This window comes from Pseudoalteromonas sp. DY56-GL22, assembly GCF_041414715.1.
Taxonomy (GTDB): domain Bacteria; phylum Pseudomonadota; class Gammaproteobacteria; order Enterobacterales; family Alteromonadaceae; genus Pseudoalteromonas; species Pseudoalteromonas simplex.
Map to the genome: position 1 here is coordinate 380,995 of NZ_JANHZR010000003.1, position 115,343 is coordinate 496,337.

General features: G+C 41.9%; 100 protein-coding genes (2 of these 100 only partly in view). 28 read left to right on the top strand and 72 right to left on the bottom strand.

The annotated features are described in order from the left end of the window. A protein-coding gene (locus NO991_RS09640; protein ID WP_300543087.1) for a M1 family metallopeptidase crosses the window boundary here: on the top strand, window positions 1-533 show its final stretch. Its footprint begins 2,038 nt before the window's first position; 533 of the gene's 2,571 nt are visible here — the last part of the coding sequence; its start codon lies beyond the left edge, outside the window; its stop codon occupies window positions 531-533. A 39-nt stretch (window positions 534-572) separates the two neighbouring features. Here the strand turns inward: NO991_RS09640 and NO991_RS09645 are convergent, their stop codons facing one another. After that, entirely contained in the window at window positions 573-701 is a 129-nt protein-coding gene (locus tag NO991_RS09645; RefSeq protein WP_268795038.1) for a hypothetical protein, read from the bottom strand. Window position 702: 1 nt separating this feature from the next. Further along, window positions 703-1,572 (bottom strand): hypothetical protein, encoded by an 870-nt coding sequence (locus tag NO991_RS09650; protein WP_300361456.1) that lies wholly within the window; start codon window positions 1,570-1,572, stop codon window positions 703-705. Between the two features lie 230 nt (window positions 1,573-1,802). Between NO991_RS09650 and NO991_RS09655 the strand changes: the two genes are divergently transcribed. From NO991_RS09655 to yjjG, 3 genes are read left to right on the top strand one after another with little or no spacing between them, the layout of a single operon-like run. Beyond that, the gene (locus NO991_RS09655) at window positions 1,803-2,702 is read left to right on the top strand and encodes a phosphoribulokinase (protein ID WP_054552722.1); all 900 of its coding nucleotides are present in this window, start codon (window positions 1,803-1,805) and stop codon (window positions 2,700-2,702) included. Between the two features lie 49 nt (window positions 2,703-2,751). Beyond that, window positions 2,752-3,291 carry an inosine/xanthosine triphosphatase gene (yjjX, locus tag NO991_RS09660; protein WP_138598845.1) on the top strand — a complete coding sequence of 180 codons (540 nt, stop codon included), beginning with the start codon at window positions 2,752-2,754 and terminating at the stop codon, window positions 3,289-3,291. 11 nt (window positions 3,292-3,302) lie between these two features. Beyond that, window positions 3,303-3,977, top strand: coding sequence for a pyrimidine 5'-nucleotidase (yjjG, locus tag NO991_RS09665; protein ID WP_138598844.1), 675 nt, complete (start codon window positions 3,303-3,305; stop codon window positions 3,975-3,977). A gap of 71 nt (window positions 3,978-4,048) precedes the next feature. Here the strand turns inward: yjjG and lpxC are convergent, their stop codons facing one another. The 16 genes from lpxC to mraZ all read right to left on the bottom strand — a co-directional run bounded on the left by lpxC (window position 4,049) and on the right by mraZ (window position 21,779). Further along, entirely contained in the window at window positions 4,049-4,960 is a 912-nt protein-coding gene (gene lpxC / locus NO991_RS09670) for a UDP-3-O-acyl-N-acetylglucosamine deacetylase (RefSeq protein WP_138598843.1), read from the bottom strand. A gap of 104 nt (window positions 4,961-5,064) precedes the next feature. Beyond that, the gene (ftsZ, locus tag NO991_RS09675; RefSeq protein WP_138598842.1) at window positions 5,065-6,312 is read right to left on the bottom strand and encodes a cell division protein FtsZ; all 1,248 of its coding nucleotides are present in this window, start codon (window positions 6,310-6,312) and stop codon (window positions 5,065-5,067) included. Window positions 6,313-6,333: 21 nt separating this feature from the next. After that, a complete protein-coding gene (ftsA, locus tag NO991_RS09680; protein ID WP_054552726.1) occupies window positions 6,334-7,566 on the bottom strand; it encodes a cell division protein FtsA in 1,233 nt (410 codons plus the stop codon). Beyond that, window positions 7,563-8,342, bottom strand: a complete 780-nt coding sequence (locus NO991_RS09685) for a cell division protein FtsQ/DivIB (RefSeq protein ID WP_054552727.1) — start codon at window positions 8,340-8,342, stop codon at window positions 7,563-7,565. Before NO991_RS09685 ends, ftsA begins: the two co-directional genes overlap by 4 nt. Before the next feature lies 1 nt (window position 8,343). After that, on the bottom strand, window positions 8,344-9,264 hold the full coding sequence (locus NO991_RS09690; protein ID WP_138598841.1) for a D-alanine--D-alanine ligase: 921 nt from the start codon (window positions 9,262-9,264) through the stop codon (window positions 8,344-8,346). Next, entirely contained in the window at window positions 9,261-10,697 is a 1,437-nt protein-coding gene (gene murC / locus NO991_RS09695) for a UDP-N-acetylmuramate--L-alanine ligase (RefSeq protein ID WP_371351980.1), read from the bottom strand. Before murC ends, NO991_RS09690 begins: the two co-directional genes overlap by 4 nt. 17 nt (window positions 10,698-10,714) lie before the next feature. Next, window positions 10,715-11,788, bottom strand: coding sequence for an undecaprenyldiphospho-muramoylpentapeptide beta-N-acetylglucosaminyltransferase (murG, locus tag NO991_RS09700; protein ID WP_300543093.1), 1,074 nt, complete (start codon window positions 11,786-11,788; stop codon window positions 10,715-10,717). Further along, window positions 11,785-12,960 (bottom strand): cell division protein FtsW, encoded by a 1,176-nt coding sequence (ftsW, locus tag NO991_RS09705; protein WP_054552731.1) that lies wholly within the window; start codon window positions 12,958-12,960, stop codon window positions 11,785-11,787. Before ftsW ends, murG begins: the two co-directional genes overlap by 4 nt. After that, complete coding sequence (murD, locus tag NO991_RS09710; RefSeq protein WP_300362574.1) at window positions 12,957-14,282, bottom strand: UDP-N-acetylmuramoyl-L-alanine--D-glutamate ligase; 1,326 nt, start codon at window positions 14,280-14,282, stop codon at window positions 12,957-12,959. The genes ftsW and murD overlap by 4 nt, the downstream gene beginning before the upstream one ends. Then, window positions 14,283-15,365, bottom strand: coding sequence for a phospho-N-acetylmuramoyl-pentapeptide-transferase (mraY, locus tag NO991_RS09715; protein ID WP_054552733.1), 1,083 nt, complete (start codon window positions 15,363-15,365; stop codon window positions 14,283-14,285). After that, complete coding sequence (gene murF, locus NO991_RS09720) at window positions 15,359-16,747, bottom strand: UDP-N-acetylmuramoyl-tripeptide--D-alanyl-D-alanine ligase (RefSeq protein WP_300362573.1); 1,389 nt, start codon at window positions 16,745-16,747, stop codon at window positions 15,359-15,361. Before murF ends, mraY begins: the two co-directional genes overlap by 7 nt. Beyond that, window positions 16,744-18,222, bottom strand: a complete 1,479-nt coding sequence (gene murE, locus NO991_RS09725) for a UDP-N-acetylmuramoyl-L-alanyl-D-glutamate--2,6-diaminopimelate ligase (RefSeq protein ID WP_138598836.1) — start codon at window positions 18,220-18,222, stop codon at window positions 16,744-16,746. Before murE ends, murF begins: the two co-directional genes overlap by 4 nt. After that, window positions 18,215-20,032, bottom strand: coding sequence for a penicillin-binding transpeptidase domain-containing protein (locus NO991_RS09730; protein ID WP_054552736.1), 1,818 nt, complete (start codon window positions 20,030-20,032; stop codon window positions 18,215-18,217). The genes murE and NO991_RS09730 overlap by 8 nt, the downstream gene beginning before the upstream one ends. After that, window positions 20,029-20,355, bottom strand: coding sequence for a cell division protein FtsL (gene ftsL, locus NO991_RS09735; protein WP_054552737.1), 327 nt, complete (start codon window positions 20,353-20,355; stop codon window positions 20,029-20,031). The genes NO991_RS09730 and ftsL overlap by 4 nt, the downstream gene beginning before the upstream one ends. After that, window positions 20,355-21,290, bottom strand: a complete 936-nt coding sequence (gene rsmH, locus NO991_RS09740; RefSeq protein ID WP_054552738.1) for a 16S rRNA (cytosine(1402)-N(4))-methyltransferase RsmH — start codon at window positions 21,288-21,290, stop codon at window positions 20,355-20,357. Before rsmH ends, ftsL begins: the two co-directional genes overlap by 1 nt. A 30-nt stretch (window positions 21,291-21,320) precedes the next feature. Next, window positions 21,321-21,779, bottom strand: a complete 459-nt coding sequence (gene mraZ / locus NO991_RS09745) for a division/cell wall cluster transcriptional repressor MraZ (protein ID WP_054552739.1) — start codon at window positions 21,777-21,779, stop codon at window positions 21,321-21,323. 459 nt (window positions 21,780-22,238) lie between these two features. Here mraZ and NO991_RS09750 point away from each other — a divergent pair, with 459 nt between their 5' ends. From NO991_RS09750 to NO991_RS09765, 4 genes are all read left to right on the top strand, one after another. Then, the gene (locus tag NO991_RS09750; protein WP_300361589.1) at window positions 22,239-22,580 is read left to right on the top strand and encodes a DUF883 domain-containing protein; all 342 of its coding nucleotides are present in this window, start codon (window positions 22,239-22,241) and stop codon (window positions 22,578-22,580) included. Between the two features lie 5 nt (window positions 22,581-22,585). After that, complete coding sequence (locus NO991_RS09755) at window positions 22,586-23,032, top strand: hypothetical protein (RefSeq protein ID WP_300361592.1); 447 nt, start codon at window positions 22,586-22,588, stop codon at window positions 23,030-23,032. Continuing rightward, the gene (locus NO991_RS09760; RefSeq protein WP_300361594.1) at window positions 23,032-23,289 is read left to right on the top strand and encodes a hypothetical protein; all 258 of its coding nucleotides are present in this window, start codon (window positions 23,032-23,034) and stop codon (window positions 23,287-23,289) included. The genes NO991_RS09755 and NO991_RS09760 overlap by 1 nt, the downstream gene beginning before the upstream one ends. A gap of 89 nt (window positions 23,290-23,378) precedes the next feature. Then, window positions 23,379-23,954, top strand: a complete 576-nt coding sequence (locus tag NO991_RS09765; RefSeq protein ID WP_138598832.1) for an AAA family ATPase — start codon at window positions 23,379-23,381, stop codon at window positions 23,952-23,954. Window positions 23,955-23,995: 41 nt separating this feature from the next. Here the strand turns inward: NO991_RS09765 and NO991_RS09770 are convergent, their stop codons facing one another. The 4 genes from NO991_RS09770 to NO991_RS09785 form a co-directional block, all read right to left on the bottom strand. Beyond that, entirely contained in the window at window positions 23,996-24,967 is a 972-nt protein-coding gene (locus tag NO991_RS09770) for a glutathione S-transferase family protein (protein ID WP_300361599.1), read from the bottom strand. Between the two features lie 9 nt (window positions 24,968-24,976). Continuing rightward, the gene (locus NO991_RS09775) at window positions 24,977-25,819 is read right to left on the bottom strand and encodes a pirin family protein (protein ID WP_054552745.1); all 843 of its coding nucleotides are present in this window, start codon (window positions 25,817-25,819) and stop codon (window positions 24,977-24,979) included. Window positions 25,820-25,916: 97 nt separating this feature from the next. Then, complete coding sequence (locus tag NO991_RS09780; RefSeq protein WP_290440851.1) at window positions 25,917-27,566, bottom strand: sensor histidine kinase; 1,650 nt, start codon at window positions 27,564-27,566, stop codon at window positions 25,917-25,919. 189 nt (window positions 27,567-27,755) lie between these two features. Then, on the bottom strand, window positions 27,756-28,721 hold the full coding sequence (locus tag NO991_RS09785) for a YihY/virulence factor BrkB family protein (protein ID WP_054552747.1): 966 nt from the start codon (window positions 28,719-28,721) through the stop codon (window positions 27,756-27,758). Between the two features lie 122 nt (window positions 28,722-28,843). Between NO991_RS09785 and NO991_RS09790 the strand changes: the two genes are divergently transcribed. Next, window positions 28,844-29,923, top strand: coding sequence for a mechanosensitive ion channel family protein (locus NO991_RS09790; RefSeq protein ID WP_300418720.1), 1,080 nt, complete (start codon window positions 28,844-28,846; stop codon window positions 29,921-29,923). Between the two features lie 11 nt (window positions 29,924-29,934). Here NO991_RS09790 and tatA read toward each other — a convergent pair whose 3' ends face one another. Beyond that, on the bottom strand, window positions 29,935-30,090 hold the full coding sequence (tatA, locus tag NO991_RS09795) for a twin-arginine translocase TatA/TatE family subunit (protein ID WP_082389242.1): 156 nt from the start codon (window positions 30,088-30,090) through the stop codon (window positions 29,935-29,937). 46 nt (window positions 30,091-30,136) lie between these two features. Beyond that, window positions 30,137-30,901, bottom strand: coding sequence for a transcriptional repressor AgaR (gene agaR / locus NO991_RS09800; RefSeq protein WP_166338756.1), 765 nt, complete (start codon window positions 30,899-30,901; stop codon window positions 30,137-30,139). A gap of 159 nt (window positions 30,902-31,060) precedes the next feature. Here agaR and NO991_RS09805 point away from each other — a divergent pair, with 159 nt between their 5' ends. Continuing rightward, window positions 31,061-32,392 (top strand): sugar MFS transporter, encoded by a 1,332-nt coding sequence (locus NO991_RS09805; protein WP_300361615.1) that lies wholly within the window; start codon window positions 31,061-31,063, stop codon window positions 32,390-32,392. A gap of 30 nt (window positions 32,393-32,422) precedes the next feature. Here the strand turns inward: NO991_RS09805 and NO991_RS09810 are convergent, their stop codons facing one another. Genes NO991_RS09810 through NO991_RS09835 form a run of 6 tightly spaced genes read right to left on the bottom strand, consistent with a single transcriptional unit; the run spans window position 32,423 to window position 39,125 of the window. Beyond that, complete coding sequence (locus NO991_RS09810) at window positions 32,423-32,935, bottom strand: hypothetical protein (RefSeq protein WP_371351964.1); 513 nt, start codon at window positions 32,933-32,935, stop codon at window positions 32,423-32,425. Then, window positions 32,928-34,622, bottom strand: coding sequence for a GMC oxidoreductase (locus tag NO991_RS09815; RefSeq protein ID WP_300361620.1), 1,695 nt, complete (start codon window positions 34,620-34,622; stop codon window positions 32,928-32,930). Before NO991_RS09815 ends, NO991_RS09810 begins: the two co-directional genes overlap by 8 nt. A gap of 13 nt (window positions 34,623-34,635) precedes the next feature. After that, window positions 34,636-35,799: an N-acetylglucosamine-6-phosphate deacetylase gene (gene nagA, locus NO991_RS09820; protein ID WP_300580177.1), complete on the bottom strand. Its 1,164-nt coding sequence runs from the start codon at window positions 35,797-35,799 to the stop codon at window positions 34,636-34,638. Continuing rightward, the gene (locus NO991_RS09825; RefSeq protein WP_054552753.1) at window positions 35,777-36,700 is read right to left on the bottom strand and encodes an ROK family protein; all 924 of its coding nucleotides are present in this window, start codon (window positions 36,698-36,700) and stop codon (window positions 35,777-35,779) included. Before NO991_RS09825 ends, nagA begins: the two co-directional genes overlap by 23 nt. Window positions 36,701-36,717: 17 nt before the next feature. Beyond that, window positions 36,718-37,836, bottom strand: a complete 1,119-nt coding sequence (locus NO991_RS09830) for an SIS domain-containing protein (RefSeq protein WP_199530265.1) — start codon at window positions 37,834-37,836, stop codon at window positions 36,718-36,720. 23 nt (window positions 37,837-37,859) lie between these two features. Beyond that, window positions 37,860-39,125 (bottom strand): D-tagatose-bisphosphate aldolase, class II, non-catalytic subunit, encoded by a 1,266-nt coding sequence (locus NO991_RS09835; protein WP_054552755.1) that lies wholly within the window; start codon window positions 39,123-39,125, stop codon window positions 37,860-37,862. A gap of 274 nt (window positions 39,126-39,399) precedes the next feature. Between NO991_RS09835 and NO991_RS09840 the strand changes: the two genes are divergently transcribed. Beyond that, on the top strand, window positions 39,400-40,860 hold the full coding sequence (locus NO991_RS09840; RefSeq protein WP_138598820.1) for a Gfo/Idh/MocA family protein: 1,461 nt from the start codon (window positions 39,400-39,402) through the stop codon (window positions 40,858-40,860). Between the two features lie 148 nt (window positions 40,861-41,008). Here the strand turns inward: NO991_RS09840 and NO991_RS09845 are convergent, their stop codons facing one another. The 3 genes from NO991_RS09845 to NO991_RS09855 all read right to left on the bottom strand — a co-directional run bounded on the left by NO991_RS09845 (window position 41,009) and on the right by NO991_RS09855 (window position 46,501). Beyond that, complete coding sequence (locus NO991_RS09845) at window positions 41,009-43,687, bottom strand: M14 family metallopeptidase (RefSeq protein WP_300360487.1); 2,679 nt, start codon at window positions 43,685-43,687, stop codon at window positions 41,009-41,011. 139 nt (window positions 43,688-43,826) lie between these two features. Next, window positions 43,827-46,073: a S46 family peptidase gene (locus NO991_RS09850; protein ID WP_371351965.1), complete on the bottom strand. Its 2,247-nt coding sequence runs from the start codon at window positions 46,071-46,073 to the stop codon at window positions 43,827-43,829. Between the two features lie 185 nt (window positions 46,074-46,258). Beyond that, on the bottom strand, window positions 46,259-46,501 hold the full coding sequence (locus NO991_RS09855; protein ID WP_138616187.1) for a YdcH family protein: 243 nt from the start codon (window positions 46,499-46,501) through the stop codon (window positions 46,259-46,261). 226 nt (window positions 46,502-46,727) lie between these two features. On the opposite strand from NO991_RS09855, the gene NO991_RS09860 reads away from it, so the two are divergent. From NO991_RS09860 to katG, 4 genes are all read left to right on the top strand, one after another. After that, window positions 46,728-47,357: a response regulator transcription factor gene (locus NO991_RS09860; protein ID WP_300360489.1), complete on the top strand. Its 630-nt coding sequence runs from the start codon at window positions 46,728-46,730 to the stop codon at window positions 47,355-47,357. Then, window positions 47,344-48,903, top strand: coding sequence for a histidine kinase (locus NO991_RS09865; RefSeq protein WP_300360490.1), 1,560 nt, complete (start codon window positions 47,344-47,346; stop codon window positions 48,901-48,903). The genes NO991_RS09860 and NO991_RS09865 overlap by 14 nt, the downstream gene beginning before the upstream one ends. 119 nt (window positions 48,904-49,022) lie before the next feature. Further along, complete coding sequence (locus NO991_RS09870; RefSeq protein WP_300360491.1) at window positions 49,023-51,788, top strand: prolyl oligopeptidase family serine peptidase; 2,766 nt, start codon at window positions 49,023-49,025, stop codon at window positions 51,786-51,788. A 189-nt stretch (window positions 51,789-51,977) separates the two neighbouring features. Next, entirely contained in the window at window positions 51,978-54,191 is a 2,214-nt protein-coding gene (gene katG, locus NO991_RS09875; RefSeq protein WP_138598815.1) for a catalase/peroxidase HPI, read from the top strand. 345 nt (window positions 54,192-54,536) lie between these two features. Here the strand turns inward: katG and NO991_RS09880 are convergent, their stop codons facing one another. The 6 genes from NO991_RS09880 to NO991_RS09905 all read right to left on the bottom strand — a co-directional run bounded on the left by NO991_RS09880 (window position 54,537) and on the right by NO991_RS09905 (window position 59,046). Further along, a complete protein-coding gene (locus NO991_RS09880; RefSeq protein ID WP_187489749.1) occupies window positions 54,537-54,755 on the bottom strand; it encodes a hypothetical protein in 219 nt (72 codons plus the stop codon). 289 nt (window positions 54,756-55,044) lie between these two features. Further along, the gene (locus NO991_RS09885) at window positions 55,045-55,311 is read right to left on the bottom strand and encodes a hypothetical protein (protein ID WP_228290550.1); all 267 of its coding nucleotides are present in this window, start codon (window positions 55,309-55,311) and stop codon (window positions 55,045-55,047) included. Window positions 55,312-55,504: 193 nt separating this feature from the next. Next, on the bottom strand, window positions 55,505-55,852 hold the full coding sequence (locus NO991_RS09890; RefSeq protein WP_187489751.1) for a hypothetical protein: 348 nt from the start codon (window positions 55,850-55,852) through the stop codon (window positions 55,505-55,507). Between the two features lie 192 nt (window positions 55,853-56,044). Then, window positions 56,045-56,692, bottom strand: coding sequence for a HEAT repeat domain-containing protein (locus NO991_RS09895; RefSeq protein WP_187489752.1), 648 nt, complete (start codon window positions 56,690-56,692; stop codon window positions 56,045-56,047). A gap of 277 nt (window positions 56,693-56,969) precedes the next feature. After that, complete coding sequence (locus NO991_RS09900; RefSeq protein WP_300543392.1) at window positions 56,970-57,656, bottom strand: hypothetical protein; 687 nt, start codon at window positions 57,654-57,656, stop codon at window positions 56,970-56,972. 205 nt (window positions 57,657-57,861) lie between these two features. After that, window positions 57,862-59,046 carry an NAD(P)/FAD-dependent oxidoreductase gene (locus NO991_RS09905; protein WP_300580163.1) on the bottom strand — a complete coding sequence of 395 codons (1,185 nt, stop codon included), beginning with the start codon at window positions 59,044-59,046 and terminating at the stop codon, window positions 57,862-57,864. A 323-nt stretch (window positions 59,047-59,369) separates the two neighbouring features. On the opposite strand from NO991_RS09905, the gene NO991_RS09910 reads away from it, so the two are divergent. Beyond that, window positions 59,370-61,505 (top strand): S8 family peptidase, encoded by a 2,136-nt coding sequence (locus NO991_RS09910; RefSeq protein ID WP_371351966.1) that lies wholly within the window; start codon window positions 59,370-59,372, stop codon window positions 61,503-61,505. Between the two features lie 76 nt (window positions 61,506-61,581). Here NO991_RS09910 and NO991_RS09915 read toward each other — a convergent pair whose 3' ends face one another. From NO991_RS09915 to prlC, 5 genes are all read right to left on the bottom strand, one after another. After that, window positions 61,582-62,055 (bottom strand): peroxiredoxin, encoded by a 474-nt coding sequence (locus NO991_RS09915; RefSeq protein WP_300546168.1) that lies wholly within the window; start codon window positions 62,053-62,055, stop codon window positions 61,582-61,584. Window positions 62,056-62,162: 107 nt separating this feature from the next. Beyond that, window positions 62,163-64,088: a methyl-accepting chemotaxis protein gene (locus tag NO991_RS09920; protein WP_371351967.1), complete on the bottom strand. Its 1,926-nt coding sequence runs from the start codon at window positions 64,086-64,088 to the stop codon at window positions 62,163-62,165. Between the two features lie 117 nt (window positions 64,089-64,205). Further along, window positions 64,206-64,961, bottom strand: coding sequence for a class I SAM-dependent methyltransferase (locus NO991_RS09925; RefSeq protein ID WP_138599257.1), 756 nt, complete (start codon window positions 64,959-64,961; stop codon window positions 64,206-64,208). Between the two features lie 43 nt (window positions 64,962-65,004). Then, the gene (locus NO991_RS09930) at window positions 65,005-66,183 is read right to left on the bottom strand and encodes a two-component system response regulator (RefSeq protein ID WP_054552774.1); all 1,179 of its coding nucleotides are present in this window, start codon (window positions 66,181-66,183) and stop codon (window positions 65,005-65,007) included. 107 nt (window positions 66,184-66,290) lie between these two features. Beyond that, window positions 66,291-68,342 carry an oligopeptidase A gene (prlC, locus tag NO991_RS09935; RefSeq protein WP_371351968.1) on the bottom strand — a complete coding sequence of 684 codons (2,052 nt, stop codon included), beginning with the start codon at window positions 68,340-68,342 and terminating at the stop codon, window positions 66,291-66,293. A gap of 151 nt (window positions 68,343-68,493) precedes the next feature. Here prlC and gorA point away from each other — a divergent pair, with 151 nt between their 5' ends. Further along, window positions 68,494-69,855, top strand: a complete 1,362-nt coding sequence (gorA, locus tag NO991_RS09940) for a glutathione-disulfide reductase (protein ID WP_187489756.1) — start codon at window positions 68,494-68,496, stop codon at window positions 69,853-69,855. An 87-nt stretch (window positions 69,856-69,942) separates the two neighbouring features. Here gorA and NO991_RS09945 read toward each other — a convergent pair whose 3' ends face one another. Together NO991_RS09945 and NO991_RS09950 are read right to left on the bottom strand one after the other, a co-directional pair. Continuing rightward, on the bottom strand, window positions 69,943-70,536 hold the full coding sequence (locus NO991_RS09945) for a Fic family protein (RefSeq protein WP_166338735.1): 594 nt from the start codon (window positions 70,534-70,536) through the stop codon (window positions 69,943-69,945). Next, window positions 70,526-70,684, bottom strand: coding sequence for a hypothetical protein (locus NO991_RS09950; RefSeq protein ID WP_166338734.1), 159 nt, complete (start codon window positions 70,682-70,684; stop codon window positions 70,526-70,528). Before NO991_RS09950 ends, NO991_RS09945 begins: the two co-directional genes overlap by 11 nt. A 195-nt stretch (window positions 70,685-70,879) precedes the next feature. Here NO991_RS09950 and NO991_RS09955 point away from each other — a divergent pair, with 195 nt between their 5' ends. The 3 genes from NO991_RS09955 (at window position 70,880) to NO991_RS09965 (ending at window position 74,656) form a co-directional block, all read left to right on the top strand. Beyond that, entirely contained in the window at window positions 70,880-71,920 is a 1,041-nt protein-coding gene (locus NO991_RS09955) for an AraC family transcriptional regulator (RefSeq protein WP_300420811.1), read from the top strand. A gap of 205 nt (window positions 71,921-72,125) precedes the next feature. Beyond that, complete coding sequence (locus tag NO991_RS09960) at window positions 72,126-73,799, top strand: hypothetical protein (RefSeq protein ID WP_371351969.1); 1,674 nt, start codon at window positions 72,126-72,128, stop codon at window positions 73,797-73,799. Window positions 73,800-73,924: 125 nt separating this feature from the next. Continuing rightward, window positions 73,925-74,656 (top strand): glutaredoxin family protein, encoded by a 732-nt coding sequence (locus NO991_RS09965; protein WP_187489758.1) that lies wholly within the window; start codon window positions 73,925-73,927, stop codon window positions 74,654-74,656. Window positions 74,657-74,710: 54 nt separating this feature from the next. Here the strand turns inward: NO991_RS09965 and tldD are convergent, their stop codons facing one another. The 9 genes from tldD to NO991_RS10010 all read right to left on the bottom strand — a co-directional run bounded on the left by tldD (window position 74,711) and on the right by NO991_RS10010 (window position 87,384). After that, window positions 74,711-76,150: a metalloprotease TldD gene (gene tldD, locus NO991_RS09970; protein WP_371351970.1), complete on the bottom strand. Its 1,440-nt coding sequence runs from the start codon at window positions 76,148-76,150 to the stop codon at window positions 74,711-74,713. Continuing rightward, window positions 76,147-76,977 carry a carbon-nitrogen hydrolase family protein gene (locus NO991_RS09975; protein WP_138616166.1) on the bottom strand — a complete coding sequence of 277 codons (831 nt, stop codon included), beginning with the start codon at window positions 76,975-76,977 and terminating at the stop codon, window positions 76,147-76,149. Before NO991_RS09975 ends, tldD begins: the two co-directional genes overlap by 4 nt. Further along, a complete protein-coding gene (locus tag NO991_RS09980; protein ID WP_371351971.1) occupies window positions 76,967-80,824 on the bottom strand; it encodes a YhdP family protein in 3,858 nt (1,285 codons plus the stop codon). The genes NO991_RS09975 and NO991_RS09980 overlap by 11 nt, the downstream gene beginning before the upstream one ends. Beyond that, complete coding sequence (gene rng / locus NO991_RS09985) at window positions 80,824-82,296, bottom strand: ribonuclease G (RefSeq protein ID WP_054552783.1); 1,473 nt, start codon at window positions 82,294-82,296, stop codon at window positions 80,824-80,826. Before rng ends, NO991_RS09980 begins: the two co-directional genes overlap by 1 nt. Before the next feature lies 1 nt (window position 82,297). After that, entirely contained in the window at window positions 82,298-82,867 is a 570-nt protein-coding gene (locus NO991_RS09990) for a nucleoside triphosphate pyrophosphatase (protein WP_138616160.1), read from the bottom strand. Continuing rightward, window positions 82,867-83,346 (bottom strand): rod shape-determining protein MreD, encoded by a 480-nt coding sequence (gene mreD / locus NO991_RS09995; RefSeq protein WP_054552785.1) that lies wholly within the window; start codon window positions 83,344-83,346, stop codon window positions 82,867-82,869. The genes NO991_RS09990 and mreD overlap by 1 nt, the downstream gene beginning before the upstream one ends. Beyond that, complete coding sequence (gene mreC / locus NO991_RS10000; RefSeq protein WP_054552786.1) at window positions 83,339-84,181, bottom strand: rod shape-determining protein MreC; 843 nt, start codon at window positions 84,179-84,181, stop codon at window positions 83,339-83,341. Before mreC ends, mreD begins: the two co-directional genes overlap by 8 nt. Next, window positions 84,181-85,224 carry a rod shape-determining protein gene (locus NO991_RS10005; RefSeq protein ID WP_054552787.1) on the bottom strand — a complete coding sequence of 348 codons (1,044 nt, stop codon included), beginning with the start codon at window positions 85,222-85,224 and terminating at the stop codon, window positions 84,181-84,183. Before NO991_RS10005 ends, mreC begins: the two co-directional genes overlap by 1 nt. A 132-nt stretch (window positions 85,225-85,356) precedes the next feature. Beyond that, complete coding sequence (locus NO991_RS10010; protein ID WP_138599266.1) at window positions 85,357-87,384, bottom strand: formylglycine-generating enzyme family protein; 2,028 nt, start codon at window positions 87,382-87,384, stop codon at window positions 85,357-85,359. A gap of 238 nt (window positions 87,385-87,622) precedes the next feature. On the opposite strand from NO991_RS10010, the gene NO991_RS10015 reads away from it, so the two are divergent. Further along, the gene (locus NO991_RS10015; protein ID WP_166338729.1) at window positions 87,623-88,522 is read left to right on the top strand and encodes a 1-aminocyclopropane-1-carboxylate deaminase/D-cysteine desulfhydrase; all 900 of its coding nucleotides are present in this window, start codon (window positions 87,623-87,625) and stop codon (window positions 88,520-88,522) included. Here NO991_RS10015 and NO991_RS10020 read toward each other — a convergent pair. The 3 genes from NO991_RS10020 to NO991_RS10030 form a co-directional block, all read right to left on the bottom strand. Next, a complete protein-coding gene (locus NO991_RS10020; protein WP_166338728.1) occupies window positions 88,519-90,171 on the bottom strand; it encodes an EAL domain-containing protein in 1,653 nt (550 codons plus the stop codon). The two genes, NO991_RS10015 and NO991_RS10020, sit on opposite strands and share 4 nt — an antisense overlap. Before the next feature lie 326 nt (window positions 90,172-90,497). Further along, window positions 90,498-91,190: a single-stranded DNA-binding protein gene (ssb, locus tag NO991_RS10025; RefSeq protein ID WP_054552791.1), complete on the bottom strand. Its 693-nt coding sequence runs from the start codon at window positions 91,188-91,190 to the stop codon at window positions 90,498-90,500. A 20-nt stretch (window positions 91,191-91,210) separates the two neighbouring features. Continuing rightward, window positions 91,211-92,578 carry an MFS transporter gene (locus NO991_RS10030; RefSeq protein WP_054552792.1) on the bottom strand — a complete coding sequence of 456 codons (1,368 nt, stop codon included), beginning with the start codon at window positions 92,576-92,578 and terminating at the stop codon, window positions 91,211-91,213. A gap of 162 nt (window positions 92,579-92,740) precedes the next feature. Here NO991_RS10030 and uvrA point away from each other — a divergent pair, with 162 nt between their 5' ends. Both uvrA and NO991_RS10040 read left to right on the top strand, forming a co-directional pair. Beyond that, window positions 92,741-95,560 carry an excinuclease ABC subunit UvrA gene (uvrA, locus tag NO991_RS10035; protein WP_054552793.1) on the top strand — a complete coding sequence of 940 codons (2,820 nt, stop codon included), beginning with the start codon at window positions 92,741-92,743 and terminating at the stop codon, window positions 95,558-95,560. A gap of 12 nt (window positions 95,561-95,572) precedes the next feature. After that, window positions 95,573-96,628, top strand: a complete 1,056-nt coding sequence (locus NO991_RS10040; protein WP_300362324.1) for a hypothetical protein — start codon at window positions 95,573-95,575, stop codon at window positions 96,626-96,628. A gap of 14 nt (window positions 96,629-96,642) precedes the next feature. Here the strand turns inward: NO991_RS10040 and NO991_RS10045 are convergent, their stop codons facing one another. Next, window positions 96,643-96,888, bottom strand: coding sequence for a hypothetical protein (locus NO991_RS10045; protein WP_130151675.1), 246 nt, complete (start codon window positions 96,886-96,888; stop codon window positions 96,643-96,645). Between the two features lie 277 nt (window positions 96,889-97,165). Between NO991_RS10045 and NO991_RS10050 the strand changes: the two genes are divergently transcribed. Together NO991_RS10050 and NO991_RS10055 are read left to right on the top strand one after the other, a co-directional pair. Beyond that, window positions 97,166-97,357, top strand: a complete 192-nt coding sequence (locus NO991_RS10050; protein ID WP_138599271.1) for a hypothetical protein — start codon at window positions 97,166-97,168, stop codon at window positions 97,355-97,357. A 55-nt stretch (window positions 97,358-97,412) separates the two neighbouring features. Next, on the top strand, window positions 97,413-98,306 hold the full coding sequence (locus NO991_RS10055) for a TraB/GumN family protein (RefSeq protein ID WP_300362330.1): 894 nt from the start codon (window positions 97,413-97,415) through the stop codon (window positions 98,304-98,306). Window positions 98,307-98,438: 132 nt separating this feature from the next. Here NO991_RS10055 and trpS read toward each other — a convergent pair whose 3' ends face one another. Genes trpS through rpe form a run of 3 tightly spaced genes read right to left on the bottom strand, consistent with a single transcriptional unit; the run spans window position 98,439 to window position 100,842 of the window. Beyond that, on the bottom strand, window positions 98,439-99,443 hold the full coding sequence (trpS, locus tag NO991_RS10060; protein ID WP_054552798.1) for a tryptophan--tRNA ligase: 1,005 nt from the start codon (window positions 99,441-99,443) through the stop codon (window positions 98,439-98,441). A 50-nt stretch (window positions 99,444-99,493) separates the two neighbouring features. Continuing rightward, entirely contained in the window at window positions 99,494-100,159 is a 666-nt protein-coding gene (locus NO991_RS10065; protein WP_300359823.1) for a phosphoglycolate phosphatase, read from the bottom strand. Continuing rightward, the gene (rpe, locus tag NO991_RS10070) at window positions 100,156-100,842 is read right to left on the bottom strand and encodes a ribulose-phosphate 3-epimerase (protein WP_054552800.1); all 687 of its coding nucleotides are present in this window, start codon (window positions 100,840-100,842) and stop codon (window positions 100,156-100,158) included. Before rpe ends, NO991_RS10065 begins: the two co-directional genes overlap by 4 nt. Window positions 100,843-101,175: 333 nt before the next feature. Between rpe and NO991_RS10075 the strand changes: the two genes are divergently transcribed. Together NO991_RS10075 and NO991_RS10080 are read left to right on the top strand one after the other, a co-directional pair. Further along, window positions 101,176-101,472, top strand: a complete 297-nt coding sequence (locus NO991_RS10075; RefSeq protein ID WP_054552801.1) for a hypothetical protein — start codon at window positions 101,176-101,178, stop codon at window positions 101,470-101,472. Window positions 101,473-101,477: 5 nt separating this feature from the next. Further along, window positions 101,478-101,663, top strand: a complete 186-nt coding sequence (locus tag NO991_RS10080; protein WP_054552802.1) for a DUF2970 domain-containing protein — start codon at window positions 101,478-101,480, stop codon at window positions 101,661-101,663. Here the strand turns inward: NO991_RS10080 and NO991_RS10085 are convergent. The 9 genes from NO991_RS10085 to NO991_RS10125 all read right to left on the bottom strand — a co-directional run bounded on the left by NO991_RS10085 (window position 101,635) and on the right by NO991_RS10125 (window position 110,573). Next, window positions 101,635-102,477 (bottom strand): Dam family site-specific DNA-(adenine-N6)-methyltransferase, encoded by an 843-nt coding sequence (locus NO991_RS10085; protein ID WP_054552803.1) that lies wholly within the window; start codon window positions 102,475-102,477, stop codon window positions 101,635-101,637. The genes NO991_RS10080 and NO991_RS10085 overlap by 29 nt on opposite strands. Window positions 102,478-102,530: 53 nt before the next feature. After that, complete coding sequence (locus tag NO991_RS10090) at window positions 102,531-103,931, bottom strand: AAA family ATPase (RefSeq protein WP_300359817.1); 1,401 nt, start codon at window positions 103,929-103,931, stop codon at window positions 102,531-102,533. Beyond that, a complete protein-coding gene (aroB, locus tag NO991_RS10095; RefSeq protein ID WP_054552805.1) occupies window positions 103,931-105,001 on the bottom strand; it encodes a 3-dehydroquinate synthase in 1,071 nt (356 codons plus the stop codon). Before aroB ends, NO991_RS10090 begins: the two co-directional genes overlap by 1 nt. A gap of 27 nt (window positions 105,002-105,028) precedes the next feature. Beyond that, a complete protein-coding gene (aroK, locus tag NO991_RS10100) occupies window positions 105,029-105,547 on the bottom strand; it encodes a shikimate kinase AroK (RefSeq protein WP_036973192.1) in 519 nt (172 codons plus the stop codon). Between the two features lie 178 nt (window positions 105,548-105,725). Next, on the bottom strand, window positions 105,726-107,783 hold the full coding sequence (locus NO991_RS10105; RefSeq protein ID WP_371351972.1) for a type IV pilus secretin PilQ: 2,058 nt from the start codon (window positions 107,781-107,783) through the stop codon (window positions 105,726-105,728). Between the two features lie 22 nt (window positions 107,784-107,805). Continuing rightward, window positions 107,806-108,342, bottom strand: a complete 537-nt coding sequence (locus NO991_RS10110) for a pilus assembly protein PilP (protein WP_199530288.1) — start codon at window positions 108,340-108,342, stop codon at window positions 107,806-107,808. After that, the gene (locus NO991_RS10115; RefSeq protein ID WP_054552807.1) at window positions 108,339-108,944 is read right to left on the bottom strand and encodes a type 4a pilus biogenesis protein PilO; all 606 of its coding nucleotides are present in this window, start codon (window positions 108,942-108,944) and stop codon (window positions 108,339-108,341) included. Before NO991_RS10115 ends, NO991_RS10110 begins: the two co-directional genes overlap by 4 nt. Then, window positions 108,934-109,506 carry a PilN domain-containing protein gene (locus NO991_RS10120; protein WP_054552808.1) on the bottom strand — a complete coding sequence of 191 codons (573 nt, stop codon included), beginning with the start codon at window positions 109,504-109,506 and terminating at the stop codon, window positions 108,934-108,936. The genes NO991_RS10115 and NO991_RS10120 overlap by 11 nt, the downstream gene beginning before the upstream one ends. Continuing rightward, window positions 109,494-110,573, bottom strand: a complete 1,080-nt coding sequence (locus NO991_RS10125) for a pilus assembly protein PilM (protein ID WP_054552809.1) — start codon at window positions 110,571-110,573, stop codon at window positions 109,494-109,496. Before NO991_RS10125 ends, NO991_RS10120 begins: the two co-directional genes overlap by 13 nt. A 132-nt stretch (window positions 110,574-110,705) precedes the next feature. Between NO991_RS10125 and NO991_RS10130 the strand changes: the two genes are divergently transcribed. Continuing rightward, a complete protein-coding gene (locus NO991_RS10130; protein ID WP_054552810.1) occupies window positions 110,706-113,216 on the top strand; it encodes a penicillin-binding protein 1A in 2,511 nt (836 codons plus the stop codon). Window positions 113,217-113,295: 79 nt separating this feature from the next. On the opposite strand, the gene metL is transcribed toward NO991_RS10130, so the two are convergent. Beyond that, on the bottom strand, window positions 113,296-115,343 hold the 3' portion of the coding sequence (metL, locus tag NO991_RS10135; RefSeq protein ID WP_371351973.1) for a bifunctional aspartate kinase/homoserine dehydrogenase II. 298 nt of this gene lie beyond the right edge of the window; the window shows 2,048 of its 2,346 coding nt (coding positions 299-2,346); its start codon lies beyond the right edge, outside the window; it ends in the stop codon at window positions 113,296-113,298.

Genomic DNA, 115,343 nt, shown 5'->3' on the forward strand with positions numbered 1-115,343 from the left:
ACAACCCTGAAAATGTTGACCCATATTTAGCCTCAACTTACTTAAACCTTGCGGCTTACCATGGCGATGCGAAGTTACTTGAAAAGTACAAGCAAACCTTTAAAACCACCAAAGATCCACAAGTGCGTACTAAGATGCTGGCAGCGATGGGTTACTTTGGTAAACCTGAGTTACAAAAAGCGGTTCTAGAATACAGCTTAACCGATAACGTAACAGCCTCTGATATGCGTACCTTACTAGGTGGGTTAGGCTATGGTAAAGAGCGTGAAGCACTGTTTATTGAGTGGATTTACAACAATTACGATGCCATCACTAAGAACTTACCGCCGTTCTTTGTACCAAACTTACCGTTCTTCACAACGGCAAGCTGTGACGCGAAAAGCCTAGAGAAAACCAAAACCTTCTTCAACGATAAAATCACTGAAGTACCAGGTTATGCACGCTCTCTTAGTAAGCTTGAAGAAAGCATCAATGATTGTATTGCACTGAAAAACCGTGAATTAAACTCAGTGAATAGCTTCCTTAAGCGCTAATTAAAGCAAATACGAAAAGGGCCACAATGTGGCCCTTTTTTATTGCGCTAAAATAGCAGTTAATTTAGTTATAAATTGCTCAGCCGCTTCAGGTGAGGTGACTTTAAATGCAATACCATAATGAATGGGCTGTGCACTTTTATAAATGCGAGTTGGAAAACGGGTCATTTCACTTATTACATACAAATGCCAGTTTGCTCTGTTTGTAATTTAAACGCGAGATTGAGCCTTCACAAAAGCGTCTTAAATCAAGCCACTGTGATACCACTTCAGGCTCAGTCAAACTGCGCTTATGAACTCGGTTATTAACCGCATAAGCCACAGTGTCTTTATCAATTAAAGCAAAGTCTTGCACCGACTCAGGTAATCTAAATAAATCACTCACTTCCTCAGTTTGCGGCGCAAAGCGTGCAACCCAATGTTGATTGTTTTTGTTATAACTAAATAAATAACTGTTTGTGTGTTTATCAAAAATTAAAGTTCGGCCAATATCATCAGCAATGACACGCGGTTTAGCCGCAGCAACACGAGTGTATTGCAATGTATGCGGCTCACCTAAGATAAACATGATCAGGTCTTCATCAGCGCCCCACGCATGGTAGCCAACAGGCTCAATCCATTCAAAAATTCGGCTCGCCGCAGGCTCTTCTGCTAGTGGGTACTGCCATAACTTTTGCTTACCATCTGCTTCGACCACGATTGCCGACAAGGCTTGCTGATTTGGCATTAGCGTTGGCGAGTATTCACTGACAGGAGTGTTGGTGATATTCACGCTGCTCTTAGATGCAAAGTCATAAAACGCAATATCGGTTTGTGACTGGCCATTTTCGCCAACAACTTCATGGGTGTAGTAAAGCCCAGTATCAACTAAAAATGGTTGATTATTATAAGTTTTATCATCGGTTACTCGCGACACCTGCATACCATAAGGGGTGTCTAAGTCGGCAAGTAATATTTCGCTTTTAGGCATCGCTGCATGTGCGTGACAGGTAAACAATGTCCCTGCTGCGACGAAAAGTAAAGACGAAATCAATTTCATGTTGTTCTCTCGTTTTAATTTTTATCAGCCCATGATAGCGTTAATTAATCCGCCAGTCACTTGACCTTACCATGCTCGACCTTTATAACTAGGACGTGTTCGTTTTTTATCGGTTTCTACTGATTGATTTTATGCACGATAATACCAATCGAGTTATGCCACTGACCATTTAACACACTAGAATGGTTAAATTTTTAAGCCGACTGGTATCAACAATAACGAGAATAATTATGTCAGCTAAACACCCTATCATCGCTATTACCGGTTCATCTGGGGCGGGAACTACCACAACCACCAATGCAATTAAGCACATTTTTAGAAGCTTAAGCATTGATGCTGCCTTCATCGAAGGCGATAGCTTTCATCGTTATACTCGCCCTGAAATGGATAAAAAAATCCGCGAAGCACAACAAGAAGGTAAGCACATTAGCTACTTTGGCCGAGAAGCTAATGATTTTGGTGCCCTTGAAGAGCTTTTTTACCAATATGGCGAAACCGGCCAAGGTAAAATCAGACGTTACTTACATACTTTCGACGAAGCGGTGCCTTATAACCAACTTCCAGGAACTTTTACCCCTTGGCAAGATTTAGAATCAAATACTGATATCTTATTCTATGAAGGTCTTCATGGTGGTGCTGTCGATGAGAATCATGATGTTGCTAAGCATGTCGATTTATTGATTGGCATGGTGCCAATTATCAACCTTGAGTGGATCCAAAAACTCATTCGCGACACCTCTGAACGAGGCCATTCGCGAGAAGCGGTAATGGGCTCTATTGTGCGTTCAATGGATGACTACATTAACCACATTACCCCGCAGTTTTCACGTACTCATATCAACTTCCAGCGAGTGCCGACGGTTGATACCTCAAACCCATTCAGCGCAAAAGATATTCCTTCTTTAGACGAAAGCTTTGTTGTGATTCGTTTTCGTGGCATAGATGACGTCGATTTTCCGTACTATTTGAGCATGATTGAAGGCAGCTTTATGTCTCGTATCAATACGCTTGTGGTACCTGGAGGCAAAATGGGCTTAGCAATGGAGCTTGTGCTAACCCCGTTGATCAAAGATATTATTTTGAAAAAACGCGCCCTTGAAAATTTAGCCCCGGTTGACTTGCCGATTTAACTCACTCGGGTACACTGCTGACTCTGGTGAAAACAATGGAGTCGTCGCCTTGAAACAAACATTACGTGTTATTGTTGGTTCAAAGAACCCCGTTAAAATTAACGCGGCTAAACATGTCTTTAGTCTTTATTTCCCACATCATACCATTGAGTGCAAAGGTGAAGATGCACCTTCTGGCGTACCTGATCAGCCACTAGGTGAAGATGAAACCCGTATCGGCGCTGAAAATCGCGTTAAGTATTGCCAAGATCACTTTGACGCCGATTTTTATACAGCAATGGAAGGTGGCGCAGAACAATTTAGTTATGGCGCTGCAACCTTTGCCTTTGTAGTGATTGCAAACAAGCAGCAATTTAGCGTGGGTCGCAGTAGCAACCTACCGTTACCGCAACCTTTTTACGATGCCTTGCTAGCTGGTAAAGAACTAGGTGATGTCATGGATGAGGCATTCAATACCGTTAATATCAAACAACAAGGTGGTGCTATTGGCTTATTAACCAATCATCTTGCCACGCGCGAAAGTACTTATGTACAAGCGCTGACATTGGCCATGGCGCCATTTTCACACCCTACCCTATTCAACCAGTAATTAGGATAACCATGAAGTATAGCCACGTATTATTCGATGCCGATGAAACGCTTTTTAGCTTTAATGCATTTGAAGGTTTAAAAGTGATGTTTGCACATTACGGCGTAGAATTTACTGAGTCAGATTATCATCATTACCAAGCAACCAATAAGCCGCTGTGGGTTGCATATCAAAAGCACGAAATTACCGCCAGTGAACTACAGATAACTCGCTTTACCGAGTGGGCAAATAAACTCGATGTACCAGCAAAAGAGCTTAACGATGGCTTCTTGGATGCTATGGCCTCTATTTGTGTGCCATTACCTGGTGCAGTTGACTTGCTTACAAAGTTAAAACCACACGCCAAGCTAGGCATTATTACCAATGGGTTTGCTAAGTTACAACAAAAACGCCTAGAGCACACCGGTTTACAGGATATGTTCGATTGGCTGGTTATTTCAGAGTTAGTCGGTAAAGCAAAACCTGCCCCAGAGATTTTTCAACATACATTTCAATTAATGGGCAATCCACCAAAAGAGCAGATTTTAATGGTAGGCGATACAGCTGCCAGTGATATTTTAGGTGGTCACAATGTGGGTATCGACACGTGTTGGTTACAACACCCAGGAGTTGAGCTACCTGAAGATATTAAACCAACTTATCAAATCAATCAGTTGGTCGAGCTTGAAGCTATTCTAGGCTTATAATTCTTGATAATAGTTTGGCAAAAAAAATGACGCTTAAAGCGTCATTTTTTATAACTGTAATATGCTTGCGATTAAGCTGTCGCTACTTCTAAGCCTGGTGCTGGCATAGTCACTGGGGAATCGAAAGTTGCCCATTCCCATGCTGACTCAGTCGCCATAATTTTACGAAGTAGTTTATTGTTTAAATCATGGCCTGATTTATAAGCCGTGATTTTACCTAGAATGTTGTGGCCAGTCATAAACATATCGCCCACACAGTCTAAGATCTTGTGTTTAACAAACTCATCGCTATAACGTAAGCCGTTTGGATTTAGTACTTTAAACTCATCCAATACAACTGCGTTATCCATGCTACCACCTAATGCTAGGTTGTTAGCGTGCATATACTCGATATCTTTCATAAAGCCGAAAGTACGTGCGCGGCTGATTTCTTCAGTGAAGCTTTGTGCCGTGATATCTAAACCGATACGTTGGCGGCTTTCATTGATTGCTGGGTGATCAAACGCAATTTCAAAATCGATGTGGAAACCATCGTATGGTTCGATCTCAGCCCATTTATCGCCTTCTTCAATACGTACTTTTTCTTTAATACGAATAAAGCGCTTAGCTGCATTTACTTCTTTAATGCCGCCTTTCTGTAACAAATAGATGAATGGTAATGCACTACCATCCATGATTGGTACTTCTGAGCTGTCTAATTCAACAATTAGATTATCAATACCCATTGCCGCTACCGCCGCAATAAGGTGCTCAGTCGTTGATAAACGAACACCATCTTTGTTTGTCAAACAGGTACACAGTTGCGTATCACCAACGGCTTCTGGTGTTGTTTCAAAATCAACAACCGGATCAAGGTCTACGCGACGAAATACTATCCCAGTATTTGCGCTCGCAGGTCGGAGAGTAATAGTGACCTTCTCACCTTTATGAAGTCCAATTCCTATGGCTTTGACTACTTCTGCAATCGTACGCTGTTTAATCATAGGTTCGCTCACTTATAGTTACAGTTAGACGGCGAATTGTATCATAAATACATTCAACTGCCAATTTGTTTATTTATCGAACAAAATTACCAACAAAAACTGTCTTAGTCAGCTTGCTTTCTTAGGAAAGCTGGAATGTCGAAGTAATCGCCACCCTCTGATTTATCAGACTTTTTGCTGCTCTCAGTGCTGCTAGATACTGAGCTGCTCGTTGTACTTTGTTGTACTGGCTCTTGCTTTTCAGACGCAGATGACATGCTTACATCATCACCGCTGCTTTGACTTGCAAAGCTTGGTACATACATGCTGCTAGTTGTTTGGTTCATTGAGCTTTGTACATCAGAACCTGATGCTTTCTTAAAGCCATTATCAACAATGCCAAACTGTGGACGACGATCACCGCCTAAACCTGTTGCAACAACCGTTACACGTAACTCGTCGCTCATTTCAGGGTCAATTACCGCACCCACAACCACTGTTGCGTTTTCTGACGCAAGTGCTTTAACGTGGTTACCAACAATTTCAAATTCTTCAATCGCGATATCCATACCTGCCGTGATATTAACTAGGATACCTTTAGCACCTGTTAAATCGACATCTTCAAGTAGCGGGCTTGAGATAGCCGCTTCTGCAGCTTCTTGCGCACGGTCAGGGCCAGACGCAGATGCTGTGCCCATCATCGCAGTACCCATCGCTGACATAACTGTACGTACGTCGGCGAAATCCACGTTGATTAGACCAGAACGTGTGATTAGTTCTGCAATACCTTGTACCGCACCAAATAATACGTCATTCGCTTTTGCGAAGGCATCTAATAGTGTAGTGCCTTTACCTAAAACTTTAAGCAATTTATTGTTCGGAATTGTAATAAGTGAATCTACAGTTTCTGACAATTCATTAATGCCTTGTTCAGCAGCTGCAGCACGCTTTTTACCTTCAAAGTCAAACGGGCGCGTTACAACAGCAACCGTTAAAATGCCTAACTCTTTAGCAATTTTAGCAACCACTGGTGCAGCACCTGTACCCGTACCACCGCCCATACCTGCTGCGATGAATACCATATCAGCGCCTTCTAAGCTGGCACGGATAGTCTCAGCGTCTTCTTCAGCAGAATTACGACCCACTTCAGGGTTAGCACCCGCACCTAGACCAGAGGTGATTTGTGTACCTAGCTGCACTGTTACATCTGCTGATGAATTACGTAATGCTTGTGCATCCGTATTCGCAGCAATGAAACGTACACCTTCAATTTGTTGTTTTACCATGTGCTCAACAGCGTTACCGCCGCCACCGCCCACGCCAATTACTTTAATGACAGCTTCTTCGCTGTGCTGTTCCATCATATCAAACATGTTTACTCTCCGACTTGAGTCTTAAAACTCACCTTGGAACCATTTAGTAATACGGTTCCACCAATTATTATCACCTTCTGCTTTCGACTTTTGTGCATTCATCGATTGCATTGTACGGCCGTATTGTAACAAACCAACCGCGGTTGCGTACGAAGGATCATCTACATAATCTGTCAAACCAACAATCCCGATTGGTTTGCCAATTCTGACCGGCATTTGGAAAATGTCTTCTGCCACTTCCATTGCACCCGTCATTTTTGCTGTTCCGCCAGTAATGACGAGACCTGCAGCAATTTGGTCTTCAAAACCTGAGCGGCGGATTTCTTCCATCGCCAACTCGAATAATTCTCTAAAACGAGGCTCAACAACCTCAGCTAAGGTATGGCGCGACATAATACGCGCTGGTCGGCCACCCACACTCGGTACTTCAATAGTGTCTTCGTTGCTTGCCATCTGGCTACTCGCACATGCATATTGTACTTTGAGTGACTCAGCATGTGATATAGGCGTTCTAAATATTTTTGCAATATCACCAGTCACTTGGTTACCGGCTACAGGAATAACGGCTGAGTGGCGAAGCGCACCATTAATATAAATGGTGATATCCATGGTACCGCCACCAATATCTAACACGGCTACACCCAGTTCTTTTTCGTCATCTGTAAGTACTGAGTAACATGATGCCAGTGCCGTGAAGATCAACTGATCGACTTCAAGGCCACAACGCTCAACACATTTCTCGATATTCTTTGCCATATCGTTTGAGCAAGTAATAATGTGCGCGCGAGCTTCCATACGTACACCGCTCATGCCAAGTGGGTTTTTAATCCCTTCTTGCATATCGATGCTGTACTCTTGTGGCAATGCATGGAGCATTTTTCGTTCTGCCGAAATAGGCACTGAACGCGCAATGTGGATGACATTTTCAATATCTTCGTCTGTCACTTCCGTGTTGTTAATTGCCACTACACCGCTTTCATTTTGGCACTGGATATGTTTTCCAGAAATCCCTAAATAAACAGAGCTAATACGGCAATCAGCCATTAGCTCAGCTTCATCTATAGCTCGACGAATCGATTCAGAAACAAGGTTAAGGTCGTTAACGCCGCCTTTATCCATACCATGCGATACTTGGCTGCCAACACCCACAATGCTTAGTTTGTTATCTGCGGTGATTTCACCAACGGTGGCCACAACTTTCGATGTGCCAACGTCTAATCCAATCACTAGGTTTCTTTCTGCTGACTTGGTCATGCCTTACTCTTATTTTCTAATTGTTCTTCTTGCACTGGCTTCCAGCTCACTGCAAGACCGGTATCATACCGTAAATCAACAACATCGATTTGTGCATCTGCACGTTGTTCCATGCGCGGATACACGTCAATAAAACGCTGTACACGCTTTGCTTTTTCTTTGCGGCCTAAGTTCAGGCGAATGCCGTTATCAAGCCATAACTGCCACGAAAAGCGCTCAGAAAGCGCTAAACTAGTCAGCTCTAAGTTATTCACTTTGAGCATTTCTTGAAATTGACTAAATGCTGTCCACGCCTCAATCTCACTGCCTTCAGGGCCGTATAATTGTGGCAAGCTTGTGGGTAATTTATCACTACTTGCTTGGAACACTTCGCCAGCTTGGTTTAACAGCATATCACTGTTCCAATGAGCTACAGCTTGATGTTCAACAACATATACTTGCAGGGTATCTGGCCATTGCTTTCTGACCGATGCCGTTGCCACCCACGGCAAGCTTTGTACTAAGCGTTGCACATGTTTTACGTCTAATTCAAAAAAACTCGATAAGTCGGCTTTTTTTATTGCACCAATAATTGCTTTCTCATCAGTATATTGGGGCTGTCCAAGTACTGATAAATGCTTTATTTGTGCGTCTTTGTTTTCTACCAACCAATCTGAGACGCCTGTCGTGATTTTTACTAATGCAAAAATCACGACTAGAAAAAAGCTCACACCAAAAATCAACGACCAATTTAGTTGCTGTTTTAATTGTTGCGCTTTTTCTAAAAAAGGATGCATATTAAAGGGTTTGCTCCAAAATGCGAACAACTAATTGCTCAAAGCTTGCACCATTCGCTTTCGCTGCCATCGGCACTAAAGACTTTTCTGTCATGCCTGGTACCGTATTTACTTCTAATAAGTAAAAGTTACCTTGCTGATCACGCATCGCATCAACACGCCCCCAACCACTTGCACCCACTAAATCAAATGCTTTTAATGCCATATCTTGCAATAATTCAGTTTCTTGCGCAGATATATCTGCAGGGCAATGATACTGAGTTGTATTCGATTGATACTTAGCTTGATAGTCATAAAAGCCATTTGGCGTCGTCATCTCAATGACAGGCTGAACATCTTGCCCAAGTACAGCAACAGTAAATTCACGGCCAGTGATCCATTGCTCAACAAGCACTTGGCTATCAAACTTAAATGCAGCGTTAAGCGCCGCATCGAGTTGCTCAGCGCTGCTTGCTTCTGCCATACCAATGCTTGAGCCTTCATGTGAGGGTTTTACCATCACTTTACCAAATTCATTAATAATCGCTTGGCTATCAAACTCATGGCGACTATCAACAACAGTGTAAGGCGCTGTGCTTAGCCCCATTGCTTTAAATAAGTGCTTACAACGCACTTTATCCATCGCAAGCGCAGAACCTAAAACGTCACTGCCAGTATATGGGATACCCATAAATTCAAGTGCACCTTGAATAGTGCCATCTTCGCCACCACGACCATGCAGAGCAATAAACACACGTTCAATGTTTAGCTCTTTTAATTGCCATAGCGGCTGATCTTTCGGATCAAAAGCAATGGCATCAACGCCTGCACTTTGCAAAGCATTCAATACAGCTTGGCCTGATTTAAGAGAGACTTCTCGTTCGGCAGATGTGCCACCAAAAAGTACCGCTACTTTGCCAAATTTGTCACTTAACTGGCTCATACGTTTACCTGCTTTAGTTGTTCAATAGACAACTCGGTTGCTGCTAACTTTTTCACTAACTGGCCTATGTTACCAGCGCCTTGTGTTAAAACTAAATCATTATCTTGCAGTGTACTGGCAAGAACACCAGCAAGCTCGGAGCTGTTGGCAATATGTAATGGTTCTTTACCACGCTGGCGTAAACTACGACATAAACTCTTGCTGTCGGCACCCACAATAGGCTCTTCGCCCGCTGAGTACACATCAAGGAGTAATAACTGATCAACATCTGCCAGTACTTTGACAAAATCTTCGTATAGGTCACGGGTTCGACTATAACGGTGCGGCTGGTACACCATCACTAAACGTTTATCTGGCCACCCTTCACGAACCGCCGCAATTGTTGCTGCAACTTCTGATGGGTGATGACCATAATCATCAACTAACATCACATTACCGCGTTCATTCTCAAAGCTTCCATAATGCTGAAAACGACGGCCTACGCCCTCAAATTTTGTCAGCGCTTCTAAAATTGCATGGTTAGCTATGTTTTGATCTTTAGCCACCGCAATCGCAGCTGTCGCGTTAAGCGCATTGTGCTTACCCGGCATATTAAGCGTAACGGCTAGGCTTTCACCTTGCTTATTTACAACATTAAATGAACAAGTATTCGCTGTTTGGCTAAAATCAACCATGCGGTAATCAGCTTCTGCCGACTCACCATAGGTAATCACAGGGCGTCCAAAGCGAGGGATCAACTCCGCTGCAACCTCAGAATCAATACACACAACAGCTAAACCATAAAACGGTAAGTTATGAATGAAATCAACATACGTGTCTTTCATTTTTTCTAAGCTACCGCCGTATGTATCCATGTGATCTTCTTCAATATTCGTGATCACCGACACCATAGGCTGTAAGTGTAAGAATGACGCATCACTCTCATCAGCTTCTGCAATTAAAAAGTCGCTTTTACCGACCTTGGCATTACTTCCAGCGCTGTTTAACAAGCCACCAATAATAAAGGTTGGATCAAGGCCCGCTTGTGCATAAATACTTGCTATTAAACTGGTTGTTGTTGTTTTACCATGAGTGCCCGCTACAGCAATACCGTGGCGAAAGCGCATTAATTCTGCCAACATTTCGGCGCGGCGAACAATTGGAATACGTGCCGCTTTTGCTGCTTTAATCTCAGGATTTTGCTCGTTAATCGCACTTGATACCACGACAACGCTGGCATCTTTTACATTGTTCTCATCATGACCAATAAATACTTCTGCACCCACTTGTATTAAGCGCTCAGTCATCGCACTGTGCGCAATGTCTGAACCTGTGATGCGGTAGCCTTCAAAAGCAAGTACTTCGGCAATACCACCCATGCCTGCGCCACCAATACCCACAAAGTGGATGGTGTCTATACGACGCATCGCAGGACGGGTGTTGTTTTCTTTCATCGTGCTTTCTTTCACTACTAATCTCTTCTATCTGCTAGTTGCTCACAGCGTTTTGCAACATTGGCTGTGGCATCTAAAATAGCAAGCTGTTTTGCTTTACTTGCCATTGTTGAAATTTTTTCTGGTGCATTTACGTAAGGCGTTAATAACTCAACAACCGCCGCTTGGTTAAACTCACTTTGCTGCATAATTAACGCAGCTTGCTCAGTCACTAAATACTTTGCATTGGCAGTTTGATGGTCATCCACAGCATGCGGAAAAGGCACAAATAAGGCCATTCTTCCGGCTGCAGCTATCTCACTCACCGTTAACGCACCAGCACGGCAAATTACCAAATCAGCCCATTGATATGCGCTATCCATATCATCAATGAATTCAGCGACTTTACTATTTTCAGTTAACCCTAACTGTTGATAGCTGGCAGTCACATTCGGTTCATTATTTTTACCTGTTTGGTGCCATATATTAAGCGTTGTTAGCGCTGAAAGTTCACTGAATACAGCTGGTAAAGTATCATTAAGAACTTGCGCACCGAGTGAACCGCCAACTACTAGCACATTAATCGGTGTCGCTGTTTGCTTTACAGTGACATTAGCGACACTTGCTCTGACTGGGTTACCAACTACTTCACATTGCTCTTTTGCAAAAGCCGATGGAAAAGCAGCTAAAACTTTATTGGCAAACTTTGCTAGCCAACGATTACTCATGCCTGCAACAGCATTTTGCTCATGAATAACCAAAGGAATACCTAAGCTCTTTGCTGCTATGCCCGTAGGTCCAGTCACATAACCACCCATAGCTAAAACAACATCGGGCTTTTGTGCTTTTAAAATTTTGCGTGCTTGAAAAATGGCATTCATCACCATAAATGGTGCTTTAATCAGGCGTTTAATTCCATTTCCGCGTACACCTTTTACATTGATAAAATCAATCTCAATGTTGTGCTTAGGTACTACCGTTGCTTCCATTCTGTCAGGCGTGCCAATCCAGCTAACCTGCCAGCCTTGCTGCTTTAAAAAATCAGCAACTGCAATACCCGGGAAAATATGACCACCAGTACCGCCTGCAACAACAAGTAATTTTTTACTCATCGCTTACCTCCTCGAGAGGTTGCCTGCTTAGTTGCCATTTTTGTCTCAAAATCTATTCGCAAAAGTACACCTGTTGCTATGGTCATAATTAATAAACTAGAGCCACCGTAAGAAACAAACGGCAGTGTTAAACCTTTGGTTGGCAAAATACCCGCACTTGCGCCAACATTTACCATGGTTTGAAACGCAAACCAGATACCAATAGCAAAAGCAAAATAGCCTTCGTACTCTTTGCCGCATTTCAATGCTTTTTGACCAATTAACAGGGCTCTGAATACAAACACAGCAAGCACAATCAAAATACTTAATACGCCAAAAAAGCCAAGCTCTTCACCAATCACTGCAAAGATAAAGTCATTATGTGCTTCAGGAAGATATTGCAGTTTTTGCACACTATTTCCTAAGCCTTGACCAAACCAACCACCTTGGCTGTATGCCATTAGCGATTGCACTAATTGATAACCTTTACCGAATGGATCTTCCCACGGCTCTAAAAAGCCAGTGACACGAGCCATACGGTATGGTTCAGCGATAATTAGCACTACCACGGCAGCAATACCCGTTAAAATAAGGCCAAAAAACTGCCATAACTTAGCCCCCGCTAAAAACAACAAACCAACTGTCGTCACAAACAGTACAACTACTGTCCCTAAGTCTGGTTGCATCAAAATCAAAAATGCATACACACCAAATACAGCTAATGGCTTGAAAAAACCTTTTAAGTTCTCTTGTACTTCTTCGCGTTTACGTACCAAGTAACCGGCAATATAGCTAAAGAAATACAACTTGGCGGCTTCAGCAACCTGAAAGCCCACTGGACCAATAGGTATCCAGCGCTTTGCACCGTTCACTTCACGGCCAACAATCAGTACTAAAACCAGCAAACCTAAACCCAGCAACAATAAGTAGGCGTTACTGCGCTTCCACCAATCCATAGGCACGTTAGTGGCAATCCAAAACAAGAAAAAGCCCATAATTAAGAACATGCCATGGCGAATGATAATGTGATACGGATTATCAAATAATCGCTCTGCTGTTGGCATAGAGGCACTGGTTACCATCACAAAGCCAACGCCAATCAACATCAACATGCAATACAATAACGGCACATCATAAAGCTGTGGCGATTGCTTTGGTGTTAATGCGTCACGGATGTCAGCAAATGCAATCATACTGCCTCCGCCAATACGCACTGCGCAAAATCATCACCACGTTGCATGTAATTGTTGTACATATCAATGCTGGCACATGCGGGTGCTAATAAAACGATATCGCCACTGCTGCTTAACTGTTTTGCTAGTTGCACAGCTTCATGCATGTTGGTGGTTAGGTGGCCTTTTTCGGTTAATGCTACGAGAGCTTTAGCATCCTTACCAAAACAAATAAGCGCTTTCACTTTGTTGTTTAAGTATGGCTTTAAGGCATCTAAATCAGCCCCCTTTGCATCACCACCGGCAATCACAACCAATTGCTTTGCTTGATCAGCTAAGCTTTCAATCGCAGCGATAGTTGCACCTACATTGGTCGCTTTTGAATCATTAAAGTATTTTACTTCATTAATTTCAGCGACAAACTGGCAACGGTGTGCAAGCCCAGTAAAAGCACTAAACGCTTGCTGGTAATGCCCTTTAGCAATATCAAACGGGCTCAGTAATGCCATCACCGCTAAAGCGTTTTGTTGATTGTGTGAACCAACAACATTTAAGCAGCTTGCTGGTAATACTGGTTTACCGTGTGCTGCAAAGTATTGTTCGCCTTGATGTTCAACCAAGGCAAAATCTGCATTGGCGAGCGCAAAGCTTACTTGGGGTTGCTTTGCAGTGTGTGTTGCCACATCAATGGCATTAACTACAGCAAGCTCTGAGTCATTATAAATACTTTGTTTAGAGTCTATGTATGCTTGATAACTTGAATAACGATCGAGGTGGTCTTCACTCACATTCAACACACAGGCACTTTTCGCTTTTAAGCTATGCGTGGTATCAAGTTGAAAACTCGACAGTTCAAGTACATACACATCATAGTCTTGCGATAGTAAATCAAGTACCGCAGTACCAATGTTGCCACCAAGGCCAACTTTATAACCGGCCGCTTTCAGTACTTCAAACGCCAATGTGACCACTGTCGACTTACCATTTGAACCTGTCACCGCAACAATTGGTTTATCGGTTAAACGGGCAAAAAGCTCCACGTCACCAATCACTTCAACACCAGCATCAATCGCTTTTGCTACAGCGGGTGTCGCGAGGCTTAAACCTGGGCTGATAATAATAATGTCATTGCTGGCTAAGTCTGCCTGTTCTAAATCACCAAAGTGAGTCGTTAACTCACTGGCATGCTCATTTAGCCAATCAGCACCCGGCGGCGCTGTGCGGCTATCAACAACAATTGGCTTAATATTCTGAGATAATAAAAAACGCACAATGCCCAGACCGGTTACACCGAGTCCGAGCACTGAAATTTGTTTATTTTTAATCTCGTTAATAACTGTCATTTACCTGATCTTTAATGTCGCAAGGCCAGCAAGCACTAGCACGATTGAAATAATCCAAAAGCGCACAATTACGCGCGGCTCAGGCCAACCTTTTAATTCATAATGGTGGTGAATAGGCGCCATTCTAAAAATACGTTGACCACGTAATTTGTAAGAGCCTACTTGTAAAATCACCGACAATGCTTCCATTACGAACACACCACCCATGATGATAAGTACTAGTTCTTGGCGAACCAGCACCGCAATAATACCCAGTGCACCACCGAGGGCTAATGAGCCTACATCACCCATAAAAACCTGTGCTGGGTAGGTGTTAAACCATAAGAAACCAAGTCCAGCTCCCACAATTGCTGTACACACAACCACAAGCTCACTGGCGAGTGGCAAATGCGGAATATGTAGGTAGCTTGAGAAATTAACGTTACCTGTTAAATAAGCAATAATAGCAAGTGCTGCCGCCACTAAAATGGTTGGTACAATCGCTAAACCATCAAGGCCATCTGTTAGGTTTACCGCGTTCGACGTACCTACAATTACAAAGTAAGTCATCACGATATAAAACAACCCTAGCTGTGGTAGCACGTCTTTAAAAAACGGCACAACTAACGAGGTTTCGCTGCCTTGCTGCGAGGTAAAATAAAGTGCACTGGCAACCACTAACGCAATCACTGATTGCCAAAAGTATTTCCATTTAGCAATTAAGCCTTTAGGGTCTTTGCGGATCACTTTACGGTAGTCATCAATAAAACCAACCACACCTAACGAGCCCACGACAAATAAGGTTGCCCAAACATATTTATTTGAAAGGTCTGCCCACAGTAATGTGCTGGTAAAAATCGCCCCTAAAATCAAAATACCGCCCATAGTTGGCGTACCTTTTTTAGATAGGTGAGATTCTGGACCATCGTGACGAACCACCTGACCAATCTGCATTTTTTGCAATGCACGAATTAGCTTAGGACCAAAATAAAGTGAGATAAGTAGCGCTGTTAAAATACCTAAAATTGCGCGCAGCGTTAGGTAAGAAAAAACATTAAAACCACTGTAATACTGTGTTAAATACTCGGCCAGCCAAACTAACATGACGATACTCCATTATTGCCATTTTGCTGGCTATTTACTAAATCTGTGACCACAAGCTCCATACGAGAACTGCGCGAGCCTTTTACAACAACTGTGGTTTTTTGCGTCGATTGAGCTAGTTCGCTTTGTAATTGTTGTAATAATTGTTCACGGCTTGAGAAGTGGCGGTTTGGCTTTTCAAATACATCACTGGCTGACTTGCTTAATACGCCTAGGCTGTAAAGCTCATCAATGCCTTTTTGCTGTGCATATTCACCGACTTGTTGATGATAAAAACGCGCCTCTTCACCAAGCTCCCCCATATCACCTAACGCAAAAATACGACGCCCCGGCATATCACTTAATAAATCAATTGCTGCTTTAACCGATTGCACATTCGCGTTGTAGGTATCATCAATCACCGTCAATGTGTCTGACACTTTAAGGACGTTTACACGACCTTTAACTTCACCCATGGTTGCCAGCGCCGATGCGACACTTTCGAGGCTTACACCGAGCTCAGTGGTTAAGGCGGTGGCAATTAATGCATTAGCAATATTATGCTTGCCCGGTAATGCCAGAGTGACAGGTACTTTTTTATCTTTATTGCAAAGCACAAAAGAAGCGCGCGCTTGCTCATCAAGCACCACATCTTCTGCCCAATAATCTAATTGTTGGCTAGTAGAAAAACGTTTTACGTTGCGATTAGTTAATTTATCAAGCCAAAAATCGGCATAATCGCTGTCGCAATTAACTACGGCAACACCATCAGGCTTTAAGCCATCATAGATTTCGCCTTTGGCCGTTGCTACACCTTGTAATGAGCCAAAGCCTTCTAAGTGAGAAGCTGCAACATTACATACCACAGCAACATCAGGTTTCGTCATTGCAACGGTGTAAGCAATTTCACCAATGTGGTTTGCACCTAACTCAATCACCGCATATTGGTGTTGTGGTTCAAGGCGTAATAACGTGAGTGGTACGCCAATGTCATTATTAAAGTTGCCTTTTGTTGCTAGTACTTCACCATGACCAGATAAAATCGCCGCACACATTTCTTTTACGGTCGTTTTACCCACGCTACCAGTAATAGCAATTGTTTTCGGTGCAACCTGTGCCATCACAGCTGAGCCGATGTGACCTAGCGCAATACGTGTGTCACTAACCACAAACTGCACAATATCGACATTAACAGGGCGCGCTACAATAGCAGCTGTCGCGCCTTTTTCTTTTGCTTGCGCAACAAATTTATGGCCATCAAAATTAGGCCCTTGTAGCGCTAAAAACACTTCACCGTCACACAAAGTACGGGTGTCAGTGTTAATATTTTTTACCGTTTGATTACCACCTTGGTAATCGGTTGCTAGAACTTTAGCTAGCCAATCAAAATCCATAGGGATCATAACTGCGCCCCTTGCGATTTTTCTTTTAATTGTTGTTGTACATATTGACGATCGCAGAAGTCGATTCGTTGGTCGCCAATAATTTGATAATCTTCGTGACCTTTGCCCGCAATAAGGATGACATCATCAGCACTCGCTTGCGAAATGGCATAACTAATAGCCTGCGCGCGGTCTGCTTCACAATGTGCGCGTTCAGGCTGCTTAAGCCCCGCAACCACATCAGCGATAATAGCGTCAGGGTCTTCACTTCTTGGGTTATCGCTGGTGACAATAATACGGTCTGCATTGCCTTCAGCTGCTTTTGCCATCATCGGGCGCTTGCCTTTGTCTCTGTCACCACCACAGCCAAACACACAGCTAACGCCACCTGGAACGTGCTTTTGCAATGCTTGTAATGCCAGTGCTAATGCATCAGGAGTGTGGGCATAATCAACAATACAAGTCGGTTGACCTGGTGCACTAAATGCCTGCATGCGCCCAGCAACAGGCTGCAATGATTTACACCCTTCAACGAGTAAATCAAGTGGGTAACCCATACCTAATAAAGTGGCCATAGCAGCGGCTAAATTATATAAGTTAAACTCGCCAAACAGTGTGCAATTAACTTCGGCTAGCCCCCAGCTGGTATCAAACTTCGCCGAAATACCGCTGTTATCATAAGTTACATCGCTAAAATAAACAAAACGCGCATTTTCAGGCGTGAGGTTTTTATGGCCGTAACAAATTAGATTATTGAAGTCGTATTTTTCTAACCATGCTTCAACTTGCGCATCATCTTGATTAAGCACCACAAGCTGTGGCATATGGTCACGCATTAACATTAACTTGGCATCAGCGTAAGCATCCATGGTGCCGTGATAATCTAAGTGATCGCGTGTAAGATTAGTAAATACTGCTGCTTTAAACTGACAGTTATCAACGCGATGCTGCACTAAACCATGAGATGAGACTTCCATGGCCACAACATCATTCTGCTCTGCGACAAGCTCAGATAAAATACGCTGTAAATCAACGCTCGATGGCGTGGTGTTTGCAAGCTCAGTTAGATTATCAGGGTGCCCATAACCGAGCGTACCAATCACTGCTGCGCGTTTATGACAGTGCTGTGCTAAGTGCGCAATCATTGCTGTGGTTGTTGACTTGCCATTGGTGCCTGTCACACCCACTAACTCAAGCTGCTTTGATGGTTGCTGGTAAAAAGCTGCTGCAAGTGCTGGCAGCTTTTTTGCTAAATCGGTAACTAAGTAAAGTGGTTCAAACTCACTTTCGAACTCACATAAACGGTCAGCAATAACTGCCACCGCACCATTTTCAATGGCTTTGTCAATAAACTGTCCGCCATCAAGCTGATGGCCTTTAATGGCGACAAACACATCGCCAGCTTTTACATCTCGACTATCAAGACGTAGTTGGTTAACCAATAAACTATTGGCCTCAACATCAATTTGATTAAGAATCGGTTTTAAATCACGCATCGTTATCTTTGCCTTCTACGTACGCAACCGCATCTTTGTCCGGTGCAACGTTTAGAATTCTTAAGGCATTGGAGACAATCTCTGCAAATGCAGGGCCTGCCGTCGCACCGCCGTAATAAACATCTCCACCCGGTTCATTAATCATTACTACTACCGCTAAACGTGGGTTACTCGCTGGCGCAATACCAGCAAAATAGCCAACATATTCGTCACCATACCCGCCCACAGCGGCTTTTTTAGAGGTACCTGTTTTGGCAGCAGCACGATAGCCATCAACATGAACTTTTTGTGCAGTACCACCTTTTTCGAATACGCTTTCCATCATGTGAACAACCGCTTCAACGTCTTTTTGTTGGAAAATACGTTCACCCTCTGGTACTGACTCTTGTTTAAGAACTGTTAGCGGGCGCATAACGCCACCAGAGCCTAACATGGCATAAAAACGAGCCATTTGGGCGGTACTTACAGCTAAGTTATAACCAAATGATAATGCAGCAATTTCATGATCTGACCAGCGTCGATTTGGGTAAAATAAACCGCTGCTTTCACCAACCATGCCTGTACCACTATCACTGCCAAACCCCACCTTTTGGTAAAGCCCTACAAAATAGTCTTTTGGTACTTCTTGACTGACCTTAGTTACACCCATATTACTTGAATACTTTAAGATTTCTCTTAAGGTCATCTCACCATGGTTACGGGTATCTTGCACAAGGCTGCCACCCACACGCATCCAGCCAGGATAAGTATCAATAATTGAATCCGGTTGAATTGCGCCGTAGTCTAAACCAGCTAAAATGGCTAGTGGCTTAACAGTAGAGCCTGGCTCAAACAAATCGGTGATAGCACGGTTACGACGCTTATGCGGTGCGGCATCATTCAAATTATTAGGGTTAAACGATGGGCTATTCACCATAGCTAATACTTCGCCGGTTTTTACATCAACAACCATGGCTGAACCCGAAGTAGCTTTATAGGTTAGAACTGCTGATTTTACTGCTTTATAAGCAATCGCTTGAATGCGCTGATCAATACTTAAATGAATGTTTTCAGGCTCAACACGTTCACGCTCATCAAGCACTTCTACTTCACGGCCTTGGGCATCTTTACGAATGGTGCGCTGACCTTCAACACCCGTTAACGCCTTTTCATAAAGCTTTTCGATTCCCTCAATACCATGACCATCAATGTTAGTAAATCCAATAACATGGGCTGTTACTTCACCGGCAGGGTAATAACGTTTTGACTCATCAAGTAAGTGGATACCTGGTAAACGAAGATCACCAATATAGTTAGCAACAGCAGGAGTAACCTGACGTTTTAAGTAGACAAAACGACGCTTTGGATTATCACGAAGGCGAGAGTTAACTTTACTTGGGTCAATACGTAATACATCCGCAAGTTCACGCCAGCGAATATCATTATTGTAATAAGCGGCAATACGTTTATCTAACTCAACTGTATTTTCAGCCAGTGCTTGTTGATCTTCACCATTTTTTCTAGCTTGACGCAGTACCTTACTGATCAGTGATTTATGCAGCGCTTTCGGATCCGCATACACACTTACCACAGGTACGCTGACCGCCAACTCTTTGCCATTGCGATCGAAGATCATGCCACGTTGCACATGTTGTTTTTCAACACGCACAGTTCGTTTATCACTTTCAGAACGCGCTTTATCTGGTTCAATAACCTGTAAAAAAGCGGCACGCGCAACCAGCGTCATAAAGACTAAAAACACCACTGAGCACACCAGCAAAAAACGCCATGTGATTAAGGTATTTGTTGGCTTTTTCCCTCTGCTTCTCATCGCAGTATTACCACCTGTTCGTCTTGGCTAGTTGGCCGTTTCATTTCTAATTGCATAGTCGCGACTTCTTCAATGCGCGCATGCTGTGAATAAAACTCTTCTTCTACGAGCAAGTAACGCCACTCAAGATCGAGCTCATCACGCTCTTGCAATAATTTGTCTTGTTCAATCAATTGCTGACGCGCTAGATGCGTCACCTGAACCACACTCAAACTAGATGCGAGGATCACAACCAACAAGGCCAAGGTCAGCTTATTAGCTCCTAGGCCTTTGAAAATTTCTGTAAATAAATTTGGTTGGCGATGTGTCGCTTTAGCTTTCATTACAACCTCTGCGCAACCCTTAACACTGAACTACGTGAACGCGGGTTTGCTTCAATCTCCGCCTTACTCGGCTTAATGGCTTTACCCACTGCCTTTAACGTCAGGTTTTTGTTTATTTGTGCGTCCGTCAAAGGCAGACCTCTGGGTATCGCCTCTCCCTTACTCTGTTTTTTAATAAACTGCTTAACAATGCGATCTTCTAACGAGTGGAACGAAATAACCACTAAACGTCCCCCTGGTTTTAAAACCTCAACAGCGGCTTGCAATGCAGTTTGAATTTCTTCAAGCTCACTATTGATATAAATACGGATCGCTTGGAATGTGCGTGTAGCTGGGTGTTTGTGCTTATCTTTAACTGGCACAGCTTCATCGACTAAATCAGCAAGCTGCTTAGTACTTGTGATTGCAGTGTGCTCACGTGTTTCAATGATCTTATGAGCAATTCGACGACCAAATTTTTCTTCGCCATAGGTTTTAATCACATGCGTGATATCTTCTAGTTCAGCTTCAGCTAGCCATTGTGCAGCACTGCGACCACTAGTTGGATCCATACGCATATCAAGTGGGCCATCTTTCATAAAACTAAAACCGCGTTCAGCATCATCAAGCTGTGGTGAAGAAACACCGATATCCAACAAAATACCGTCAACTTTACCGATTAAATCGTTATCTTCAGCAACCGCTTTTAGGTTTGAAAAACGAGTGTGAGCAATTGAAAAACGCGCATCATCGGCAAATTTTTCGGCGGCTTTAATAGCTTGTGGATCCTGATCAATCGCCTGTAAGCGACCTTGTTCACTTAAACGCGCAAGAATTTGCCCCGAGTGCCCACCGCGACCAAATGTGCCATCCATGTAAATGCCTTCAGGTTTAATATCCAAAGCATCTATGGTTTCGTCCATCAGTACCGAGACATGTTCAAATTGCGCTGTCATTAGCTATTAATTGCCTTTTTCTTTGTGCCGTTAGAGTGAGAAGTTATCGAACTCAGGATTCGCCTCAAAATCGCCTAGGCGTTCAATTTCAGTATCTTGGCGCATTTGTTCATGCCAACGATCTTCATCCCAAATTTCGAACTTGTTCATCAAGCCAACCAACATGATTTTTTTTCCTAGTTCTGCATGGGCTCGTAACGAAGGTGCCAGCAAAATTCGGCCATTTTTATCTAATTGATATTCTGTGGCATTGCCGAGCAACATTCGTTGCATGCGGCGAGCACGTGGATTCATATTTGAAATTTTTAATAGTCGCTCTTCTATTTCAAGCCACTCGGCTAACGGGTATAACCACAAGCAGGGCTCGTTTAAAGCAACAGTGCAAATAACCGTTCCCTGATCTTCAGACAAGATCGCATCTCGGTACTTAGTTGGTACCGCAAAACGTCCTTTATCATCCAAACTCAGTGAGCTCGCACCCCGAAACATAACATGCCTTAAATTAGGTTATTTATTGTAACTGACTATCTCTGATCCAATTTGATCCACTAAAAACCACTTTTTACCACAATGCTCCAGTTTAGGGCTTGACAAGCTATTTTGTCAAGTAACTAGATCATCTTCAGTGCCTTCTAAAGCCAGAAAAAATAAGGCCTCAAGCAAAGCCTCTGAATTACGTGGGAAAAAGTGGAAAACATAGAAAAAAATTTTTTTTCCAATTTTATTGGCAATCTAATGGGGAAAAATGGTTAATGAATAACCAATGAACAATTACAAAATTATCTTATTCTGTAATTTTTACTTAATCACCCTGCAAGAGTTACGAAAAACCACTAACCAAGAACGCAATAAAAAGAATAAACAATTGAAAATTATTGATTTTATATTTTGGTATGAAGGTTGCGATGAATTAATCACCAATTAAATGGCAATTTTTAAGGAATGATTATGACTACCGCAACTTCAAAATCGAATTCAAGCACGACAACAAGTAACAGTGCAAACTCGAACGCGGCTCAAGTAGAGGCGCCATTCACAGAAAAAGCGACAGAGGCAGCTCACCACGCAGTAGATGCATTATCAACACGCGCTGCTAGTGCTGAACATAGTGTACGTCAGGGTGCATCTAGCTCTGCTCAAACGCTTTCTGAAAAGCAAGCAATAGCACGCGCTAAAATTAATGAATACAGTGGTAAAACTCGTAAACTTGCATCGGAAAACCCACTTGCAACAGCAGGTATTGCATTTGCTGCAGGCATGTTAGTAACTGCACTTATTCGTCGTAAGTAATTGTTATGCAAACTTCTCAATCTACAGATGAGAAAACGCAAGATGCCACTGATCAGCCATTAAACGCTGATCAGTGGCAAGATCACCTTGCTAAATTATCTGACTACGGCAAACAGCTATACATTGACTATCGCAAACAAACTGGGACTTGCAAAAAGCTTGCAGCTGCTGAGTGGCGCTTATCAACACGTTCACTCGCCTTAACTATTATACTACTTGTCTGTTTTGCCGGTGGTTTAGTGTTACTTTGGGCTGGTTTACTTGCTACTGTCGGTATCGCGATATTCAGCTTTAGCCAATCATTGTGGTTAGCCGCTATTTCACTGATTGCATTACAATTGCTTTGTCTTGCATGGCTTTGGAAGAACATTGGTTATGTCAGCAGTAAAATAGGTTTTGATCATACGCTAAAAAGTATTCGTCAATTATTGAATATTAGTAAGGAAGAATGATGTTAATTGATTATTTTATTAATAAACCGCAACACAGAGTAACTAAGCTAAGCCAGCAAATGGATTTACAAGATGAGCTTAAACGTCAACACCATCAAGCGTTCAAATACCGTTTAAAACGCTTTGCGGTAAGTAAAGTGGGTGTTGCCAGTGCCTTCACTGCGGGTATGGGTTATGAAGCACTTAATAACTCAGACCCCAAGGACAGTAAACTGAAACAAGTCAGCCGCTTCAGCTGGTTACTGCGTTTTTTGTGATCATTATCATGTAATGTTTGCTTTTTACTTCTCTTTGCCACCTATTTTCATTACCTTAAACACAAACGAGCAATTTGTGAGAATGTAAGGTGAAGAAAAGGATTGTACTAACTGGTGGCCCTGGCGGTGGTAAAACAACAGCCATCGATCTATTAAGACGTGAATTTTCTAATCAAATTGTTGTTGTACCAGAATCTGCGACCATGCTGTTCAGCGGTGGTATAGAACGTGGTGATGCAACTCACCTGATCAAAGCTCACCAACAAGCTATCTTCAGCTTACAAAAACACCTTGAACATATTCAACGAACCATGCACCCAGATCGTTTAATGCTTTGCGATCGTGGTAGCTTAGATGGACTTGCCTACTGGCCCGGTGAGCAAGATGAGTTTTTTGAGTGTCTGAATACCAACCTACATACCGAGCTTAATCAATATGATGCAGTGATCTTTTTTGAAACAGCAGCGAAGTCTGGGCAAAGTATTCATTCTAATAACCCAGTTAGAAACGAGTCTGATCAGCAAGCCATATTGCTTGATGACAAACTGCAAGCAGTTTGGTCTCAGCACCCTAATTTTAATTTAGTGAAAAGTTCTGAGTCATTTATTCAAAAGGTGATGTTTGGCATCGACACTATCCGCAAGGTCATGGATAGTTATAACTAACAGTTCAATCAAGTCATTAAACTGTTAGTTATCAAGGTTTATTAACCACGGTTATGAGACCGAGCGTAGTCTATATCAGGCCCTTTTGGCACAACTTGAGTTGGGTTGATCATGGTGTGGCTAAAATAGTAATGACGTTTTATATGATAAAAATCAACGGTCTTACTTACACCTTCAATTTGATATAACTCACGTAAATAGTTGCTGATCGCCGGATAGCTCTCAATAGTACGCAAATTACATTTAAAGTGGCCCACATAAACACTGTCGAAGCGAATTAAGGTGGTAAATAAACGCCAGTCGGCCTCAGTCAGTGTGTCCCCCACTAAATAACGATTAGCTGATAATCGTTGCTCAATTTTATCAAGAGCTGCAAAGAGATCATCAAAGGCTTCAGTGTAAGCTTCTTGCGTTGTCGCAAAGCCTGCACGATACACCCCATTATTAATGTTGTGATAAACAAACTCATTAACTTCATCAATTTCAGAACGTAACGATTGCGGATAAAAGTCGCGTTCATTACCTGTTAGGGAATTAAACGCGCTATTAAACATTCTGATAATTTCAGCAGATTCGTTGCTAACAATACGCTGCGTTTTTTTATCCCAAAGCACGGGAACCGTAACACGACCTGAATAATCGGCTTTGTTACGCGTATAAATTTGATGCATAAAGTCGCTATCGAAAAGTGCATCACCGGTGCTGTGATTGTCTTTATCAAAGGTCCAGCCATGCTCTAGCATGTCAGGACTGACAACCGACACACTGATATAATCTTCAAGGCCTTTTAAATGGCGAAAAATCAAAGTGCGATGAGCCCACGGGCAAGCTAAAGAGACATATAGATGGTAACGATCTTTCTCAGCTTTAAAGCCCGCATCACCGCTTTGCCCTGCACTACCATCTGCTGTAACCCAGTTGCGTAACTGGGCTGCCTCACGTTTGAACTCACCTTGATTGTTATCGGTGTCGTACCATTTATCTTGCCATTGGCCATTTACTAGTAATCCCACAATAACCTCCTATAGTGTGCCAAATTTACCTAGCTGATAGTCACGTACTGCTTGTTGTAACTCAGCTTGGGTTGTCATTACAAACGGGCCCATATGAGCGATTGGTTGCTTAAGCGGCTCACCGGCTAGAATTAACGCCCCTGCACCCGTTTGCGAGTTAAACTCAATGTCACTGCCAGGCTCTAAAATCAATAAGCTACCTGCTTTAACTGGTCCGCCCTGTTCAGTATGAATTTCTCCGGTATGGATATAGATCATCACCTTAGTTTGTGTAAGCGGTGTATGGTAAAACTGCGTGCCAGCCGGTAAAGTCACATCAGCAAGCATGCCATCAGCGGCGAGATCTTGTAGGCTAGAGTCCTGCTTTTCACCTGCAAATTGCCAGCTTCCAGCTAATGCTTTTAGCTCAACACCTTGCTCATTTTGAGTCGTTGGTGCTGGCGCTTCAGTGGTATCTTGATATCGCGGCGCTCTTAGCTTCTCGGCACTTGGCATATTTAACCAAATCTGAAAGCCATGCATACCTTCTTTAGCATCTGCTAATGGCATTTCACTGTGGATCACACCAAAACCGGTACTCATCCACTGCACATCGCCAGCACGAATTGCTTTTTTGTTACCCATTTGATCTTGGTGCTCAAAGCCACCTTTAATAATATAAGTAAAGGTTTCGATACCACGGTGAGGGTGCGCAGGAAAGCCGCCCATAAAATCACTATGATCATCGGATTTAAGCTCATCGATCATTAAGAAAGGGTCTAAGTACTTGCCATCAAAACCTGGAATACGGCTGATGTTTACACCATCACCATCTTGTGTGGCATGGCTATTTAATTGTTGAATCACTTTCATAACTTTACTCCCGTAAATTGTATGAAGTGATTTTAGGCGCTATTTTAACTAACAACCATGAGTAAAATAAGCATCTAACGTTCTATAAAAGCGAATACTAAAGAGGTTCTATATCATCGCTCTGCGTTATTTCATGCTCAGTTTGAAGATTTGGCAAAGTTAAATAAAAGGTGGTGCCTGTCTGTTCTTCAGATTCGAAACTAATCGAGCCCTTTAATTTTTGCGTAACTAAATTCATAACAGCATAAAGCCCTAGACCAGTATTTTTTTGGACACGCTTAGTAGTAAAAAAAGGATCAAATATTTTATCTTGAATATCTTCGCTTATGCCGCAGCCATTGTCTTTAACACTTATAAAAACATTATTATGTTTAAAACTTGCCGAAACTTCTATTTTTGCGCCTTCAATCTGCCCATCAAACGCATGAAAAAAAACATTTGAAAACAAGTTTGTCATAACGTGATTAAATGTTCCTGGGTAACTTTGAATTTTTAAATCATCGGGTATGTTAAAAATCACCTCAACATTTTTATTTTTAGAATCTGACTTAAACGACATCACAATATCATGCAGATGCGGATTCAAGTTAATTAACCTTAATTCATCACAATGCTGATCAGCGGCAATTTGTTTAAAGCTTGTTATCAATTCAACTAATCGATCTAAATTAGAATGAAGTAATAAGCTAATTTCTTCTGAAGTATGTACATATTTTTCAAGTGAGCCTTTACTAACGCGTTTATCAGCTAGCACTTTTCCCATCTTTTTATTTTCATCTTCAAGGTAACTGACAGCTGTTATACATATACCTACAGGCGTGTTGACTTCATGTGCTACCCCAACAACTAGACGACCTAGTGCTGCTGTTTTTTCTGCTTCCATTAAGTATTTTTGAGTCTTTGCCATTAAATCCATAGATTCTTTAAGCTGCACGTTTTTCTCAGTCAAAGAAGATGTTTTTTCTGCCACTTCAGCTTCAAGTGAAGACACATATAAATGATTAAGTGATTTGCGCAAACGGCCAATAAAATACAGCACAATTAAAATGGTAATAAAGCAGCAAAAAGAGAAAAGCGACATCAAGTAGTGATCTCGCGTCGCAGTATGAAGATTTTGCTCGGTTCGATAATCTAACATAAACAAAAAGTTATTAATGTGACTCATTATTTCTGACTTTGCCAAAAAGTAATCATCACTATACAAACTCAGAATCGCGTCAATTTGCTCCTTTTCCATATTCTCATCAGGTTTATTTGCTAAAGCTTGAAAAGCAGTGTACTCAATTTTTGTTAAATCATTTGATGCTTTTTCTGCAAGCCGGATTTGTTGCATCTCCTCATCTGTTATACCAATGGAATTTAGCATAACTTGGAGTGATTTTTTTTCACCGTCAGGAAATGGAGCCTTACCGTTATGAGGCATTAACATATCCCAATAAACGCGGTGATAATCTTCTGGACGTGGAGCTTCACCATTTCGAATAGCTAGAATTTGGTTAAAAAAGTCTAAAAATTTAGTATTGCCTGTTACCGTATAAGCCCTTGCCATTAAACTTAATTGATCTGAACTTTGTCTGACTTGCTCAGCCAAAATATAAGACTGATACCTAACCTTAGTTTCAGCCTCTATGGTTTTTAAACTGCCATACATTAAATAAACTGACAAAGCCGTTAACCCAGCTAGAATTACAGCAACCAAATTAAGTAAAGATAAACGCTTAATATTAAGTTGGAGCTCTTTTTGCATTTCATGACCTATAAATATGATTACAGCTAGAGATCGCAGATTTAACTTTCTGACCTACTGATACGTAAAATCACAGTACGAGTCATAAAAACCAAAATCGAACTTTAGGATTAAATATTTAATAGAAGTCAATTCTAAAAATGTCAATTAGGGCCTAGGGGTTACCTAAAGGAGTAACTCGACTGCGTCTTATTGCTCATTTTCTCGTTGTTTAATTGTCAATCTATCGGCCACGATCGCGCCGCGTTTCCCTACAGCTTTTTCTGGCCCAATAGTGCTATCAACTAGAGTTTGCTGCTCTGTACTAGCATTGATAGCCGCACCAAAAATGATGATATATGCGCTGATATAAAGCCACATCAACATGATCACCACACCACCTAGCGATCCATAGGTTTCGTTATAACTAGCAAATTGAGATACATAATATGAAAAACCAATTGATGCGATGATCCACATTAACGTAGCAAGCATTGAGCCCGGCGTGATCCAGCGCCATTTAGCTGGAGTTCGATGAGGCGCATAACGATATAAAAACGCTAAAGCGAGATTAAAAATAATGGCTAACAATGGCCAAGTAATGAGCTGAATCATTAAGTCGATAAGCTCTGTTAAACCAACTAAGTTGAGTACAATCGGTAAGATACCAATGATCAATAATGCCACCAGCGCAACTACAATAGCGCCCAGAGAAAATAAAAAACGCACCACTAATGCCATAAAAAACTGACGCTTATTACGCTGATGATAAGTAATATTACAGGCGGTAATAAGTGCTTGGCAGCCTTTACTGCTACTCCAAATAGTTAATAGCAAGGTACCTATGGCACTTGCACTCAATACCTTATTTGACTGCTGAGTGATATCGCTAACTTGAAGCAAAATGATGTCACGACTACTTGCAGGTAATATCGCAATCACCTTATCTAACTGATCATGGATATCTGTGGGAGAAGCAAAATAGGCATATACGGATACAATAGCTGCCAGAGCAGGAAAAATAGCTAAAAGAGCATAAAATGCCACGCCAGCTGCTACAAAAGATAAATTGTCTTGTGATAGGTTGTGATAAACCCGTTTACTGATATCCCACCAACCTCGAATTGGGATTTCCATCGGTGAACGAGCTTGAAAACCGCGGTTACCATTCGCCATAAGTGACCCAAAGAATGACTGTGAAAAGTACAATGCTGCAAACAACTTGCCAGTAATTATGGCGCCTGAATTGCATTGAACTAAACTTATTGAAGCAACTTAAAGATCCATAGAGCGGTGCAATGAGTTATTATTTACTTACTGAAAATCAACTAGCTAACGTTTTAACAGCATCAATTTCCATAGCATCTCAAACAGTTTCTGAAAGCTTATCTTGGCAAGACTTAAACTTTCAAATTACGCAGTTTTTACATACTGCATGGCAAATGTTACCTGCACTGACACTTGGTATTGCGGCCATCATTATCTGTTACTTGTTGGCCCGCCCTTTATCTTATCTATTAATAAAACCGCTTGGCTTTGTGAGCGAAAGCAAACTTTTGCATGTGGTGACTAGGCGCTTTTTTAGCATTATTATTATCTTGTTTGGCGTTTACTTATTTTTACGTCTAGCAGGGCTAACCAGCTTTGCTGTGGCTATTATGAGTGGCACTGGCTTAGTTGGGCTTATTTTAGGCTTTGCTTTTCGTGATATTGCCGAAAACTTTATCTCAAGTATGCTACTTAGTGTGCAGCGCCCTTTTCGTATTGATGATGTTATTGAAGTAGATGGGCGTTTAGGAGTAGTTAAAAAGGTTACGGCTCGCGCCACCACCTTGGTTGATTTTGATGGCAATCACATTCAAATTCCCAATGCGACCGTCTATAAAAACGTCATTAAAAATCTCACCGCAAACCCAAAAATGCGGGGTCACTTTAATGTTGGCATTGGCTACGATAATGACATTCGCTATGCCCAACAATTAGCAATGAAAGTGGTTAATCAAAACCCTGCTGTTATTAATGATCCGCCAAGCCAAGTATTAATTGATTCATTAGGCTCAGCAACTCTTAATCTAACCATTTATTTTTGGGTAAATAGTAACGAACACAGTACTATCAAAGTGGCCTCACAATTGATGCGAGAGTTGGTCAATACTTATTTAGCGGAGCAAATAAGCATGCCGGATGATGCTCGCGAGCGAATTATTTTGAATAGCGAAAACGATACCGAACAGCCAAACAATAACGTAAGCGCTGATCCAAAAACAGCAAAATCACTCGACGATCACAGCCTTGATGATGTTAGCAGTGATGCCGATGATATCCGCGAACAAGCAGATCAATCTCGCGACCCAGAGCAAGGTAATAATATTATTTGAGACAAAGATTATCAGGCTTCGTCTTTGGGTTTATCTTGCATTGCACGTTTAAACCCTTTAATTGATGTCCCTAAGTCACCACCGATCCGTGACAGTTTTTTTGTGCCAAATAAAAGCACCACAATTGCGGCAATAATAGCTAATTGCCAAACACTTATTCCTGCCATAATAACCTCCTTAAGGTTTAGGTAATTTGTCAGTATGCTACTAGCTCTAAACAGTGATTACGTCGATCCCCAAAGCAACCAATGACTCAACAAATTCAGCTGGCATGTTTTTATCGGTTACTAGCACATCGATTGATTTTAGTGGTAATACATTATACAAAGCCCGTTTACCAAATTTACTTGAATCAGTTACAGCAATCACTTGATCTGCACGTGTGCACATTGTTCGGTTTAACATTGCTTCAGGCTCATAATGGGTGGTGATCCCCGCTTCAGGATCTATGCCATCCACTCCTAAAATAACCTTTTTGAAATTATATTTACTGAGTGCTTGTTCAACTTCATTTGAGTAAAAAGACATTGATTTCTTGCGCAATTGCCCACCCAGCATAAATACATTGGCATCGTCTATATCAGCCAGTACATGTGCGATATTGAGGCCGTTTGTCATCACGGTTAAGTCTTGTTTGTTGGTCAATGCTTTCGCGACTTCTTCGGTTGTGGTGCCCGAATCAATAATTAGTGAATCGCCATCATCAACTAAATTTGCAACAGCTTTTGCCAGTAGAACTTTCACAGCATAATTTTCGTTATGCTTATCTTTAACTGATAACTCTTTGACCAATTTATCACAAGCAATTGCGCCGCCGCGAGAACGAACAACCAGACCACGCTTGCCCAGTTCGTTAAGATCATGGCGAATACTAACCTCAGAAATATCAAAAGTTTTCGCAAGATCTTTAACATTTACTTTGCCATTTTCCTCGGTCATCAGAACGATTTTTTGTCTTCTTTCTATTGTGGTTAGCATAGCTGGCCTGTTGTTTATATAGCTGCTTTCAAATTCGTAGTTCAATATTACACAATTTACAGTTTCAAAGCCAAGCTTAGTTTCGAAATAAAATAAAACTTTCAAAACTTACGAAAAATGTTTTATCATTAATCTACCGTTAACTTATTGGTGACAAAAATGACAACACAAAGCTCACTATTAGAGCAAACAGAACACACCAACCGTACACAATTACTACCTATGTTGATCATAGGTGGCTTGTTTTTCTTATTTGGCTTTATAACTTGGCTCAATGGATCTTTGATTCCATTTCTACAAATGGTCTGTGATCTCAACCATATTGAAGCTTACATGGTGACATTGGTGTTTTATATCGCCTATACCGTCATGGCACTGCCGAGCGCTAAGATATTGAAATTATTTAGTTATAAGCATGGTATGTCATTTGGTTTAGGCACCATGGCATTTGGCGCGTTGTTGTTTATTCCTGCCGCACAAATTCAGGCTTATTGGTTATTTTTGGTTGCCTTATTTACTTTAGGAAGCGGCCTCACCTTATTACAAACCGCTGCGAATCCTTACATCGTGCTAATTGGTTCTAAAGACACGGCAGCCGTACGCATTAGCATCATGGGTATTCTCAATAAGAGCGCAGGTGTGGTTGCTCCATTGCTCTTCTCTGCGATTGTATTTAGCGACATTGCCAGCTTTAGCCCTGAAGCTCTCGCCCAATTGAACAGCATTCAAAAGCAATTACAGTTACAAGAACTGGCTAATCGTTTAATTACTCCTTACTTTGTAATGGCAATCGCATTAGCAATATTAGCGGCGTTAATCATGCTCGCCCCACTACCTGATATTGAGCAACCAAAAACCAGCAATAACAGCGAGAGTAAATCAGTACTGCAATTTCCACACTTAGTTTTAGGCGTGATAGCCCTATTCTTTTACATAGGTGCAGAAGTTATTGCCGGCGACACCATTGGCCTTTACGGCAAAGAACAAGGGGTATTGCAGTTCGCAGAACTCACCTCTTACACCATGGGCTTTATGGTGCTAGGTTATGTATTAGGTATTCTGTTAATTCCTCGCTTTTTTAGTCAGCAACAGGCGCTGATATTTTCTGCGTTAAGTGGTTGTGTGTTTTCACTTGGTATCATTTTGATTGAACCGCAACAAACAGCGATTGCAAACGTAGTGCTCTTTTGGCTTGCTGATAACAGTTTTCCAGATACCGTGTTATTTGTTGCATTACTTGGTTTATCGAATGCGCTGGTATGGCCGACCATTTGGCCTATGGCCCTTGCAAATCTTGGCGATAAAACTCAAACCGGCGCGGCATTACTGATTATGGGGATTTCTGGTGGCGCTTTATTGCCTTTGGTATACGGTGTATTTGCAGAATATACAGGCAATGCACAACAAGCTTACTATCTGTTGATCCCTTGCTATGCGTTTATTCTTTATTACGCACTGATTGGTCACAAACTAACAAGTTGGCGTAAGTAACGACATGGGCAGGCTTAGTTGTTTTACTGTTTAACTAGCCTGCAATTTTTCTGATGTGAAATAGCCCAGTAGCAAAAATTCACGCACGGTAAAAATACACTTATATATTAAATACTCGTCACGCTTATCAGGGCTCTCTTCTGAAAGAGGTAAGGCTTGCTGCGCTATTATGCGCTGTTGCTGCTGCAAAGAGATAGAAAATAAACCTGTGATTTTATCTGCTAATTGCGACGATGAAAGAGCACCTTCTGCAATCAGCTCAGCGCCTTTTACACATGCCGTACGTTCAGTCAGAGTTAGTGTATTTGCTAGCATTAAATCTGTGAAAGCGACTAAATTAAAATACAGCTGATCATTTGGCTCTAGCTCTAAAATAACAGCCTGCATTTGCGTGACCACATCCCGATGCGCCGCAGCTTTAAGCACCTCAAAATGATTGTCATCCACTTTATCAAATAGCTGAGTCGCAGCCACTGGCGTAATAGCCGCACCGAATAATGCAGCTAAACATTTAATGGCATTTCGCCTTTGTAGATCAGCCATGAAACACCCCGTTTTGATAATGCCGTGCAGCATGATCCGCGGCTCTTGCAGTAAATGCCATATAGGTTAACGAAGGGTTCTGATAACCCGACGAGCACATAAACGAGCCGTCAGTGACATAGACGTTACGCACACTATGAATTTGGTTATAACGATTAAGCACTGAGGTTGTAGCATCATGTCCCATGCGCGCAGTTCCCATTTCGTGGATGGCTTGCCCCGGCGCAGAGCCTTTGTCGTACGCTTGTACATTTTGATAACCTGCTTTGCTTAGCATCTCGACGGCTTGCGTTTTCATATCCTCGCGCATGCGTTGCTCGTTTTCAGCAAATTGGCAATCAAAATTAACTAAAGGTAGCCCCCATTGATCTTTTAATACCGGATCTAAGCTCATTTTATTACGATGATAAGGCAGGCATTCACCAAAGCCTATTAATGCAACTTGCCAAGGCCCAGGTTTGGCAAGCTCTTCTCGAAAAGCCTTACCAAAGCTAAGTTCTTTAAAGCCCCGTCGCCAATCTTTGCGTGTTGCGTATCCTTGATAGCCATAGCCGCGAATAAAGCTATGCTGCTCGCTATCATTAAGGTTTCGAAAACGCGGAATATGAAAGCCAACGGGTCTGTCGCCATCATTAAAGTCATCAGCAAAACCTTTTGGTTCACCCGTTGCGCCAACCCTAAAATGGTGATCCATGAGGTTATGGCCAAGCTCTCCACTATCGTTCCCTAAGCCATTAGGGAAGCGTGCAGAGGTTGAATTTAATAACAAGGCTGTTGTAGCCACCGTTGATGCGCAGCAAAAAATAATCTTAGCTTTCGCGATACACTCTTTTTTAGATTCAGCATCAATTACTTTCACGCCCGTAGCTAGTCCGCTATCTGGATTGTAAATAATCTCTTTGGCAATGGAGTGAGTCTGAATTGTGAGTCGCCCAGTACGCATCGCTGCAGGTAAGGTCGAGGCTAAACTACTAAAATAACTCCCTGCTGGGCAGCCTCGCATACAGCGGTTGCGCTTAGTGCATGGGGCACGACCTTGTTCAGGCTTTGCCTTGGTTAAATGTGCAACTCGCCCGATGGTGAGGTGACGGTTAGTGTAGTGAGTTAATAAACTTTGTTTAAGCTGCTGCTCTACGGCATTAAGCGCAAAAGGAGGCAAGTAAGGTCCATCTGGTAGCTGAGGTAAGTTCAGCGCTTCGCCGATAACCCCGATGTAGGCTTCGACTTTATCGTACCAAGGTGCAATATCTTGATAACGCACAGGCCAATCAATGCCGTTACCATCTTGTTTGTTGGCTGCAAAATCTATATCACTGAGGCGCAAGCATTGCCGCCCCCAAGTTAATGAGCGACCACCCAGATGATATCCTCGGATCCAATCAAAACGCTGTGATTCAAGATAAGGGTGCTGCAAATCATTCACAAACCAGTGTTTTATTGATTGTTTGGTGGCATAGCCAGTGCGTGCTTGTTTAGCTTGATTCTGCTTTTCTAAAAGGCTGGGCCTGTCACGAAAAGGCAGTTGCCAATCTTCTTTAAACGCAGTGATATAGTCATAACCATGCACAACCTGCCTGCCACGTTCTAGTAGCAGTACATTGAGCCCTTTTTCGGTCAGTTCTTTAGCAGCCCAGCCGCCAGTAATGCCACTACCAATAACAATGGCATCGAATACTTTTGCCTGCATTCTCACTTAACTTTTAAAAGATTTGCTTACCCGCGCAGATCGTTGCTTGAACAGAAAAGTCTTTATCGAGCAGGGCAAAATTAGCCTGTTTACCTACCGCAATACTGCCTATTTGCTCCGCTTTATTTAAAAACTCAGCGGGTACTAAACTGGCCATGTTAGTTGCTTCGACTAGGCTTGCGTCGGTTAGGTTATAAAAACGTTCAACGCCAACTTCCATGGTTAATGTACTGCCCGCTAAAGAGCCGCTCTCAGTTCGCGCAACACCTTGCTCAACCACAATAGGAAGCTCACCTAAGCGGTAGCGACCATCTTGTAAGCCTCCGGCGCTCACGCAGTCTGTGATCAGAGCAATTTTATCTGCCCCTTTTAAACGGTAAACCATGTTCATGATGCTCGGGTGCAAATGAATACCATCAGGAATAAGCTCAACCATGGCATCGCTGTCCATCAACAGTGCCCCCGTACAACCAGGATCTCGATGATGAATACCGCGCATACCATTAAAAATATGCACACCACCGCAGGCTCCATGGGCAAGAGCTTGTGTTGTTTGCTCAAAATTAGCATCTGTATGACCCAGCATCACACGCACACCTTTATCGGTGATATAGCGGATCATGTCGGGGGATTTAAGTAGTTCTGGCGCTAACGCAAATGAGCTTAAGCAACCTTCACATGCGGCATAAATTTCATCAAATCGCTGTTTAGTAAGCTCTAAAAAAAATGACTCGTTATGCGCGCCTTTATGCGCTTCTGCAAAGAATAAACCTTCGTTATAAGCCCCTAGCAACTGCGCTCCAGCCAAGCCTTTTTGGTAAGCACTCGCCATATTTTTATAAGCGTGTATTGATACGTCCCAGTCTGCTGTCACCGTTGTGCCAACAAATCCCGTTACGCCGTGTTTTGCTAAAGAGCGAGAAATAGTCTCTAGCGATTCTGGTGTGCCGTCCATAATATCGCAGCCTTCACGGCCATGAATATGCAAATCGATAAAGCCTGGAAATAAGCTATGCTCACCTAAATCTATTACTTTAATCTCTGGCTCAATTTGCGTGGTAATAGCACTAATTTTACCTTGCTCGACCAAGACCGCATGATCGAGTAAAACAGTCTCAGCAGTCACCACTTTTGCGGCCTTTAAATAATAGCGATTAAGATCCGTTGGAATTAGCATGAACACTTCCTATTATTGCAGCGCCTCTTACGCCGCTAGAATCACCAAACTTTGCACGCTTCACGTCGGGCACGGCAAAACCTGAAAATAAATGAGTTTGAATCGCATCAGGGAGCTTTTCTACTATTGCATCAATGAGCGACAACCCCCCGCCAAGTACGATAACTTCTGGGTGCAAACTTTTACTAATAGCAGCAAAGGTTTCGCCAAGAATATCTAAGTAACAAGCGAGCACCTTTAAGGCTTGCTCATCACCTAGCTTAATATCGTTTGCCCATTCAATCGCTGATTTAGGGGATTGCGTAATATGTTGATACAGAGTTTGTACGCCAGGCCCTGCAATATAGCTTTCTACACAGCCATTTAAACCACAGCCGCATTTTAAAACGGGCAGCTGATATTTTTGTTGCAGATACGCAGAAAGCGGTAAATGACCATATTCTCCCGACATCCCTAAACCTTGGTTAAACAAAGTGCCATCAATACACATACCACCCGCAGCCCCCGTACCAACAATGGCACCAAATACTCGGCTATAACCTTCACCGGCTCCGCCATTTGCTTCTGATAAAGCAAAACATCGGGTGTCATTTAATATCGCAACAGGGCGCTTTAATAATGCTTGTAGGTCGTCGGCAATCACCTTACCTGTGGCACAAGGCACATTGGCAGATAACACTTTGCCAGCCTCATTAATGATACCTGGCATACCGATCCCCACAGCACCTTGGCTACTTGTTAATTCATCGGCCTTTAGCACCTGCTGATATATTGCCTGCAAAAATTGCTGATAATCATCAGTTGGCGTAGTAATACGCCAACTCTGCTGTTGCTCTAAATTATTATTAAAAATGGCGGTTTCTATTTTTGTTCCACCAATATCGAGTCCATAAACAGCCATACTCTACCTAACACTTTCTAACAAGAAGTTAACGGGTAAATAGTTACCCCTTGTACAACACGGTTAACTTCGCCCGTTGGGCAAGGATTGTCAGGTGTTAAACCGAGTGAGATTGATTTAAAAAATGCAAAAATCTGACAATAAACAATATAATACAGACCTTGCCACACATCATCCAGCGGTTGCTGCTTTGTACCTACCGATAATTTTTCTATGCGCAGGCATTGCTGTTCATTGACTAATTCATTATATAAATCAGTGTCATATAAACTGCTGTATAGATTTCCTGATGACATCAATAGTACGGCAGTTTTGGTATTAATAATGGTTTTCGGGCCATGCCTAAAACCCAAAGGCGTTTCAAAATAACTAATTAATTCACCATTTGTTAACTCTAAACACTTTAATGCAGCTTCTTTGGCGTAGCCAAGTAAAGACCCGGCTCCTAAAAATACTAAGCGCTCAACGTTACTTTGTGCAAAACGCTTAATGTCATCAATTTGCGTATCGAGTAGTTGATTAGTATGCGCCACAACTTTTTCTAATTGAACGCTATCTGGAGTAAAAATACACAGTGTTGAAATCAGCATTGAGGTAAAGCTACTTGTCATTGCAAAGCTCTCATCAAGTGTTTCTTTTGGCATTATCACACTTAAGCTATTGCTTTTAACTGATGCGCTTTTAGCTAACTCACCGTTTTCATTACAGGTAATAACCAAGTGATAACATTTATCAACGACTTGCTCTGCAATATCGACCGCTGCGACACTTTCAGGGCTATTTCCAGAGCGCGCATAAGAAATAAGTAAGGTTGGCGTGCCCTTTTGTAAAAAACCATATGGGTTTGAGACAATATCAGTGGTGCTGACAGCACATACGTCCAAATCGGTTTTCGCAGTTAAATGAGGTGTTAAAGCCTCGCCCACATAAGCTGATGTACCAGCGCCTGTTAAAACAACTTTTAAGTTATTAAGTGCTAAAATCGGCGCTAAAAAATCATTAATCTCAGCTCGCTTGTTATCAATCACTGTTGCCGTATTACACCATGATTTGGGTTGTTGTGTGATTTCTCTTGCGGTCCAATAAGCGTTCTGTTGCTTAAGTTCTGTTTCGTTTAAGGATAAAAACTGTGTCATATTAAATTCTCTCTCAACACCACTTATTGATTACAAGCAAGCGAATAGCTATTCGTCACTTCCATTATTTTGTTAAGTACTAACTCACGCGGTGATGAGTTAATTTGGCCCTTAGTTAATGCTTTGTATTGCATTGGCATAAATTGGCTAAGTAAGGTCTGTGGAATAATTTGCCCTTCTAAGTTCTCAAACAGCGTTTCTACTGTTTGTTTTATCTCATCTTCAGGCCAGTAATAACGGATGCGATCGCTATAACTATAAGCCCTAAACAGCTTAGCTTCAGCACCCTGCGATGGGTAAAACTTATTCCAATAATGTGGTTTTTCTAGCATGATGCGCTCACAGACATCACGTAAATTAGAACGCTTAGCAGGTTCAACTAACTGATCTTCAATATAAGTTAAAGCAAATAAACCTTCGCGTAGTGCATAGGTAAGCTGTGGCCCCACTTTTAATATGGCAAAGTGATCTTGTACTAACTCGCGATAGCAATGATCTGGCTGGTAATCAGTAGAGTGAGCTTCATACACAAGATTATCGACAGTAGTGATAAACTCTTTCAGTTTTTGCGCTTCATTACGTTGGTAATTAAAAACTTGATGATTATCAAACTCAACCCCTGGCTGCACAACAACAGCAATAACACGCGACCACACGTCACTTATGTTTAAACTAGCAAATGCTGCCTGATGTAATTCGATTGTTTGCTGTACCCCTTCAACATGGGATACCTCAATAATTTCATGCTCTTCTGTTGCCCCACCCGGAGGGGGAACTTCAGTACCAACCACATACAGAATATCGTTATCTTTTGAGACCGACTCGGCAGCTTGGCACATCAATGCTGCACGCTTGGCAATTTCTGCATCAGCTAAACGTTCTCCATCGTCAGCGCATGGCATACTGGCATCTAGATGAATTTTTTTAAAACCCGCACTCGCATAGGCTTTAACAAGTTCAACAGCTTTTACCATCGCAACCTCTGCAGGCTCATTCACCCAACACACAGGACCTAAGTGATCACCACCTAAAATAATGCGCTGGGTATCTAAACCCACTTTTTCGGCTATTGCATAAACAAATTCAACAAAGTCATGAGGCTTCATACCCGTGTAGCCACCAAACTGATTAACTTGGTTTGCCGTAGCTTCAATTAAAATTTCAGTGTCATCATTAAGAGCTTGCAACATCGCTGCTTCGATAACGAGTGGATGCGCGCAGCATACAGAGTAAATTCCCTGCGCTTGCCCTACTCGATTGTTATTAATAATCGTTTTTAATGCATTCATGGTTCTCTCCAAGCAGCTTACATCAAAGGTTAGATACGTGATTTGAAATTACAGTAGCACACAGCGAAACACCACGCAACAAAATGAAAGAAAACGAAAGTGCAAATCAAAGCTGAAATTTGACCTAAAAAACCATAAAAAGGCATTAAGGGTAATACAGCCACCAATTTGAAAGATTTTGAAAGCATTTAATTGTAATTAACTTTTAGTTGCGATATAACAGAAACAACTGAAACCCACTATTAAAAATAATCTCAGTGATTTAGGTATCGTTATGACAATAGATAGACGTAGTTTTTTAAAATCTGCCGCAGCCATTACCGCCGCGACAGTCGTGACTGGCTGTGCGAAAAGCCAACAAGGTGATAATCAAAGCACACCTCTTGCAGCGCAAGGTAAAAGCGTAATGGGCTTAGCTGTGCCTGCAATGGATGTGGTGCGTGTTGGTTTTATTGGGGTTGGTCAACGTGGTAGCGGCCATGTGAAACATCTTTGCCATATTGAAGGTGTTGAAATCAAAGCTATTTGCGACACAGATAAGCTAATGCTAGATAAGTCTGTTAATTATGTTATTGAAAAAGGCTTACCTAAACCAACTGCTTATACGGGTTCAGATAAAGCCTATTTAGACATGCTCGCTCGTGATGACATCGACATTGTGATCATTTCAACGCCTTGGAAATGGCACACACCGATGAGTGTTGAGACCATGGAAAGTGGTAAACATGCCTTTGTTGAAGTACCTGCAGCAACCACCATGGAAGAGTGTTGGCAATTAGTAAACACCGCAGAGCGCACGCAAAAGAACTGCATGATGATGGAAAACGTTAACTACGGCCGTGACGAGTTAATGGTTTTAAACATGGTTCGTAAAGGCGTATTTGGTGAGTTATTGCATGGTGAAGCAGCTTATATTCATGACTTGCGTTGGCAAATGAAAGAAATTGACCGCAGCACAGGCTCATGGCGTACTTATTGGCATACCAAAGTAAACGGTAACTTATACCCAACCCATGGTTTAGGCCCGGTTTCTCAGTATATGAACATCAACCGTGGTGACCGCTTTGACTTTGTTACTTCAGTCAGCTCACCTGCGCTTGGCCGCGCCGCCTATGCAGAACGTGAATTCCCTGCAGGCCACGAGCGTCGTTCACTAAAATTTACTGCTGGCGACATGAATACCAGCATTATTAAAACAGTGAAAGGTCGTAGCATTATGGTTCAGCACGACACCACAAGCCCTCGCCCGTACAGCCGCCATAACCTAATTCAAGGTACTAATGGCACATTTGCAGGATTCCCTAATCGTATTGCTCTTGAAGATGTGCCACCAGCTATCGCGAAAATTTACCAACAGCAATATGAAGCAGAGCTCGCTGCCTGGGAGAAAGCAGGTTCACAGGGTCGTAAGCCACATATGCAAAACTTCCATAGCTGGGATCAAGATATGGAAAAATGGCGTGCTGAGTTTGATCATCCACTGTGGAAACGCATGGGTGAAGAAGCAGTACGTAACGGTGGCCACGGCGGTATGGACTTCATTATGCTTTGGCGCATGATCTACTGCTTACGCAATAATGAGCCACTCGATCAAGATGTATACGATGCCGCAGCATGGTCATCAATCTTCCCGCAAAGTATGGCATCGGTTGCAGATAGAAGTAACAGTAAAACAATTCCAGACTTTACCCGTGGCGCTTGGCAAACAGGTAAGCCTCTAGGAATTGTGTCTTAACACTTTCTCTCCTGAAAAACTAAAAGCCCGCCCTTTGCCCTGCGGGCTTTTTTATTTCATTGTTCACTCCCTTTAGAGCTTTACTCTTTAAAACTTTACCCACAAAAAAGCCCGCAACGTCAGCGGGCTTTTTAATTAGGCCTTTAGCTTACTGAGCATGTGCTGCAGCGCGGAAAATCGTGTTAGCTAAAAGTACATTCATGCCTTCAAGGTAGGCGCGGTAGGTTGGTGATTGTGTAAAGCCAATCACCATGCCTTTGCCTTGCGGTTGATGAACAAGCAATGGCTTATACGCAAGCTGTGCTTTATTTTGCTGCCATAGATAACCACTTGCTAGCACATCATCTTTACCTGTAAACCACGCTAGGTTTTTACCTGAGTTCAGTTTTATAGGCGTGTAAATATCATTACCGTAAGCTACCGCAACAAGGTCTTTATCAACCCCAGCGGTTAACCAGTGCTCTTGGTCTACTTCAACATTAGCAAGTACACCGGCTACATAGTCTGGCGATGTATGTGGCTCAATGCTCGCTGCTTTTAAATCATCGCGAGAAGCGAATAACTGCCCTGCCACTTTACTGCTTTTATCATCGCTGCTGTCGGCTTTATCTTCTCGGTAAGCTTGCTCGCGTTTAACATCTAACAAACCGTAATCAGCGTTGGTGGTAAAACGGTTAGCATTACCGAGGGCAATCAACACGCCACCTGCTTCAACCCAGCTTTTTAAATTAGCCGCGCCCGATTTACCGAGTGCTTGCTCGTAATTACCTTCTGGTAAAATAAGCACTTGGTAATCACTTAAATCAGCCCATGCAAGCATAGGTGTGCGAATAGCGGTTACCGGGTAGCCAAGCTGTCTTTCGATAACAAAACGAGTGTTACCGGCGCTTAGCTCTCGAGTGGCTGCATCCCATGCAATCGCCACTTTTGGTGCTACCATAGGCACTGTTTTGTTACTACCAAAGCTTGGGCCTTCAATCACCCAACTTGAATCAACACCATCAACTATTGCACCAGTTTGCTCGGCAATTTGGCTAATTTTAGTCAGTAAGTCTCTATCGTTTAGGCGCTTTTCGATTACTAAGCTGCCCGCTGGGTAGTTAGTTTTATCACCTAATATAAAGGCTTGGTCAGCACTTTTCAGTTTAATGCCAGCTTGCAGTGCTGCTGTTAAAAAGCGTGCTGCGGCTGTATCACCCCAAGCAACAATATAAGCCACTGAGGCTTCTGGATTATTCACTTTGCCAAGCAATGTGTCGTCGGCCTGAACCGCTTTGCTATCTGCGCTAACAGCGCGGCTACAGCTATCGCTATCTACATTAAACATCATCGGCAGTGACCAACCTGTGACATCGTAAATTTCATCACCTAGGTTACGAGCACGGCGTCTTTCTTGCTCTTTTACAAAAGCCTCTGCCATATCTACTTGGTCAGTAAAGGTGGTACGTACAAATACCCCGCGTGGCTGTGCAGTATCAATAAAATAGCTGCCTGCTTTGTACTTAACGCCACAGGCTTTGAAGTCTTCAGTTGCTTGTTTAACTTCAACACCATGTTCAGCCATTAAGGTTGCGAGTCTATGAGCGCCTTCACGGTTACTTTGTTTAGGTAAGATATAAACACGCTCTTTGCTATCTTTACCCGAATCAATCGCATCAACTTGATATTGATAAAAGTCACCTAGTAGTTTTTCACGTTGATTGGCAGCCCCTTCGGCAGTCGAAATTGAGGCCACAAACTGACGCTTTACAGTATTAAAATAGGTGAGTAGTTCACCGGTGTTTTTCTCAAAAACATGGCCACGCGCAGAGCCTACTTCGTAAGTTGATGCTGATGCACCATAAAAAACAGGCCAGCTATCACCGTAGCCTGGGTAAAAGGCATCAAAAATTTCACGGGTAAAGTAATCAAAGCCAAACTCATCAAAATATTTCGCATGATTTTGCCCAATCGCATCCATGTTGGCGATTTGGGTTTTCGTCATATGCGGATTAAATGGCTGAGCAGCCGGTGCAAAGTAGTAAGATTGGTCGCCGCCCATTTCATGAATATCAACCACTACTTGCGGTTTATATTTATTGATTGCAGCCACTCTGCCTTTACTTTCAGGCTGAGTAAGCGCTAACCAATCACGATTCATATCAAACAAATAATGATTTGTTCGGCCTCTTGGCCACGGCTCATTATGCTCTGCACTTAACCTATCTGCACTGTGCTCAAGGCCCACGGTCGCATAATAACGAGTAACAAAGCGCTCACGGCCATCAGGGTTTTGCAATGGGTCGATAAACACCACGGTGTTGTCTAAAATTTTGCTGTTAACGGCATCATTCGGGGCTGCTAGTAAGTGATATGCAGTGAATAGAGCAGCATCGGTTGAGCTAATTTCATTACCGTGCACGGCATACTGAAGCCACACAGACGTCGGTAAATTTTTAATTAGCGACTTAGCTTCTTTTTCAGAGGTGATACGCGGATCAGCCAAGGCTTGGGTGTTATTGGCGAGAGTTTCTAATGAGCGAATATGCTCCGCAGTGCCAACCACCGCATAAACCAGTTCACGACCTTCCCAGCTGTTTGCGTACTTAAACACTTTAATACGATCTGGCGCAGCTTGTTCAAGGGCGCTTAAATAACGACGCATATCGTTGTAATTGGTAATGCGCTCACCTACATCGTATCCGAGCACTTGTTTAAATGTTGGTATTTGCTGATTATAAGCCGTGCCCGGCCACATTGCTTCGGTATTCGCTGCACTGGCATTAAAGCTTGCCGTTATTGCCACAACACTCACTGAAATGGCTTTTATTATTTGTTTGGCGCTCATTATTTTTCCCAAGTAAAAGTATCTGCTTTGTACATTACAAAAGTATTGAAAATAAACAAATTAAAAACGTTAGATTGGCAAAAATTAAAGACATAAAAAAACCGCAGCAATTGCTGCGGTTATTTTCAAAATAGCAGGGCTATTTAACTAAGGTCATTTCATCAAGTAGGTAACCTGCGTTATCAACTTCTTCCATTAACCAAAGCATGTATCGAATATCAACGTGAATAGCACGGGTGATTTTGGCGTTAAAGTACCAATCTTTGGTGATTGATTCATAAGTCGAGTCAAAATTAAGACCCACTAATTCACCTTTACCATTCATGACTGGCGAACCTGAGTTACCCCCTGTGGTATCAGCGCTACTTAAAAAGTTGACTGGTACTGAGTTAACTTCAAGAGGTTTAGCCGCTTGTGGCTCACAACCAAAGCTGAATAAGCTACAACTTACGCCTGGTAGACCTAAGTCACCACGGTAATACGCGCCAAATGCTTGCTTTCTGTATGCTTCAAGTACTTTATCGGTAACAACAAATGGTTTTTCACCTGTGTGTTTAGCCACTAAACCACGTAGTGATGTAAATGGCGTTTTATACACAGCATCTGCCGCTGGGTAACCATCAACTTGTGCGTAGCTTACGCGTAATGTGCCATTTGCATCTGGGTAAACTGGCTTACCTTTAGCATTATTGAAAGCGATCACGGCTTGCATATACTGCGGGCGAATTTCTGCTAAACGACCCGCCATTTCTTTTTCGTCAGCTTCTTGTGCCATGTTGGTATCGTATAGAGCAACAGCAAGCTTTATGAATGGGTCGTTTGATGCTTCAAACTCTGCGACAGATTTACCAATCCAGTTAACACGTGCTTCTACATCTGTAAGCTCTGTATTAGCATAAAAAGAAGCAATAATCGCATCAAGTTCAGCTTGTGTTGTGGTATCTGTAATACCTAAGCCGTCGTTTAATGCCGCAACTTGCGCTGCTTTATCTTGCGCTAAATAGTTACCTAAGTAGCTTAACCATAAGGCTTTATCTACTTCAGGCGTAAACTGTTTTTGTAAACGCTCTAAACGCGCTTTAAGCATAGGAAGATCGCGCTCTTGATAACCCATTTCGCGCTCTGCATTTGGTTTTTCACTTTCTTTAGCTAAACGATATAAACGAATTGCCGTGCTTAGTAAGTCTGCGCGTTTTGCATAATCAAAGTAAAAATGGCTTTGTTGCTGTGCATGTGCTTCAACTAATAATGACTTTAATGCGTGATATGAATCTGCGTATGCTTTACGTTCAGCACTTTGTGCAAACCAAGCGAGGTACTCTTGCTCTTGCGCAGCTTTAATACCCGGAATATCCGTTACTTTAAAGCCATCTTGTAAGCCTTCCAGTTTCTTTAAACGGTTGTTAGTGCTTTTTACACGAGAGGCATATTTAACTTGTGCTTGCTCATCGCCTTTACTCTGCTTGGCGATTACGTCTAGGGTCATGTTATAAGTATTAAGCAATGTTGGGTAATACCAACTCGCAGAATAATTTACTTCGTCTGCAAGCTTATAGCGGCTAGTTCGACCCGGGTAACCGGCCACCAGCACACCATCACCTAAGCTTACGCCGCTTGCATTCACTTTTAAGAACGACTTTGGCTCATAAGGTACGTTATCTTCGCTGTAATCTGCAGGCTTACCATCTTTACCAACGTAACCACGTACAAAGGTAAAATCCGCCGTGTGACGTGGGTATTCAAAGTTATCAATGTCGCCACCAAAGTTACCCAGCGCTTCTGCCGGAGCATACACTAAGCGCACATCTTTGATCATCAGTTGTTTGATCATGAAGTACTCTAAGCCATGGTGAAAATCACGCACGGTACAACGGTAGTTAGGATCTGACTCACACTCGCTGATCAAAGCTTTGCGATTTGCTTGAATTGCTTCATAACGCGCTTTGCCGTGTAGTTCTGCAGGTAAGTTACCCAGTACGCGCTCAGTAACATCATCCACTTGTTCAGTTACATACAAACGCTCTTGCAGGCCTGCAGGTAGCTCTTTTGATAAATCAGCTGCTAAAAAACCTTTTTCAATTAAGTTGTTTTCTGGTGTGCTGTTATTTTGAATCGCGCCATAAGCACAGTGATGATTAGTTACCGCTAAGCCATTTGGTGACACAAATGACGCTGAACAATAGCCTAAACCAACCACTGCATTGAGTGGGTATTGGTTAAGATCTGCCACTTGTGATGCCGGTAATTCAATACCAACGCGGTCAAACTCGCTTTGTAATTGTTTTAATTGATGCGGTTGCCACTGCCCTTCATCAGCGTGCGCGCTACTTACAGCGACAACACCCATGAGTGCTAATGAAGTTGTAATAATATTTTTTTTAATCATGTTAATCCTAGTCAGTGCAAAGCACTATTCCATTGTTGCCTTAGAAAATCGCGCTAAGACTACCATAACCTTGATTGACTCAAGACATATTGCGATTAAATACAATTGGAGAGTAAAAATAGAGGGGAGAAAAAGCTCCTACCGTAAGAATGCAGTAAGCAGGAGCATTAGCTTCGATTCAATTATTAAGCATTGGCTTTTAAAAAGTCATAAAGTTCATCTTTAAGCACGGCGCGTTGTTGCTTTTTTTCATGCATATCCGCATCTTCAATCGGCGAGTTTTGCAATTCAAGCTCACGAATTTCTTTATCCATATCATCATAACGCTGCATGGTTTTCTTGAAATGAGCATCGTGTTTTGCAAGGCTGTGGATTAGTTCATTAAACTCAGGGAATTCATTCAATAACGAGTGTTTCTCACCTAACATGGGCAACTCCTTTGGCTAGAATTTCAGTTCAATTTCAATGTATCACCCTAACATACAGAGTCAATGTCGCAACCTTGTCCAAGATCAATAATACAGCGATTCATACAAGTTTCTGAAACTCATGGAGTAAGCAACAAAGAAGATGTAGTTCGCACAAAATTCTAAGAATTATTCCTAGACATAACCATTTGAATTAGAGATATAATCAAATTTGATGGAGGGAAACATGCGTATTGGTATTATTGAAGATCACCAACTAGTAAGGGATAGCTTTAAAAAGTTACTAGAACTACAACAGGAGTGGCAGGTAATTATTGAAGCCTGCACGGTTAGCGAGGCTAAACTTGCCGTTGAAATTGAACAACCTGATATTTTTATAGTTGATATTTCAATGCATGAAGGAGAAACTGGCCTAGCATTTTTAAGCTACGTAAATAGTTACTACCCTGAAATTAAAACAATTGTTGCCTCCATGTATGACTACGAGCCTTATGTAAGCAACGCTCTTAGCTTGGGCGCGCAAGGTTACGTCTCTAAACGTTCAGCATCAGAAGCCTTAATCGACGCTGTCAATTCTGTAATTAAGGGCGGCAGGTATATAAGTGAAGATGTGAAGTTTAACTATAAAGACCCTTCTAATAAACTCGCTTTACTAACACCAAGAGAAAAGGAAGCTTTACCTCTATTTGCAAAAGGGCTTAACGCAAAACAAGTGGCGCAACAGTTAGACATGATGCCTAAAACTGCTCATGTGCATAAGGCTAATATTTACCAAAAACTAAAAGTATCTAACTCGTTCGATTTACTCAAAATTGCAATAGATAATGGACTCATTGCGCTTGATGAACTGGCATAATTTCCCTTTCGTGAATGTATCTGTGAACCAAGCTTTTGCTGAGTTTACAAAACAAGCTCTAGTCGCTGTTATTTACTTTGTTACCTTATGCTTTTCTTCTTGGGTAAGTAATCATTTAGAAACGGTGGCGCAAAGTAGCGCCATATTCTTGCCTGCGGGAGTTAAGCTCGCTTTTTTTATTATCTTCCCAATTAGGTTTTGGCCAATTCTTTGGTTTAGCTCAAGGCTTTATGCTGCTTATATCGGCATGTTTTATAATGATGCTTGGCACTTCGATTTATTACATGGCTTTTGGCAAGAAGCTACCTACATGATAATAGTACACTGCTTTAAAGAAAGTCGTTGGCCACCCAAGATCGATGCTAATACCGGCATTATCTCAATCGTTTTGTTGGCTACTTCAACAGCCGCTATCAAGTGGTTTTTGTTTGCTAGTGCTTTTGAGTTCACTACATGGTTAGCTGGTAAGCAGTTATTACAATACCAACTCAATATGACCCTAGGTGATTTAACGGGGACACTACTCGTTGCGCCAATATTGCTAAGTATTAAGGCAAGCTATAAACATAAAATTACGCTAAACAACTATTTACTCGTAATTGCGCTGTTAGCCCTGACCATAGTTTACCTTGCAGCCTATATACATAGGCCTGACCTATATTCTCTGCTACGCTTGTTCTCTTTACTGCCAATTCTTTGGTTTTCTTATAAGTTTGCTACAACAGGTGCTATTTTGAGTGCTTTACTCAGCAATAGTCTAATCGTTGTACAGGCAGGCATCCAACAAGATGCAACGAATACTTATATAAGTCAGTTATTTATCTTAGCAAACTCAATTACTGGGCTTTTAATTGGTACTGCAACAAATGAACTCAAATTAAAAAACGCTGAATTACAACAAAGCAATGAACAACTTTCTCAATTACTTGCTAAAAACAAACAACTTGCAAAACGGATGGTTACAATCCAAGAAGACGAGCGCAAATATCTGTCTCAAGAATTACATGACGAATTAGGGCAAAATCTCACAGCGCTAAAAACAGATTTAGCAGTATTATCACTCTCACAACAAAACAGCAATAATTCAATCATTGCTACCCTTAGAGAAAATGCCAAAGCTATGTATGACTCTGTGTATCAAATTATGCATCATTTGAGACCGAGAGAGCTTGACGAGTTAGGCCTTGAACACGCTCTAAAAAATGGCAAATTAAAATCCCTATTAAATAAAGCTGATATCGAGTATCAAACGAACTTAGATATCAACAGTACCTTGGCTGATGAACACCAAACGGCTATTTACAGAATCTGCCAAGAAGCTGTTACCAATTGCATTAAACACAGCAGCGCCTCACAATTATTAGTTCAGTTGAGTGTAAATAAGCAAGCCATAGATCTCATAATTAAAGATAATGGTGAGCAAGTGCGTAACAACGCAGAATCTGGTGGCTATGGTCTTTTATTTATTGAAGAGCGAGTGCTTGCTTTAGGTGGTAAGTGTAGTTTTGACACGCAGGGTGGCTTCACTATTAAAGTATCTTTTTAACTTCATGTATTAGAGTTACGTAACCAACGTGATAAATATGCGATTTATCGTTTCTACTCGAATTGTTTATTAAAAACGCTACACTGGGTGCGTCAATTTAAAAACAACGAGAAAGATGAATGAAAGCGCAATTATCACTTTTGAGCTTAGCCTTGGTGACAAGCCTTGGTAGTGCACAGATTAGTGCGAAAGAAGCTCTGCAATTTAAAGACGTGTTTGATTTTAAATACGCAAAAGGCACCCAACTTTCTGAAGATGGCCAAATTCTTAGCTTTAGTGCCGACCCTTATCGCGGTAATGCACAAGGTCAGGTTTATACATTAAACAACAACACCCTACTAACTAGCGTTGAGCGCGGTACTCGCCCAACTATTAATAAAGCAGCAAACTGGGTGGCTTTTACTCAGGTACCAACCCTACTTGAAAAAGAAACCACCAAGAAAAAAGATGAGCTAAAGAACAACCTTGTTTTAGTGAATACTAAAAATGGTGAGCAACAAACCTTTAACGATGTAAAAGACTATGCACTATCGGATGATGGTGTATGGCTTGCTTACCGACTAGATAAGAAAGCAGATAAAAAAGCAGATAAAAAAGACAGCGAAGAAAAAGACGAAAACAGCAGCGAAATCAAGCCAGACAAAAAAGATAAAAGCTTTGATTTAGTGCTTGTTAACCTTCAAGATAAAACCACTCACACCCTAAACAACGTATTCAGCTATGCGATTAGCAGCACCGGTGAGCAGTTATTAGCAAGCCAAAGCTACAGTGATGGTGCCGACAACCAAGTTGTATTAGTTGCGCTTAATAATGACTTTAAAACTAGTGTGTTGATTGATGAGCCAGGCGTTGTGGCAAACAAAATTGCTTGGCAGCCAAACAGCAATACCGCAGCGCTGTTAATTGGCAATTATGTGAATGATGATACTCGTCGTCGTGACCACAGCTTACAGCTTTTACAAAATGGGGCGCTTTCAACTATTAATTCTGCAGATAGCAGCTGGACTATTGGCAAAACAGCATCGCTAAAATGGTCTGAAGATGGTGCTCGTTTATACTTTGAAAACCACCCTAAACTCGCTGCAAAAGTTGCCCTAAAAGAATACAAAGATGAAGCCTCTTTATATGATTTCGATACCATTCGCGACCAAAAGGGCCTTAACGTTTGGCACAACAAAGACGCTGAAATTAAGCCTCGCGAAGAGCAGCAATGGAACAAAGCGAATAAGCTTCGTCATTACCAAGCGGTATATCATGTAAATGGTCAGCACGTTGTGCAGTTGAGCACACCGAACATGCCAGAGGTTTCGCTTAATACTCATCGCGAAGCGCTATTAGGCTATTCAGACCGACCTTACCTAGAACGTATTATGTATGGCGGCTTTTACGCAGATTACTTCAGTGTTGATGTTAAAACTGGTAAACAAACTGCTATCGTCAGCGACTATCCGTTTAGACCAAGCCTTGCGCCAAATGGTCAATTTGCAGCATTTTTCCAAGACAGCCAAGTACAGCTTAAAGATTTAGGTAACAACAAGGTTTCAACCTTATCTAAAGCAATTAACGCTATTTTTGCTGATGATAAACATGACTACCCATCACCTCAGCCGGGTTATGGTTTTGCAGGCTGGTTAAACGACAGCAGCCAAGTACTGGTTTACAGTAAATTTGATATTTGGGCTTTTGATGTCGCAACACAAAAGGCAACGCGCCTAACTCAAGGTAAAGAAAGCAATACCCAATATCGTGTTATTAAACTAGATAAAGACCAAGTGGGCTTTGCCAAAGACGAAACATTATTACTAAGCGCAACCAACCTGCAAGATAAGCAAACTGAAATTGCAAAACTTGATTTAACAAGCAATAAGGTAAGCAAAGTACTTTCGGGTAAAAAGCGCTATGATGTGGTGAAAAAGGCGAAAAGTGCCGACAAATACCTATTTACTGCACAAACATACCAGCAATTCCCTGATTACTACCAAACTGATTTTAGCTTCAAAAAGCCACAACGTGTTACCAACCTAAACCCACAAATTAGCAACTTTGCATGGGGCGAAAAACCAGAGCTTATTAGCTACAAAGGGTTTGATGGTGAAGACTTACAAGGCGTATTGATCAAACCTGCGGGCTACAAAAAAGGCGATAAGGTTCCAGTGGTTGTGTACTTCTACCGCTATATGAGCCAACGCATGTATGACTTCCCGAAAATGGAATTAAATCATCGTCCTAACTTCCCGATGTTTACTTCAAATGGTTATGCGATTTTCTTACCTGATATCCGTTTTGAAATTGGTCATCCGGGTAAATCGTCAACCCAAACGATGATCAACGCCACTCAAAAGTTGATTGATTTAGGCATTGCTGATCCAAATAAAATTGGTTTACAAGGTCACTCATGGGCAGGCTACCAAAGTGCCTTTATGATCACGCAGACAGATATGTTTAAGGCGGTTGTATCGGGTGCGCCAGTATCTAACATGACCAGTGCATACAGCGGTATTCGCTTAAAATCAGGTCTTGCTCGTCAGTTCCAATACGAAACAGGGCAAAGCCGCATTGGTAAAACGTTATTCGAAGCGCCAGAGCTATACATCGAAAACTCACCGGTGTTCTTCGCTGATAAAGTGAATACCCCAATTCTGATTATGTTTGGCGACAAAGATGATGCTGTGCCATGGCACGAAGGTGTTCAATACTACCTAGCACTTCGTCGTGCGGGTAAAGATGCCACCTTCTTACAATACGAAGGTGAACCACATCACCTGAAGAAATTCCCTAACCAAGTGGATTTCTCAGTACGCATGATGGAATATTTTGATCACTACTTAAAAGGCAAACCAGCCGCTGAGTGGATCAAAAACGGCGTACCCTTTATTGAAGAATAAGCAACAAGCTGAATTTAAGCTTACTGCACACCTCCCCTAGAGCCAGCATTTTCGCTGGCTTTGTTCTATAAAATCAATTAAACCATCTGTTTTTTCGATTTTATCAATCGATTTAAACCCCAGTTTGTAAGTGGAAAGTTAACATGAACAAATCTATATTTCACCCAACTTCTAACTGGAGACTACACAATGTTTAAAAAATCAACGTCAGCTTTGTCTAAAGTAGCTGTTGCGGTATCACTGTTGGTGGCAACAGGCGTACAAGCTACAAACGACATCAAATCAAACCAATTCTGGTGGCCAGAGCAATTAGATCTTAGCCAACTTCGTGCCCATGGTGCAGAGTCTGATCCTATGGGTCCTTACTTTGATTACAAAAAAGAATTCTTAAAGTTAGACCTAAACGCAGTGAAAGCTGATATTGAGAAAGTATTGACTGATTCTCAAGATTGGTGGCCTGCTGACTACGGTCACTATGGTCCATTCTTCATCCGTATGGCGTGGCACGCATCAGGTACTTACCGTACGTTTGATGGTCGTGGTGGCGCAGGCGGTGGTCAACAACGTTTCGACCCGCTAAATAGCTGGCCTGATAACGCAAACCTTGATAAGGCACGTCGTTTACTTTGGCCTATAAAACAAAAATACGGTCGCAGCATTTCTTGGGCTGACTTGATGGCGTTAACAGGTAACGTTGCGCTTGAATCAATGGGCTTCAAAACCTTTGGTTATGCCGGTGGTCGTGAAGACGATTGGGAACCAGATTACGTATACTGGGGCCCTGAAGGCAAAATGTTAACTGACGAACGTCGTGACAAAAAAGGCAAACTTAAAGGCCCATTAGCGGCAGTTGAGATGGGCTTAATCTATGTAAACCCAGAAGGCCCTCACGGTAACCCTGATCCACTACTTGCAGCAGACGACATCCGTTTATCATTCGGCCGCATGGCAATGAACGATGAAGAAATCGTTGCACTAATCGCCGGTGGTCACAGCTTTGGTAAAGCACACGGTGCGAAAAAAGCGACCTGCTTAGACAAAGAGCCTGCAGCAGCCGGTATCGAAGAGCAAGGTTTAGGTTGGAAAAACAAATGTGGTAAAGGTCACTCAGAAGACACCATCACTTCAGGTCTTGAAGGTGCATGGACAGTGACACCAACACGCTGGTCAATCAACTACCTACAAAACTTATTTGCTTTTGAATGGGTTAAAACTAAGAGCCCTGCAGGTGCGACTCAATGGATCCCTGAAAATGGTCAAGCGTCTAACCTAGTGCCAGATGCACACATTAAAGGTAAGCGTCATGCGCCTATCATGTTCACAACTGATATCGCGTTAAAAGCAGATCCTGAGTTTCGTAAGATTTCAGAGCGTTTCTTAAACGACCCGAAAGAGTTCGAACTGGCATTTGCTAAAGCATGGTTCAAACTAAACCACCGCGATATGGGCCCACGTGCTCGTTACCTAGGTGACTTAGTGCCAGAAGAAGTATTAATTTGGCAAGACTACATCCCTGCGGTTGACCACAAACTAGTTGATAGCAAAGATATCGCGTCACTTAAAGCTAGCATCTTAGATTCAGGTTTATCTGTATCTGAACTAGTGCGTGTTGCTTGGGCATCAGCAGCAAGCTACCGCGACACAGATATGCGTGGTGGTGCAAACGGTGCACGTATTCGCTTTGCTCCGCAAAAAGATTGGCCGGTAAACAACCCGAAAGAAGTAGCTAAAGTACTTAGCAAACTTGAGAAAATCCAAACTAAGTTCAACAAAAAAGCATCTGGCGGTAAAGAAATTTCACTTGCAGATATGATTGTTCTTGGTGGTGCGGCTGCAATCGAAAAAGCAGCAAGCGACGCGGGTTTCTCTATCGCAGTACCATTCAAGCCAGGTCGTATGGACGCGTCATTAGAAATGACTGACGTTGAATCATTCGAAGTACTTGAGCCAACAGCTGATGCGTTCCGTAACTACTACAGCTCAGCATGGAAATCACCGGCTGAAATGTTAGTTGAACGTGCTGATTTACTAAGCTTATCAGTACCAGAAATGACTGCACTACTAGGTGGTATGCGTGCCCTTAACGCGAATACTGACCAAACTAAACACGGTGTATTCACGAAAAAACCTGGCACATTAAGCAACGATTTCTTCGTTAACCTATTAGATATGTCAACGAAGTGGTCTAAGTCTTCTGAAGAAGGTGTTTACGAAGGCCGTGACCGTCAATCAGGCAAACTTAAGTGGACAGCAACACCAGTAGATTTAATCTTCGGTTCAAACTCAGAGCTACGTTCAATTGCTGAAGTGTATGCCTCTGACGATGCTAAACAGAAGTTCGTTGATGACTTCGTAGCAGCATGGACAAAAGTTATGACGCTAGATCGCTTCGACCTACGTTAACCCTATATCAATCGTGTTAAGTCGATTGGTATCATATTTTCGCAACCAACAAAGCCGCTAAGTTAGCGGCTTTTTTATTTCAAATCGAGTTATCAGAGCACTTCGAGATTTACAGGCACTCGAGTTCAGCTCATTACTCAATAGCATGAAGCCACCGTAACATTAGATGTTAGCTATAAGTTCGATAATGTTGGTTGCTATTTATGGTGGCAAGTCTAAGTGCTAGGTTTTAGGTGCAAATATAAGATATCCAGTAACTTCTTTGAGTCGCTGTTTTTTGAAAACAAACCCAGATTCCTGTTAGAAAATATTTGGATTCAAACTAAGGTAGAATCCTCTTAATTTTTAATCATCAATAAGATCGTAAGATAATTCTGCTTTCTTAACCTCAAGTTCCAACTCTTTTGTATATGGCAGCCTTACAGTATTTCCCACAAGAATTTCATTCACAGTGGTCTTTGCCTCTGCAATCGTCATTTTCAACTCTCGACGCAATACCTTATTAAAAGATATTTTTCTAAAGCCCGTGGACCACTTCGTAATTTCAATAATCATTTTCTTCAAGCTTTATACTTACTGATCTAGGTGTTTACATACACATGGGCTTTTGCTTTTTGCCACTACCTCGCCCATGGCGTCAGAAAATAATTTAGCTTAACCCCAATAGTTTTATTTAACTACTTATCACCTATCATATGCATGAAAAATAAATGGGTAACCTTATAGTTGTCTAGTTTAGGGGCTAGGGGCTAGGAGCTAGGTGCAAATATAAGATATCGAGTTTCTTCTTTGAGTCACTGTTTATTAAGAACGAAACCCTAGAGTGCGAAGCTCTGAATTAAAAAGATATTATCTATTCGTCGTTTGCTACTTCTTCATCAAACCAAACCTGTTCTTGCTCTCCACCCAGCATGAATCGATAACCAGGTGGCAAAGCCATATAAATAGCTACTTCAGGTCTATATTTTACAATATGAGTAAAGTGAACCGTTTTTAAACTCGAAATATCTCCATTATATTCGTCAGTGGTTAACCACCAACCGCTCATATGGTCCGGTGAAGGGTAACGAACTCCTTCTAAAGGCAGCCCCTCATATACACCGTCAGATATTACTACCATTTGCTCCTCGTCAACTGGTGTATATTGTGCACTATAGTGTTCACAACACTTCTGTTGAACTTCTAGCAGATGAGTTATTCCTTTCATCTTAAATTGGATACCACACAATTAATTAATCTATCGAGAATATCATCAAAGTTGAAAACAACAAAAAACCCCCGCGAGTGTGAAGCTTAGAATTCAAACTATGTCGTCAAATATTTAATAAAGACTCATCAAACCAAACATCAACATAATCTCCTGCGATTAAAAACCTATAACCCGGAGGTAGCGCAAGAAATTTTTTGATATCAGGACACCACTCACCTAAATGAGCAACATGAAGAGGAACGAAAAAATCAGGTTCTTCAGAAAACTCTTCTCCACCCCAAATGTACCAACCTGTTGTATCTCCTTCAGGGGAGTGTCTTAGTCCATTAATAGGAATAACCCCTTGCTTGACGTTACGAGAAATCCCAACTTTCATATATTCGGGAGATGATACAAAGTCAGCATTAAATTCATTACAGACCAATCTTTGAGTTTTTGTAATTTCAGTCATTATAAATCATGCTCCTTTTACTGCGCTTCAAACACATGGGAGCAGGTTTTGCTTTTTGTCACTACCTCACCCATGCCAGCAAGCGGTTCTTTTCATTGAGCAGCTTAGCCAGTCTTGAAAACAAAATCCAAGCCACCACAGCTAGAAAAAACAAAGCCCCGCTAGTGCGAGGCTTTGGATTTAAATCTCTGATCAACCTAATGAAGCTAAAAGTTCATCATATTTAGATAGAACAGATCTAAAATCATTAGGATTTACAATTTTATCTAGTTTCTCTTTTATCACAGGGATATCCTCTTCTCGGATTCCCTCTGCTAATAAGTTTAAAATAGCGCACCTATCTCGATAATCTCTGGAATCAGAATAGCAAACTAATAGGTTCCCAATTGAGTATGTTGGATCAAGTTTATATAACGCATAGTGAATACTTAAAACTGTTCCACTCTTAAGCTGCTTATCTTTTAACTTATTAATCAAAAGTTTAATAACTTTTTCATTTTTAGAATTTAGCTCAGCTAGACTAATTACACATGAATCAACGACATAATGGCTTGGGTCATCTAATAATTCGCAAATCTTTTCTAAATTATCAAGTAAATCAAGTTCAGCGAGAAATTCTATACAATCAGATCGAATAAGTTCATCGCTATCTAATAATCCTCTGTTAAAAATATTTTTAATTTCTTCGGTATACTCAAAGCATGCCAATTTAGAAAATGATCTTTGTCTTATTTCACTATCATCAGATAATACACCTTTTTTAAGCTTATCAAATGATTGTGGGGTTTCATCACTAATAACTTCTATATCATCCATATAAACGTTCAGCATATTAGTCATATCATTTTACTCCAGAGCTCATAGTGTCAGGTCTTTCTTTTTGCCACTACCTCGCCCATGGCATCAGAAAATAATTTAGCTTAACCCCAATGGTTTTATTTAACTACTTGTTACCAATCATATGCATGAAAAATAAATGGGTAACCAAATAGTTGTCTAGTTTAGTTACTAGTTACTAGTTACTAGTTACTAGGTGCTAGGTGCTAGGTGCTAGGTGCTAGGTGCTAGGTGCTAGGTGCTACCAGCATAGTTCGACTTTTTATGAATGCGATAGATTTTATTCAGCGCACTTATCATCACTGACTCGTATGAAGCTAAGCTCTTCGTTAATCTGCTGCTTTAGAGAATCATTGGAGACTTTTTGTATATTAGTCCTAAGCATTTCTAGTGCGTAATCACCTTCAACAAGCAAAAGAGAGCTTAATGCAGAAGATCCAACAAAGTTATTTTGATTGTTAATCAATAGCTCAATCAACATATCAACATCTTCACGTTCGCCTAATAACCCGAGCCCACTGATTGCAGAATCCTTTAAAACATTCTCATCCGAGTTAATCATTTCAATGATGTACTTACGAGCACGGCTTTTATTCACGTTAGCATCAAAGCATCTATTCTTAAGGTTTAACCTCCACATTAAAGAAGATAAGCGAATTAAGTTGTCATTTAGCAAGTGCTTTTGACTCGTATTATTCCAAATATCATTCAAAACCGTATTGTATATTTCTGGATTAAACCCTCTACTAGACCAACCGATTGATATTAAGTTTGCAACAGAAAATACAGCAGCCCCATAACGTGTATCCCAGTAAGAACCAAGCTCTATATTTTGCACTGAGGTATCTGCTTTCAATATCGCTTTTTCCAAATCTGATTGCCACTGCCAACTAACATCGTCGGCATGCGAATGACATGTAATCACCAGTAGAAAACAAAGTAATAAGTAAGCTTTAAAGCTGTTCATAGAATAATAAACTCGTTTCTGAGGTATCAACCGGAGTAATAAATTCATCTTCATATTCTGGATAAAATATATATACTTTATTCATCTATTACTCCATTAATAACAGCCACGCGCTATAGCAGGACCTACAAGCAAGTGCTAACCTAGCAACTAGCAGGACCTACAAGCAAGTGCTAACCTAGCAACTAGCAGCTAGAAACTTAAATCAACAATACTGCCCTGCTGCAAAGCCGCAGCTCCAGGCGTATTGGAAGTTGTAGCCGCCTAGCCAGCCGGTGACGTCAGTGACTTCGCCGATGAAATAAAGGCCCGGTGACTTTTTCGCTTCGAAGGTTTTTGAGCTTAATTCGTCGGTGTCTACACCGCCAAGCGTTACTTCGGCTGTTCTATAACCCTCTGTGCCGTTGGGTTTAATTTGCCAATTGTGAATGTAGTCATGTAATGCGTCGATTTGCGCATGGCTTAGTTGGTTTACATTGCAATCTGGGATCGCTTTCGTGTCGTGCAGCATTTCAACAAAACGTTTTGGTAAAATTGTCGCAAGGGTATTTTTTAGTGACTTTTGCCCTTGGCTTTGACGCCAAAGCTCAAGCTGCTGCTTTAAATCGAGCTCGGGTAACAAGTTGATGTACACAGTTTGCCCTGCACGCCAAAAAGAGCTGATTTGTAAAATAGCTGGGCCCGAAAGGCCACGATGTGTAAACAAGATGTTTTCTTTAAACTGGGTGCCATCTTCACTGGTAACCAGACAAGGAATGCTGATCCCCGATAACCCATCAAAGCGATCTTTATCATGCTGGTGCAACGTAAATGGCACTAATGCCGCCATGGTTGGTAGCACTGCTAAACCAAATTGCTCTGCAATTTTATACCCAATTGGTGATGCACCGAGCTTAGGCATGGTTAGTCCACCCGATGCGACAACTAACGACTCGCATTGATAGCTATCTTGCTCGGTAATAACTTCATAACCCGCATCGGTTTTTGTCACGCTGAGTACTTCGTTACGCAGCGCTATGTTAACACCTGCCCACTCACACTCAGTTAAAAGAATGTCGACGATATCTTGAGCGCTGTTATCACAAAATAGCTGACCCAGCGTTTTATGGTGATAAGCCAAGCCGTGACGGTCCACCAGCTCTATAAAGTCATGTTGGGTATAACGGCTTAAACACGATTTTACAAAGTGAGGATTGCCACATAAGTAGTTGTCTGGGCTTGCGTTTTCATTGGTGAAGTTACAACGCCCGCCGCCGCTGATTAATATTTTACGGCCCGGCTTTTTGCCCATATCAAGCACAGTAACATTGCGACCACGGTAGCCTGCTTGTGCAGCGCACATCAAACCTGCGGCGCCGGCACCAATCACAATTACATCTACTTGGGTCATTACTCATACTCGCTAAAAAAATTTAGCTGATTATAACAAGTTATTGTCGTCGCTGTGTTAACTCAGAGATGTTTTTACAAAAAAGATAAAACCAAAAAACGAAATAAAGCAAAAACTCAAAACCATAAAATTATAACTTTATTATGAGAAAACAACCAAAAAGCACCACAAAAAGACTGATTTAGACGTCTATACATTTAGTTATAACCAAAATAGAGACAACCATAATAAAACGATATTTTAACTAAATTAACATATATTTTACCTTTGTCCCCCTTCACGAAAAACATCGTGGAGATTTACATAACAATCTAGGGATCATTATGACAACTAACAACAACTTGAAGAAATGCGCAATTGCACTGAGCTTGACTGCGTTGTTTGGAACAACAGCAGCTATGGCTACTCCAGATCAACTTATGTCACCATCTATGCAGGAAACTGCAGCTAAATTACAAGGCCAAGAAGGCTTTGGTACTCAATTTATCATCAAGTATAAAAACAATAGTGATGAAATGATGACCATGTCGGCAGCAGAACAAACGCCGACTATGATGAACAAAAAAGCAAAAGGCTTTATTAAAAACTTCAGCAGCAAAAAAGGTAAAGTAAAAGCACAATACGTTCGTGCAATGGCGATGAGTAATCACCACGTAATGCGTGCTGATAAAAAACTATCAGCTGAAGAAACCCAAGAATTTATGCAAGAAATGGTCGCTTCTGGTAACGTTGAATACATCGAAATCGACCAAATGTTAAAGCCGTTTGCGACGCCTAACGACCCTCGTTATGACGACCAATGGCACTACTACGAGCAAGCGGGCGGTCTTAACCTTCCTACTGCTTGGGATACAGCAACGGGTAGCGGTGTCGTTGTAGCGGTACTTGATACTGGTTACCGCCCTCATATTGATTTAAATGCTAACATTCTTCAAGGCTATGACATGATCTCTAACGTGTCTGTAGCGAACGACGGCGGTGGTCGTGATAGCGATGCACGCGATCCGGGTGATGCAATCAGCGCTAACGAATGTGGTTACACACACAGTGCACAAAGCTCAAGCTGGCACGGTACACACGTTGCGGGTACTGTTGCAGCAGTCACTAATAACGGTGAAGGTGTTGCTGGTGTTGCTTACAATTCAAAAGTAGTGCCAGTGCGTGTACTTGGTAAATGTGGTGGTTTAACTTCTGATATCGCTGACGGCATCATCTGGGCATCGGGTGGTTCAGTTTCTGGCGTACCAGCAAATGCTAACCCTGCTGATGTTATTAACATGAGTTTAGGTGGTAGCGGTTCATGTAGCTCAACAACGCAAAATGCAATCAATCAAGCGCGTAACAACGGTTCTGTAATTGTAATCGCTGCAGGTAACGACAACGATAACTCTGCAAACTACAACCCTGGTAACTGTAATGGTGTTGTAAACGTTGCATCTGTTGGTCGTAACGGTGGTCGTGCATACTACTCAAACTACGGTAGCAACATTGACGTTGCAGCACCGGGTGGCGCGCAAAGCTTTGCGAATGACTCTGAAGGTGTGTTATCTACTCACAACTCAGGCTCTTCAAGCCCTAGCAGTGATTCATACCACTACTCACAAGGTACATCGATGGCAGCTCCACATGTTGCGGGTGTCGCAGCATTAATCAAACAAGTTAAGCCATCAGCAACACCTGATGAAATCGAAAGTATCTTAAAATCGACAACTCGTTCTTTCCCAGCAACATGTACTAGCTGTGGTACAGGTATTGTTGATGCGGCAGCCGCGGTTGCAGCAGCCTCAGGTGCAACACCGCCACCACCAACGGGTAACGTATTAGAAGATGGTCAAGCACTAACTGGTTTAAGTGGCTCTGCTAGCAGCCAAACTTTCTATACAATGGAAGTGCCAACAGGTGCGACTAACGTAACCTTCACAATGAGTGGCGGTTCAGGCGATGCTGACCTTTACGTTCGTGCAGGTAGCGCACCAACAACATCAACCTATGATTGTCGCCCGTATAAAGGCGGTAACAACGAAGTCTGTTCTATCGATAACCCAACAGCAGGTACTTACCATGTAATGCTGAATGGTTACTCTGCATACTCAGGTGTTAGCCTAGTAGGTGATTTAACAACTTCTGGCGGTGGTTCAGGCTCAGGTTCACCACAAGCAGGTGGTGGCACAGTAACAGATATCTCTGCAAGTGCAGGCCAATGGAAGCATTACACTATTGATGTTCCTGCCGGTATGGCAAGCTTTACAGTAACGACATCAGGCGGTACTGGCGATTCAGACTTATTCGTTAAGTTTGGTAGCCAACCAACATCATCAAGCTATGATTGTCGCCCTTACAAAAACGGTAACGCAGAAACTTGTACGTTCAGTAATCCACAAGCAGGTACTTGGCACTTAAGCTTAAATGCTTACCGTACTTTCTCGGGTGTTACACTGGATGCGCAATATCAACCTTAATAGTTGATCTCCTAAGTCACCCCCAGGGACTTTCAGCCGGACTTACGTCCGGCTTTTTTGTATTTATGAATTGCTATTAAAGCTTTTCTAGCACAGCTTCAGCGCGGCTTACTACAAACTCTTTGTCTTGTTCAACAAACAGCCCTGTTACAGTTTGGTTTTCAACGATTATTGCATAACGTTTAGAACGTATACCACCAAAACCAGCTGTGTCTTTATCTAAACCAAGTGCTTTGGTAAAACTTGCATCACCATCTGCTAACATACGAATATGCTCAGCGTTATGAGCTTCACCCCATGCTTTCATTACAAATGCATCGTTCACCGATACACAGTAGATTGCATCAACGCCTTTAGCAGTAATTTTATCGGCCAGGGTAATAAACTCAGGTAAGTGAGCATTAGAACATGTTGGTGTAAATGCACCCGGCACGGCAAACAACACTACTTTTTTATCTGCAAATAATGCCTCTGTTGTTAAGGTTTGCATGCCTTCGCTAGTTAATTCACTAAGGGTTGCTGTAGGTATAGTGTGGCCTTGTTCGATCATCGTAATTCCTTGAAAGAAAATAAGAGTACAGAGTATATACCTAAAAAATTGAATACAGCATGATTTTAAGGACAAACAACGTAAACCATTGCTCGCCCTTTGGAGGGTTATAAACCTAAGCTGGCTTTAATGGTATGCATTTGCTCTTGTAGGCGATGCTGAATATCACTAACCAGAGAGTTTGATTCGCTTACCTGCCCTTTCATGCTTTGCATTGATTGACTGAAGTTTTCTAGTAAGGCGTTTTGCTGTTTAGCCAGCTCCATAGCATCAAATGCGACCTTATTTGCATCTTGCGCGTTGCCAGCTACGCCTTCGGAGTTACGTTTAAGTTCTTGGGCATTTTGTGTTTGTAGCTCGGCATCATTAGCCAGTGCGCTAATTTGCTCCGATACCATGGTGGAGTTTTCACTTAAGCGGTTTAACTGATTGTTAATATCATCAAGTGAACCCTGCGTTTGTCTGGCAAGTTTTCGTACTTCGTCAGCGACCACCGCAAAGCCTCGGCCATGATCACCTGCACGCGCCGATTCAATCGCTGCATTCAGTGCTAATAAGTTTGTTTGCTCAGCAATATTTTTGATCACCTCAATAACTTGGCCCACATCATCAACGCCTTTTAATAGCTCTTTTAAGCTATCTAGGCCTTGTTCAACGCGTTCTTCAGTACGAGAGCTTGCGGTTAACATGCTATCTGCAAAGCCTAGGCTCTGCTCCATCGCACCAAAGGTTTGTTTGGCGTTATCAGCAACTTGACCATTGATGTTATTGACCTGTTCACCAATGTCTTGAATATCAGTAAGTAAACTTTGGTTTTGTTCAACCTGAGAGTGGCTAGCATCAGTTTGCTGGGCAATCGTATGTAAGTGCTCGCTCATCTCTAGCATAAAGTCATTAATAACCTTAAGCATTTGTGCTCGTTCTTCTGCCTCACCACGCTGGCGCTCAATCAATTGATTAAAGTAATGGGCAATTTCACCGACTTCAGTTTTCGGATTTTTACTCTCAATGTTTTTAAGCTCATTACTCTCAATTAAGAAAGCAAAGCCATCACGCAATTGACGCAGCGGGTTAAGCACTTGGTTACGCTGTACGAAATACACACCCGCTGCTAAAACCACCAGCATGCCAATGGCTACACAAAACACGATAAACACTTGCTGCTTAAGGTCGCTCTGTTCATCTTTTAGCTTTTGCTCTGCACCGAGCACCGTTGTAGACAAGGCGCCTATTTGCTCGCGCAATGCTTGCATGCCGGTTTGACGCTGCTCTGCTTGCTCAAGAGTGGATGCTAAATCACGTGGGAAGCGTTTGGGCCAGCTACTTAACTCAGCTTTTATGTCACCGGCCAAATCTTCTGCTTCTTCGCCAAAAAATAAAGCGTCTTCATCCACTTCGCTCATTACACCTAAATTTTCGAGTTTATCGATTTTAGCCCCAAGCGCATTTAGGTTTTCAACACTTTGATTGAGGCTGTTTTTAGTGTCTTGATCAAAGTTGATCACTAACTTATAAGTGTACAAAGCAAGTGAAGTGACTTCGCTGTAGTAGTCAGCAGCTAGTTGGTAATACTCAAGTGCAAGCGCTGTTTGCGGCTCGGCTTTACTTGCATAGCCAATTAATGATGAAGCTGAACCTGCCATTTGTCTTAACGAGTTATCAAGCAGCGCCATTTCGTTACCCGATAGCTTACCTAAAGCGCGGTACTTACCATTGATGTCTTTATCGAGCGCTGTTAGCTGGCTATTAAGCTGACTTGCAAGATCACTAGGCAACTTAGTTAAATGCAGCTTTTTAACATCACTTATCAGCGTAGAAGCTTTATTTAAGTGTTGGCTGTCACCTTGTTCTAAATAATCATCAAGGTAGCTTTTTAAATCAATAATGATGGTGTTTTTTAGCTTGTTATAAGCGTTATCTTGTTGCTCTAAACCAAATAAGGTTTGACTTGCCCAAAACAGAGTGGCTGCTAATAAAATACTAGCGAGAGTAAGTAAAACGGCCAATAGCCGAGTAAATGATGACACGCGCATAAACGATATTCCCAAGTAACGTTGCGCGCGTAGAATATTAACCTTTTATGACAATATGATGAAATGCCACCATAAACAACTACACGAAAAAACCAGATACATCCAAAAACATTAGATTTAAACCATTGCCGCTTTTACATATACATCAAAGCGGTTCTTTTTGGTTTTGATTTGCATACTCGGGGTTTTGTCATTTAAAAATGGCGCGTAATCAGGGCGCTTCACAACCACTCGCTTACTAGCAAGCGGATAAGCAAACTCTAATAGATCATCGGCATCGCTATCTGAGCCCACAAGCTCTTGGAATACTCGCATTTCTTTTTTAACGAGGGCTGATTTTTCACGATGAGGAAACATAGGATCTAAGTACACAACATCAGGAGTATCACTACACTGCGCCAGTAACGTATGACTAGAGCCAAACACTAAGCTCATGTTTTCTTTCATCCAAGGGCCAATTTCTGCATCGTTATAGGCGCGTTCTAGGCCATCAAATAATAGCGCAGCAACTACTGGATGGCGCTCATGTAAAATCACTTTACAGCCTAGTGATGCCAGTACAAAGCCATCACGACCAAGGCCTGCGGTGGCATCAAGAACCACTGGTGTGGCACCTTTATTTAACCCTACAGCCTTTGCTATAGCTTGCCCTTTACCTCCACCAAACTTACGGCGGTGAGCAGCAGCACCCGTTACAAAATCAACATGGATTGCACCTAGCTTAGGTTCGTCCTTTTTTTTCAAGCTAAGACCTTGGTCGTCATAATGAAGCGAAAAGCCCGCATTCTGCTCAGCCCACTTAGCTAAACCAAAACGCAACTCTATTGCATCTAAATAAGGGCGCATTTCTTTAAAAGGACAATGAATTACCACACAAAACTCCGAGCTATATTAATCGGCGTCAGTATAGCATGGCTTAAAATAGCTCGATATCCGTTTGTGAAGTGACATCTTCAGTGTGACTAGGCTCTGCCATTTTTTGCAAACTGGCGAGAAGATCACTACGCGCTTCAATAATGTGTTTTAACTGATATTTTATAAACGCTAAATCATCATTGAGCGAAGAAAATAATAACTTAGTCTGCTCTAATTGCTGTAGATGAAAAGTTACTTCATCACTACTCGACAAATTGCTTTGTGCGACTGACTTATTTAACTCATCCAATTGCGCAGCTAGTTTTTCAACCGCTCGTTCGCGTGAATCACTGTTTTGATACATTTGTTGAGATAGTTCATTAAAGGCATTCCCAATTTGCTGTGCCTGAGTCAGTGCCCGCTCATTAATTTCCATATCTTGAACTTTTGCGTTTGTGACTTCGAGGATGTGCGGGAATAAATCTTTATAACGACCATAAAGTTGGGCATCATCAAGTGGCATGTTTTTAACTAACATTGACACTTTAGGGTAATTAATAATGGTGCGGTGGCTAAAATCAACAAAGCGATTCGCATCACGATGTTTTTCTAGTAACTCCTGCTCTAAAGGACATACTCCACCTTCGGCACAGCAAAACACGCCAACATCGTGATACCAAAACGCCAGCACGACATCAAGCTCCATCGGGTTAAAAAACTCAAACATATGCTCAGATAACGCTTTGATATCATGCGCATGATAAGTCTGCCCAACGTAGCGCATGATGCGTCCCATATCACCTGAATCTGTCATCGCTATTTCGGCGGTTATTTGCGCTCGTTCAACGTCACTGGTTAATTTTTTTGAATGCTGGCGGTACTGATATAACACACGAATTCGTGCCATCAGCTCTTCAGCATTGAATGGTTTTACAATGTAATCAGCTGCACCTGCGTTATAGCCTTTTACACGGTCTGGTAAGTCCGCTTTACCCGATAAAAACATCACAGGAATATCTTTAGTTTGCGGGTTAGCTTTTAATTCGTTACACACCTCGTACCCTGATTTAGCAGGCATTTCAACATCAAGTAAAATAATGTCTGGGCTGTACTTTATCGCCTGTCTTAATCCTTCTTCACCATTTTTAGCATGGATCAACGTGCAAAAGCCCGATAGTGATTCTTCAATCACATGATGGACATACTTATCATCATCAATGGCTAATACAAGTTTTGACATACTTAATTCCTGCAACTGTTTTTAAAAAGAATAGTACGCAAGATTGAATTTGCTAAGAATTATTAATAAAAAAGCGCCCTACGGCGCTTTAGTTTAAGTAATGTGTATTATGCTGCAATACCACTATGTCTTAGTAGTGCATCAACTTGTGGTTCGCGTCCGCGGAACTTTTTAAATAGCTCCATAGGCTCTTCGCTACCCCCTTTTTCTAAAATGTTCTTTAAGAAAGCTTCGCCCGTTGCTGGGTTAAAAATGCCTTCTTCTTCAAATTTAGAAAACGCATCGGCCGAGAGTACTTCAGCCCATTTATAAGAGTAATAACCTGCGCTATAACCGCCTGCAAAAATATGGCTAAAGCCATGCTGGAAACGATTAAACGCTGGCGCTTTAACAACAGCCGTTTTACTGCGTACCTCATCAAGTGTTGCTTGAATATGACATGGCTCACCCGCTTTGTAAGTATGGTGAATAGTAAAATCAAACAACGAGAACTCAAGCTGACGCAGCATTTGCATACCTGATTGGAAGTTCTTCGCCGCAAGGAGTTTATCTAGTAACTCTTTTGGTAATGGCTCATCTGTTTCGTAATGACCCGAAATAAAGCTCAGCGCTTCTTCTTCGTAACACCAGTTTTCAAGAAACTGACTTGGTAACTCAACCGCGTCCCATGCAACACCGTTAATACCAGCAACTGGCGCTGCATCAACTTGTGTCAACATATGGTGAATACCATGACCAAACTCATGGAATAACGTAGTCACTTCGTTATGCGTAAACAAAGCCGGCTTATCACCCACTGCTTTATTAAAGTTACACACTAAGTACGCAACTGGGGTTTGTAATTCGCCGTTTGCACGTACTTTTCGACCCATGCAGTCATCCATCCAAGCACCGCCACGCTTGCGATCGCGGGCATATAAATCTAGATAAAAGCGACCACGTAACGTGTTGCTGTTATCGTAAATTTCGAAGAAACGTACATCAGGGTGGTAAGTATCAAACTCTGTCACTTCTTTAACGCTAATACCAAATAAACGATTAACGGTAGTGAATAAGCCACTTAGAACTTTATTGGCAGGAAAATATGGGCGCAATACTTCATCAGAAATCGCGTACTTCTCTTGCTTGAGCTTTTCGCCGTAGTAAGCGTAGTCCCACGCAGCCTGTTCAGTCACACCGTGCTTATCTTTTGCGTAAGCTGTTAGCTCAGCAAGCTCTTGCTCAGCTTGTGGCTTAGACTTAGCAGCTAAATCTTCTAAGAATGAGAAAACTTGCTCTGGCGTTTCTGCCATTTTAGTCGCCAATGACATATCAGCGTAGCTGTTAAAACCAAGTAACTCGGCAAGTTCATGACGCAGGGCAAGCTCTTCGCTCATAATAGCTGAGTTATCAAATTCACCAGCGTTAGGGCCTTGATCAGAGGCACGCGTCACAAACGCAGTGTAAAACTCTTCACGTAACTCGCGGTTATCAGCATAAGTCATGATTGGTAAGTAAGATGGAAAATCTAGCGTGAATACCCAGCCTTCTAGCTCTTTGCTTTTAGCTGTATCAGCACCTAGTGCTAACGCAGACTCTGGTAAACCAGCCAGTTCGCTTTCATCTGTAATATGCTTTTGCCAAGCAAGAGTTGCATCCATTACATTGTTACCAAACTTAGAGGCCAGCTCAGATAAGCGCGCACTGATTTCGCCATAACGCTTTTGTTGTTCAGGCTTTAAGGCAATACCAGATAGCTCAAAATCGCGCAGTGCATTAGTAATGGTTTTTTGCTGGGCAGTCGTTAGTGTTTTAAATTCATCACTGTTGTGAAGCGCGTTGTAAGCATCGTACAAACCTTGATGCTGACCAACAAAGGTTGAATACTCAGATAACAACGGCAAACATTGCTCATAGGCTTCACGTAGCTCGTCGTTATTAACGACAGAATTCATATGTGATACCGGTGAAAATAAGCGTGATAACTTGTCATCAGCTTCTTCAAGCGGAAGCACCAAATCATTCCATGTGTATGATTTGCTTGCCAGTACCTCATCTATTTTGGTACGACACTCAGCAATCGCTGCTTTTAATGCTGGCACTACGTGTGCTGGTTTAATTTTAGAAAACGGCGGAAGCCCTTCTAAACCAATGAGCGGGTTATTTTCTGCAATTGTCATTTTCGTTCTCAAATTTTATGCGAAGATGATTTTGAAGTTGGGGCGAATTGATGAAATACAAGGGGCTTAACCTTGGTCTTTATTATGCTATTATCAACTTATTACTAAATCGATTAATTAATAAAAAGTTATCTATTTTTGAGGACAAACTATGGCTCAGCATTTTGATTACATTGCAATTGGTGGTGGTAGTGGCGGTATTGCCTCTGCAAACCGTGCAGCAATGCGTGGCGCAAAAGTCGCTCTTATTGAAGCAAAACACATGGGTGGCACCTGTGTAAACGTGGGTTGTGTTCCAAAGAAAGTAATGTGGCACGGCGCACAAATTGCTGAAGCAATTAACGCATATGCACCTGACTACGGCTTTGATGTTGAATTAAAAGGTTTTAGCTGGGCTAAATTAGTTGAAAGCCGCGAAGCGTATATTGGCCGTATTCACCAAGGTTACAACAAATACTTATCTAGCAATGGTGTAACTGTAATCAATGGCTTTGCTAAGTTTGTTGATAACAAAACAGTTGAAGTAAACGGTGAGCTATACACTGCTGACCATATCCTTGTCGCTGTTGGTGGTCGCCCTACTATTCCTAACATTCCAGGCGCTGAGCTTGGTATTGATTCAAATGGCTTCTTTGAGCTAGACGCACAGCCTAAGCGTGTTGCTGTGGTTGGTGCAGGCTACATTGCCGTTGAAATCGCAGGCGTACTTCATAGCCTTGGTACAGAAACACACCTGTTTGTTCGTAAAAACAAACCACTACGTACTTTTGACCCATACATTGTTGATACGCTTATCGATATTATGGCAAAAGAAGGCCCAACTCTTCACACTGAGTGCACACCTAAAGAAGTAGTTAAAGAAAGCGATGGCAGCTTAACCATTCACTTTGAAAATGGTCACAGCCAAAACGTTGATGAAGTTATTTGGGCAATTGGCCGTACACCTACAACTGACAAAATCAACCTTGCTGCAGCAGGTGTTGAAGTAACTGAAGCTGGTTACGTTAAAGTAGACGAATTCCAAAACACCACAGCTGAAAACGTATACGCAGTTGGCGATATCATCGAAAACGGTATCGAACTTACGCCAGTAGCCGTTAAAGCAGGTCGTATTTTATCAGAGCGCTTATTCAATAAAGAACTACCTGATGATTTAAAAATGGACTACGAGCTAGTACCTACTGTGGTATTCAGCCATCCACCAATCGGCACAATTGGTTTAACAGAGCAGCAAGCGATTGATCAATACGGCAGCGATAACGTTAAAGTATATAAATCAAGCTTTGCAGCAATGTACACAGCGGTTACTCAGCACCGTCAAGCATGTAACATGATGCTAGTGTGTGCAGGCGAAGACGAAAAAGTTGTTGGCTTACACGGCATTGGCTTTACCGTTGACGAAATGATCCAAGGCTTTGCCGTTGCAATGAAGATGGGCGCAACCAAAGCAGACTTTGATGCTGTTGTGGCTATTCACCCGACGGGCTCAGAAGAGTTTGTAACGATGAGATAAACTCGCGTTACGAATCAATGTTAAAACCTTGTGGTGCTGCCACAAGGTTTTTTATTGAGTAAATTTGGTAGTGATTTCAGTACACTATCAAAGCTCAGAAATTGCTTGACTAAAAATACGTTTAAGTAAATCTAGGTTTAAATTCACACCTGCAATATTCGCATCAATCCACTCTCTCTGAGAGATTGGAGGCCACGAAACCTTATAGCCGATGCTATATAACATTTCTTCAAAAAAGAAACGTAACACTCTACCGTTACCTTCGCGGAATGGGTGAAGTAAATTTAGCTCACAAAACAAGTCTGCCACTTTTTCAATTAGTTCATCATTATTCTGACAATTCGATATTGCCGGAATGGTTCGAAATAATTTGTTAGCTTCAGGCTCAATACGCGTCCAAGTACAAAAGCGGGTATTACCCTTGGAGATATCAACATCCCTAATTTGACCTGCCCACACATATAAGTCTTGAAATAAGTGGTGATGAAGATGTTTTAAATGCTCAAGTGAAAACTTAGATAGAGGTTGTTCGGGGGAGTCATAAGTTCTATAGCGTTCAGCGGTAAACTCAGCTTCAGCTTGATCTAATATATCCGATTCTCGAATATCTAATAAATTAATTAATACATCAGAGGCAGGGTAGCAATATTTATCTTGAGCTACCCCGTATTTATCGCGCATATTTACGCTTCAATTCAGCAATACTTTTGCCTTCACTATTAGTTTTCAGCGTTAGACCTTCATAGCTTAAACTGACCTTAAAGTTATCCATATCGGGCATAAACTTAGTTTTTTGCTGATTGCTAGTCTTAGCAGTTTTGGTAGTCATAAACCCTCCTGTAATACTGATAATTCTAGCTTATTCAAGCATAAATTGCCATTAATCAACTTATTCGAAAGTACAGCCAAAAAGAAGAGAAAAAGGCAATTAAAATACTGACCAATTTAAACTTTTTAATGCCTATGATTACAAAGTGAGGGGGAGTTGTTAAACTCAGCTAAAAGAATAAAAACGTAAACTACTTTGCAATCAATCACTTTATTCCCTGTACACCTTGTACAGAGTATCTTTCTGTTCCAAATGTTATTTGGTGCATTATTAATTAATAGCCAAAAACAAAGTCGTTCCTTGGTGCTGCTGTTTGCATTTCAAGGCTGTGTGTGCGCCTTTAACCTGCTAGAAGGGTTAGGGTTTTCTAGTTACTTAATTACCCCTGCATTTACATTACTGTATGGGCCTATGATTTACTTTTTTACCTTGTCGATTACAGGTAAACAGCCCTTTAAAACATCACACTACGCGGTACACTTAATTCCTGCGGCTATTTCCTTGGCCTTTACCCACTACACGCAAGCGATCATTTTACTTGGTTCGCTCAGTCAACTTGGTTATTTCTACTTCGCTTATGGCATTTTAAAGCGCTATCACAAACAACTTATGCATGCGCGCTCAGATGCTGAGAGCCTTAAACTAAAGTGGCTGATCAAAGCATTATTTGTTTTTGCCATTATTGTCGTATTCGATTTGCTGCGTATGAATGTGCAACCAATCACGCCGCTCGATATAAAGATGCACTGGTATTTATTAAACGAAATACTGTTACTGCTGATGTTTAGCTTTTTGTTGTTTCACACCATCAAAAATAGCTTTCAATTCGAGCCAGTCACATTGTCAGAAGAACCCGAAGCTGAACAAACTGATTCGGCTGACGAGCAACTTGCGCAGCAAATTTTCTCAACCATTGATAACTTGATTATTAACGAATCGCTTTATCGACAACCTAGGCTCTCACTAAACGACTTAGCAAATCAAACCGGGCTCGGTAGTAAAGAAATATCTTGGGCTATTAACAGCACAACGGGGAACAATTTTTGTGAGTACATCAACCAGCATAGAGTGAATGATGTTAAACGCGAAATAGAGCAAGACTCACCTCAAAAACTCAGCCTGATAGAGCTGGCATTTCAAGCAGGCTTTAATTCTAAATCGACTTTTAATGCCGTGTTTAAAAAAGAAACGGGATTAACACCGAGTCAATTTAAGAAGCAAACGCAAAAGAATTAGCTCATAAAACAGACAAAAAACGTCCTAAATCCTGTTTTAGGACGCTTTTTTACAACTCAAACGCTAATTTAAACAAAAAACAACTTTGAGACTCCTGATGTACAAGTCCTATTTTTTACTACTAACTTTGTGCCTATTAATAAACTTTTCGGGTTTTGCTTTAGCAACGAATCACTCTTTAGAGGTGACGAATCAAGCTTTAAAAGTGCAGCCAAGTCGTGTTGGTGCAAGCGATCCAATCGCTTACTTTCAATCGAAAACAGCAGCAATAGAATTTGCTAAACAACAAAACTGGGCTCAGGTGAATAAACTCACAAAAATGCTCATTAATGAATATCAACACGATGGCGATACTTGGTATGTACTTGGCCTCAGTTATTTTCAATTGGCCGATTACCAAAATGCCAGCAATGCTTTGCAACGCGCACTTGCAATTGGGACTAGCTTAAAAGGCATTCCTAATGGGGCCAGTAACCCAAACGATTTAATGGTTAAAATTGCAGAGGCATACGCAGAGCTTGATAACCAACAGCAAGCCGAGTATTGGCTTAAAAAAGCACTAGCAGCAAGATGGGATGACCGCCCAACACTTACTGGCACCAGCTTATTTAAATCTGGTATTAACCCTTACTTTGAACGCTTTGCACAATCAGCCAGTTATAAATCACTTGCGGGTAATAATTTGGATACTGAACTCAATCGAGATCAAAAATGGCGCGCCGATTTAGCGTTTTTAGTCTCAGAAATTAAACGTTTACACGTGGCAATGTATCAAAACATGAGCTCACAACAGTTTGCAGAAAAAGTAGCTGAGATTGATAAGTCGATTCCTATTCTAACCGATCAGCAAATTGTTTTTCAGTTTATGGAGCTAATTGCATTACTTGGCAATGGTCATAATCTATTGATCCCAGCATGGGGTGAAACAGGCAACTTTCAGCAACTACCATTTCAGTTTTATCAATTTAGTGACGGTTTATACATCAGCAAAGCAAGTAGCGATTACCAGCAATATGTTGGCTATAAAGTTGAGGCATTTGCCGATACACCAGCCCAGCAAGCTCTTGAGTTAACTAAACGTATTAATGCTCGCGATAATGAAATGCAAACCCTTTGGTTGGGTCCCTATTATTTAAGTTTGCTTGATGTGCTAAACGGGCTTGGCATTAGCAAAGGGAGCGAGGTAACACTTACGCTCAGCTCACCACAAGGCGCTATCACCACAGTTACACCAGCGCTCAAACCAATGCAATTTACTGGTTTTCCTAAGTTACCAAAACTTGCTGAGCACCCTACGCTTAGATACTTAGCAAAAAACAATACGCCGTTTTGGAGCGAACAAATCAAAACGAATAAATTACTGTATGTACAATTCAATGATGTGCGAAATAACAAAGATCTCACCCTTGCTGAATTTGCCATGCAGCTACAAGCACAAATCAAACACGATGACATTGAGCACCTGGTGCTAGACCTTCGCCATAACAGTGGTGGTAATGGCTCGCTCACCCCGCCTTTGGTGGCAACGGCCGCATTTTTTAACGTATTAAAACCACAAGGAAAGCTATTTATATTAATTGGCCGCAATACGTTTTCGGCAGGCCATGATGTAGCTGTAAAGATTGACAATATAGTGCCAGCGATTTTTGTAGGTGAGCCATCAGGCACCCGCCCGAATGTGGCAGGTGAAGCTGGCTGGTTTAACCTGCCATACAGTAAACAAACAGGCCTTATTTCGAGCCAATTCCACCAGCAAAGCCGAGCGGAAGATCATCGAATCTGGTTAGCGCCCGATATGCCAATTACACTTTCTGCAAAAGACTACTTTGCAGGTATCGATCCGGTAATGGATGCTGTTTTAACTATAACTAAGCAATAACCAGTGCTGGCACAAACCTTGTAACTGTTAATAAAGTAACCAGTTATAGCAAGAGTTTGCTCTTGTTTACTGTGTAATTAAGTAGTTATTACGCAGTAAACAAGGCATTTTTACAAGGAGGCACTGTGTCTAAGTCTGCAATTTTATATCGCATGGTGACCGATGAGCATATTTGCCCATTCGGTTTAAAATCAAAAGATTTACTAGAGCGTCATGGTTACGATGTTGATGATCGTCACTTAACCAGCCGTGAGCAAACTGACGAATTCAAACAGCAGCATGATGTAAAAACCACACCACAAACCTTTATCAATGATAAACGCATTGGTGGTTACGATGATTTACGCGACTTTTTTAATCTGCCCGAGGCTGGCCAACAAGGTACCAGTTATACCCCTGTTTTAGCCATTTTCGCAGTAGCTATGCTACTAAGCTGCGGTTTCACTTATGCCAGTGGTGAGGCTTTATTTTCTATGCAAAATCTGATGCTGTTTGTTGCATTATCCATGGCGGTATTAGCGATACAAAAGCTGCAAGACTTATACAGCTTTTCTAACTCATTTATTACCTATGACTTACTAGCCATGCGTGTCGTGCCCTACGCCTATGTTTATCCATTTATAGAGGCGTATGTAGCGATAGGTATGGTGGCTAAATTACCCGCCTTAGCTGTAGCACCATTTTCATTATTTATTGGTGGTATAGGTGCGGTATCAGTTATTAAGGCTGTGTATATCGATAAACGAGAGCTGAAATGCGCCTGTGTTGGTGGCGACAGTAATGTGCCGCTCGGCTTTATCTCTCTGAGTGAAAACTTATTTATGATTGCCGCAGGTATATGGATGCTATTGAGCTAATACAAAAACGCGAGGGATTACCCTCGCGTTCATTTTAACTATTATTGAGGATTATTAAGCCGTACCACCCACAGTTAGGTTATCAATTTTAAGGCTTGGTTGACCCACACCAACAGGTACGCTTTGGCCATCTTTGCCACATACGCCAACGCCTTTATCAAGCGCTAAGTCGTTGCCTACCATCGAAATTTGCTGCATCACTTCTGGGCCATTGCCAATCAGTGTTGCGCCTTTGATAGGTTGCGTGATTTTACCGTTTTCAATTAAGTAGGCTTCAGAGGCACTAAATACAAACTTACCTGACGTAATATCCACTTGGCCGCCACCAAAGTTAGGCGCGAAGATACCTTTTTTCACTGAGCTGATGATATCAGCTTGGCTGTGCTCGCCACCTAACATATAGGTGTTGGTCATACGCGGCATAGGTAAATGAGCATACGATTCACGGCGTGCGTTACCAGTAGGGTTAACACCCATCAAACGGGCATTTAGCTTATCTTGCATGTAGCCCTTTAAAATACCGTTTTCAATAAGCACGTTATACGAAGCTGGTGTCCCTTCGTCATCCACGTTCAATGAACCACGGCGATCAGCAATGGTGCCATCATCCACGACTGTACACAGTTCAGATGCCACCTTTTGACCTACTTTACCGCTAAACGCTGATGCGCCTTTACGGTTAAAGTCACCTTCTAGGCCATGGCCTACCGCTTCGTGTAGTAACACACCCGGCCAACCTGCGCCTAGCACGACTTCCATGCTACCGGCAGGTGCATCGATTGCTTCTAGGTTTACTTTTGCTTGGCGAACAGCTTCTTCGGCGTATTCCATCCAGCGCGGTTTGCCATCGACTAACTCTTTAAAATAGCCATAATCTAAACGCGCACCGCCCCCTGCACCACCGCGCTCACGACGGCCGTTCTTCTCCAGTAACACTGAGCAGTTTAAGCGAATAAGCGGGCGAATATCGGTGGCAAAGGTGCCATCACTTGCAGCAATTAACACTTCTTCATAAACCGCCGACATTGAACTGATCACTTGCTCAGCATCCGGCGCTAATTGACGAATATAGTTTTCAAGTTCACGTAGCAGGCTTACTTTGTCATCGTTGCTCATGCTTTGAATTGGCTGATGCGGCGCATACTGCTCTTTAGCAGCTACATCACTGAACACCTGAATTGTTTTGTTTTCGCCAGCATTGGCAATGCTACGCGCAGCCGTTGCTGCTTTGTTTAACGCTTCAAGGTTAATCGCATCTGAGTATGAAAAACCGGTTTTTTCACCGCTAACAGCACGCACACCCACACCACGCTCAACGTTGTATGAGCCTTCTTTTACTAAACCGTCTTCAAGCACCCAAGATTCGTGATGGCTCGATTGAAAATACAGGTCGGCATAGTCAACTTGGTGCTGATGAATAAAAGCGAGCGTTTTTTCTAATTCTTCTCTTGTTAATTGGCTGTCATGTAATAAATGCTGTTCAACCGTGTTCATAATAAATGCTCTCTAAATCGTTGCTGAGACTGCACAGGCATGTCTTGGCGAATTGTATTCAAGCGGTTTAAATCAAGCTCATGGCTGATAAACCCGGTACCAGAGGCAAGCTCACTGAGCGTTTCTCCCCATGGTGAAATAATAATGCTGTGGCCATATGTGTGGCGGCCATTTTCATGCTCGCCCCACTGCGCTGCGGCAACCACATAGCATTGTGTTTCGATTGCCCGCGCAGCTAATAAAATATGCCAATGAGCAGCGCCGGTGACTGTGGTAAAGGCACTGGGCACTAAAATAAGCTCAGCCCCTTGGCGCTGCATGGCGGTGAATAAGCCACTGAAACGTAGATCATAACATACTGCTAAGCCAATTTTACCAAATGGCGAATCGACCACCACAATATCATTGCCTGCTTGCGTCGCATCAGACTCTCGGTAACTGCGGGTAGTGTCGGCTACATCTACATCAAATAAATGAATTTTATTGTACTGCGCAACCAGATCGCCTTGGTTGTTAAATAAAAACGAGGCTGCTAAATACTTACCATTTTGCTGCGAAACAGGCAGGGTGCCAGCGGCTAACCAAATATCATGTTGCTTGCATAAATCGGCAAGTTTCGCTTTATATGCTTCACTTTGGTGACCTAATTGATAGCTTGCTTGGCTTTGCTTACTAAAGATCAAAAAACTTTCAGGTAAACACACTAGCAATGGCCGAGTTGCAGGTAACTGATTCAATGTCTCTGCTAAAAAAGCGAGATTTTGCTCAGCATTCATACTTGAGCACATTTGTACTGCAACAACCTGTGGGTGAGGATTAGCCTTCATTATTATCTAAACTCGCTGAAGATGCGGCATCTTTTAATTTTAGTTGCGTCGACGACTGCGGCTGGCTTTGCGCGGCTTGCGGTAACGTCACTTCACGGCTCTTACGATCAACTTCTTCGACAACAGGGTCGTTCATACTGCCTGTTACTTTAAAGTTGATCTCTGAGATCACCCGCGCTGAGTGAATCACTTTGTCGATTGCCAGCGCAGCAAGACCACTTACCGGATTAACCATCCATGCCACAATCACTGGAATACTCGACGTTACCTGCGGCGCAACCGCTAGATCGTAATCAATTTCAAAGGTATTTAAGTTTGTATGGCCTTTAATCGTTAAATCAGCAGGCACACCATCAAGTTTGGTATCTTGAGTGTAAGCAATGCCCTTTTCTAGCTGCATCGTGCCTTGCATGCTGTTATAGAAAAAGCCTTTGGAGAATACATCTCTAAAGTCCAGTTTCAGCTTACGCACTAACGAGTCTAAACTCAGTAATGAGAATACTCGCGCACCACCATCACTGATCTCAGCAAGGTGCCCTTCACCTAAACGCCAATCTAACTCACCGGCTAAACTTGGTACATCAAAGCTATAAGGGGCGCCTTGCCATGCAAGATCAAACTTAATATTGGCGTCAGAGTCTTTTACTGTAGTAGTGATATCAAACTCATCAAATAGCGCACCAATATCGTCACTTTGTAAGTTACCACTAAAGCGTGTTTGCCCATGGGCAAATTGCCCTTTACCGCGCAATACGTGATCGCCTTTGTCGATGACCAGCTCAGTAAACAAAAGTTTATCGTTCTCCCCAACTAAGCTGCTTTTAATTTTATCGAGCTGATACTCAGCGACTTTACAATCTTCACAGTTAAACTCGATGGCTGGGACTCGGGTTAACCAGCTTAAATCTTCAGGTTCAGTGCTTTGCTCTGTTTGCTCTGCAACTTCGTTAAAATTAATACGCAGATAGTCAGTAAAAATTTGAATTGGTCTGCGTGTTTCACCGGTTGGGATCAGTGCATCGGCACGTAATTCTTTAGCATTTAGCTTTAACTCTAAATCTGATTGTTTTGGCGCTAAGCGAAATTCAAAATCATTAAAGTCGATATTGTGTAGTGCCAGTTTATTAAATTTGCCCGTTACGTTGTTGAATGCAGGCATCACACTTGGCGCATCTGACTTAACTTTGGTAAGCGCAATAATTTGATCAATTAAGCCAAACCAAGGCACTATTTCGGTTTCTGGTAAATCAATAGATACCGCAAAACCTTCACGATTCAAACCTAAATCTTGTGCACCTAAAATTAAATGGGCATTACTAAATTTCTTTTCGCCATTATCTAAAATCGCATTAAAAAATAACTGCTCATCAACATTTGCGGTGATCAAATTAGAAATACGGTCGCCCTGTACCACTGCAGTTAATGGCCATTTATGCTCTGCGCCTTTGTTATAAGGTGCAGGTAGTTGGCTAGTCACACCGATTAAATTACCACTCACATCAGCGCGGTAATTAAAGTCATTCGGTAAAAAGTTAAGCGACACATTAATATCTACATCACTTTGGCCGCTTAAGTAACCGGCCAGTAAACCATGGGCCTGTTCAATTAAAGGCTCAGCTTCAAGCGCTAACTTTATAGCAATTTCAGCGCGATAGTTATCAGCCACACTTTCACTGTTATAACTTGCAGTGAGCGGCATACCCATCCAATCTGCTTTGGCATTTTTTAAGTCGATTTTATCGTTGTTAAACTTAACAATACCGGTCATGTGATTAAGTGTGATCCCAGGCTGTGCAAGGTAAATCGGAATATTAGCTAACTCAACTTCACCAATCGCATCAACATGACCTGATTCTAGATCTACTAGTAATTCAATTTCAGCCTGCGCTTCCCCTTTCGCTTGAACTACCTCAAATACATCAGCTAACGGTTTTGCTAACGGAGTCGCAGAAAAGAAGGGATTAAGCTTATCGCCATGGGCGCGTTTATTAATAGCAACTTTTAAGACATCTGCATTCATTAAATCGGCAATACTGACATGCACGCTATCGCCAAGGACTAGATTAACCAACTTGCCCGACTTGCTATAGATATCCATGCGCTCATTTTCGAAATGTAAAATGACGTTGGCATCTTCAACTTCTGGCCAGCTTGGTGAAAACTTATAGTTCGCGTTTTCAACATTCGCTAACACTTCAAATTGACCTTGCTGCTCTTTGAACGGAAACCCTTTAAATGGCCCTGAGAACAACACTTGCGCTTTATTTACTTCGCCACCTTTAATGGCTCCATTGAGGTAGCTAACAAGGCTTTTGCTCATGACAGGTAACGGAAAATAATGCCCAGCGACTTTGGCATCAGGGGCATAGGCTTCAGCATATAAATCTAACCGCGGTTCATCAGTCAGGCTGAGCATCATCTCAGCAGCCACAGTTACTTCGTCGTTATCAAGCCAAATATTATCGCTACTAATGCGCCAGCCATCATCGTAATGATGAAGGTCTAGTTCTACATTTAATTGGTTATAGGCAATATCTTGGCTAAAGCTGCCGTTTGTTAATAGTTGATTATTCTCGCCATAAAGCTGAATTCGCCCAGCTGATTGATTAATTAAGCCATTAACGCGGATAGCTTGCCCACCCGGAACACCTTGCAGCGACAGCCAATTAATTTGTTCGCCCTGAAACCAAAGTTGCCAGTTATCCTGCTGACCTAACTCAAGGTAGGCATCACTTAACTGACCATTGGGTTGACGAGCTAAAAACGGGGCAAGTACTTCAAAGTTACTTAACTGCGATAACTTGGCCAGCAATGCAAAATCAAATTGCTTTAACCAAATTTGATTTTTATCGCCAAGCTGAGCTTCAAATTGTAAGGTTGGCCATTGTTTTAAATCGCTTTCAAAGGTAAGTCCGGTGCTTTTTAAGCGCCAGCCACCTTGCTTTGGAAATAAATGAAAACCACCTTCGCTTAAACTAATTTGATGCGCTTCTTGGTTTTGTTGCCAGTTGATAAAACTCGGTAGCCACTGCACTTTTACATCGCTGATCAGGCCTTTATCAAGGCTAAACCAAGTTTGTAAGTTGATGTCGGAATTAAGCTGCTGCTTGTCGGTATTAATATATTGTGCCAGCCATTTAGATACATCAACGTTCGCCGCTTGCACATAGATATCACCTGCCATGGTTTCAAGAGTCGACCCATTCAATGCCATACGGGCGTCAAAGCTACCAACAGAAATTCCTGGTAACGCTAATGTACCTGAGCCTTGATGTTGCTCAGGAGTATTTTGCCAGACAATGTTTTCAAGAATGAGCTTACGCTCTTTACCATCATTGAGGATAAAGTTAAGGCTACTATCTTGCACTGCAAAGTGCCCTGTTTCACCAAGAAACAAACCTTCGATAAGTTCTTTTTGCTCAAAGTTACCAGATTGTTGATTATTGCCTAAATCAAGCATCGTTGGTAAATCGACATCAGCATGAAAACCATTGATCACAAAGTAGCTCGATTTAAGCTGACGGGTTTTTACCGATTCCCATAAGTTAACTTCAAGGCTCGCTTTATCAATGGTGAGTGCAATGGGTGAGGTTTGGTTATCTTCAAAGGAAATATCTTCGATGACTAAGGCGGGCCCTTTCCCCTGCCAACTGGCTGAGATTGAGCCAATCGCTAAATTTACATCAAAACGTTCATACAAAAACGCTTCAATGTCATCTTTATAGTCATTCGCGTATGGCAGTGAATACTTTACCACAGAGACAATTACGGCCAGCAGTACGAGAGTAATAGCAAATACTTGCCATAACTTACGTAAACAATAAAAGCAGACCGTTTTTGCCTTCATTACATCATTACCACATCAAACTGTTCTTGGTTGTATAAACTTTCTGTTTGAATACTGACTTGCTTACCAATAAATAGTTCCAGCTCAGCAAGGTTGTGATACTCATCGTTGATCAATGCTTCACTTACCGAAGGCGCTGCGTAAACCATGAACTTATCAGCTGCATAGGCACGGTTTACCCTCACGATTTCACGCAAGATTTCGTAGCAAACCGTTTCGACCGTTTTTTGCGAGCCGCGCCCTGAACACGCTGGACACACATCACAAAGAATGTGCTCCAAGCTTTCGCGGGTGCGTTTGCGGGTCATCTCTACTAAGCCTAGTGCAGATAAGCCGTTTATGTTGGCTTTTGCACGATCTTTTGCAAGCGCAGATTCAAGTGAATGCAATACTCGGCGTTTATGCTCATCACTAATCATATCGATAAAGTCGATGATAATGATGCCGCCTAAATTACGTAAACGTAGCTGACGAGCAATCGCTGAGGTTGCTTCGATATTAGTATTAAAAATGGTCTCTTCGAGGTTACGGTGGCCAACAAACGCACCGGTATTTACATCAACGGTTGTCATCGCTTCGGTTTGGTCGATAATTAAATAACCTCCCGATTTAAGCTCAACTTTACGATGTAGTGCTTTTTGGATCTCGGTTTCAACATCGAATAAATCGAAAATAGGTCGCTCACCCGGGTAGTATTCTAATGCTCCCGATAACAGCGGCACAAATTCTTCAGTAAATTCTTTAAGCTCTTGATAGGTTAGTTTTGAATCAACACGAATACGCTCCATGTCTTCACCTACGTAGTCACGTAGAGTACGAAACGCCAGTGTTAAGTCTTCATGCAAGATACTTTCTTTACTGGTTTTTTTGCGCTTAGTGACGATTTTTTGCCACAGCTTTTTTAAAAATTCCGCATCGTGACGTAGCTCTGCTTCAGATGCACCTTCTGCTGCGGTACGAACAATAAAGCTGCCGTCATCATCACCATATTCAGCAACAATTTTCTTTAAACGCGAACGTTCTTCTTCGGTTTCAATACGCTGGCTTACACCTACATGTGTTGCATCTGGCATAAACACTAAATAACGAGAAGGAATCGTGATATCGGTTGTTAAGCGCGCGCCCTTGGTACCTAGCGGGTCTTTAACCACTTGCACCATGATATGTTGACCTTGGCGCACAAGCTCTCGAATATCTTGTACTTTTTTGATTGGCTGTTCGTCAACGCCTTCTACAATTGAGGCACTGTTTACAATGTCTGATGCATGTAAAAAGGCGGCTTTCTCTAAGCCAATATCGACAAACGCAGCCTGCATACCCGGTAGTACGCGGCTGATTTTACCTAGGTAAATATTGCCCACTATGCCAAGGTTGCCAATTCGCTCTAATTGGATTTCTTGCAGTACGCCATTTTCGATAAGCGCAACGCGACTTTCGCTCGGTGTAACGTTGATCAGTAATTCGGTGCTCATGTTACCCTCTTAAAAATTCGTTTAATAACTGCTCTGTCTCATATAAAGGTAAGCCGACAACCGCAAAATAGCTACCCGAAAGATGACTCACAAAGCGGCCACCTAAGCCTTGAATGCCATAACCACCGGCTTTATCTTGCGGCTCACCACTATGCCAGTAGGCATCAATTTCAGCATCGCTGAGTGGTTTAAATGTAACATCGGTGACAACAAGGCAGCTTTTTACTTGCTCACTATCAGCAATAGCCACAGCCGTCATCACTTGATGGGTACGGCCAGATAAGCGCTTCATGGTAGCGGTAAAATCAGCTTGGTCTAGCGGCTTACCAAGTGCGGTATCATCAATGACAACCACGGTATCGCTGCCAAGTACTGGGCGGTCGGTGTAACCCATAGCAACGCCCGATTGTGCTTTGAGTTTGGCTAGGCGCTCTACATAGTCACGCGGGGCTTCGTTTGGGAATTGGCTTTCATCAGCATCAACGCTAAATTGAGAAAACTCAACGCCAAGTTGGCTGAGCAACTCTTTTCGGCGCGGTGATGCAGACGCCAAATAAATTGCGGTTTGCATTATCTAATCCTGAAATGACGGCGATATTTACGCAAAATTAAGAATATCCACCACCAACAAAGCATGCCGGTTAGCACTGGCCACATATAATGCGGGCTAAAATAAACGCCCATTAAAAAGTGGTTAAGCCAAAATTGCATGAGGTGGTAAAGCGTTAAAAACAAAGCAATTAAAATGCTTTGCTGCCATAAAGAAAAGTTTCTAATTTTTTGGAAGTTACTCGCAGTGATAAATATACACACCGAATAAGTCAGTGAGTTCACACCGAGTGGCGAACCTGATGCAAGGTCCATTAATAAACCAACGACCCAGGCTGTGCCAATATTTAGACGGTGCGGCACCGCTAACGACCAATACATTAATACCATTAACACCCAGTCTGGGCGGTATGGCTCAAACGAAATTGGTAACGGCATTAGTGCCATTACCAATGCAAAAAAGATACTGATAGCAATCAGCAAAGAGTGACGACTATTCATTGCTGATGCTCTCCTGCTGATTACGCCACAGCACAACCAATAAGCGAATACGGTCAAGTTGCGCAATTGGCTCAGCATAAACTTGCGCAAAAGGACGCCCTTCATCGCGGTTAATTTCGGTCACCACGGCAACCGGATAACCCTCTGGGAAGGTACCACCAAGACCAGACGTAACCAAAATATCGCCAATGCGAACATCAAGGCTATGCGGTACATGCGAAAGCTTTACCACGTTAATTTTACCAATGCCCTCAACCACGGTACGCACATCGTTACGTAAAATACGCACAGGTGTGGCATGAGTTGTATCTGTCATCAGCAGTACGCGCGAAGTAGTTGACCCCACTTGAGTGATTTGCCCCACTACACCCATTTCGTCAATCACAGCTTGGCCTTCGCTTAGGCCATCGGTTGTACCTCGGTTAATAACCACTTGGTGGCTATACGGATTTGAGTGAACAGAGAGGACTTGTGCAATAATTTTACGGTTTGATTGCTTAGCCGATGAACCGAGTAAAGCACGTAATTTATCGTTTTCACGAGATAGAAATTGCAGTTGTTGTAGTTGTTCGCTTTGTAGTAACTGCTTCTTTTTTAATGCTTCGTTTTCGGTTAAAAGCTGTTCGCGGGTATGCAGATTCTTCGCGCCAATACTAAATAGCTCATAGGGCAAGTTGGCAAGGTAAATGAGTGGGCTAACTAGAGTGTTTAGGCTGGTGCGGATTGTTGTACCACCTTGCGTGTAGCGATCGCCCACGATCAGCACGACACTCAAAAGCACTGCGACAAAAAGCCGCAGTTGCAAAGAGATGGTACGACCAAAAAGTAACTTCATTAGTCGTAGCTAAATACGTCACCACCGTGCATATCAATCATTTCTAGTGCCTTACCGCCGCCACGTGCAACACAGGTTAATGGATCATCAGCAACCACAACTGGGATACCAGTTTCTTCCATTAATAAACGGTCTAGATCCTTTAATAATGCACCACCACCGGTTAATACCATACCGTGAGCAGAGATATCAGATGCAAGCTCTGGTGGAGATTGCTCAAGAGCAACCATTACCGCGCTTACAATACCCATTAATGGCTCTTGCAGTGCTTCTAAGATTTCGTGTGAGTTAAGGGTGAATGAACGCGGCACACCTTCCGCTAGGTTGCGACCACGTACTTCAATTTCAATTGGCTCATCTGTTTTGAAAGCCGAACCGATTTGATGTTTGATGTTTTCGGCAGTTGCTTCACCAATTAAGCTACCAAAGTTACGACGTACATAGTTAATGATAGCTTCATCAAACTTGTCACCACCGATGCGTACAGATGAAGAGTAAACCACACCATTTAAAGAAATAATGGCAACTTCAGTTGTACCACCACCGATATCAACAACCATTGAACCGGTTGCTTCAGACACTGGTAGGCCAGCACCGATAGCCGCAGCCATTGGCTCTTCGATTAGATAAACTTCACGAGCACCGGCACCCATAGCCGACTCACGAATCGCACGTTTTTCTACTTGTGTTGCACCACAAGGCACACAGATAAGAACACGCGGGCTTGGGCGCATAAAGTTGTTGTTATGCACTTGCTTGATAAAGTGTTGTAGCATTTTTTCAGTCACGTAGAAGTCAGCAATGACACCGTCTTTCATTGGACGAATTGCTTTAATGTTACCCGGTGTACGACCTAACATTTGCTTAGCTTCGGTACCGACAGATGCTACGCTCTTAGGGCCACCAGCACGCTCTTGACGAATAGCAACAACTGAAGGCTCGTTTAATACAATACCTTCTTCTTTTACGTAAATTAGGGTATTGGCTGTACCCAAGTCGATCGATAGATCGTTTGAAAAAATACCACGGAGTTTTTTAAACATGAGGCTGGATGACCTTTGAAAATTCGTTCTTATATTAGCTGCTCTCACTCTATCATGCTAATCATGAAAAAGCGCAACTGCTTTAATTAAATTGCTAAAAAAGGAAGCATCCATTGCTTCCTTTTTAAATTCTTATCGTTCGCGTACTAAACGGAAACCGATATAGTTTGCACGAAAATCTGGCGCTAAGATTAAGCGCGTTGAAACGCGTGCTAGGCTTGGAGCAAAATTCCATGCACCGCCTCGAACAGCCACATCAGACTGCCCTGACTTTTTGTTTGTCCATTCCCACACATTACCTACTGTATCGTATAGGCCGAATGCGTTAGGAGAAAACGACCCTGTTGGTGCTGCGCTCCTGTTTGACCATTCGCTTCCACACCAGCCACAGTTCGCTAAATTTTTACCAATTTCGTTACCCCAAGGGTATTCAGTTTCTTTACCTGCACGTGCAGCGTATTCCCACTCAACCTCGTTTGGTAAACGAAATAACTGGCCTGTTTGACCCGATAACCAATCTGCATACGCTTTGGCATCGTTATAAGTTAAACAAACCGCCGGGAAATCGCTTTCTTGATCAAAACCCGGATTGCGCCAGTTTAGAGTAGCTTCCCAAACTGGTTCACCATTTAAGTAATATGCACAGCCGCGATCTTTTTCTGCTTCTGTTTTATAGCCGGTATTCGCAACGAATTGCTCATACTCACCAACGCTTACTTCTTTGCTTTGCATTGCAAATGAGTTAGCAATGGTTTTTTCTACCACTGGGCGCTCATTCGCTAACCCATTGCCGTTAATGTCACCCATCTTAAATTTACCAGCGGGAATAACTACAATGCTGGCAGAACTGGTTTTATTAACAATACTTGCAACAGGTGCTGTTACAGGTTGCTCTGGTGCCGCTGTCACTTCAGCAACAACTGGCTCAGGCACTTTAACTAGGTTTGCATTAATGGTTTGTGCTTTACGCAGATCAATTCGCGCTTTATAGCTTTTGTAGCCACGTTTGCGAATTTCAATATCATGAAAACCTTTTGGTAATGATGTCGTTAACCTAGTTGCACCATAGCTCACACCATCAATAAACACTTCGTCATCATAAACATTTGAACGCAGTGTTAATTCAACCATTTTAGATTTATTTTGATCAGGTAATGGTTCAACCTTAATTGGCTTTTTTACAGAATAATCGCTTACGGGTTGCTCATTAAAACGTGATACAGAGACCACTTGATTATTATCCTGAGAGTTACTGAATGTTAACTGACTATCTGAATACGTTGCGTCGTAATTTGCTTGATAATTACCGGCCAAAGGCGTGCCATAATCTGCACAAAAACGATTGTCTAAATTAAGTAGGCTACATAAACGACTGCTGTTTACATCACCGCGCATGGTCACGCTTAAATTAACGTTGTAGTTACCTTGACCACTAAAAGCACTGTTCACGACATGGCTACTTAAAATCTTAACCTGTGCACCGGCAAGGTTACGTTTCGGTTCAACTAAACGCTCTTCTGTTAAGTTAGCAAAAATCTGGTCTACAAAACGTTTAGTGGCTTTTTGTAAACCCATTTGTTGGCCACGCTGCTCACAGGCAGCAAGCGTTTCGGTACGCTTACAGTTAATCGTATGATTAACTTCTAGCGTGCCTTCACGTGTAAACTCGTTACGTAAACGCTCAACACGTGCTGTTGCTAACTGCTCTTTTAAGCTTTCTAAGGTATTCAGTTGAGTGTGCTTTGATACACGAATTTGCTCGATATCTTTTCTATGCGAAGCAATTGCCGCCAATTGCATCGAAATATCATCTTTGTTTTGTTTATGATCAACCACAGCTTTTTGGTAACGCGACTGCGCATTGCTGATATCAAGGGTTGGGTCATCAATCAGTCGGCGATACATCTCATTCATTGCATCTAGCGCTTGGTTTTTTTCTTTATCTAGCTCAGTTGAGCGGGCGCGCAATAATTCGAGTTGTTTTTGTAACTGACTTTCTTCTTTTAGGTGTTTTTCGAGGATTAGGGTCGAGTTATCGTATTCGGCTTGTTTTTTACTGATCTCTGATTCAATGCCAGTTACCGTAGCTGTATCTTGTGCAAATGCACTTGTCGCTAGCAAACTAACTGAAATTAACAGAGATAAAGGAGCAATTCGCATATATTCCATTCCCAAAAAGCGGCAATTATTTGGTCATTATTATTTTTTATAATTAAACTCTTATGCTATGTACTTGCAAGGCAAAACACAAGCTTTGTTCAATTATTATCTCAGTTTACCTCTATTACCTTAGTTGATGCCAGTAAATAACAAAATCATTTTGGTTTAATTGACTAATTTCTATCTCTAAGATGACTTTGCTACAATTGGGCGTGTTTATTTACTAAAAAATAATATCGTGAATAGTTCTTTTGAATCACCAGTACAAACAATTCATCACCCCTTATTAGCGGCACGTAAAGTTCAGCTCAGCATCAAGCGTGATGATCTTATTCACCCGCAAATTAGTGGCAACAAATGGCGTAAGCTAAAATTTAACTTGCAAGCCATGCAGCAGCAGAAGAAATCTGAACTACTCACTTTTGGTGGTGCATTTTCAAACCATATTCATGCCACAGCAACTGCGGGTAAACTATTTGGTTTTAAAACCCACGGCATTATTCGCGGCCCTGAACTAGACGAAGCAAATCCAACACTCAACTACGCAAAGCAATGCGGTATGAGCTTACACCCAGTAAATCGAATTACTTACCGGTTAAGGCACGACCAAACTTACCTAGCACAATTGCAAGCACAATTTCCTAATGCCTACATACTGCCAGAAGGCGGCACCAACGCAGCTGCGCTTTTAGGTTGCAAAGAGTTAGCACAGAGCCTACCAAGTTCTGATGTGATTGTTTGCCCTACTGGCAGTGGCGGTACATTGGCGGGGTTAATTGAAGGCGCACCGCAGCACACAAAGCTGTTAGGTGTCGCAGTACTGAAACAAGCGCACTACTTAATTGATGAGATAAAGCAGCTAAGTAATAAAGCAAATCAGCAACAGAACTGGCAGCTGCTTTGCGACTTTCATGATGGTGGCTACGGAAAGTTTAGCGATAACTTGTGGCAATTTTGCCAAACTTTTAGCAAGCAACACACTATTGCGCTTGAGCCAATTTACAGCGGTAAAATGCTCTTTGCTGTATGGCAACTTATAGAGCAAGGCTACTTTGCTAAAGGTTCGCACATCATTGCAGTCCATACAGGTGGGCTACAAGGGTTAAATGGCCTCAAGTACCGAGGCCTCATTGACTAACTATAGGGCGTAATATCCGCCAGCTTTTGTAATGGCTCGGCAAAGTAAAAACCTTGAGCAGCAATGACACCTAGGTTTTTTAAGGTCGCAAGTTCGTTCTGTGTTTCAACTCCAACTGCATAGACAGGAAAGTTTAGCTCTGCCCCTTTAGTAATTATTTGCTTAACAATTTTTTGTTGCTGAGCACTTGTGTCTATATTATGAATTAGCTCTAAAGCTAGTTTAATACTACAAATGTTATTAATGCCTTTGTAGGTCGCTAGGTGCTCACTGCTGCGCACATTATCAATAACTATACCTGCCGAGAGTTTTTCTAAACACTCGAACTGTGTACTAAGCTTTTTATGCTGTTTTAAATAATCATCTTCGCTGAGTTCAAATTGCAACCTGTCGATACACTTAAAGTCATCTGTCTGCTGATTTAACCAATCCCAAAACTCATCATTGAACCAGTTCATCGCATGCAAGTTAATACTTACCTTTAAGCTACCAGACTCATTCAACAACATCTTTTTTACTTGTAAAATTACGGTTTTATCTAACAGTAAAACATCTTTTTTACTACTCATGTGTGGAATAAAGTGCCTAGCAGCAAGCAAACCTAAGCTTTTGTGTCGAATACGGATCAATGCCTCATGCTGCAAAATATCGCCCGTTTGCAAGTCAAATAACGGCTGAAAAAACAACATAAAGTGTTTTTTCTTTATATACTCAAAAAGATGTTCTTTGCTATCAGCCAGCATGTTTGACTGCGTGTGACCAAAAGGTAAGCGATGAATATGCTGCCAAGCGCTTTGTTTCGCCAGTGCTAATGCCGATTTAGTAAGCTGATAAACCACTGCCTGATCAGCCCCTGTGCGGTAATTACACACACCAATTTTTATATCAGCGCGAGACAAATCACTACGGTAATTTAGACAAGCTTGATAGATAACTTGATGTAGTCGCTTTGTGTATTTATCAATTTCAGTGGCAGGTACATTATTTAAGGTGACAGCGATACCGCCAGAAGGCAGTAATTTAACAGAGCGATTTACGAGCTCACCAAAGCCTTTAGCAATCACTAATTTAAAGTAGTTATCGATATCAAGGTTAGCAGGAAACGGGCTTTTCCAAAAAAATAGTGCAAACAAATGATTATAATTAGTTGGCACACCATATAAGATATTCAAATCTTGGTGCGCTAATGGTTTTGGGGATGTTAACTGCTTTGGCGGTGCCTCAACCACTTGCTGCTCTTGGCTTTGTATTTGTGGCTGCTCTAAGGTTTCTAATTGCTTGAACATTTTTTTCCACCAACGGAAACCCCAATACCCAGTGCCAAGCAATATTAAATTTAAAAATATAAATAAGTGACTTTCAACTAACCATGAAGGCCAATGAAATAAGCGTAAATTAACGGTCTTATAGCTAAAAACCTCCTGCTCAAGATCGATGAAATTCGCAAAGTTTTGCGGAACGTCGCTAGCATTCATTGCAAAGCCTTGGCTTTTAACTAATGTGGCAATGATATCTTGCGACACAACCGGATCAAGGTTCAGCTCATACACCTGCTTGGCTAGTTCAGTGCCTGTTCGGTGCACTTTGTCGTGTAACACATCACTTAAAAAAATATTAAAAACAACTAACAGCAAAAATGCGGCCGCCACGTAGATGGCCTCCGGTTGCTTTATTCGTGAAGTTAAGTCTCGTTTCATTTCACAGGTTAGTTGCTTAAACATACACAAAGTGTTGTTCAAGAACCCTATAAATACAAGGCTGCGAGGCGATTTAAAGCAATATCAGAAATATCCTATAACCAGCGCTGTCAAAAGTTTTGTAATTTTAAACACCTAGCAAAAAGAGTTAATGAGAATTATTTTGTAATCAACACAACCCAAACAAAAGTAGTGATTACGAAGTATTGCGTAAATAAAAAACCCAGCAACTAAGCTGGGTTTTAAAAATTAACTCTACAATCTAATTATATTGTGAATTAGAACGGGATATCGTCATCAAAGTCGATTGGTGGTTCCATTGGATTTGATGCGCCGCCTTGTGGGGCATTTTGAGGCTTAGGAGCAAAACCACCTTGTTGAGGTGCATTGTTTTGCTGCTGACCATAACCGCCACCATATTGGTTATTGCTCTGCTGCGGTGCAGACTGCTGTTGTGGACGCTGTTGCTGCTGTGCTGGCGCAGACTGTTGCTGTGGAGCATAGCTGTTATTGCTTTGTGATTGCTGTGCACCACCGCCGTAACCGCCACCTTGTTGCTGACCACCTTGGTAACCGCCTTGTGATTGACCACCTTGATAGCCACCGCCACCACCTTGCTGCTCACCACGACCGCCTAACATTTGCATTTGACCGCCCATGTCTACCACGATTTCTGTAGTGTATTTTTCTTGGCCTGATTGATCAGTCCATTTACGCGTTTGTAAACGACCTTCGATGTACACTTGTGAACCTTTACGAAGGTATTCACCAGCAACTTCTGCTAGTTTGCCAAATAACACGACACGGTGCCATTCAGTACGCTCTTGCATTTGCCCTGTGTTTTTATCTTTCCAGCTATCTGTCGTAGCAATGCTGATATTCGCTACGCCATTGCCATTAGGCATATAACGTACTTCTGGATCTTGGCCTAAATTACCAACCAAGATAACTTTGTTCACACCGCGTGCCATGGAACTTCTCCTATAAAACGTTAGATTAAACCAGCCACTTTGCGTGCTTGGTCTAGGTCAAATTCTTTATCATTAATCTTTAAATAGCTGCGATTTTCATCACAGACAACCGTTGCTTCAATTACGCCCGGTAAAGCAACAAGACGAGAAGCAAGCGCTTGTGCCTGCTGCTCTGAACTTAATTCAGTCATTAAGCTAATTATTTTACTTCTTGGTGGGACTTGCATATTCCAAGCAAGGATAAGCCATATTACCCCAACAAGTGCCGCCGCCGCAAACACTGCTTGCGCACTTAATGCTTGAGCAACGTAACCCCCTAATAAACCACCTAAAAAGGCACCAAAAAACTGCGTAGATGAAAATACCCCCATCGCAGAACCTTTCTGGTTTGCTGGGGCAATACGCGAAACAAGTGCAGGCATGGTTGCTTCTAAAAAATTAAAAGCAATAAAGTAAACCAACATACAAATACCGATGCCAATCACCGAATCAACCCATAACGACATCGCGAGCATACTTAAAACAAGCAGTGCGATTGAGCCAATAAAGGCTTGTTTTTCTTTTTCTTTACGAATAGCCACAATCATCATTGGTGCCATCAAGAAAAACGCTAAAAACAGCACAGGGATATATAAATACCAATGATGGTCTGCGACTAAGCCGTCTTTTATCAGTTGGCCTGGTAAGGCTACAAATACGGTAGTTAATGTAAGATGAAGCAGCATTACGCCAAAATCGAGGCGTGCTAATTGTGGGTGTTTAATCAGTTGCTTAATATCATCAAGCGTAGCAAGTGTGTCACCTTTTGGCGCCTTATTGACAGCATTAGGCACCAAAAACAACACAATTAAAATACCTAAAATGGCCAATCCTGCGGTAAGCCAAAATACCCCAGCAACTCCCCACGATGCAGCAACAATAGGCCCTAGTAGCATAGCAACGGCAAAGCTCATACCAATACACATACCAATCACGGCCATAACTTTCGGACGTTGTTCATCACGGCTTAAATCAGAAGCAAGCGCCAATAAGGCACTGGCAATCGCCCCCATGCCTTGAAGTGCACGCCCAAGCGTAACCATTTGCACAGACTCAGCGGTTGCCGCAATTACAGAGCCAAGTGCAAACACACAAAGGCCACCAATAATCACTTTTTTACGACCAATTTTATCAGACAACCAACCCATAGGGATTTGCAACACGGCTTGCGTTAAACCATAAGCACCAATAGCAAAGCCAATCCAAAGCGGCGAAAACCCTTCTAATTGCTGCCCATAGATAGCCAATACTGGCATCAGCATAAATAGGCCAAGCATACGGAATGCAAAGACGCTCGCCAACGAAACGGCAGCGCGTTTTTCTCGAGAGTTGAGTGAAGATGCTGTCATGAATTACTGATCTTGCTGTCTATTAAAATTTGAGCGTGGATTCTACCACAAGCGAAAACTAAATAATCACCTGTAAGTGATGATTTTTTCTTTGATCAAGGATTAATCTTATCGCGTATTATGAGATACTGAAAAAATAATTAGGTAATAAAACGAGATAGCATGGAAAACATTGAAGTCCGAGGCGCCCGTACGCACAATTTAAAAGACATCAGCCTAACCATTCCCCGTGATAAGCTGATAGTTATCACTGGCCTATCTGGTTCAGGGAAATCGTCATTAGCGTTTGATACTTTGTATGCAGAAGGGCAACGTCGTTATGTTGAGTCACTGTCAGCGTATGCACGACAGTTCTTATCACTAATGGAAAAACCCGATGTTGATCACATCGAAGGCTTATCGCCGGCTATCTCTATCGAGCAGAAATCAACGTCGCATAACCCGCGTTCAACGGTCGGTACAATTACCGAGATTTACGATTACCTACGTTTATTATTTGCCCGTGTAGGTGAGCCTCGCTGCCCTACTCACGACTTGCCACTTGCAGCACAAACGATCAGCCAAATGGTCGATACGGTTTTAGCGCTTCCTGAAGGAAGTAAGCTAATGCTATTAGCGCCAGTGGTAAAAGATCGTAAAGGTGAGCACGTTAAGCTGCTTGAGCAACTCGCAAGTCAAGGCTTCATTCGCGCCCGTATCGATGGCGAAGTCTGTGACTTATCAGATCCACCGACCCTTGAGCTTCATAAAAAGCATACTATCGAGGTCGTGGTTGACCGTTTTAAAGTTAAAGATGGCCAACAACAGCGTTTAGCTGAATCATTCGAAACAGCCCTTGAGCTATCAGGTGGTATTGCCCATGTAGCGGCAATGGACGATTCACTCAGCGAAGATATGCTGTTTTCTGCTAATTTTGCATGCCCAACGTGTGGCTACGCTATGAGTGAACTTGAGCCGCGTTTATTCTCGTTTAATAACCCGGCAGGTGCGTGTCAAAGCTGTGATGGTTTAGGTGTGCGTCAGTATTTTGATCCAAACCGTGTTGTACAAAATCCAGAGCTAAGTTTATCGGGCGGTGCAATTAAAGGCTGGGACAAACGCAGCTTTTATTACTTCCAAATGCTGCAAGCTGTCGCAGAGCACTATAAGTTTGACCTAGAAGTGCCTTTCCAAGAGCTTAGTAAAGAGGCCAAAAAGGTAATTCTTGAAGGTTCTGGCAAAACTAAAATTGCCTTTAACTATCGTAACGACCGTGGCGACTTAATTACGCGTAACCATGAGTTTGAAGGCGTTTTAAATAATATGAATCGCCGCTACCGTGAAACCGAGTCAAACTCAGTGCGCGAAGAGCTTGCTAAATACCAAACAAGCCAAGCGTGTCCGAGCTGTCATGGCTCGCGACTACGTGAAGAAGCTCGCCATGTATTTATAGGTCAAACAAACTTGCCAGCTATCACCACAATGAGTATTGGTGAAAGCATGGCATTTTTTGATGGCTTGAATTTAACTGGTCAGCGCGCACAAATTGCCGAAAAAATTCTCAAAGAAATTCGCGACCGTTTATCTTTCTTAATCAATGTCGGCCTTAATTATTTATCACTTGAGCGAAGTGCCGATACCCTTTCTGGTGGTGAGGCTCAGCGTATTCGTTTGGCAAGCCAAATTGGTGCAGGCCTTGTTGGTGTTATGTACGTACTGGATGAACCATCAATTGGTTTGCACCAACGCGATAACGACCGCCTACTAAAAACCCTTATTCACTTACGCGATTTAGGCAACACCGTTATTGTGGTTGAACATGACGAAGATGCCATTCGCGCTGCGGATCATATTATCGATATCGGCCCGGGTGCCGGTGTTCATGGCGGCCATGTTATTGCACAAGGTACCCATGACGATATTCTAGCTAGCAAAGATTCAATCACGGGTCAGTACCTCTCTGGCGAAAAGAAAATCGAAGTACCGGCGGCTCGCCATCAAACTACCGACAAATGGCTTGAGTTATTTGGTGCCACAGGTAACAACTTAAAGAACGTTGATTTACGTATTCCATTTGGTTTAATGACCTGTATCACAGGTGTATCAGGCTCAGGTAAATCGACACTTATCAACGACACTTTATTTAAACTGGCTCATACCGAGTTAAATGGCGCAACGACCGCAGAGGCGGCACCGTATAAGTCAATCAAGGGTCTAGAGCATTTTGATAAAGTGATTGATATTGACCAAAGCCCAATTGGCCGTACTCCGCGCTCAAACCCAGCAACTTACACCGGTATTTTCACCGGTATTCGAGAGCTATTTGCGGGTACTCAAGAAGCCCGTTCACGTGGCTATAAAGTGGGCCGTTTTAGCTTTAACGTTAAAGGTGGCCGTTGTGAGGCTTGCCAAGGCGATGGTGTGATCAAGGTAGAAATGCACTTTTTACCTGATGTGTATGTACCTTGTGATGTATGTAAAGGTCAGCGCTACAACCGTGAAACCCTCGAAGTACAGTACAAAGGTAAAAACATTCACCAAGTACTCGAAATGACCGTAGAAGATGCCCGTGACTATTTTGATAAAATTCCGGCTATTGCACGTAAACTGCAAACCCTAATGGATGTAGGCTTGTCGTATATTCGCTTAGGTCAAGCTGCTACTACCCTCTCTGGTGGTGAAGCACAGCGTGTAAAACTAGCTCGCGAACTTTCAAAACGCGATACAGGTAAAACCTTATATATCCTTGATGAACCAACTACGGGTTTACACTTTGCTGATATTCAGCAATTATTAGTCGTGCTTCACCGCTTACGCGATCACGGTAATACCATTGTTGTTATCGAGCATAACCTTGATGTGATCAAAACCGCAGACTGGATTGTCGATTTAGGCCCTGAAGGCGGCTCAGGCGGTGGTGAAATTTTAATTTCTGGTACACCTGAAGACGTTGCCGATTGTGAGCGTTCACACACAGGAAGGTACTTAAAACCATTACTATAAAAAGGATATTGCGTGCGTAGGTATTTAAAAATTGCAAAATGGCGCGCTAATAAACAGTTTCAACAACAGCAACGTAGCTGGCAGCCTCATAAAACGAGGCTGGTTGAACAGTTAAAAGCCATTTGGTTTAACTTAAGTACCGCGCAAAAGCTCTATCTTTTAGCATTAAGCAGCCTGATTGTTCTGCAATCGGGCTGGTTAAGTGCCACCATCACCATTATTGCGCTTGTTATTGAGTTTTGGCCCAAGTTTAACCAACTTTGGCACTCGCTTGCCGGCAAAGCACTGATTTTAATCTTCTATGCCAGTATCGCTAATTTTGTATTAGCTGGTGCAAGCGGCATAGTTAATGATGTAACTCATGTCTCAGCTAGTCACTTTAACTACACACATAACTTTGCCACCCTGTTATATTTACCACCTTGGGCAATGGGAATAACCCTAGGTACTTTATTGTTATTTCAACTTTTTTTACCTTTTTATATTTTTGTTTTATTGCTGATAAAGCCATTTGGCTCTGAGCGAGTTAAGTTTATTAGTCAAAGCTACTCACCATTATTAACTGCCATTGTACGCTTTGTTTTAGCGTCGGTAGTTTTTATTAACTTAATTTCATTTCTTGATGATAAGCCACCTGAAGAAGTGCTCGACAATATGGTCAGCACCTTTGTGGATAGTAAAGTCATTGCCAAGGAATCAGGTGAAGAACAGCAAAAAGCAGTCGAAGAACTTGGTGAAAAGCTCGAGCAACAACTTCCTGAAAATACACAAAGCTCAGCCCCAAGCCAAGACGTAGATGTAGAAGTTGACGGCGAAACCGCCGAAAACCTTCGCCAATTTTTAGATACCAAAGGTTACTTTGAACGTAGCAAACGTTTAATTGCCATGTTTGCTTACAGCTTTGAAGCCGATAGTTATTCACGCTGTTTAAAAGCAGAAAACAGTAAATCCGTTGAGCTGAATGATTATGAGATTGTACAAGTAACCCCTGATCACCATGCTGAGTATGGCTATCAATTTGAAGTCATTGCGTGCGACTCGCCAGGCGTTACCCCAGTAGAAAAATAGCGCAGCAATCTATACTACTCACTTGGCTTACTGCGTTTTTCTCTTATGAAGTGAAATATCGAAAGCCCAATAAAGCCAAAGCAAACTAAGGCGATTACTAAATTAGGTATAAAAATAAGTAACATAGCGGCATCATAGCCGATCTTTGCGAATGCAGCACAAAGGCTACCAATGATAAGCTCAGTTAAGATTAGCTCCCATTCTAATGAGCTATTCGCAGGTACAGTTTTAGCCGCATAATGTTTTACTTTAAAACCCATATCAAAACCTCCAAGTTCCTATTTGCTGCATCCAAACTATCATCAAAAGACAAAACCGCAAAAATTAAATGATTTAAAACCTTATTTCCTCTCATAAGAATTAAACTTAAACCATTGAAAATATTCAAATTAATATTTTCAAACCTTATATATAAATTGCTTAGAACTAGATAAGCGACTCTAGCAGCTTTCCTCGCTATTGTAGTTTGCATCAACGGGCTACCAACCAATTTTGCTTCGCTGATAAAACTAATCAACCAATTAAAGGAATTAAATTATGGCTAACTCAGTCTTAAAAATGATGTCACTTTTAGCGGTCACTGCAATCATTATTACATCAACGAATACCTTACTTAATGCTCAAGGTACTCAAAAGCTAAACAAGCAATTAGAGACCTCTATCGAAGCATCTATTGAGCAAATGAACAATAAAATTGATCAGCAAATTGAGCAACAACTGAATAAGTAATACTTGGCTTGCTCAGCATGCTGAGCAAGCTTCTTTAAATTAACAGGCTTAAATAATGAAAACACTAACTCGACACTTGCTAATCTCATCAATTGCTGCGACAGGCCTATTAATAAGTGGTTTTGGTGCAGCAAAAAGTGCCGTATGGAAAGTTAGTAAAGGTGATGAATTTATATATGTTGCTGGTTCAATCCACGTTTTGCCGCCCAAGGAACTCCCCCTTCCTGATGAATTTAATCAAGCGTATAAACAGGCTGATATCTTAGTACTTGAAACTGATGTGCCCGCACCAAGCGATAGCTCAGCACAACTCACTATGCTTAAAACTCTTAGTTATCAAGCTGGCGAAACACTGAGTAGCAAGTTATCAGCAAAGGTGAAACAGCAACTAGAAGAACAACTTGCCCAGTATGATATGAAACTCAGCGAACTCGATAGCTTTCGCCCCTTTATGTTAAGCGTGCTAATCATGTCGCTAGAACTTCAAAAGCAACAACTTATGGGTGAAGGTGTTGATAGTTACTTCGCGAAATTGGCTAAGCGAGATAAAAAAGAAGTCGCTTATCTAGAGACCGTGGCTTTTCAATTAGACCTGTTTAAACAAGTAGGTAGCCAAGACGAAAATGCCTTTATTGAGTCACTATTAACGCAAATTTCTAGTTACCAAGCACTGTACATCGCAATACTTAATGCATGGAAAAATGGCGATATGCAAGCAATAGATGAACTTACTCTTATGCCTTTACAAGAACATGACCCTAATACTTACCAAATGTTGATCAAGCAACGAAATCTAACTTGGCTTGGTCACATTGAAAATTATTTTACTAATTCGCAAAAAGAGTTACTGCTCGTTGGCACAGCCCACTTAGCTGGTGAAGATAGCTTGTTAGGCTTATTAAAAAATAAAGGTTATGTAATTAAACAATTGAACACAGGTGAGAAATAAAAAATGGAAAAAACAGACAAAACCGCTGCTGCACTTATCTGTTTATTTACAGTATTAATGGCGCTTAGCTTTTAATAGCTAAAAAAATACCGCTATCAAGCGGTATTTTTATTTCAATAATTTATCACAAGCTTACGGGCGAGGGATAAAACCTACCGCATCGTAGACTGCTTTTAATGTTTTTTCAGCGCGGATACTCGCTTTTTCAGCACCTGATTTCATAATGCTATCAAGTAATGACTGATCTTCGCGAATTTCTTTAAAGCGTGCTTGAATTGGCTCAATCATATTAACGACCGCTGCTGCAGTGTCTTTTTTCAGGTGACCATACATTTTGTCTTCATATTCAGGCACTAAGTCTTCAATTGAGCGCTTAGTGGCCACTGATAATAAAGTAAGTAGGTTTGATACACCTGGTTTTTCTTCACGATCAAAATAAATACGAGCTTGCTCGTCTGAATCGGTTACTGCTTTTTTCAGTTTCTTTTCAATCTTCTTCGGCTCATCTAATAACATAATGTAACCGTTTGGATTTTCATCTGATTTAGACATTTTCTTGAGCGGATCTTGTAAACTCATTACACGTGCGCCGAACTCAGGAATGTATGGCTCTGGTAGTTTGAACACGTCACCGTATAGGTTATTGAAACGTGTTGCAATATCACGAGTTAACTCAAGGTGTTGTTTTTGATCTTCACCCACTGGCACTTGATCCGCTTGGTATAGCAAGATGTCTGCAGCTTGCAGTACAGGGTAAGAGAATAAACCCACATTAACGTTATTAGCATGCTTAGAAGACTTATCTTTAAACTGCGTCATACGGTTAAGCTCACCCATTTGCGCGTAACAGTTTAAAACCCAACTAAGCTGTGCATGTTCTGGCACTTGAGATTGTACAAATAACGCCGCTTTTTCTGGGTCGATACCACATGCAGCATACAGCGCAATACCGTCAAGCACGCGCGAGCGTAGTTGCTCAGGATCTTGGCGTACTGTAATAGCGTGTAAATCAACTAACATAAAGAAACTTTCGTGGTCTTCCTGTAGCTTAAGCCACTGGTTAATAGCGCCAACATAGTTGCCTATTGTCATACCACCGGTTGGCTGAATGCCACTTAACACTACTGGTTTACTCATGATGTTCCTTTATATTTTTACTAAACTAAAAAGACGAATTTAAAATGCACTTACCTTTGGGTAAGAACGGGTATTATATCTAAGAAATTCTCGCAGAGGTACTCTGGATTGAAATCAACAAGGTTTTCACCTTGGTTATAGCCATAACTAAGCGCGACAACGTCAACATTTGCAGCTTTTGCTGCCAAAATATCACTTTTTGAATCGCCAATCATAACCGCTTTTTCAGGGCTAACATCTAATTGCTGACAAGCAAATAGTATAGGCTCAGGTGATGGTTTCTTTGCCATATCATTGCCACAGACAATAAACTGAAAATGACTAGTCAGTGACAGTTTATCAAGTAACTTTTCGGTAAAACGGCGCGCCTTATTGGTGATTACCACTTTAGGAATACCAGCAAGGGCAGCAAGCCCGGTTTCTACATGTTGATAAAGCGCACTGTAATCGCCTACAACTTGGTCATAGTGCTGATAAAACAAATTAATTGCACGCTCAGCAAGGGCTTCATCTAAATGCTCACTGATTTGCATATCGCCACTCAAACCACGCTTTACAAGCGTTTCTATGCCATTACCTACCCAGCTTTCAACTAGCTTTTGTGTCACAATCGGAAATGCTAGATCAGTTAGGGTCAGGTTCATCGCAATGTATAAATCATAAACACTGTCGACTAAGGTGCCATCTAAATCGAAAAATGCCGCATCGTATTTCATGGCTCAACCTTTGCAAGCTCGTTACGCATCGCATCGATAACCGCTTTGTAATCTGGTTGATTGAAAATCGCCGAGCCTGAAACAAACATATCAGCGCCCGCTTCGGCAATTTCAGCAATATTATCAACACCAACGCCACCATCAACTTCTAAACGAATTTTGCGACCTGAATCATCAATCATTTTACGCGCTTGGCGAAGCTTTTCGAGGGTATGAGGAATAAAGCTTTGGCCGCCAAAACCAGGGTTAACCGACATTAATAGCACCACATCAACTTTATCGAGCACATGCTCAAGGTAGCTAAGGCTGGTTGCAGGATTAAATACAAGCCCTGCTTGGCAACCACTGTCTTTTATGAGTTGCAAGGTACGGTCAATATGCTCACTGGCTTCTGGGTGAAAGCTGATGATAGAAGCGCCCGCTTCAGCGAAGTCGGGAATTAGACGATCGACAGGCTTTACCATAAGGTGCACATCAATCGGGGCTGTAATGCCGTAATCGCGCAGTGCTTTACAAATCATCGGACCAAAAGTTAGGTTTGGCACATAATGGTTATCCATCACATCAAAATGTACAACATCTGCTCCACTTGCTAGTACACGATCAACATCTTCACCTAAACGGGCAAAGTCGGCTGATAAAATAGAAGGGGCAATTAAATACTTTTGTAATGTTTCCAACATGAGAGATTCCATTAAAATTTGCGACTGCAAGAAGAGCGCATAATGTAACCCAATCGACTGCTGATTTAAACACCGCAGCTGATTGTTAAAGGGCGATTGCTTTAAGCTAATCCTTTTAGCCTATTGAATTAGTGTTATTTTAGTCAAAATTTGAGCAATAACTCTATTAAAAAGCCATCTACAACACAATAAAATGAAACAAATAATAAACATTAAATTTACTTTAAAGAGCTAATTTTATTAAATTTTTATTTAATTCAGCGATAATTAAGTTTGTTATTTGAGCAATTGTTATGTATGCTTGTTTAAGTAACACAAACAAGGGTTATTCTCATGCGTGCTTTTAAAATAGGGATCTTAATCGCGTCCGCACTTACGGTTGCTGCGTTTGTATCTTTTTCATCTGCTGATGAAGACGACTTTTTAGCAGCGGCGTCTGGTTGCTCATGCAACACGCTTAACGCATCATCATCTTCTGCTCAATGTATGAAAGCAGAACAAGAAACAGGATGGTTTTCTTGGTTAACGGGTGATAGCCGCAGTGCTCAGTTCCATTATCTTGATTTACTTGAGTTATTAACAAGTAGTGAAGAGTCAAAGAAAGTTAGCGGTTTAGGTTCTAAGTTCTAAATCGTATGAACAAATTCATGAGTGCATTACAAAGTGTCTTTGCGGCATTTTTTGGTGTGCAATCAGAAAATAAGCGTCAAGCTGACTTCAAAGAGCACTCGCTCAGTACTATCATCGTCATTGCCCTGATTTTTTTCAGTCTATTTGTAGCAGCGATTTATTTCACCGTTTCTTTGGTGCTAAATACATAGCCATTAGCTCGTTCACTTTATTGCGTGAACCGCCCTTGGGGCTAATCGTGCGTTTTACCTGAATCTCATCTAATGATGCTTGGCTGTAGATTTTACGCGTCCACACTGTATCGTGGTTAGAAATAAGTACCGGCGTGTTATTTTCGAATGCGGCTTGCTCAGCTAAATTCGCCAAGTTTGCTTGGTCATCTAAATTGAAACCGCCTTTAGCGTAAGAAGTAAATGAAGCTGTTTTACTCAAAGGCACATAAGGTGGATCGCAATATACAACCGCATTATTAGGAATAAGCTTAAATACCTTGTCATAACCTAAGCAAGTAAAGGTTGCTTGCTGAGCTTTTTCAGCAAAGAAATGCATTTCTTTTTCAGGGAAATACGGGCGCTTATATTTACCAAAAGGAACATTAAAAATACCTTTTAGATTATAGCGACACAACCCGTTATAGCCATGGCGATTCATGTATAAAAATAAAATCGCACGCTCATACACATCACTGCTTTGATTAAACTGAACACGATATTCGTAATAGGCTTCGGGGTGGTTATTAAGCTCTACAAACAACTTTTTAGCGTCGCTAATAAACTCATCGGGCGTGCGCTTAAGCTCAGTGTAAAGATTGATCAGATCCGCATTTATATCATTTAAAATATAATGCTTAAAATCAGTATTAAGGAATACAGAGCCAGCACCAACGAAAGGTTCAACTAAGGTGTCAGCATCCATACTCGCTTGCTTCAAGCGGGTACGAATATCTTCAACTAGGCTGTATTTTCCACCTGCCCATTTAAGGAAGGCTCTGGTCTTTTGCTGCATCTGCTCTTAACTTCAATTCGGTGTTGCGCGATTTTACACTAATCAGCTTTAATTTACTGATTTAGTGAAGCGATTTCTTGTTTAATTTTACTTATTTTTTTATAAAACGGCTGATTTTTACGCACATTATCAGAAAGTGTTGTTACGCCCTTCTTAGCATCATTCAGTGTGGTGTAACTACCATAAGTTACAATCCACCACGGCTTACCACTCCGTAAGCTTTGGTAAGTATTTACTTGCCCTTGCAAGCCATTTTCAGTAATAAACTTATCGCTAATCTCTTTTTTAGTCACCGCAAGTAATTGGATTACAAAATTGTCATCTGGTTGAGATAAATACCACGCATTTCCTACTAATGGCAGCTCTGGCTCAATGTCAGACTCGGTTTGCTCAGCATCGTTGATGACGGCAGCTATAACTTCATCTGTCGTTGGTTGCTCAGTCTCTTGTGTTATTCGCTCTGCTGGCAAAAGGCTATCAACAATCGCAGCCACGTTATTGTTATGACTTTCATTCTCACGGTTTTCTATCGCAGAGTTATCAACTGGCACCTTAGCTGCCTGAGTTGTGTTGTCCTCATCATTAGTAGCAACTTGCTGCTCGGCTTGAAGATCGTCTTGAGCTTGTTCTAGAACTAGCTCTTTGCTTTCTACTCGAGCATTGATTACTGCTTCTGCAGGCAGTGCTGTTGCCACAGAGTTCGTTGTATCCTGCTGGTAATGCGCTTTCCACCACTCAGTCATATCAGCTTTATATAAAAAGCCAATGATCAGCACCATGGTCGTGATTAAGAGCAAAATTAAATAAAGCAGTTTATAGTTTTTTTCTGGTGCGCGAATGTCTGCAGTTTGTTGTTCAGGCTGCCAAGCAAGTAATAAAGCTGGGTTACCATGCGCTTCTTGTAAAAAGGTGCGAAAAACTGGGTCTTCTTCAACAGGGAGGTTATCGAAAAACCAACGCATGAGCTGTTTACTTTCACTTAAATTTAGCGACTCTAAGTGGATTTCAACTGCTTGACTAAACTGCCCTGCCGATTGTGATGCAATCAGTATGTATAACGTGCTCGGGCTTTGCTTGGCAAGGACTTCTAATTGCTGAATTAACTCTTCAGATAAATGACGCCCTCCATCAATGACCCATAAACAATCACCACAAGGCTGTTGTTTATAAAGTTGATAGAAGTTTTCAGACAAACTTAAAGCGTGATCAATTAGTGGGTTGCTAAAGCTTTGTTCTAACAGTTCAGTCATAAACTGTTGGTCGGTCATTTTTCCCGACAACTGAACAAACGCTTTATTAAAGTCGAGGTATTTATCCGTGATGAAGGTTTCTAATAAATAGCTTTTACCAAGGCCAGAAGGACCGAGTAAGCAAATTAGGTTTTGCCCATATTCAAACTGCAGAGCGATTCGATCAACTAGCGCAGCACGGCTAGGCAATATTTGCGATTGCATTAGCGCGCTATTAAATCACAAACCTGCTGATCAGTAACATCACTTACCAGCGCACATTGACCAAATTGGGTAGGTAGAATAAAGCGAATCGTGCCTTTTTTATTTTTCTTATCTTTACGCATGTGCGTTAAAAACTGCTCGCTGGTCATTTCTGCCGGAATATCGACAGGTAAATCATACTCAGCAATCAATTTAATAATGCGTTCAACTTCTGCTGCGTTTAAGTCATCACGGGTATGTGCAAGGCGTGCTGCCAGTACCATACCTGCCGCAACGGCTTCGCCATGTAGCCAATTACCATAGCCCATTTGCGCTTCAATTGCGTGGCCAAAGGTGTGCCCTAAGTTTAGTAATGCACGTAAACCGGCTTCTTTTTCATCTTGTGCAACAATCAAGGCTTTGATTTCACAACAGCGATAAATCACATGCTGTAAAGTTTGTTCATCAAGAGACTTAAGTTTAGTGATATTTTGCTCAAGGTAAGCAAATAACTCAGTGTCGTAAATAAGGCCATATTTAATCACTTCAGCCATGCCCGCTGCGAATTCACGCTCAGGCAAAGTATGTAGCGATTGCGTATCGATAAATACTGCTTGTGGTTGGTAAAACGCACCAATCATGTTTTTACCAAGTGGGTGGTTTACTGCCGTTTTACCGCCAACCGATGAATCGACTTGCGAAAGCAAAGTCGTTGGCACTTGAATAAAAGGCACGCCACGTTGATAACATGCAGCAACAAAACCAGTGAGATCACCCACCACACCGCCACCTAAGGCAATAAGGCAAGTATCGCGGCCACAGTTATGTTCAAGTAAGAACGCCGAAATCTTTTCAAACCACTCAAGTGATTTATATTGTTCGCCATCAGGGATGGTAAAAGATAACGGGTTAAGATCAGCCAACGACGTCATTACATCATCTAGATATAAAGGTGCAATGGTGTCGTTGGTGATAATGATAGGTCGACAGTCGCCGATGTGCTCGCGCAGCCGACCAGTCTCTTGAAGAGCAGATTGACCAATATAAATAGGATAACTTCGCTCGTCCAAATTAACTGTTAATTCAAGCATAGCTAGTTTCCTTTTTATTATTGGTTTTTAAAAATCTAATTTCTCGATGATTTGATTAGCAACAACTTTCGCGCTTTGCTCATCAGTGCGGACAACAAAATCAGCAACTTCTTTGTATAACGGTTCGCGTTCTTCAGCTAAGCGCTCTAGTACATCACGCGGTGCTTCTTCTGTTTGCAATAATGGGCGACGCTTGTCGCGCTGTGTGCGTGCAACTTGCTTTTCGATTGGTGTCTCAAGGTATACAACAATACCACGAGCAGAAAGCTTGTTACGTACTTCTTTACTGATCACAGAACCACCACCTGTTGCAAGAACGATACCTTGCATCTCAGTTAGGTCTGAAATTACAGTTTCTTCACGAAGTCGAAAGCCCTCTTCACCCTCAAGATCGAATACCCAAGCAATGTCTGCTCCAGTACGACGCTCGATCTCTTGATCTGAATCGAAAAATTCAAGGTGTAATTGGTCAGCAATGTGACGACCAATTGTGCTTTTGCCAGCCCCCATAGGGCCCACTAGAAATATATTACGTTTCTCAGCCATATCTTTTTAGTACAAACGAACTCTAAAATTTGAAATAAAACCCCGCCTAACGACCTGGCCCCAAAATTAAGGAGGGGATTATCTCAGTAATTGCTTGGGTATTTCAAGTCAATTAGCATAAAAAGCCAGATTACGAGCAATTAAAATGCTAATTGCTCGTTGCTTAAGAAAAAATCACTTAATCAATTTGAATTTTAGGGGTTACGAAGATTAACAACTCTTTCTTCTCGTTAAATTCACTCGTGCTTTTAAACAGCACACCCAAATAAGGAATATCACCTAACAATGGTACTTTCTTAGTTGAATTAACAATTTGTTGTTGAAAAATACCACCAAGCACCACTGTTTGACCATTTTCTACTAATACTTGGGTTTGGATTTCTTGGGTATTGATCGCCACAGCAGAGCCTGTTGGCGTTTGTACCGTATCACCACGAGTATCTTGTGTAATTACTAAGTCTAAAATCACCTTGTTGTCAGGTGTAATATGAGGCGTTACTTCTAAGCTCAATACCGCTTTTTTGAATGTTACTGTCGTTGCGCCACTAGATGCAGCTTCAACGTATGGAATTTCTGTACCTTGCTCAATTCGTGCTTTTTGTTGATTAGCCGTCGTGATGCGTGGGCTTGCGATAATTTCGCCGCGATTTTCTTCTTCAAGCGCACTTAACTCTAAATCTAAAATAGTGCCATTGGCTAGCTTAGCGACTTGCACACCAATACTACCCGCAGGGCTTGAAACCGGTAAATTGACATTTAAGCGATCAGAAATACTTGGAATATTATCGTAAGAGCCCGCACCAAACATGCCGCCAGCGCCTTCTAAAGAGCCAGAAATAGCACCATCGCTTCCTACGTCACTAATACCCCAACGAACACCCAAGTCTTCTTGCACATTATCATTCACTGTCACCATACGTGATTCAATCACGACTTGCTTAACAGGAATGTCTAGGGTCTCAACCATACGACGCACACTTTCAATACTTTTTGCAGTGTCTTTGATCAGCAAAGTGTTCGTTCGTTTATCAACAGAAACACTTCCTCGCGCTGAGATAATGCTATTTGTGTCTGTTTTCAATAGGTCTGCAAACTCTTCAGCTTTTGCATAGTTAAGGCGAATATATTCGCTATAAAGCGGTTCTAAGTCTTCAACTTGCTGCTTAGCTTTAAGTTCTTTAGCTTCTCGGGCAGCCAACTCTTCAGAAGGGGCGACCATTAAAATAGAGCCATCCATGCGCTTATCTAAGCCTTTCACTTTCAATACTACGTCAAGCGCTTGATCCCAAGGGACTCCTTCTAGTCGTAAAGTAATATTGCCTGTAACAGAATCACTCGTTACTAAGTTAAATTCATTGTAACCTGCGATTATTTGCAGTACTGAACGCACGGGAATATCTTGGAAGTTTAACGTCATTGGACGTCCTTGATACTCAATTCCCCCTTCAAGGTAAGCGCGTTGCGTATCATCTTTTTCGACAGTTAAAGTAAAAATATTCTCAATTTGCTGATGAGTGAATTTAAATGCAGCGTTTGGCTCAACCACGATACGTGTCATATTGCCTTCTTTAAACGTCTCAATATTGCTAACGACTGTGCCAAAGTCCATCACATCAAGCTGATAAAGTAGATCATCGAGAATATCAGTATGGTGGAACTCAGCAATAATTTTGCCACCACTTTCGTGAACATCTATAGCTGCTTGCGTGTCTTGTAAAAATACTAACAGCCTTGCTTCGCCTTTTTCACCACGACGAAAATCTATCGACTGAACTGTATTTATATAATTATTGGCTGCTGAGAGTGGATCCGCTATTTCGTCTCCACTAATTGGGTTATCAGAAACATGCAGCGTTAGGATGTTATCTTTAGCGAACGTTTTATAGATTTTTAATTTATCTAACGATACAACGACCTTCAAACCATCAGCGGTCATGGTGCTTGTTACATGCTGAATACCTGCTTGGTTCACAGGTACATCACGCATTTCATTATCAACACCTACATTACTGAATAACATTTCGATGCGTGCTGGTGAGTTATACACCTGGACTTTTGGTTCGAATGTCAGTGCCTCATCAAACACAAGCTGTAGTTGTGTTTCGCCTTTCATTAATGGGTTATAACGCACATCATATAGTAAAGGTGCCGCAACTGCTGACTGCGCTATTAAAAAAGCAAGTGCAGCTAACATGAACTTATGCATGTTTTTAAACCAAGCCATTCCTTTATGCATATTTTTTTTACCTTTCATAAGATTAACTTGCACCATTTGTATCCGCCTCTAACATTTCTAGCTTTGTCAGACGCTCTTTCCAACAACCAGCCCCATCAGGGATTAATTCTAATAATTCTATGTAATTGTCGTGCACTTCTTTTATTTCACCATGATACAAACCAATGTAATTACCTACGGTTACGCGATAAAGCGTTTCATCTGCCGCTTTGATGAGTGCCCAAGTATTGCCAGCTCGGCCTATGGTACCTTTCATAAGCAAATTATCTAATGGGTATTTCTCAAGAGGTTGGCGAACTCGATTTGGATCAGGATGAAGACAGTTCTTCACCTGCACAAGGTTATTTTGAATAATCTCAGGCTTCGGAGCAACAAATGGGCTGCGAAGTCTACTTGCACTGTATTCAAAATATTCAAATTGCGCTATCTGTGGGATCGGTTCAACTTTCGGCGTTGTGCTAGCTTTTACCTGATCGATAAACTCTTTTTGCTCAGCAGTATCATCATTACAAGCGGCTAACGCAAAGCTCATTAATATAACTAAGGAAAGCTTCTTCATTTTTTAGTGCCCCCCTCGTAACGATATGTTTTGGCTACAACACTAAAAGTAAGCTCGCCATTACCTAAAGTTTGAATTGTAAAATCATGCAAACTAACAATACGCGGTAACTGTGCTACTTTGCCAACGAATTCACCGAATTCATGGTAAGTACCCACCACCTCAATTTTTATCGGTAGCTCTGTATAAAATTCTTTTTCAATTTCAGGTAACCAACCAATTTTTAAGAAGGTTAAACCACTTGTCGTTCCAACATAAGATAAATCATCAAGCAACCCAGGTGTTTCATTCGAGGTAGGTAAGCGCTTCAATAGTTGAGAAAATTTCTCTTCCATTTCTACCATTTGTTGGCGATACAGTTCTAAGTTGCTCGCTAAAGCATATTTTTGCTTGTAAGTGTTACGCAACTCAGTTTCTTTTGCTACGGCGCTGTGATAGCTGGCAATCTCATCAGACACCAATAGGCTATAACTAAAATACAACACGATTGCAGCTACAAAAGCACAACATAACGCTTTTACAGCAATGGGCCAATCACCCATGTTTTCGAGCTCTATTTCATTCCAATCTATTTCAGTTAACGATTTGATATCAAGGTTCATTACGCGCCTCACCTATCTGATCAAACGGTTTAACATAAAAATCCATATTAAAGTCACTTAATAGCCTTGATGTCTGCTCACCTGCAACAATGCCTTGCATTACTGGGCGCTCTAGTAAATAAGAACTTTGAACTTGACGTAGCATGGTCGATAAGCGGTTATTCGATTCGCTACGACCTGTTACATGAATTTGGTCACCACGGCGCTCCAACTTAGTCAAATAGACACCTGCAGGGACTATTTTCGCAACTTCATCCATGATTTGTGTACCTAAGTTACGACTACTTTGCAGCTCTTCAATTAAACGCATTCGTTGCTGTAAGTTTTCTTTCTTTTTATCAAGCTCATTAATTTCCCTAATACGTTGATTCAAAAGAGCGATCTCAGTATTTAAAAAGTTATTCTTTGCATCTTGGCCTTGACGAAGGCCGCTGTAAAAAGAGCTCAATAGATACATACTGATAAAGCTGACAACAACAACAGAAAAAAGCACAGTTATAAATTTATTCTGTGAGTCTTTTCTTTGCTGTTCTCGCCAGGGCAGTAAATTTATATGTGGCATGATGAAAAGCTCCTTAATGCCAGTCCTGTGGCTATTGCAAACTGAGTTCGGTGACGCTGCAGCATATTCCGATCCACTTTTGCGGAGATTTCAATGTTTGCAAATGGCTCAGCAACCACCGTATGGATTCCCAGTTCTTCAATTAAAAGCCTGTCAAGGCCATCAATCATAGCTGTGCCACCCGTTAGAACAATATAGTCAACTTGCTCTTTACCACTGGTTGTTAAGAACATTTGTACTGCGCGTCTTACTTGCTGCAATAGTGATGTTTGGAATGGCGCTAACACCTCAAAAGTATAATTTGGTGGTAAATCCCCTGTTGTTTTACCTATTTCAGCTTCATCAAAGCTTTTATTATAATAAGCAACGATACTATTAGTGTATTGATCGCCGCCAAATACTTGGTCACGGGTATAAATTGTTTCACCCTCTTGCACCACACTAACCAACATCAGAACAGCACCAATATCAACCACAGCGACACACTTATTGTAAGCATCGCTTGGCAACTGTTGATAGTAAACATCCATTGCTCGGCTGAGGGCATAACTTTCTACATCGACCACTGCCGCTTTTAAGTTAGCTGTTTCAAGAGCACCTACACGAGCTTGCACACTTTCAGTTCGCGCTGCCGAAAGAAGTACATTAACTTTACTTGGATCCGCTTCGTTGATAGCCAGTTTTTCAAAATCGATATTAACTTCGTCGAGGGGGTAAGGAATTAAGCTGTCTGCTTCAATAGCAATTTGTGACTCAAGTTCAGCATCAGTTAATGATACATCCATAAAAATTACTTTTGTGATCACGGTTTGCCCAGACACTGCAACAGCAGCGCGTTGTACGGATTTAGGTATTTTTCTTTTTAATTTCGCGATAACATTACCTATTGCTTCTATGTCTTGAATAGAACGTTCAGACATAGCGCCTTTAGGCATAGGTTCAATAGCTAGTGCTTCAAGCCGCAAACCAGCGTCTGTCTCCTGCAATAACACTGCCTTTATACAGTGTGATCCGATGTCGATCCCTACCATCATAGATGAAGGCTTTTTAAATAGCTGACTTAGCATGTTTGCAACTTGGCCTTTGTTTTAATAATAAACAAGTTATAATTTTTATCTGAAAAAATATTATTCATTTTTTAATCAATATATACTAGCAGTCTCCGATTCTAATTGGGAGTCCATTTAGGGAAAATATAAGTGATTTTATTAAAGCGAACTTTACAATTTATTATCATCTGCTCATTCTTAGGACTAATCACTTTAGTTGGTCTATACTATTACGTTAAACCCGACATTCCTAGCGTTCAGGTTTTAAAAGACGTTCAGTTACAGACACCTATGCAAGTTTTCTCACGAGATGGCTTATTGATCAATCAATTTGGTGAAAAACGCCGCATTCCAGTAACAATAGATCAAATACCCCAACCATTAATCGATGCAATATTAGCAACAGAAGATAATCGCTTTTATGAACATATTGGCATTGATCCAATTGGTATAGTTCGCTCAGCCATTGTACTCATATCTACCGGTGAAAAGAAACAAGGCGCAAGTACGATAACCATGCAGCTTGCCCGTAACTTCTTCTTAACCCGAGAAAAAGCATATATCCGTAAAGTTAAAGAGATCTTCATAGCTCTTCACATTGAAAGTATTTTAACTAAGGACGAAATTCTCGAATTATACTTAAACAAAATCGAATTGGGTAATCGCGCCTTTGGTATTGGTGCAGCTGCGCAAGTTTACTATGGCAAAGATTTAAACGAGTTAACTTTAGCGCAAATGGCGATGATTGCAGGCCTACCTAAAGCACCTTCTGCACTTAACCCTATTCGTAACCCAGTTCGCGCAAAGGCTCGTCGAAATGTCGTATTAGGTCGTATGTACACCGAAAAGTACATCACTCGAAGCGAATATGAAGAGGCTATTAACGCACCTATTACTGCAAAATTTCACGGCGCAGAAATTGAAGTCTATGCCCCGTATATTTCAGAGATGGTTCGTGCTGAAATGGTAGCTCGTTATGGTCACGAGCGCGCCTATAATACTGGTTTTAAAGTTTACACCAGCGTTGACTCTAACATTCAACAGGCTGCTCAAGATGCGATTGTTGATAACCTACACGCTTACGATATGCGTCATGGCTTCCGTGGTGCTGCGGCTCAGTTATGGGACAGCGAAAATGAAAGCCCTCTTAGCCAAGAAGAGATCTTATCTAAATTAAAAGATGTCAAAGAATTTGGTCCGCTATTAGCAGGTGTTGTCACCAACGTCGCTGAACAATCAATTGATGTGCTATTAAAAAGCGGTGAACAAGTCACTGTTGAGTGGGATGGTCTAAAATGGGCGCGTAAATATATTACGCGATACCGTCAAAGCTTTGCACCAAAAACAGCTACCGAAATTTTATCAGCGGGAGCGCAAATTTGGCTGCGTAAAAATGCAGATGAAAGCTATATCCTTAGCCAAGTACCAGAAGCATCGAGCGCACTTGTTTCACTTGATCCGCAAGATGGTCGTATTAAAGCGATTGTCGGTGGTTATAGCTTTGAACAAAGCCAATACAATCGCGCAGTTCAAGCAAAACGCCAAGTAGGCTCAAACATTAAGCCATTTATTTATTCAGCGGCACTTGAGAATGGCTATACGCTTGCTTCTATTTTGAATGATGCGCCAATTAATCAATGGGATAAAAGCCAAGGTGTGGCATGGCGCCCTAAGAACAGCCCAGCGGTTTATAATGGTCCTATACGTATTCGCAGAGCACTCGCACAATCGAAGAACGTAATCTCGGTGCGCCTATTACGAGGTGTTGGCCTTGAGCGTACAGCCGATCATTTGCTTAAGTTTGGCTTTTTGAATAACGATATTAACCGCAGTGAATCACTCGCACTCGGTAGCGCTTCAATCACTCCACTTGAACTAGCCCGCGGTATGAGTACATTCGCCAATGGCGGTCATTTGATAACCCCTTACTTTATCTCTGAGATTCAGGATTCGGCGGGTACTGTTTTATTTAAAACAGAGCCTGAACTTGCTTGTGATGCGCCTAAGCAAACTGTAACCCCTGAGTTTGCATCTCTTAACCAGAATCAACAGAGTTTTACTGAAGCGGAGATAACGAAAACACCTCGCTGTGCGCCTCGTATCATTTCTAAGCAAAATGCATTTTTAATTTCGCAAGCTATGCACAGTGCAATTTGGGGGGGCGGTAGTTGGACCCATAAAACAGGCTGGAGTGGCACAGGCTGGCGTGCACAAGCACTTGATCGTCGTGATTTAGCTGGTAAAACAGGTACCACTAATGATTCGGTAGATACTTGGTTTAGCGGCTTTAATCGCAATGTAATGACTTCGGTCTGGGTTGGTTTTGATAACCCTGGAAAAGCGCTAGGCCGCTCGACTTACAATAGTAACCTCGATAAATCGCAAATATCAGGTGCAGAATCCGGCGCTAAAACCGCGCAACCTGCATGGGTCGACTTTATGCGTGCAGCCCTTGATGGTATGCCAGAAGCACCTATTGAGCTTCCTGAAGGTTTAGTATCGGTTCGAATCGACTTAGCAACAGGTCTATTGAGTCACAAAAATGATTACACCAGTCGTTTTGAATACTTCATTAAAGGCACTGCACCAACTAAGTACGTACTCGATCAACCAACAGACGTATTTGAAGAAAAGCTCAGCACAGAGGAAGAGTTGTTCTAAATAACTAAGTTGCTATAAGACATAAAAAAGCGCCCTTGGGGCGCTTTTTGCTTAGCTATTTAAACTAAGATCAGCAAAATTACTTTAGGTTATTTACCAGCCAATATAGGTCTGAGTGCACCCCAGCGGCAGTGACTTCTTTACCCGCTCCTGGGCCTTGGATCACCAATGCATTATCTGTATACCACTGTGAATTGATCACAAAGATGTTATCGCCCGGTTTAAGGCTTGCTAGTACATCATCTTTGCCAACATTGACTAAACCAACTTGAGCCTGAACCTTACCATCTACGAGTGTTATAGCACCGGTGTAGCGCACCACTTTATCTTCCACCGCAGCTTGGGCTGCTTTTTCTGTCATGAATTCATCAAGTAGCTGTTTGTTTGCAAGGAAATCTTGCCAGCTTCCTGATGCAAGCTGTTCAGGCATCAGAGGTGTTAAAGCAATATCATCAAGCTCTAAATCAAGGCCTAAGTCACGCGCTAAAATTAGCAGTTTGCGCTGCATATCACGGCCAGATAAATCTTCACGAGGATCTGGCTCTGTATAGCCCATTTGCTGAGCTTGAAGCACTAAATCTGAAAACGGCACACTGCCATCATAACTGCTACATAACCAAGATAAAGTACCCGAGAATACCCCTTCAATGCGGTTAATGCTGTCTCCGCTATTTTGCAAATCAGCTAAAGCAAAGTTAATCGGTAAACCTGCACCCACACTGGTGTTATAACGCCATAACAGATTTCGCTCAGCCAAATTAGTGCGTAGGTTTTGATACCAGCTATTTTCTGCAGTGCCCGCGTATTTGTTTGCACTGATCAAGTGACAGTTAAGTTCAACAAAGTCAGGGTATAACTGACTGAACGCCTCACTGGCAGTGATATCAATCACCACTTTGTGCTCATAATCTAGTTCATTGATACGTGCTAATAATTCAGCTTTGTCGTAGCTTTGCGCTTCATTATGCCACTGCTCTTGCCATGTTTCGGTATTTAAACCACTGGCACTAAAAAGCATTTGTTTAGAGCGTAAAAGAGCAACTACTTTTACTTTGTACTGAGCAGATAAACGCGCAAACTGAGCTTGTAGTTGCGATAAGAACACTTCGCCTACATTACCAAGTCCAGCAACGATAATGGCCAACTCTTGACCTTTGTTTACCAGCTTGTCATGTAGAAGAGTTAAAACATCACTATCAATTGCCTGATCGTTTAAGATCAACACATAGTTATCGTCTTGTTGTACAAAACGAGGATGAATACTTTGCTCTTTTAAAAGCGCTGTGGCTTGCTCTGTTAGCGCAGATACATCAGCTGTTGGGGCAACTACTGCACAACCACTTAAATTTGACTCGACAATATTTGCACGGCCCGCTAAGTGGCTGACAACTTGGTGAGTGCTTTGACCTGGCACTAATAAGTAAGTATCGCCCTCTTTAGTAAAGTGATGCAGGCTGTGTTGAATTAACTGACTAAGCTCACCGACTTCACCACTGCTTAGTTTATCAACCCGTAATAAATCGATGTTATCTAAGGTCGTAATAAAACGTTTTGCTTTACTATAACCTTCTTTTACTACCTCGGTTGGCGTTGCATCACAATCAAAGCTACTTCTTACCACTAATTTAATTTCTGAGTCTTTTAACGGCGACAAGGTTTTTGCATGCAATACTGGGTTACCTAAACGCGCTAATAAGTTAGCTTGCTCGCGGCATACTTTGGCGTACTTAACCGCATTTTTAACTTTACGAGGGTCAGTACTAAATACCCCTTGTGTATCTGTCCAGATAGACACTTGCTTGGCAAAAGTATAACTCGCTAACAAAGTGGCACTGTAATCACTGCCATTACGGCCTAATGTCACCGTATTACCTTGGCAATCTGCAGCTATAAAACCCGTTACTACGTTGATATGTGTTCTGCTAATCGCATCACTGCATTGCTGTTGGTTTTTTTGATGTAAAAGCTGGCCACCATTTAGAGTAAATAGCTGTCTTGCATCAACATCTTGCGAATCGACACCTAACTGATTTAGATAAGCAGCCAATAACCGCGCCGACCACACTTCACCATGAGCAAGTAAAGGGGCTTCAAGTAACTGCTGCTGACTAATTAATTCATTTAATA

What these genes read in the sequence shown, in the direction of transcription:
- NO991_RS09895 (WP_187489752.1), bottom strand. Translation starts at nt 56,692, where the DNA reads ATGACTAATATGCTGAACGTTTATATGGATGATATAGAAGTTATTAGT.
- NO991_RS09915 (WP_300546168.1), bottom strand. Translation starts at nt 62,055, where the DNA reads ATGATCGAACAAGGCCACACTATACCTACAGCAACCCTTAGTGAATTA.
- NO991_RS09650 (WP_300361456.1), bottom strand. Translation starts at nt 1,572, where the DNA reads ATGAAATTGATTTCGTCTTTACTTTTCGTCGCAGCAGGGACATTGTTT.
- NO991_RS09950 (WP_166338734.1), bottom strand. Translation starts at nt 70,684, where the DNA reads ATGACTACCAAAACTGCTAAGACTAGCAATCAGCAAAAAACTAAGTTT.
- NO991_RS10105 (WP_371351972.1), bottom strand. Translation starts at nt 107,783, where the DNA reads ATGCATAAAGGAATGGCTTGGTTTAAAAACATGCATAAGTTCATGTTA.
- NO991_RS09835 (WP_054552755.1), bottom strand. Translation starts at nt 39,125, where the DNA reads ATGAATGCATTAAAAACGATTATTAATAACAATCGAGTAGGGCAAGCG.
- NO991_RS10125 (WP_054552809.1), bottom strand. Translation starts at nt 110,573, where the DNA reads ATGCTAAGTCAGCTATTTAAAAAGCCTTCATCTATGATGGTAGGGATC.
- NO991_RS09825 (WP_054552753.1), bottom strand. Translation starts at nt 36,700, where the DNA reads ATGGCTGTTTATGGACTCGATATTGGTGGAACAAAAATAGAAACCGCC.
- prlC (WP_371351968.1), bottom strand. Translation starts at nt 68,342, where the DNA reads ATGACAATTGCAGAAAATAACCCGCTCATTGGTTTAGAAGGGCTTCCG.
- NO991_RS10005 (WP_054552787.1), bottom strand. Translation starts at nt 85,224, where the DNA reads ATGTTTAAAAAACTCCGTGGTATTTTTTCAAACGATCTATCGATCGAC.
- mreD (WP_054552785.1), bottom strand. Translation starts at nt 83,346, where the DNA reads ATGAATAGTCGTCACTCTTTGCTGATTGCTATCAGTATCTTTTTTGCA.
- NO991_RS10110 (WP_199530288.1), bottom strand. Translation starts at nt 108,342, where the DNA reads ATGAAGAAGCTTTCCTTAGTTATATTAATGAGCTTTGCGTTAGCCGCT.
- NO991_RS09785 (WP_054552747.1), bottom strand. Translation starts at nt 28,721, where the DNA reads ATGGCGAATGGTAACCGCGGTTTTCAAGCTCGTTCACCGATGGAAATC.
- NO991_RS09750 (WP_300361589.1), top strand. Translation starts at nt 22,239, where the DNA reads ATGACTACCGCAACTTCAAAATCGAATTCAAGCACGACAACAAGTAAC.
- mreC (WP_054552786.1), bottom strand. Translation starts at nt 84,181, where the DNA reads ATGAAGTTACTTTTTGGTCGTACCATCTCTTTGCAACTGCGGCTTTTT.
- NO991_RS09975 (WP_138616166.1), bottom strand. Translation starts at nt 76,977, where the DNA reads ATGAAGGCTAATCCTCACCCACAGGTTGTTGCAGTACAAATGTGCTCA.
- murC (WP_371351980.1), bottom strand. Translation starts at nt 10,697, where the DNA reads ATGAAAGAAAACAACACCCGTCCTGCGATGCGTCGTATAGACACCATC.
- ftsA (WP_054552726.1), bottom strand. Translation starts at nt 7,566, where the DNA reads ATGACCAAGTCAGCAGAAAGAAACCTAGTGATTGGATTAGACGTTGGC.
- NO991_RS09980 (WP_371351971.1), bottom strand. Translation starts at nt 80,824, where the DNA reads ATGAAGGCAAAAACGGTCTGCTTTTATTGTTTACGTAAGTTATGGCAA.
- uvrA (WP_054552793.1), top strand. Translation starts at nt 92,741, where the DNA reads ATGGAAAACATTGAAGTCCGAGGCGCCCGTACGCACAATTTAAAAGAC.
- nagA (WP_300580177.1), bottom strand. Translation starts at nt 35,799, where the DNA reads ATGCTAATTCCAACGGATCTTAATCGCTATTATTTAAAGGCCGCAAAA.
- NO991_RS10075 (WP_054552801.1), top strand. Translation starts at nt 101,176, where the DNA reads ATGCGTGCTTTTAAAATAGGGATCTTAATCGCGTCCGCACTTACGGTT.
- NO991_RS09810 (WP_371351964.1), bottom strand. Translation starts at nt 32,935, where the DNA reads ATGGCTGATCTACAAAGGCGAAATGCCATTAAATGTTTAGCTGCATTA.
- lpxC (WP_138598843.1), bottom strand. Translation starts at nt 4,960, where the DNA reads ATGATTAAACAGCGTACGATTGCAGAAGTAGTCAAAGCCATAGGAATT.
- NO991_RS10055 (WP_300362330.1), top strand. Translation starts at nt 97,413, where the DNA reads ATGAAAACACTAACTCGACACTTGCTAATCTCATCAATTGCTGCGACA.
- agaR (WP_166338756.1), bottom strand. Translation starts at nt 30,901, where the DNA reads ATGCTAACCACAATAGAAAGAAGACAAAAAATCGTTCTGATGACCGAG.
- NO991_RS09830 (WP_199530265.1), bottom strand. Translation starts at nt 37,836, where the DNA reads ATGACACAGTTTTTATCCTTAAACGAAACAGAACTTAAGCAACAGAAC.
- NO991_RS10080 (WP_054552802.1), top strand. Translation starts at nt 101,478, where the DNA reads ATGAACAAATTCATGAGTGCATTACAAAGTGTCTTTGCGGCATTTTTT.
- NO991_RS09920 (WP_371351967.1), bottom strand. Translation starts at nt 64,088, where the DNA reads ATGCGCGTGTCATCATTTACTCGGCTATTGGCCGTTTTACTTACTCTC.
- NO991_RS09845 (WP_300360487.1), bottom strand. Translation starts at nt 43,687, where the DNA reads ATGAGCGCCAAACAAATAATAAAAGCCATTTCAGTGAGTGTTGTGGCA.
- NO991_RS10010 (WP_138599266.1), bottom strand. Translation starts at nt 87,384, where the DNA reads ATGCGAATTGCTCCTTTATCTCTGTTAATTTCAGTTAGTTTGCTAGCG.
- NO991_RS09730 (WP_054552736.1), bottom strand. Translation starts at nt 20,032, where the DNA reads ATGAGAAGCAGAGGGAAAAAGCCAACAAATACCTTAATCACATGGCGT.
- aroB (WP_054552805.1), bottom strand. Translation starts at nt 105,001, where the DNA reads ATGCTTGAATTAACAGTTAATTTGGACGAGCGAAGTTATCCTATTTAT.
- NO991_RS09930 (WP_054552774.1), bottom strand. Translation starts at nt 66,183, where the DNA reads ATGTCAAAACTTGTATTAGCCATTGATGATGATAAGTATGTCCATCAT.
- NO991_RS10065 (WP_300359823.1), bottom strand. Translation starts at nt 100,159, where the DNA reads ATGAAATACGATGCGGCATTTTTCGATTTAGATGGCACCTTAGTCGAC.
- tatA (WP_082389242.1), bottom strand. Translation starts at nt 30,090, where the DNA reads ATGGCAGGAATAAGTGTTTGGCAATTAGCTATTATTGCCGCAATTGTG.
- NO991_RS09860 (WP_300360489.1), top strand. Translation starts at nt 46,728, where the DNA reads ATGCGTATTGGTATTATTGAAGATCACCAACTAGTAAGGGATAGCTTT.
- aroK (WP_036973192.1), bottom strand. Translation starts at nt 105,547, where the DNA reads ATGGCTGAGAAACGTAATATATTTCTAGTGGGCCCTATGGGGGCTGGC.
- rpe (WP_054552800.1), bottom strand. Translation starts at nt 100,842, where the DNA reads ATGTTGGAAACATTACAAAAGTATTTAATTGCCCCTTCTATTTTATCA.
- katG (WP_138598815.1), top strand. Translation starts at nt 51,978, where the DNA reads ATGTTTAAAAAATCAACGTCAGCTTTGTCTAAAGTAGCTGTTGCGGTA.
- NO991_RS10030 (WP_054552792.1), bottom strand. Translation starts at nt 92,578, where the DNA reads ATGACAGCATCTTCACTCAACTCTCGAGAAAAACGCGCTGCCGTTTCG.
- NO991_RS09805 (WP_300361615.1), top strand. Translation starts at nt 31,061, where the DNA reads ATGACAACACAAAGCTCACTATTAGAGCAAACAGAACACACCAACCGT.
- NO991_RS09815 (WP_300361620.1), bottom strand. Translation starts at nt 34,622, where the DNA reads ATGCAGGCAAAAGTATTCGATGCCATTGTTATTGGTAGTGGCATTACT.
- NO991_RS09870 (WP_300360491.1), top strand. Translation starts at nt 49,023, where the DNA reads ATGAAAGCGCAATTATCACTTTTGAGCTTAGCCTTGGTGACAAGCCTT.
- NO991_RS09900 (WP_300543392.1), bottom strand. Translation starts at nt 57,656, where the DNA reads ATGAACAGCTTTAAAGCTTACTTATTACTTTGTTTTCTACTGGTGATT.
- NO991_RS09755 (WP_300361592.1), top strand. Translation starts at nt 22,586, where the DNA reads ATGCAAACTTCTCAATCTACAGATGAGAAAACGCAAGATGCCACTGAT.
- mraY (WP_054552733.1), bottom strand. Translation starts at nt 15,365, where the DNA reads ATGTTAGTTTGGCTGGCCGAGTATTTAACACAGTATTACAGTGGTTTT.
- murD (WP_300362574.1), bottom strand. Translation starts at nt 14,282, where the DNA reads ATGACAGTTATTAACGAGATTAAAAATAAACAAATTTCAGTGCTCGGA.
- NO991_RS09850 (WP_371351965.1), bottom strand. Translation starts at nt 46,073, where the DNA reads ATGATTAAAAAAAATATTATTACAACTTCATTAGCACTCATGGGTGTT.
- NO991_RS09890 (WP_187489751.1), bottom strand. Translation starts at nt 55,852, where the DNA reads ATGACTGAAATTACAAAAACTCAAAGATTGGTCTGTAATGAATTTAAT.
- murG (WP_300543093.1), bottom strand. Translation starts at nt 11,788, where the DNA reads ATGAGTAAAAAATTACTTGTTGTTGCAGGCGGTACTGGTGGTCATATT.
- NO991_RS09655 (WP_054552722.1), top strand. Translation starts at nt 1,803, where the DNA reads ATGTCAGCTAAACACCCTATCATCGCTATTACCGGTTCATCTGGGGCG.
- NO991_RS09885 (WP_228290550.1), bottom strand. Translation starts at nt 55,311, where the DNA reads ATGGTAGTAATATCTGACGGTGTATATGAGGGGCTGCCTTTAGAAGGA.
- NO991_RS10045 (WP_130151675.1), bottom strand. Translation starts at nt 96,888, where the DNA reads ATGGGTTTTAAAGTAAAACATTATGCGGCTAAAACTGTACCTGCGAAT.
- NO991_RS09780 (WP_290440851.1), bottom strand. Translation starts at nt 27,566, where the DNA reads ATGCAAAAAGAGCTCCAACTTAATATTAAGCGTTTATCTTTACTTAAT.
- NO991_RS10085 (WP_054552803.1), bottom strand. Translation starts at nt 102,477, where the DNA reads ATGCAGCAAAAGACCAGAGCCTTCCTTAAATGGGCAGGTGGAAAATAC.
- NO991_RS09685 (WP_054552727.1), bottom strand. Translation starts at nt 8,342, where the DNA reads ATGCATCCTTTTTTAGAAAAAGCGCAACAATTAAAACAGCAACTAAAT.
- NO991_RS09855 (WP_138616187.1), bottom strand. Translation starts at nt 46,501, where the DNA reads ATGTTAGGTGAGAAACACTCGTTATTGAATGAATTCCCTGAGTTTAAT.
- NO991_RS10090 (WP_300359817.1), bottom strand. Translation starts at nt 103,931, where the DNA reads ATGCAATCGCAAATATTGCCTAGCCGTGCTGCGCTAGTTGATCGAATC.
- ftsZ (WP_138598842.1), bottom strand. Translation starts at nt 6,312, where the DNA reads ATGTTTGATATGATGGAACAGCACAGCGAAGAAGCTGTCATTAAAGTA.
- NO991_RS09645 (WP_268795038.1), bottom strand. Translation starts at nt 701, where the DNA reads ATGACCCGTTTTCCAACTCGCATTTATAAAAGTGCACAGCCCATTCAT.
- NO991_RS09905 (WP_300580163.1), bottom strand. Translation starts at nt 59,046, where the DNA reads ATGACCCAAGTAGATGTAATTGTGATTGGTGCCGGCGCCGCAGGTTTG.
- ftsW (WP_054552731.1), bottom strand. Translation starts at nt 12,960, where the DNA reads ATGATTGCATTTGCTGACATCCGTGACGCATTAACACCAAAGCAATCG.
- murE (WP_138598836.1), bottom strand. Translation starts at nt 18,222, where the DNA reads ATGCGTGATTTAAAACCGATTCTTAATCAAATTGATGTTGAGGCCAAT.
- NO991_RS09790 (WP_300418720.1), top strand. Translation starts at nt 28,844, where the DNA reads ATGAGTTATTATTTACTTACTGAAAATCAACTAGCTAACGTTTTAACA.
- tldD (WP_371351970.1), bottom strand. Translation starts at nt 76,150, where the DNA reads ATGAACACGGTTGAACAGCATTTATTACATGACAGCCAATTAACAAGA.
- ssb (WP_054552791.1), bottom strand. Translation starts at nt 91,190, where the DNA reads ATGGCACGCGGTGTGAACAAAGTTATCTTGGTTGGTAATTTAGGCCAA.
- trpS (WP_054552798.1), bottom strand. Translation starts at nt 99,443, where the DNA reads ATGAGTAAACCAGTAGTGTTAAGTGGCATTCAGCCAACCGGTGGTATG.
- NO991_RS09840 (WP_138598820.1), top strand. Translation starts at nt 39,400, where the DNA reads ATGACAATAGATAGACGTAGTTTTTTAAAATCTGCCGCAGCCATTACC.
- NO991_RS09865 (WP_300360490.1), top strand. Translation starts at nt 47,344, where the DNA reads ATGAACTGGCATAATTTCCCTTTCGTGAATGTATCTGTGAACCAAGCT.
- NO991_RS09910 (WP_371351966.1), top strand. Translation starts at nt 59,370, where the DNA reads ATGACAACTAACAACAACTTGAAGAAATGCGCAATTGCACTGAGCTTG.
- ftsL (WP_054552737.1), bottom strand. Translation starts at nt 20,355, where the DNA reads ATGAAAGCTAAAGCGACACATCGCCAACCAAATTTATTTACAGAAATT.
- NO991_RS09945 (WP_166338735.1), bottom strand. Translation starts at nt 70,536, where the DNA reads ATGCGCGATAAATACGGGGTAGCTCAAGATAAATATTGCTACCCTGCC.
- rng (WP_054552783.1), bottom strand. Translation starts at nt 82,296, where the DNA reads ATGAGCACCGAATTACTGATCAACGTTACACCGAGCGAAAGTCGCGTT.
- NO991_RS09775 (WP_054552745.1), bottom strand. Translation starts at nt 25,819, where the DNA reads ATGAAAGTGATTCAACAATTAAATAGCCATGCCACACAAGATGGTGAT.
- NO991_RS10050 (WP_138599271.1), top strand. Translation starts at nt 97,166, where the DNA reads ATGGCTAACTCAGTCTTAAAAATGATGTCACTTTTAGCGGTCACTGCA.
- NO991_RS09990 (WP_138616160.1), bottom strand. Translation starts at nt 82,867, where the DNA reads ATGCAAACCGCAATTTATTTGGCGTCTGCATCACCGCGCCGAAAAGAG.
- NO991_RS10115 (WP_054552807.1), bottom strand. Translation starts at nt 108,944, where the DNA reads ATGAACCTTGATATCAAATCGTTAACTGAAATAGATTGGAATGAAATA.
- rsmH (WP_054552738.1), bottom strand. Translation starts at nt 21,290, where the DNA reads ATGACAGCGCAATTTGAACATGTCTCGGTACTGATGGACGAAACCATA.
- NO991_RS09690 (WP_138598841.1), bottom strand. Translation starts at nt 9,264, where the DNA reads ATGAGCCAGTTAAGTGACAAATTTGGCAAAGTAGCGGTACTTTTTGGT.
- mraZ (WP_054552739.1), bottom strand. Translation starts at nt 21,779, where the DNA reads ATGTTTCGGGGTGCGAGCTCACTGAGTTTGGATGATAAAGGACGTTTT.
- NO991_RS09760 (WP_300361594.1), top strand. Translation starts at nt 23,032, where the DNA reads ATGTTAATTGATTATTTTATTAATAAACCGCAACACAGAGTAACTAAG.
- gorA (WP_187489756.1), top strand. Translation starts at nt 68,494, where the DNA reads ATGGCTCAGCATTTTGATTACATTGCAATTGGTGGTGGTAGTGGCGGT.
- yjjG (WP_138598844.1), top strand. Translation starts at nt 3,303, where the DNA reads ATGAAGTATAGCCACGTATTATTCGATGCCGATGAAACGCTTTTTAGC.
- NO991_RS10120 (WP_054552808.1), bottom strand. Translation starts at nt 109,506, where the DNA reads ATGCCACATATAAATTTACTGCCCTGGCGAGAACAGCAAAGAAAAGAC.
- murF (WP_300362573.1), bottom strand. Translation starts at nt 16,747, where the DNA reads ATGATCCCTATGGATTTTGATTGGCTAGCTAAAGTTCTAGCAACCGAT.